The organism is Collinsella sp. CLA-JM-H32 (assembly GCF_040098165.1).
Taxonomy (GTDB): domain Bacteria; phylum Actinomycetota; class Coriobacteriia; order Coriobacteriales; family Coriobacteriaceae; genus Collinsella.
Window position 1 is genome coordinate 1 of record NZ_JBBNMZ010000005.1, and the last position, 115,343, is coordinate 115,343.

Below are 115,343 nucleotides of genomic sequence, written 5' to 3' on the forward strand. Positions count from 1 at the left end.
TCACGGCCTCGCCGGTGTCCGCGTCGAGGGCGCAGACGGTGGTCGACCTCAGGTGGACGTCCATCCCGAACGCGGTAGAATACTTTGGCATGGGAGCCTCCCAACCTCGTTGCGGCGCGGCTGCGCCTATGGCACTTCAACATCATTGTCGCAGCCCCGACCCGCGGTCACGAGCGGGGGCTCCTATCTTTTTAGTGCCCTCGGATTGGGTCATAGTGTCTGACTTTTGCTTTACCTGCGGTGTTGGCGGGGTAGCTAATTAAGGATGGGGCTCTTTTAGCTACCCGCAAAGTAATCGTTGGGGACGTTCTTGTTTGACTAATCGTTTAAGAACGTCCCCCAACGACTAGCCCTCGCGTATCGTATGCGAGCTGGGCTTCGGGGGCCAGGCGTGCCCTGTTAAACATGCCTTCGGGTCGCACGTTTCCCTTCGAATCGATCATACAAGCCCCCAATCTGTTTGGTTTCCCCAGATTGTGAGCCCGCACACCCAAGCCGCACCGCCCGCCGTTCAGCTGAAACCACCTGCCAAAAAGGGACAGGTTTATTTTGGCAGGTTTTATCTGGGCAAACGTCCAAACCGACGTAAGGGAGTTGCCTTCCCTCGTGGCGGTCTTCTAGCAGAAAAACCAAGTGAGTAGGCTTTTTGCAGGAGGCCAAGCACGCCCCAAAACGCCACAGCTCTGACCTGCAGTTTTATAGATCATTTGTCGCGATGTGCTCGGCAGGTTCAAAAAAGTCTACTCACTTGTATCTGAGACGCACCAGGTAGGCAAAAACCGCCGCGAAAGGGCCCCTGGTCCCTTCGCGGCGGTCATACGCCTCTGATTTTGTGACGATTTTGCCCGCTTGTTACTCGCTGTAGCGGGTGGCGATGGCAGCTTGTACCGTGCCGGTGCTTATGAGGTAGGTCACCAGGAAATAGCCGCCGTAGGCTGCCAGGAAGATCGCGCAGGTGAGGCCCACGGTGCCGCCGATGCTCATATTTCCGAATATGCTCACCATCTCGATGATCACCTTAAGTGCCACAAAGGAGTGCGCCAAGCCCACCGCCAACGGGAACAGGAAGAATACCGCTTGTTGCGCCATCACCGAATGGCGAATCTGGCGGTCGTCGCAGCCGATCTGTGCCAGCACACGATAGCTGCGGCTGCCGTCGGCCACGTTGGAGAGTTGCTGGATCGACAGAATCGCCGCGCATGCAACAACCAATACAAAGCCGATGTAGATGGCTAGGTAGCTAATAAGACCGTTCATTTGCGCTGCTTGCGTGTACATCTCGGAGCGTGTGATGAAGGTTCCCCACGACCCCGACTCCTTGCCGTCAACGAGCAGATTGTCGAGCACAGTGTATTTAATGCTCTCGTCTGCCTCGGTTGTATCCATCCCCTGTTTGTAGTTAACGAGCAGACTACTGGAATACGGCTGCAGATTAAGTTGGGACAACAGCTCGTCGGCAACGACGACGGTGCCCGGATTACTACCCATCGCCGAGTTGGCGATGGCCGCCGTATCTTCGTCCGACTTATCGGCTGCGGGCTTGAGCGTATGCCCGCCCAAGGTAAGGGCATGGCCGCCAGCCATATACTTGGTGTACAGGTCGACCAGCTCGCCGCCCATATCACACGTGAGCAGATACTGGTCGTGACCGATGTGCACCGGCTCCTCGCCCATCATCTGACGCAGTTTGTTGTACTGGCTCGCCGGCGTCACAAACAGACCCATCGTATCGGCATTGCTACCCCCGAACGCCTTGGGAAGCTTTTCGCCCATGGCCTTGCACATTTCACTTGGAGTCACCGAAGGATCCGAACCGCCAAGCGGGTAACTCAGATACGAATCGATCTGCACATGCTCACCGGCAACATCGGCGATATTGACCTTCTTGCCGGTCTCGTCGTTGTTGTCCGCCGACTTGCCCTTACGATCGCCGTGCCATGGATCGCCGTGCCATGCGGAGTACAAATCGACCGTACTATCGGCCAGCACCATGCGATCGGCTTCAGACGGATTGATGTACTCTTTGTAGTAGTCGAGCGTATCGGGCGTGTAATAGACATACGTCTGAGACACGTCTACAGGGTTATAGCGCTCCAGGTTTTCGTTCATCACGTTGGCAATCGACATACCGCACGTCACCGAGGTGATGGCCAAAAACAGGAGCATCGCGATGACGCCCATCGAAAAGCACACCGTGTTGACCTTGGCCGCAAGCTGGCGCACGGTAAACATGTTGAGGCCGCGCCAATACACGCCGCGCAGGCTCTGCAGCAGCTTGATGAGCATGCCCGAGAGTCCCCAGAACAGGGCAAAGGTGCCCACGGTAACCATAGCGGTCGTAATACCAAACTGGTTCATGGCCTCTTGCAGCTTGCTGTCCGTCGCGGTTAGCGGGAACCCATCACGTAGCAGACGGTAATAGGCCACGCCCACAAGCACCACGCCCACGACAAAGATGGCAATCGCGATCCAGGGGTTGCGTGTCTTGATGCTCTCGTTGCGACGTTCGGCACCCATAAGCTCGATGAGTTTGGTACGACGCACGGCGCGAAGGTTCAGCAGCAGCGTGAGCACAAACATTACGAGCATGCAGGCAAGGGTCAGGTTGAACGCATGCACCGAGAAAAAGAAGTGGAAATTGGCGATCTGTGTCTTAAAGAGCGAGGCCGTAAAGAACGTCATGAGCTGGGAGAGTCCCACACCCAGCACAATGCCGGCGACAAAGGCCACAACCGAAACGATCACCGTCTCGAGCGCCATGATCGTGGCGACGCGCCCGCGCCCCATGCCGAGCACCTGGTACAGGCCAAACTCCTTCTTGCGGCGTTTCATGATGAAGTTATTGGCATACACCATCAAAAAGGCCATGACACCGGCCAAAAAGTACGTCAGGTCGCCGAGCATGCTGCCCATAACCTGCGCCAAGCCCTTTTCATCGATGCCGGCGATGTCGACTTGCATCGAGATGGTGTTAAAGGCATAGAAGACCGTGACGCCCAGGGTGAGCGTCAAAAGGTAGACGAGGTAGTCGCGGCCGGCGCGGCGGACGTTGCCCCAAGCGAGTTTACAGAGCATCGGAGCCCTCACCGCCCATCATGGCAACGACCTCCATAATGCGGTCGAAGAACTCTCGGCGGTCGGTGTCGCCGCGGCGCAGCTCGGTGAAGATCTTGCCGTCGCGAATGAACAGCACGCGGCTCGTGTAGCTGGCGGCAAAGCTGTCGTGCGTGACCATGAGCACGGTGGCGCGTAGGCGGCGGTTAAGGGCCTCCAGGCTCTCGAGCAGCAGGCGAGCGCTCTTGGAATCGAGGGCGCCGGTGGGCTCGTCGGCCATGATCATGGTTGGGTCGGTGACGAGCGCGCGAGCCGCGGCAACGCGCTGCTGCTGACCGCCGGACATCTGGTAGGGATACTTGTCGAGCACCTGACTGATGGACAGGCGCGCTGTCACATCCTGCACGCGGGTCGAGATCTCTGCCGAGTTTGTGCGGGCGATGGTGAGCGGCAGGGCGATGTTCTCGCGTGCCGTGAGCGTATCGAGCAGGTTGGAGTCCTGGAAGATAAAGCCGAGCTCCTCGCGGCGGAACTGCGAAAGCTTAGCCTGCTTCATGCGCGTAACGTCCTGCCCGTTGATGCGAATGGTGCCGCTCGTGGCGCTATCGATGGTCGACACGCAGTTGAGCAGGGTCGACTTGCCCGAGCCCGAAGCGCCCATGATGCCCACGAACTCACCGCGGTTGACGGTAAAGCTGACGTCGTTGAGCGCGCGGGTCACGTTGCCCAGCGCCCCATATACCTTTTCGAGATGCGCGACCTCCAGTACCGGGGTCGCCATGTGCGTGGTTTGCATACCGAGTCCTTTCTTGCGATTAGTCTACGGCATCTATAGTCGCAAGAAGACGAGTCGGCTACCATCGATATGGCTTACGCTTGCCTTACCGTTGTGTAAGGTAGGGGTAGTCTTTTTGGGACGGGGCTTTTTTAGCTACCCCATCCGAAGCCTTCGAAGCATGAGGCCGCATTTGACATAGGGCAGCTAAAAAAGCCCCGTCCCAAAAAGACTACCCTGCCACTTGTTGATGTTGAGGGAGGACTCCTGTTGAAGACTGTTCATGTTGCCGCTGGGATCATTCGCAAGGAAGGATCCGACGAGCTACTGGCCGTGCAGCGCGGCTATGGCGACATGCAGGGACTTTGGGAGTTCCCCGGTGGCAAGCTCATGCGCGGCGAGACGCCCGAGGACGCCGTATGCCGCGAGCTCATGGAAGAGCTGCAGGTCAAAGTCACCAACCTGCGCGATTTCTATACCGTTGAGTATGACTACCCCGATTTTCATCTCTCCATGGAGTGCTACTACTGCTCGCTCGCCGATGAATCCGATGAGCCTCAGAAGCACGACCGCCAGCTCGATATCCGCTGGATTCCGCGCACCTCGCTTGCCACGGTGGAATGGATGCCCGCCGACAAGGGGCTCATTGATGCCCTGATCGAGCTGAAGGAAGACCGGCTCGAGGCAAGCTCCGCCGATGACGCCGCGCCCAACACAGCCGACAAACCCGCCACCAAACCCAAGCGCGCACCTAAGCGCCGTAGCAAAAAGCGCCCCAAGCCCGGTCTGCTCGACGGCGTCGATACCTCCGACCTCTCCGCTGACGAGCGCGAACTGGTCCGCCGTCGCGCCGCCATCAAAAAGTCCATGAAGGGCAACAAGCGCGCCAACACCAAGCCCGAGCCGCTCGTACGCCAGCGCCTGCGCGCAGCGGGCCTTACGGGCTATCGCTTGGAATGGAAGGTTCCCGGTAAGCCCGACATCGCCTTTCCCGGGCGCAAGATCGCCATTTTCGTCAACGGCTGCTTTTGGCATCGCTGCCCTAAGTGCAATCCGAGCCAGCCCAAGCGCAATGTTGAATTTTGGGAGGCAAAGTTCCGTCGCAACGTCGAGCGCGACCGAGCCGCCATCTCCGCGCTTACCCAAATGGGCTGGACACCCATAACCATCTGGGAATGCGAGCTCAAAAAAGACCGCATCGACGCCACGATGGAAAAAGTCATCGAGCAGGTGCGCGCCGCAGAGCCGCAGCGCTAAGAACGAGCCATCCACACGCCCCACACAGGCGAGCCACATCCGCGCCACAAACCTTAGAAAGCCCTTAAGCTCAAAACCTTTCAAGAGTGTTACTCGATACTTCTGACCTGCAGTTTCATCGTAAAACCAAACCAGGTTAAGCCTTTCTTTAGCGCTTCTTTGCAACAGCCGCGGCATAATACTGCCAACGCACGGGACCTAGCAGCACGCCCCGTGTGCAACCTTTTGGTGGACATCGAGGAGGCCGCATAAGCATGCATTCTTCCAATGACGCAGCACAGCAGCCATCCCTAAAACATGCAGACCTTTTCTCCTTCCCCCCGACACAGAGAGACGGCCTCCTCGACTCCCCCACCACAAAAGCCAAACGCTCTGCAGACCAACACCTCAACCTGCAGACATCCTTCGAAAAACTCCAAGCCTCACTAGACCAGGCATTCCCCAACCAAGCCCGGGCATACTAATCCCCCATCAGCAAAGAAGCCCTAACGCCCCATCCTTTCCGCCCCAACGCCACAAGGGCGATCGAGCAGGACGGCTTGGGCGGGTCCCCGTACTTAGTTTCCAAAATCATTCCGCAGCGCGAAGGCCCCCGTTGCCAACGCTTCGTAGAAGCGAGGCAACGGGGGCCTTCATGCGCGAGGACGTTTTGGAAACTAAGTACGGGGACCCGCCCAAGCCGTCCGGTGGGATCAGAGTACCCTTGCTGTTACTCTGCTTTGCCCACAGAGTTGAGGTTGGTCATGCGGATCTTAACCAGCTCGGTGATCTCACGCATGCCCTCCTTGGCCGGCTTCTTGGGATCGAAGCAGGCAGGGTTCTCGGCCATGTAGGCCATGAAGCCCTTGGTGTAGGCCTGACGCAGCTCGGTGGCGTAGTTAACCTTGCAGATGCCGTTCTTCACAGCCTCGGCAACCTGCTCATCGGGCACACCGGAAGTGCCGTGCAGAACCAGCGGCACGTCGACGGCGTCGCGGATGGCCTTGACCACGGACTGCTCGATGTGAGGATCGCTCGTGTACACGCCGTGGCTGGTGCCAACGCCAATGGCCAGCGAGGTGCAGCCGGTGCGCTCGACGAACTCCTTGGCCTCGGCCGGATCGGTGTAGGGGCTCTCGCCCTCAACCGCAGGACCGTCGTCCTCCTTGCCGCCAACCTTGCCAAGCTCGGCCTCGACGGGCACACCCATGGCGCGGCCAGCGTCGGCGACGGACTTGGTCAGGGCGATGTTGTCCTCGAAGGACTCGTGCGAACCGTCGATCATGACAGAGGTGTAGCCAGTGCGGAAAGCCTGCATGCAGCGGTCATAGCCATCGCCGTGATCGAGGTGCAGAGCGACGGGCACGGAAGCGCGCTCGGCGGCAGCCTTGACCATGCCGTAGAAGTAGTCCAGACCAGCGGTCTTGATGGTGCCCGGAGTGGTCTGCATGATGACGGGGGACTTGGTCTCCTCGGCAGCGGCCAGAACGGCCATAACAAACTCGAGGTTCTCGACGTTGAACGCGCCAACGGCGTAATGGCCGGCCTGAGCGTCCTTGAGCATCTTTTCGGTGGTAACAAGTGCCATGAGCGTTTGCTCCTCTCCCTCGCCCGCATCTGGACATCGGGCGTACGTGTCCGCAAGGCGTTTTACCTTGCGTTTTGCTGCGCTCATTGTATGAAATTCAGCGGCTTTGCATGTGCGAGATATTGAGCCCATGCAGGTCAATACAGTCGTTTTTGAAAAGTAAACGGAAGGAATTGGAGCCGAGTGGGCGTATTCGATATTGAATTTTGGGCGTTCAGCGTCTTTCTTTTATAGAAAAGATAAGTAATCGAAAGGTATTTTCTTACTCAAAAAGAAAATGAACGAAAATAGAGTCAACACAATTCCTGCAAATTTCAGACGATGATGGAGCAGATATGGCCCACGCAACAACCCGAGCTTTCGCCGACGAGCGTCGTTCCGCCATCATGGAGATGCTCGATCATAATGCCTCGGTGCAGGTAGCAGAAATCGCCCAGACCTTTGGCGTGTCCTCCGTCACCGCCCGCGCCGACCTGGACGCGCTCGCCGAAGCAGGCAAGCTGCGCCGCACGCATGGCGGTGCCGTATCGCTCCACAAACGCCTGACCGTCTCCACGCAGGATCGCCGCATCAACGTCAACGTCGCCGCCAAGCAGGCCATCGCGCAAAGCGCCATCGAGCTCGTCAATGACGGCGACACGTTGCTCGTCGACTCGGGCACCACGGCGCTCGAGTTCGTCCGGCTCCTCGATCAGCGCGACGGCATCACCGTCATCACAGCAGACATTACCATTGCCGATTACATCGACGAGAGCATGCCCTCAGTCGATGTCGTCATGCTGGGCGGGGCGTTGCGCAAAGGCCATCGTTATTTGTACGGACCGCTCACTATGCAAGCGCTCCAAATGGTCCATGCCGATCTTGCCGTCATGTGCCCTGGCGCTTTTGTCCCCAGCTGCGGCTTTACGACCGACTTTCCGCAGATGGCCGAGACCAAAGCGGCTATGGTCGGTGCCGCCCGTCAAAGCGTCGCCCTCATGGACGCCAGCAAGGTTAACGGACGCGGCATGTACCGCTTTGCCGAACTCGCCGACGTCGACTCCATCGTGATGGACCGTGACCCCGATAATGCCGTCGCCACCTCAATCACCGAGATCGTCGACAACGCCCGCCCAAATCTCCTCATCGCCGGCGCTTAAACAAAAACCACCACAAAGGTCTCCTTTGTGGTGGTTGAGCATCAGAAGTGAATGTGTCGCTACTTGGACAGCTCGTCAGCAAGGGCCTCGATCTGAGCGCGCGAGGCGTCGTTGAGCGAGCCCAGCACGGTCACCTTGTTCTGCGCCAGGGTGATGTCCTTCATGCCCTCGAGCTCCTTGGCCATAACCTTGGCAGCGGTGGGCGCCCAGGAGCCGGCCTCGACGAGTGCCACCGTACGGTTCTGATAGGCGTGCTCGGCAAGCGTATGGATGAAGGTGCTCATAAACGGGAAGATCTCGCCCTGATAGGTAATGGAGGCGAGCACCAGGCGGTCGTAGCGGAACGCGTCCTCAACGGCCTCAGCCATATCATCGCGAGCCAAGTCAAAGACGGAGACCTTCTGGCCGCGGGCCTCGAGCGCAGATGCGAGTTCCTCAACGGCAGCCTTCAGATGGCCATACACGCTCGCATAGGCAATCGTGATACCCTCGTCCTCGGGCTGGTAGCTCGACCAGGTGTTGTAGGTGTCGAGGTAATAGCCCAGGTTCTCGGTCAGCACGGGACCGTGAAGCGGGCAAATGATCTGGATGTCCAGATTGGCGGCCTTCTTGAGCACGGCCTGCACAAACTTGCCGAACTTGCCCACGATGCCAAAGTAGTAACGGCGCGCTTCGCAAGCCCAGCCCTCGGGATCCTCGATGTCGTTGGCGCCAAACTTGCCAAAGCCGTCGGCACTAAAGAGCACCTTGTCGGTAGCCTCATAGGAGAAGAGCACCTCGGGCCAGTGCACGTTGGGGGCACCGACAAAGGTTAGGCTGTGGCCGCCCAGGTCGAGCACGTCGCCATCTTTGACGACCATCTTGCGCTCGGGGAAGTCGGTGCCAAAGTAGTTGACCATCATGCGGAAGGCGCCCATGCTGGCCACAATCTGTGCCTGGGGATAGCGCTCCATAAAGGTGGCGATGCCAGCGGAGTGATCGGGCTCCATATGATGGACAACCAGGTAGTCGGGCGTACGACCATCGAGCACGGCCTCGAGGTTGCCGAGCCACTCGTCGACAAAGTCAGCGTCGACCGAATCGGCGACAGCGATTTTATCGCCCAAAATAACGTAGCTGTTGTATGCCATACCGTTCTCGGACACGTCGTACTGGCCCTCGAACAGGTCAATGTCGTGATCGTCGACGCCAACGTAGCGGATATCCTTGGTGATCTCCATCAGGCAAAGCCTCCTAGATAGACAAAAGAGCCCGTCTATCATAGCACTCGTCTTCATAGCCACGGCTATCTGCCAGCATCCTTATCGATTGTTATTGAGGCGGAATATATCGCCATTGACCTGCAAAAACTATGTGCGCGGAGCTGCCGTGGTATGTCGAACGATAAGCTGGCCGGGAATACGAATGGCAACGGTTTTGTCCGTTGCCCCCGCCTTGGGAACCGCGTGCTCGAACACCTCGCGTCCACGCTGATGCAAATCGAATCGAACGGTCGTGAGCTCGTTGTGTGCCACAAAATCATCGAGCGAATCGTCGACGCCCACCACGCTCACGTCCTCGGGCACGCGCAGACCGCTATCGCGCAGCGCTGCAATCGCGCCATTTGCCATCTGGTCGTTTGCCGCGTAAATCGCCGTCATGGTGCGATCGTGCTCGGCCAGGTACCTGCCGGCCTCGTAGCCGCTGTTGGCAGACCAGTCGCCCTCGAGCGGCTCTGCCGGCTCGATGTGTTTACGCTCGAGTGCATCCTGCCAACCGGCGCGACGAAATTGCTCGTCGACCGAGAATGACGGGCCGCCAATATAGCGAATCTGCTCGTGCCCTAGCTCAAACAGGTGATCCATAAGCAATAGCGAGCAGCCGTAATGGTCGGAATCGACCGTGGTCACCTGCGGGTGCGCGTACATGGTAACGATGACCGTGCCAATGCCCGGCAGTGGATCAAACGTCTCAAAATCGGGCGCCATGCGACTCATACCGATGATGATGCCGTCCACCGGCAATGCGGCCATACGACGCGTGGCCTCGGCAAGCGAAAACTCCTCGGTCTTGGACATCTCGACCAGCGTGATGGCGCAATTATGCTCGCGAGCAGCGCTGGCGATGCCGTCGATCATTGAGAGGTTGCCGAACTTGGTGACATCGTTGACGCACAGGCCGACCGAATGATAACGGCCGTCGCGCAGCGAGCGACCGGCATAGCTCGGACGGAAGCCGAGCTCTTGCATAGCGGCTTGCACGCGCTGGCGCGTCTGTTCGTTAACGTTGGGCAATCCGTTGGCAACGCGCGAAACCGTCTGTTGCGAAACACCGGCAGCGCGGGCAACGTCGGCCATGGATACCGGACGCGTACCCGTATCGTTGGAAGGGCGCCTTGCCACAAAATCACCTTCGCTCTCGCAAGATCTGAATAGTGCGAATGTCGGCCCAGGCAGAAACACACCCCGCGCCGAAGCCCGCTATCGTCGGACGCATGTTAACGTACTCTACTTTTTCTATCAGCGGTTCTTTTGCTCCATATGTCCATACGGCCACACCGTTCACGGCCGAAAATCTACCGATTGCCAGATTCTCAAAAAAGGAGATACATTGTGTTATGAGTACGTTAACATACCCTTTAACGTGCGGCGCCGCGAACGTCTGGTTTGTGGTGCTCAATATTGTTAACGTACTCATAATGACACGGACCAGTCTCTCCGGCGTCAAGGAAAGGACCCGTATGACCGCCCCCGACGAAAAGATACTCGCCACCCTCACCAAGCTGTTTGAGGAGGAGTTTGGCCCCATCGACGAGCGCCAGGTGCTCTACGTGCACGCGCCCGGCCGTTCCGAGATCAGCGGCAACCACACCGACCACGAGGGTGGCCACGTTATCGCCGGCTCGCTCGATGTCGCTGTCGACGGCATCGCCGTGGCAACCGACTCCAACAAGGTCCGCGTTGCCGATGAGGGCTACCCCACCTTTGAGATCACGCTCGAAACGCTGGATGTTCAGGAGTCCGAGAAGGGCACGTCCGCAAGCCTCGTGCGCGGTATGGCCCACGAGATTGCAGCCCTTGGCGTTGAGCCCAAGGGTTTCGACTTCGCCTTTACCTGCTCCGTCCCCTCGGGTGGCGGTCTTTCGAGCTCCGCTGCTGTCGAGGCGGCATACGGCCGCGCTATGGAGACGCTTTGGGGCGCGCCCGCGATTAAGCCCGTCGCACTCGCCCAGATGAGCCAGCGCACCGAGAACAACTATTACGGCAAGCCCTGCGGTCTGATGGACCAGGCCGCTGTGTGCCTGGGCGGCCTTGCCTACATGGACTTTGAGGATCAAGCCCAGCCTAAGACCCAGAAGCTCGAGCTCAACTTTGAGGATCACGGCTACGCGCTCGTGCTCGTTAAGGTCGGTGCCGACCACGTGGCCGCCACCGACGACTACGCCGCCGTTCCGCGCGAGATGCAAGACATCGCCGCCGAGTTTGGCAAGACACGCCTGTGCGAGGTCGACGTTGCCGACTTTGACGCCAAGCTCCCCGAGCTGCGCGCCAAGCTGGGCGACCGCGCCTGCCTGCGCGCCGTTCACTACTGGTACGAGAACGGCCTGGTCGATAAGCGCTGGGCAGCCCTGAACGCCGGCGACATCGATCAGTTCCTGGTCCTGACGCGCGAGTCCGGCGCCAGCTCTGCCATGTACCTGCAGAATGTTGTTGCTAAGCTGGGCTCCGAGCAGCCTTCCATGTATGCCCTGGCGCTGGCCGAGCATGTGCTCGACGGTCGCGGCGCCGTCCGCATCCACGGCGGCGGCTTTGGTGGCACCATCCAGGCCTTTGTGCCGCTCGATCTGGTCGACACCTTTATCACCAAGATGAACAGCTGGCTGGGCGAGGGCTCTGCCCGTCACTACGCCATCTCTGACAAGGGGGCTTACGCGGCATGGCTGTAATGACTGATGTGCGCGAGGCCGCGCAGGGCCTCATCGAATATGCCATTCATCGATCGATGATCGGACAGGACGATCGCATCTGGGCATACAACACCATTCTGGAGTGCATCGGCGCCACGGGACCGGCACTCGACATGGCCTGGGCGCTCCAGGTCGAGAAACTCTCGCTCTTGCACCCCGATACCCTGCCCAACTTTGACCTTGAAGGCACGCTTGCCGTGCTTTCCGAGGCCGCCGTGGCCAACGGTGCTGCCGAGGACACGGCGTCGGGCCGCGACCGCATCGCCATGCGCATCATGGGCGGGCTCATGCCGAGGCCTTCGGTTGTAAACGAGGAGTTCAACGGACGTATGGGCGTCCACGAGCCCCGCGCCGCGACCGACTGGTTCTACGGCCTGTGCTGTGACGCCGGTTACGTGCGCCGCGCCGCCATCGCGCGCAACATCAAATGGAGCACTTCCACCAACTGGGGTGACCTGGAGATCACTATCAACCTGTCCAAGCCTGAGAAGGACCCGCGCGATATCGCCGCAGCCGGTGCTGCCAAGAACACGGGCGAGAAGTATCCCGCCTGCCAGCTGTGCATCGAAAACGAAGGCTACCCTGGACGCTCCGCCGCAACCGACGGCGGCGCTCATCCCGCCCGTCAGAACCTGCGCATTATCCCCATTCAGCTCGACGGCGAGCGCTGGGGCTTCCAGTACAGCCCGTATGCGTACTTTAACGAGCACTGCATTGCCATGAGCTCCAAGCATCGCCCGATGCACGTCGACCGCAAGGGCCTGACCTGCCTGCTCGACTTTGTCGACCTTTTCCCGCACTACTTCATTGGCTCCAACGCCGACCTGCCCATCGTGGGCGGCTCGATTCTGTCGCACGACCACTTCCAGGGCGGCGCGCACGAGTTCCCCATGATGCATGCCACCGAGGTCTCGCAGTTTAGCGTGCCCGGCTTTGACCAAGTCAGCGGTACCGTGTTGCAGTGGCCGCTTTCGGTGCTGCGCCTGCGCTCGCACGACCGCGCCCAGCTGCTCGACGCTGCCGAGAAGATTATCCTCGCCTGGCGCGAGTGGACCGATGAGTCGGTGGGCATCATCGCGCACACAGCCGACGGCGTAGCGCACAACACCGTGACGCCCGTCATCCGCCGCGTCGACTCCCGCGGCAACGCCGGCGGCGAGATCTACGAGGCCTACCTGGCACTTCGCTGCAATATCACGACCGACGAGCATCCGCTGGGCGTATTCCACCCGCATGCCGAGTACCACCACATTAAGAAGGAGAACATCGGCCTGATCGAGGTCATGGGCCTGGCCATTTTGCCGCCGCGCTTGGTTCCCGAGCTCGGCGCTGTCCGCGAGCACTTGCTGGCGGCCAAAGCCGATACCAGCTACGACCTTGCCGGCGCGCTCGAGGGCGACGACCTTTGCCGCAGCCACGCCGCATGGGCCGAGGACGTCTTTGCCCGCCGCGCCGACGAGCTCACGGCGGACAACGCCATCGACATCCTGCACGAGGAGGTCGGCGTGGTATTTGGTCACGTGCTCGACAACGCCGGCGTCTTTAAGTGGGACGAAGCCGGCCGCGCCGCCCAACAGCGCTTTATCGACTCACTGTAATGATCCCTTGGGGACGGAGGAAAACGGATCATTTCGTCTTCAAGACAACAGCGCCCGCCGGCAACATCGCCAGCGGGCGCCGTTTTTGAGTGTAGTCATTGGGGACGTTCTTAAACGACTGGTCATTAAAGAACGTCCCCGATGACTACCCCAAGGAATATCCCAGACTGCCGGCAGAAAAGGAACGTCCCTAACTGCCGCATCCGGAGCAAGACAACGCCGCAGGTAGAGGACGGACAGCGAGCGGGTCGCATTTGAGACAAGGTGACGCGAAACGAAAGGGCGCTGACCTTCTGGTCGCGCCCTTGAAGTTGAATGTCAGATTGTCCAATTGCGGCCCGCGCAGCGTCGACCGGTCCGCCGTTCGGTAGAACGGCGGAACCAATAGGTTTGGTAAAACCGCGTAACCCTAAAGTTCAGTCACGACAACGCTGTTGTAGATCTCGTCCCAGCGGTCCATGACCAGGTGGCCGGTCTTGGGATCCATGGCGTTGAGCTTGCCGCAGGTATTGGCGGTCTTGAGCACCGTGACGTCGTCGGCACCAGCAGCAATGGCATGCGCAAAGCCGGCGATGGTCGAGTCGCCGGAACCCGTCGCGTTCACAGCCGCAATCGCGGGCGTCTTGGCGCGGAACGCGCGGCCCTCGTGGAAGCCCACCGAACCGGCAGCGCCCATCGAAACGACGACCCAGGGAATACCGGCAAAGCGGCCATCGGCGGCAAGCGCCTCGCGCAGGGCATCGACATCATCGGTCGTAAAGGACGTACCCAGCAGGCCGTTAATCTCGGTCAGGTTGGGCTTTACGAGCTCAGGCTTAGCGTCGGACTCCAGCGCGGCCTCCAGCGATGCGCCCGAGGTGTCGAACAGCACCTTGGCGCCCGCCTCTTCGGCGATCTTGACGAGCTCGGCATAGTAGCCGGCATCGACGCCACGCGGCAGCGAGCCCGAAAGCGTCACAACGTCAGCCTTCGCTGCAAGCTCGGCGAACTTGGCCGTAAAGGCCTCGAGCTCGGCTGGGACGATCTGTGGGCCGCTCTCCAGCAGCTCGGTCTGATTACCCTCGTGCAGAATATTCAGGCAAATGCGCGTCTCACCGGCGATGGGCACAAAGTCATTCTTGACGCCATCGGCATCCATGAGCTCGGCCATATAGGCACCCATGTGACCGCCAAGCAGGCCGGTCGCAAGCACATCGTCGCCCAACTGCAGCAGCACACGACTCACGTTGAGACCCTTGCCACCAGCGGTCTTTTCGGGCGTCACGCGGTTAACATCGTCGATGACCAGCTTGTCGAGCTGATAGCGCGTATCAATCGACGGGTTCATGGTAACGGTCAGAATCATATTGAACTCCTGTTTAGAAAACCGGCCCGCGCCCCATCACAGAAACGCGAGCCGTCAATTAAAAAGCTGCAGAATGCCAGGTACCGCCAAAACGAAGCACACAAGCTCAGCAAGCAAAAGTGTTATCGGAGCAGCTCGCCCGCCAGATGGCTTCGCAGCGTCGACTGGTCTGGCGTTCGGTAGAACGCCGGAACCCCACTAGTCGTGGTATTCGCCGCGGTCCCACTTCTCCAGGAACTCGTCAAAGAAGTGCGGGTCAGCCTGAGCCTCGGCGTCGGCCTTGTTGCAGGCATCAATCTTGGCAATCAGGGCATCGTGCTCGGGAGTCTTGTCGTAGGGCTCCTCCAGGAAGGCAAGCATGATATCGGCCATCAGGAACTCGCCGGTGATCTTGCCGCCAAAGCCCACGATGTTGGCGTTGAGCTCGCGACGGGCATACAGGGCAGAGGTCATGTCGCGAACCAGGGCGCAGCGGGCGCCGGGAACCTTGTTGACGGCGTTGGTGATGCCGATGCCGGTGCCGCACAGGGCCACGCCAAAGTCGGCCTTGCCGCTGGCAACAGCCTCGCCCACGGCCTTACCGTAAATGGGATAGTGCGTACGGGTGTGGCTGTAGGTGCCGCAGTCAAGCACCTTGTAGCCAGCCTGCTCCAGGCGGTCGGCCAGATAGATCTTCTCGTCCGTAACGATATGGTCGCAACCGATTGCGATGGTCTTCTTCATCAGAACGTCCTTTCGTCTGAATTCACAAGTTGAGATAGAAGTTCGAGTTCTCGGTGGCTCTCGTTAGGCCATCTTATTGAGCATGTCGACACGGATCTGGTGACGGCCGCCGGCGTACTGGGCGCGCAGGAACTCGCGGGCGATCTTCTTGGCGACCTCGGTGCCCACAACGCCCGGGCCCATGGTGACCATGCGTGAGCCGTTGTGTTCGCGGGTCATGTAAGCGGAACGCTCATCGGAAATGTTGGCGACGACCATGCCCTTGATCTTGACGGCGGCCATATAGGAGCCGACGCCGTACTTATCGAATGCGAAGCCCTGGGAATCCTTGTGCTCCAGCAGGTCCTTGGCAACGGCGGTGGCGGAATCGACAAAGTCCGCGGCAGGGGTCTCGGAATAGTCGACGACCTCGTGACCGTCGGCGATGAGCATCTCCTTGATGGACTCCTTCATCGACATACCGTCGGCATCGGAAGCGATTACAACTCTCATGACATCCTCCTTGAGAGATACGCAGGTGCGTAGTTTCTGTTTGGAAGTGTTGAATCGCGTTCAGGTCCGGGCATCTGAATGTGCGGTTCTTCACTGTTCATGTTTATTTGAACACATTCGAACATTTACTGCAACAATTATTTGTTTATCTTTGTTCTTTTTTGAACAATTACCGTTCGCGGATGATTGCTGACCGTTTGGACTCAGAAAAGGCCCGGCTTACCGCGCATTCAACAAACAAAAGGGCGGCCGAGAACGTGTCTCGGCCGCCCTTCGGCGGTATTCCCCGGTATATACAGCTGTTTTAGCTACTCGGACTGCCCGCCCTTTTTGGCGTGCTTGGACGGAGCGCTCAGAAAGCGACCCGTCAGATAGTTCGCCGGGCCGGAAATATCAATCCCCAGTAGCACGTACCCCAGCCACAAAAACGCCGCGAGCACCAGCAATGGAATCACGCACGAGGTCACGATCATCACGATGACGCCTTCGATGAGATCGGTCACTTGCCGCACAATTTCATCGGTCATCTGCTTGGCGCCGCTGGTCACCGACGTGACGAGACCCGAGGCACCGTCGGCAAGCTGCTCAAGCACGTTCTTGGACTCTGTGGACTCGGTCTTTTTCTTGCTTGTTTTGGAGCTATCGCTATCTGCCGCGCTCGCAGCGTCGGTCGCCTTTTGCTCGGCCGCCTCGATGCTAACGCGATACGTTTCGTCGACCTTTTGCGACACCCATACGCTTGCAGGCACCCACGCCATGCCAATTATGGCGGCCACCAGCACACGCGTTGCCACGCGGCGAATGACCGTGCTCGTACTCCAGCGCCCGTGAATGCCGAGCGACACCGCAAAGAGTACCAACGCAAACGGGATTAAGATGCCCAAGCCAACCGACCACAAAATCGTGAGCAAATATTTCTCTAGGTAGAGCACGGCAAGCACGATACCAAGGTTGCCTGAAAGCTGCGCGAGCTGCTCGGCAACTGGCGTTCCCGTATCGCCCGGCAGCGCAGTGATACCCGCAGATAGGGCGACGCACGAGGTCGTGAGCGCCAAAACATTGCCCTTCTTTTGATCGATGACCTCGATGGTGGAGTCCCAGGTCTTGGTATCGGCAAAATGCGGACGAGCTACAAAGCCCGACAACAGCGCCAGTACCACGAGCGCAACGATAAAGCCAATCTGCAGTTTTTTGTTTGCGCACACGACATCGGACAGGCTGGGCTGCAGCTCGGTTACCGTCGTGTGCTCGGTTATCTGGACAGGACGCCCATGAGTCATCTCGTGCGCGTCTCCCTTTTGAATCAATCCGTTGCCCGGCATTTGGATACCTCCTTATTCCGGCCTGTATTGCGGATGGAAGTATACCCACCCAGCGAAAAACCGAACGGGAGGGCGTGCAGAAGCTCCATAACGCTGCTAGTCGAATAGTGCCATTTCAAAACTATGCTGGTTTACTACGATAAAACCGATAGGACCGACCACATTTGCTATTAGCAGAAAATGACAAGCTTTCTACCTGCGGCTTTGATAACGCCGTTCTTTCCATAGTTGAAAGAATGCGATTCATCGTAGTAAACCGGCATAGTTTTGTAACCGACAGGCCGAGTCGGCACCGCAGCAAACCTAATGACCCGCTTTCATCCTCAAAGGATCAAATGCATGGCAGGAGTGTCCCTAACTGCGGCAGATAAGGAACGTCCCCAAGTGCCGGGTAAAAAGAAAAAGCCCTGTCGCGAGTTTGCGGCAGAGCTTTTGGAAGGGGACTTGGTTGTGAGGGCTCGTTAGGCGAGCTTGGCCTCGAGCTCGGCGATGCGCTTGTAGGCATCGATGGTAAAGCGGGCCTGCTTCTCCAGAATCATAGTGTTCATGAGAGTGTCCTGAGCGTGAGCCATGATGAAGGTCATCTCCATCTCGACGCCGCCGGCCTCCTGCGAAAGCAGCTTGGTCTGCGTGTCGTGGGCGCCGATAAGCGCATCGCTGGCATCCTTGTGCAGCTGTTCGGCCTTCTCAAAATCACCCTCGCGAGCAGCATCGAGCGCTGCAAGCAGATCGGTCTGGGCGTCACCTGCGTATGCGACAATCTCGAATCCAACCATCGAGATTTCTTCTTTGGTTGCCATATTGCGTTCCTTTCACATATGAACCAATGGAGAGCATCGCGTCCGGGCATACGCGCTGCGTTCTGTATGGCAGAAACATTAACATTCAAACAAAAAAGAACAATGCAAACCGTTATTTCGAGCCGTGAACGGTCTTTTTTCGCCCGTGAACGGTTTCCAAACCATTTCGAACAATATCAAACATTATTAACGGAAACCCAATCAGGACCGCACCCTAACGCAAATCGCGCACCGTATCGCCCTCTACGAGCACGCCGGGGATCAGCATGTGTTCCACGCCAGACACAACGCCCTCGGCACCGGCAATCTTGTCGACCGCCCACATGCCGACGCGCTTGTTGTCAAAGCGCACCGTGGTCAGGCGACGGTCGGGCACGATATCGCCCAGACTATCGTCAACACCCACCACGCTCACGTCCTGGGGCACGCACTTCCCGCGCGACTCGAGCCCACGGATACAGCCATATGCCATGGCATCGTTGGAGGCATAAATGGCCGTGCAGGTCGGATCATCCGCCAGAGCCTGACCTGCGGCATATCCACTCTGCGCCGTCCAGTCGCCGCGCACGAGCTGCGGGGGCTCAATGCCATGCGCACGCAATGTCTCACGCCAGCCTTCCTCGCGCCGCATGCCCGAAAGCGAGCGCTCGGGGCACGAGATAAAGTGCACGGTTTTGTGCCCATGCTCCAGCAAGTACTCGACCACCTGGCGCGAGCAATCGGACTGGTCGTTATCGACCGTTGAACAGAGCGGGTGCTCCAACATCGTAACGAGCACCGTCTGCATGCCGGGCAGCGGTTCGAAGGTTCCAAAGTCCGCCGGCATGCGGTTCATGATTACAACCATACCGTCCACCGGCAGTGCACTCATACGCGATGATGCGCTCTCGAGAGTATAGGGGTGTCCATCTACTTTAGTGAGGGTGATGGCATAGCCGTGTTTGTCGGCCGCGGCGGCAAAGCCCTCCATACGGTCGAGGTTGCCGGTACCGGTAATGTTGAACATGGCGACACCGACGGTCTTAAACTTACCACGGCGCAGCGATCGACCGGCAAAATTGGGGCGATACCCCAGCTCGCGCATGGCGGCACGCACGCGTTCCTTGGTCTCGGGGCGCACGCTGGGCGAATCGTGCACCGTACGCGAGACTGTCTGCTCCGAGACGCCCGCGAGACGCGCCACATCCTTAACGGAAACCGATTTTTTAACAGCGGCCATAGGTCGATCTTTCTATGTCGACGATGCCATTGGTGGCACCCTACGCAGTCATTTTTAACGCCTTCAAGTATATCCAACGCCTCCCCCACCATACGCTCACCACCCAAAACCTACCGTTCACCGACATTTTTGCTTCCCCAAACGGCTTTTGGCGCCCAAATGTTAACGTTGCCATTATGTAAACACAGAGCCACCGGGCGGCTCAAACGTTTACGCATAAGGAATCGACGGTTCGCAGGCACAGGAACCACCGGTTCGCGTCTTTTTTTGTGTCGCAAAATGGCAACGTCAACATTTTGGCAACCGAACGCCAAAAGCTACCATCGTTGCTAACCCACCGACTCTTAGGAGCATTGCATGGAGCAACTCATCGCCACCATCGAAAAAGGCCAGCCCTTTTTCAACGCGATCGCCCGCAACAAGTACCTCAAGGCGATCCGCGACGGCTTTATCTCCGTCATCCCCATCATCATCTTCTCGTCCATCTTCTGCCTGGTAGCCTCGGTCCCCAACATCTGGGGTTTCTACTGGCCCGATGACATCAACAACGCCCTGTGGAAGTGCTACAACTACTCCATGGGCATCCTGGCCATCGCCTGCGCCGCCACCACGGCCAAGCACTTCGCCGACGCTCAGAACCGCGACCTGCCCAAGAACAACCAGATCAACTTCATCTCGTGCATGTGCGCGGCCATCATCGGCTTCTTGCTCCTTTCGAGCGACACGATCGCCACGGACGCTGCCAGCGGCTTCAACACCACCTACCTTGGTTCCAAAGGCCTGCTGACCGCCTTTATCGCTGCGTTTGTGACCGGCATCATCTACAAGTTCTTCATTAAGCGCAACATCACCGTCAAGATGCCCGAGCAGGTCCCGCCCAACATCTCGCAGACCTTTAAGGACATCATCCCCTTCTCCGTCTGTATCACCGTCTTTTGGGTCTTTGACATCGCCTTCCGCGCTGCTTTTGGCTTCTGCTTTGCCCAGGGCGTCATCCAGGTGTTCCAGCCCCTGTTCACCGCTGCCGACGGCTACATCGGCCTCGCTGTGATCTACGGCGCCATGAGCCTGTTCTGGTTCGTGGGCGTCCACGGCCCCTCGATCGTCGAGCCCGCCATCGCCGCCGCTCTCGTTGCCAACATGACCGACAACCTGGCTGCGTTCCAGGCTGGCCAGCACGCTTCCGCTGTCCTGACCCAGGGTGCCCAGTACTTCGTCGTCTGCATGGGCGGCACCGGCGCCACGCTCGTCCTGGTCTTTATGTTCTGCTTCCTGGCAAAGTCTCAGGAGATGCGCGCCGTCGGTAAGGCCGCCATCGTCCCCGTGTGCTTTGCCGTCAACGAGCCGCTGCTGTTCGCCGCACCCATCGTGCTCAACCCCGTCTTCTTTGTCCCGTTTGTCTTTGCCCCGATCGCCAACATCTGGATCCTCAAGATCTTTATCGACTTCTTGGGCATGAACGGCTTTATGTACACCCTGCCTTGGACCGTCCCCGGCCCCATCGGCACCATCATGGGCCTGGGCTTCCAGCCGCTCGCCTTTGTGATGCTCGCCCTCATCCTGGTCGTCGACTTCGTTCTGTACTACCCGTTCTTCCGTGCCTATGACGCCCAGAAGTGCGCCGAGGAGGCCGAGATTTCCGAGGAGGAGCTCGCCGCCAAGAACGCCGAGAAGGCCGCCAAGCTCAACGATGCCTTCCAGGGCAAGGCTGACGCCAAGAGCGTTGCCGCCGGCGCTGCTGCCGAGGCCGTGAAGGCCGACGCCCCCGCCGCTGTCGCCACCGAGGCAACGACCGCCAGCGACCTCAACGGCAAGCGCGTGCTCGTGCTCTGCCAGGGCGGCGGTACCTCGGGCCTGCTCGCCAACGCGCTGGCCAAGGCTGCCAAAGAGCGCGGCATCAATCTTGAGACCGCTGCCGAGGCCTATGGCAACCACGTTGACATGCTCCCCGACTTTGACCTGGTCGTCCTGGCCCCGCAGGCTGCCAGCTACTTGGCCGACCTGCAGAAGGACTGCGAGCGCGTGGGCAACAAGTGCGTCGCCTGCCGTGGCAAGCAGTACATCGAGCTCTCCCAGAACGGCGACAAGTCTCTCGCCTTCGTGAGTGAACAGCTTTCGAAGTAAGTAACGCTTAGGGCCAGCCGACCATCCAAGACCGGCTGGCCCTTCGATTTAGACGATTGGATCATCATGTCCGTTAACCCCGCTAGCGTCACCAACCCGCCTGCGCAGTTTCCCGAGGGCTTTGTCTTTGGCGGCGCCACTGCTGCTTACCAGGTAGAGGGCGAGACCCGCACCCACGGTAAGGGCAAAGTCGCCTGGGACGACTTCTTGGAGGCCCAGGGGCGCTTTTCCCCCGATCCCGCTTCGGACTTCTACAACCAGTACCCCGTCGATCTGGAGCTGTGCGAGGAGTTCGGCATCAACGGCATTCGCCTCTCCATTGCCTGGAGCCGCATCTTCCCCAACGGCACCGGCGAGATCAACCCCGAGGGCGTGCAGTTCTACCACGATCTCTTCGCCGAGTGCCACAAGCACCACGTTGAGCCGTTTGTCACGCTGCATCACTTCGACACGCCGCTTGCCCTCTTTGAGAAGGGCGACTTCCTCAACCGCGAGACCATCGATGCCTTTGTGGACTTTGCCACCTTCTGCTTTAAGGAGTACGCCGACCAGGTAACCTACTGGTTCACCTTTAACGAGATCTGGGCCGACGCCTCCAACACCTACATCGAGGGCACCTTCCCCGGTGGCGTCAAGGCGCATCTGGCCGAAGCCTTCCAGTGCGAGCACAACATGATGCTCGCCCACGCCAAGGCAGTACTGGCCTTCCACAACGGCGGTTTTAAGGGCAAGATCGGCGTCATCCAGTCGCTGGAGTTTAAGTATCCGCTCAACGAGAACGACCCCGCCGACATCAAAGCCGCCAACAACGAGCACGTGCTGCAGAACCAGTTCTTGCTCGACGCCACCTTCCGCGGCGACTACGCGCCCGACACCCTCGAGTGCGCCAACCGCTTGGCTGCCGTCTCGGGCGGCACCATCGAGATCCTAGACGAGGATCTCGAGATTATGCGCGAGGCCGCGCTCTACAACGACTACCTGGGCGTCAACAACTACCAGTGCCGTTTTTTGAAGGCTTACGATGGCGAGAACGACCTGCACCACAACGGTACGGGCGAGAAGGGCACTGGCCGCTGGCGCGTTAAGGGCATTGGCGAGCATGTGAACAAGCCCGGCGTCCCCACCACCGACTGGGACTGGATCATCTATCCCGAGGGCCTGTTCGATCTGCTCGTCTACATTAAGCAGCGCTACCCCAACTACAAGCAGATCTTCATCACCGAGAACGGCATGGGCTACAAGGACCCCTACAAAGACGGCTTTGTGGACGACCAGCCGCGCATCGACTACATCGAGCAGCACCTGCGCTGGTTGCTCAAGGCCATGGAGGTGGGCGTCAACGTGGGCGGCTACTTCCTGTGGAGCCTGCAGGATCAGTTCTCCTGGACCAATGGCTACAACAAGCGCTATGGCTTCTTCTACGTTGACTTTGAAACCCAGAAGCGCACGCCCAAGGCAAGCGCATACTGGTATAAGCACGTGGCGCAGACCCGTCGTCTGGACTAGCGGCTGGCGGGGTCGCCTGCCCACATAACCTGTCCCCATTTCTCAGCCGGGGGCGGCACGTCACACGGCGCGCCGCCCCCGGCGTTTTTAGGCGGTTCGGGGGCCGCTTGTCTCAATCTGTAACATCTAGCCGAGTTTTTCGGTCCAAGCTGTTACAGATTTAGACGAACGGGCGGCCCGGGCCGAACAATCTCGATCTGTAACATGTAGACCACTTTTGACCGTCTACCTGTTACAAATCGAGACAAACGGAGTAGGACCTAACCCCGTATGTCCCTAACAGTCGAGCGTTCGACCAGCGTACTCGGCACATGAATCGCCTCGATAGACGAGCTCTCTCCAATCGCCGCCTCAAACGCAAGCTTACCGACACCGCGCAAATCAAATCGCAGCGTCGTCAGCCGATTGTGAGGAACAAGTCCCTCGAGTGCGTCGTCGATACCAACCACGCTCACGTCGTCGGGCACGGACAGGCCCGCGTTCTCGAGCGCGGCGATAACGCCCAGCGCCATCTGGTCATTTGCCGCAAGCACGGCAGTCGGCGCCTGCGACCCGCCGGCAAGCACCTCGGCCGCAATCCGCTCGCCCATGGCGTACCCACTGTCCGCACTCCAATCGCCACGCAGCATCGGAGCGGCATCGACATGAGCACGACCCAGCGTATCGCGCCAACCGGCCTCACGAAAACGCGAGGAAATCGAGTTTTCCGGACCCGCCACAAACCGCATATTCGAGTGACCATGTTCCAGCAGATAATTGGTCAACAGCTCGCACGAACCATACTGGTCGGAGTCGATCGTCGTGCAGCGCGGATGCGCATACATGGACAGGATGACCGTTCGCACTCCCGGCTGGGGAACAAACTCCTCAAAATCGGGAGCCATGCGGTTCATGTTGAGAATCATGCCGTCGACGGGTCGCTCGACCATGCGGCGCGAGGCATCGGCAAGTGCATAGGGCTTGTCGCCGCCCATCTCGATCATAGTGACGGCAAAATCGTGCTCGCGCGCCGCTTGCATGATACCCTCGAGCGTCGCCAGGTTACCGACACGTGTGATGTTGTACATGCACAGGCCAATAGAACGATACGACCCGCCGCGCAACGCCGCTCCAGCATAATTGGGACGAAAGCCCAGCTCTTCCATGGCGGCCAGCACACGCTTGCGCGTCTTTTCCGTCACGTTGGGCATACCGTTGACCACGCGAGACACAGTCTGGCGGCTCACGCCAGCGAGCGCCGCAACCTCTGCCGCGCTCGCCGAACGACCATTCCTTGTCTGCTGATCCATGCCTTCCACGCTAACCTGCTTCCCAACTATTCCCCGCGCCCATGGCGCATCGTACATACATTGATAACGTGCTCATGATACCCGAGCCATATACCACAACATGAAAACTTCTGTCAATCAAAACCGCTTACCGAACAAATACAACCGTTCGCGGATGTTTGAAGTTGTTTTGTTTCTATACATCCCAGCCGGATGTTAACGTGCTCATTGTCAAATGTTCACGTGCTCATTTTGGTTCTAATCATTTTAAGATAGTGTTTATCGGGCTTTTTCACCGCTGAACGCTAACCAGGGAGCCTCCTGAGCGCAAACGCACAATATCGAACAGCGAGACGAGAGGGTGTATGCATATGTCTTTGCTAAACCGCGTACAGCAGCTGCCGAAGGGCTTTGTTTGGGGCGCCGCAACCGCCGCGTACCAAACGGAAGGTTCCACGAAGGTGGCAGGCAAGGGTAAGACCATGTGGGACGATTACCTTGTCGCCCAGGGTCGCTTTTTGCCCGACCCGGCCAGTGATTTCTACAACCGCTACGAGGAGGATATCCGCCTTTCTGCCGAGCATGGACTCAACGCCATTCGTGTGTCCATCGCCTGGACCCGCATCTTCCCCAACGGCGACGATGCCGAACCCCTCGCCGAGGGCGTTAAGCACTACCACGAGCTGTTCGCCTGCTGCAAAAAGTATGGCGTCGAGCCCTATGTGTCCCTGCATCACTTTGACTCCCCCGCCGCCCTGTTCAACCAGGGCGACTGGCTCAACCGCAAGACCGTCGACGCCTATGTGCGCTATGCCGAGTTCTGCTTCCGCGAGTTCCGCGAGGTCAAGAATTGGTTCACCATCAACGAGCTCATCAGCCTCTCGCACTCCCAATACATCCAAGGCAACTTCCCGCCCAACCATCACTTTGATGTGACGAGCGGCATCCAGAGCCAGCACAACGAGCTCGTTGCCCACGCCCGCGCCGTCAACCTGTATAAGGATCTTGACGAGACCGAGCACCTGGGCGGACGCATTGGCATGGTCAACGTCCTGACGCCGGCATATCCTGCCACCGACTCGCCCGCCGACCAGCACGCCGCCGACCTGTACAACGCCTTCTACACCGACTTTATCATGGACGGCGCCTTCCTGGGTCACTACTCCGCGCGCACCCTCTCACTCATCAACGAGATTCTGCGTGCCAACAACGCCACACTTACGGTTGAGGACAGCGACATGGAGGAGCTCGCCAAGGCGGCGCCCCGCAACGATATGTTCGGCCTCAACTACTATCAGTCGGCGTTTATCGCCGCCTACGATGGCGAGTCAACCAACAGCTTTAACGGCACCGGAGACAAGGGCACCTCGTGCTTTAAGTTTAAGGGCGTCGGGCAGCAGGTCGATATGCCGGGTATCCCCACCACCGACTGGGATTGGCTCATCTACCCGCAAGGCCTCTACGACACGCTCAAGCACATCAGCGCCACCTATCCCAACCTCCCCGTCATCTATATCACCGAAAACGGCCTGGGCCACAAGGACCCCGAGCCCGACGCAAACGGCATCGTCGCCGATCCCGAGCGCATCGACTTTGTCGACCAGCACATGGAGAAGGTGCTCCAGGCGCGCGCCGAGGGCGTCGACGTCCAGGGCTACTTTATCTGGAGCCTGCAGGACCAGTTCTCGTGGGCCAATGGCTATAACAAGCGCTACGGCCTGTTCTACATCGACTTCGACACGCAAAAACGCTACATCAAGCAGTCGGCACTCTGGTACAAGGAGCTCGCCGACACTATGGCGGACGCGCAGTAGCGCATCGCCTCGCTTTCCCCCGAGAAGGGAGCGGCCCTATGCGATACAAACCCCGCCGCTCCCCTCTCTCCCCCTGGGACCGACCCCGCCTGCACCCGGGCTTTTAGCAAGCGGGAGACCATATAGGTTTTCAACGTCCATGCCATTAAGATTTCATGCAAAGAGGAGCGTGAACTATGGAATCGATCGTTAAGTTCTTGGAGAAAGGTCAGCCGTACTTCGACAAGGTCTCTAAGAACATCTACCTTCAGGCCATTAAAGACGGCTTTTTGGCAGCAATGCCCATCATCCTGTCTTCTTCTGTCTTCCTGCTTATTTCGACCCTGCCGGGCGTTGTCGCCACGGTCGGCGGCTTTACGCTGCCCGACTGGTGGAACGTCGACGTCGTGAACTTCTGCAACAAGGTTTACAACTTCACGATGGGCGTCGTGGGCATCATGGTCGCCGGCACCACCGCAAGCGCGCTGACCGGCTCCAAGAACCGCCGCATGCCTGCCGGCAAGGCCATCAACGCCACGAGCACCATGGTCGCCGCCATGTGCGCTATGCTCATCTTGGCCGTTACCCAGACGAGTGCCAAGATCGACGGCGCCGATGTCTCGGTGTTCTTTACCGACAACATGGGCACCAAGGGCCTGCTGAGCTCCTTTGTCGCCGCATTTGCCACGGTCAACATCTATGCCTTCTGCATTAAGCGAGACATCACCATCAAGCTGCCCAAAGAAGTCCCCGGCGCCATCGCCCAGAACTTCCGCGACATCTTCGCCTTCAGCTTCTCCATCCTGTTTGTCGCCGTCATCGACGTTATCTGCCGCACCTGCTTGGCCGTCCCGTTTGCCAACGTCATCTCCACGCTGGTGAGCCCGCTGTTCGCCGCTGCCGATTCCTACGCCGGCCTCGCCCTCATCTGGTTCATGATCCCGCTGTTCTGGTTCATGGGCATCCACGGCCCCTCGGTCGTTAAGCCTGCCCTCAACGCCGCGCTGTTTGGCAACATCACCACCAACCTCGCCACGCTGCAGGCCGGCGGTCACCCCGCCCTCGCCCTGACCGAAAACTTCGGTAACTACATCGGCGAACTCGGCGGCACCGGCGCCACGTTCATTGTCCCGATCATCTTCCTGCTCTTTATGCGCTCCAAGCAGCTCAAGGCCGTCGGCAAAGCCTCTGTCGTGCCCGTGATGTTCGCCGTCAACGAGCCGCTGCTGTTCGCCGCGCCCATCATCCTCAACCCGTACTTCCTGATCCCGTTCCTGTTTGCCCCCGTGGCCAACGTCCTCATTGGTAAGTTCTTCATCGACTTTTTGGGCATGAACGGCTTTATCTATGCCATGCCGTGGGCACTCCCCGGACCGATCGGCACCTTCATCGACACCAACTTCCAGCCGATCTCTCTGGTCCTGGTTGTCGTCCTGCTGGTCGTTGACTTCTTGATCTACTACCCGTTCTGCAAGGCCTACGACAACGTCCTGTGCAAGCAGGAGGCCGAGACCCTGGCCGAAGAAGAGGCCGAGGAGACCAAGGCCGTCAAGACCGCTGCCGCCCCCGCCGTTGAGGCTCCTGTTGTCGAGACCGCTTCTGCCACCGAGGCCTCCGCAGCTCCGTCCGCCCTTAAGGGCAAGGATCTGAGGGTTCTGGTTCTGTGCGCTGGCGCCGGCACCTCTGCACTGCTCGCCAACGCGCTTAAGGAAGGCGCCGACGAGCTGGGCATCGACATTACCGCCAACGCCGGTGCCTACGGCAGCCACTACGCCATCATGGACCAGTACAACGTCATCGTCCTGGCTCCGCAGGTTCGCACCTATTACAACGAGATGAAGGCCGACACCGACCGCCTGGGCATCACGCTGCTGTCGCCCAAGGGCAAACAGTACATCGACCTCACTAAGGATCCCAAGGGTGCCGTCGCCTGGATCGAGGAAAACCTCGAGGCATAAGACGCTGACACCACCTGCCGCTTGCAGACAATAAATGGCCCGTGCATCGATGTGTGATGCGCGGGCCATTTTGTTTAGACCGCACCCGTCCTCCTGTTCATCTCAATCTGTAACATCTAGCCGAGTTTTTCGGTCCTAGCTGTTACAGATCGAGATGAACAGAACGCCCGAGCAGAAATATCTCAATCTGTAATGTTTAGCCGAGTTTTTCGGTCCTAGCTGTTACAGATCGAGATGAACAGAACGCCCGAGCAGAAATATCTCAATCTGTAATGTTTAGCCGAGTTTTTGGGTCCTAGCTGTTACAGATTGAGACAAACGGAATAGGCCGAGCACGTCTACGCCCGCAAGTCCTTTACGCTGGAACGCTCGACCAACACGCCCGAGACGAGCGTACGGCTTCTGGAGCTCGGGGCTTCCAGACCTGCGACGACCTCATTAAGCGCACGGACGCCCAGCTCGCGGTGGCGGAACTTCACCGACGTCAGAATCGAGTTGGGAATCGTCTTGTAGAGCTCATCGTCGAAGCCGATCACGGACACGTCGTCGGGCACACTGAGCCCTTTGTCACGTAAAGCCATCATCACGCCGTTTGCCATGCAGTCGTTAGCCGCGAGGACCGCCGTGCAATCGGGTTTATCGGCAAGCACAAGGCCCGCAGCATAGCCACTATCCGCATTCCAATCGCCTTGCAGGGGCGCGGGCGGCTCAATGCCACGCGTCTCGAGTGCCGCACGCCAACCTTTCATACGGCACTGGCTCGACAGCGACTCTTTTTTACCAGAAACGAAGTACACGTTCTTGTGACCGTGGTCCAAAAAGTACTCGCACGCCATGCGCGCGCCGCCCTCTTGATCGTCACTGACGGTGGAGCAGGTAGGATGTTCCATCGGTGTGATAATCACCGTCTTGAGGTCTTTCGGCGCCTCAAAGGTTTCAAAGTCATCGACCATCTGGCGCAGGTTGAAAATCATGCCGTCGACGGGAAGCTGCGACATCCTACGCGCCGCTTCGGCAAGGGTCATCTTCTCCCCCGCCCGCTTTTTGATCATCGTAAGCGCAAAACCACGCTCTTCGGCGGCATCGGCGATACCGTCAATCATGTCCACGGCGCCGCCCGACAAGTGGAACATCACCACGCCGATGCACCCGTAACGGCCCAACTTGAGTGAACGCGCGGCAAAGTTCGCCCGGAACCCAAGCGCCTCCATGGCAGCATGGACCCTATCGCGCGTCGACTCGCGCACGCTATCGGGCTCATTGATCACGCGCGACACCGTCTTGAGAGAAACGCCCGCGGCAACTGCCACATCGTTCATTGAGACATTTTTCTTGTCCATCGTTGCCATTACTTCTCCAGTCGGTTTCGCATCGCTTGTTTTTTGCGTTCTAGCATACACTACCTGCCTGACTGATAAATCAACCATTCACCGGACAATATCGACCGCTCGCCCGTATATCCTTGTTGCTCTTCCAAGAATGTCTTACGTTGTCATTAACGAAATGACAACGTTGTCATTTCACAATGCCTTCCTTAATCAGGAAGGTTTCCGGGCAGTCCTGACCATCCATCGACGACCAGTTCCATCCACATGCATCGCGCATCAAGTAGCAAAGGAGCTCTATGGACGCCATCGTAAAGATGCTCGAAAAGCATCAGCCGTTCTTTGAGAAGATCTCGAGGAACATCTACCTCCAGGCCATCAAGGACGGATTCCTTGGGTGCATGCCCATTGTCCTCACCTCTTCGATCTTCCTGCTGATTGCCACCCTTCCTGGCGTAGTTGGCATCACGCTGCCCCAGCCGCTCATCGACTGGTGCAACAAGCTGTACAACTTCACCATGGGTGTCATGGGCATCATGGTTGCCGGCACCACTGCCAAGAACTTTACGGCTTCCATGAACCGTCGCATGCCCGCCGGCAAGGTGCTCAACGACGGTTCCACCATGGTGGCCGCCCAGTGCAGCATGCTGCTGCTCGCAGTCACGCAGTTCACCACCAAGTTCAACGGCTCCGAACTTTCGGTCTTCGACTGCACCAGCATGGGCACGCGCGGTCTGTTCTCGGCCTATATCGCCGCGTTCATTACCGTGTGGGTCTATAAGTTCTGCGTCTCGCGCGATCTGACCATTAAGCTGCCCAAGGAGGTCCCGGGCGCCATCGCTCAGAACTTCCGCGACATCATCCCCTTTGGCGGCGCCGTCATCATCTGCGGCATCATCGATGTCGTCGTGCGTAACCTCATGGGCGTTCCGTTCTCCGAGCTGCTTATCAAACTGCTCTCCCCGCTCTTTACCGCTGCAGAAACCTATCCTGGCCTCATCCTTATCCAGGCAGCCACCGCGTTCTTCTGGTTCATCGGTGTCCACGGCCCCTCGATCGTCCAGCCGGGCATCGACCCCATCCGTCTTGCCAACCAGGCCGAGAACCTGCAGGTTCTGTTGGCCGGTGGTCACCCCGCCCATTCCCTCACCTTTAACATGTCGCTTGTGGGTGAGTTCGGCGGCACCGGCGCCACGTTCATCGTGCCGCTTCTGCTGATTCTCTTTATGAAGTCCAAGCAGCTCAAAGCCGTCGGTAAGGCCTCGATTGTTCCTGTTGCCTTCGCCGTCAACGAGCCGCTGCTCTTTGGCGCGCCGATGATCCTTAACCCCTACATGCTCATTCCCTTTGTTGCCGCCGGCTGCGTCAACGTGAGTGTTGCCAAGTTCTTTATCGATAACGTGGGCATGAACGGCTTCTCCTTCGTGGTGCCTTGGGCCACCCCTGCCCCCATCGGCATCTTCATCACCACGAACTTCCAGCTTATCGCCCTGATATTTGTCGCGATCATCATCTTGCTGGACGCCATCATCTACCTGCCGTTCTTGAAGGCATACGATAAGCTGCTCTGCGACCAGGAGGCCGAGCGCGCCGCCGAGCTGGGTCTCGAGTCCAATGGTGCCGCTGCCATCGCCGCCAACGCCTCTACGCCCGCTGTCGAGCAGGCCACCGCTTCCGTCGAGACGACCGTTGCCGCCGCCGACAGCAAGCCTGTCGCCGATCAGCCCGAGCCCGCTGCCGATGCATCCGCCAAGAAGGATGTCGATGGCCTGAAGGTCCTCGTCCTGTGCGCCGGCGCCGGCACCTCTGCCATGCTTGCCAACGCCATCAAGGAAGGTGCCGCACAGACCGGAGAGAACATCGCTTCCTCCGCAGGCGCCTATGGCCAGCACACTGCCATCATGGATCAGTACGACGTCATCGTGCTCGCCCCGCAGGTTCGTAGCTACTACAACGACATGAAGGCCGACACCGATCGTCTGGGCATTAAGCTGCTCGCCCCGCGCGGCAAGGAATATATCGACCTTACCCGCGACCCCGCCGGCGCCATCAAGTGGCTCCGCGAGAACCTCGACTAGTTCCTCCCTCTGTTGGTGCCCGGATCCCCCAGTTCGGGCACCTCTCCCCTTTTCGTATCCCACAGAAAGGATGACTCATGACCAACCCCATGCAGTTCCCCGACGGCTTTGTATTTGGCGGCGCCACCGCCGCTTACCAGGTTGAGGGCGAGACCCGCACGCACGGCAAGGGCAAAGTGCCCTGGGACGATTTCCTGGCTGCCCAGGGTCGCTTCTCCCCCGACCCCGCAAGCGATTTCTACAACAAGTATCCGGTCGATATCGATCTGTGCCAGCGCTTCGGCATCAACGGCATCCGTGTCTCCATCGCTTGGAGCCGCATCTTCCCCAACGGCACCGGTGAGATTAACCCCGAGGGCGTCGCTTTCTATCACGAGCTTTTCGCCACCTGCAATAAAGCCGGCGTTATCCCCTATGTCACGCTCGATCACTTTGATACGCCCGAGGCCTTCTACCAGGACGGCGGCGAGGGCTTCCTGACGCGCACGACGATCGACGCCTTTGTCGAGTATGCCAAGTTCTGCTTTGCCGAGTTCACCGAGGTCAAGCACTGGTTTACCTTTAACGAGATTCCCGCGACCGCCGAGGGCAGCTTTATCGTCGGCAACTGGCCGCACGGCGAGAAGTATCGCCTGGACAAGGCCTTCCAGCTTATGCACAACATGATGGTGGCCCATGCCAAGGCCGTCGTCGCCTTCCACGAGGGCGGCTTTGAGGGCGAGATCGGCATTGTCCAGAACCTGGAGCCCAAGTATCCCCTCGACCCCAACAATGCCGCCGACTGCGAGGCAGCTCGCATGGCCGACGTCATCAACAACCGTTGGGTACTCGACGCCACCTTCCGCGGCCACTATGCAGCCGACACCATGGAGGCTGCGACCAAGCTGGCCCATATCGCCGGCGGCGAGCTCGACGTCCGCGACGAGGACATTGCCGCGCTGACCGCCGCGCTCCCCTACAACGATTGCCTGGGCGTCAACACCTACAAGTGCCAGTTCCTGCGTGCCGCCGAGGGCGAAAACGACATCAACCACAATGGCACCGGCGACAAGGGCTCCTCTCGCTGGTTCCTCAAGGGCGTGGGCGAGTCATGCGTGCGCGAAGGCGTACCCACCACCGATTGGGACTGGATCATCTATCCCGAGGGCCTCTACGACCTGCTGCTTCGCATTAAGAACGATTACCCCAACTACAAGAAGATCTACATCACCGAGAACGGCATGGGCTATAAGGACGACTTTGAGGACGGCTTTATCGACGACGCCCCTCGCATCGACTACATGCGTCAGCATCTCGCGTGGATCCTCAAGGCAATCGACGGCGGCGTGAACGTCGACGGCTACTTTGTGTGGTCGCTGCAGGACCAGTTCTCTTGGACCAACGGCTATAACAAGCGCTATGGCCTGTTCTACATCGACTTTGAGACCCAGAAGCGTTATCCCAAGGCGAGCGCGTACTGGTACAAGAACGTCGCGGAGACCGGCCTGCTTATGGCCTAACTTTTGCCGCATACCCCCTGTCGGCCGCATGCGAATCCCTCAACGGGTTCGCATGCGGCCTTTTTGTTTTTGGTGGGCCCGAGCGGATCATTCGTCTCGATCTGTAACATCTAACTGGGATTTTCGGTCTTAAATGTTACAGATCGAGACAAACAGGAGTCCGGTCAAAAAATCTCAATCTGTAACACGTAGCCCACTTTCGACCGTCTACCTGTTACAGATCAAGACAATAAGATAGTCAAATCCGAACTTTCCAAGCAGTTATGAAGCATGGTTTCTAGTTTTCGGTATCACGAACATACTTTCGGTATCATTTAATGGTATTATGATATCGAAAGTATGTTCGTGATACCGAAAGGAGCCGCATGCGCCAGTTCGATTACACCACAGTCCCAGCGGAACTCGAAGCAACTCCAATCACCAACCTCCTCCTCTCGATACGCGAGCATAAAGGCCGACAGCTTGCTCTGAGTCAAGTCAAACCCGAACTTCTATCGTCACTTATGGAGGAAGCTAAGATCCAAAGCACCCAATCCTCCAACGGACTTGAAGGAATTGTTACCACCCAAAAAAGACTCAAAGCAATCATGGCGTATTCCGCCAAGCCAAGCTCCCGCGCAGAGGAAGAAATCGCTGGATACCGAGATGCGCTGTCGCTTATTCACGAGCAGCACGATTTCATTCCCGTAACGCCATCGGTCATTTTGCAGTTGCATCGTGACCTCATGGTACACACAGCAATCTCGTATGGGGGCCATTGGAAAGATAGCGATAACGAAATCATCTCCATCGACGATCAAGGCAATCGATTTGTGCGCTTTAGGCCGCCTTCGGCCCTAGCAACCCCCGGACTTATCGAAGAAGCCTGTCGGTCCCTCAACGACGCCTTATCTCGTCAAGTTTGCGACCCCCTCCTTATATCATTCCGCTTCATCTTCGATTTTGTCAGCATTCATCCCTTCAACGATGGCAATGGCAGGATGAGCCGGCTCCTTACAACGCTGCTACTCGAAAAGACTGGATACGACGTTGCGCGTTACATCAGCATCGAACGACTTATTGAAGACAACAAGGCGCTCTACTACAACGCCCTCGCTGCAAGCTCCATTGGATGGAATGAAAATCAAAACACCGAAGCACCCTTTATCCGTTTCATGCTCGGAACAACCCTGGCCGCCTACCGACAGCTCGAGCAGCGTACCCTAATTGAATCAAGCACTCGTCCCATGTCGAAGCAAGCGCGCATCGCCGTTCTATTTCAACAGAGACCCGGCGTCATTAAGAAATCCGACATCCGATCCAACTGCCCCGATATCAGCGAGGTTACCGTTAAACGAACCCTCGGTCAGCTTGTTAGTTGCAGCGCAATCGAAAAAACAGGAGCGGGTCGTTCGACGGGCTACATACTCAAAGACGTCCATGCTCTAGAACTATTCTTGCAATCCACAATACCCGATAGCGAGGCCGCAATAACAAAAGAGGCTCCAAAGGATAAGCTCCTTGAACGTGTAAACCACGCCGAGGATGAAAGCAGAGAGGGGCTCTATGAAAACTACGATTCATTCTCAAGGGACATAAAGACGAAATACGGAGTCTAGTCATATCCCAGAATAGCCTCATCCTTGTTGCCCAAAGTTATTTACGCGTCATTGTGAAGCGATAACCCCTGCGCCGGCAGGGGCAGAAGTATCGTCTGTAGCATTAGCTAGCAGATGACCCGCGTATGTTCCTCGATGGCGACACGATCCTCGGCGGCGATGCCCGGCTCGCACACCACGGCGTCCAGGCTTTCCAGACGGCAGAAGGTGTAGAAGTCGCGCTTGCCGATCTTGCTGGAATCGGCGATCAGATAGCGTGAGTCTGCCTTACTAAAAGCGAGCTGCTGGATACGGCCCTCGTCCATGTTGGACGTAGATACGTCACCGTCCAAGATGCCGTTGGCGCCGATAAACGCAGCGTCGATACCCAGCGCACGCAGGGTATCCTCGGCCGTTGGTCCCACAAAAGCGGCGGTGCGGCGACGGTACATACCACCCACGAGGCACAGGTCGCAGTCTTCGCGCGCCTCGAGCAGGTTAAACACCGAAAGCGAATTGGTCACAATGCGCAGGCGAAACGCCGGCAGCATCGAGGCCATCTGCTCAACCGTGGTGCCCGTGCCCAAAAAGATGGTCGAGCCTTCCTCGATAAGCTCCACAGAACGGCGCGCAATCTGCAACTTTTCCTCGGCATGCTTCGTGCGCTTTTCGCTGTGCGAATACTCATGGCGCAGCATAGCGTGTGGACGGCTCTGCGCACTGCGGGCTCCGCCGTGCACGCGCTCGATCTCGCCCAGGCTCGCAAGCTCCTCAAGGTCACGGCGGATCGTCATATCCGAGACACCTAACGCATCCGAAATCTCCTTGACCGAGACCGTTCCCTGTTCCTCGAGCAGCTGCCGAACCTTATCCTGTCGCTCCGCTTTAATCACGATGAGTCCTCGCTGTTCCACGCTCACGTCAATTCAAACAATAACGAACAAATTGTATCAGACTCGCGCGCGTCAGAAATGAACGCCCGCACAGCTCCAATCATCACTTTTTTGAGAAAAATACCCCCTGCTTTAGTGGGGTGTAGTGATAATCTCGCCTGTTCGCGCTACAGTTTGTCCGAAATACCTCGATGTTAGGAACCAAATGATCACTTCCGAGCTTTTCGGCACCGCGCCGTGCGGTACCCCCGTTCATCGCTACACCCTCAACGGGCCCGAGATCTGCGTTCGCATTATGGACTATGGCGCCACGGTGCTTGGTATCGATGTGCCCGACATTCCCGGCAACGTGCGCGATGTGGTGCTGGGCTTCGATAAGCTCGAGGATTACTTTGACAACCCCGCCTGCTTTGGCGCGACCATCGGGCCTGTGGCCAACCGCACCGCGGGCGCCACGATCACCATCGCCGGCACGGACTGGCATATGCCGGCCAACGAAGGCGCCAACAACCTACACAGCGATCTTGAGCACGGCCTGCACAAGCGCGTGTGGGACGTTGAACTCGACGAGGCCCACAACGCCGTGCGCATGACCACCTCACTTGAGGATGGCGAGCTGGGTCTCCCTGGCAACCGCACCTTTACAGCCGTGTTTACCGTGACGCGCACCGGCGTCTTTCGTGTCGAGTATGGCTGCGAGAGCGACCGCGCCACCTACGTGTCCATGACCAACCACACGTACTTTAACCTTGCCGGCCATAACGCCGGCATGGACTGCGAGCACTTCTTTGTTGCCAACGCTGCCCACTACCTGCCCATCAACGAGCAGAATATCCCCACCGGTGAAATCGCTCCGGTCGAGGGCACGCCGTTTGACTTCCGTGAGCTGCGCCCCGTCGCGCCCGGCATGGAAGCCGACGACCCGCAGATTAAGCAGGCCCGTGGCTACGACCACTGCCTGTGCATCGATGGCTATCAGTACGGCCGTAATCTGCGCCGCGCGATGCATGTCGAGGAGATGTGGACCGGTCGTGAGTTAGACTACTACACCACCGCACCGGGCGTGCAGCTCTACACCGGCAACTGGCTGGGCGACGAGCACGCCAAGGACGATGCCAACTATGGCTGGGGCGCCGGCTTTGCCCTCGAGGCAGAGATGTTCCCCGACACGCCGCACCAGCCGCTGTTCCCGCAGGGCATCGTGGGCCCGGGTCACCCCTACAGCAATGTGATCGAGTACCACTTTATGAGGCACTAAGCCCACAGCGCAACATATCGCACAGCAGCGCCCGCCGGCACCACCGCCGACGGGCGTTTTGCTGCCTAGTCATTGGGGACGTTCTTAAATGACTAGTCGTTGGGGACAGTCTTTAACGTTTGGCAAGAAAGACTGTCCCAATCTGCCGACACTTGGGGACGTTCCTAAAAGGCCGGCACATAAGGAACGTCCCCATGTGCCAAGGGTGTCCCGTTTGACTAGTCATTTAAGAACGTCCCCAATGACTAGTTGGATAGGGTCGGGATTGGAGCTGGGGAGATAGCGGATTTCTAGCTCTATGCCGAGCGCCTGCAGCTCTTTGAGGGCTGCGACATCTGCGTCATCTACGGCGACTGCGGGCGTTATGGGGTGCTTGCCCTCCCCCGCCTGCATATGGCCAATGCTGATCTTGGTGATCGGCACACCACCCTTAACCAGCGCGAGTGCATCCGTGGGCGACGCCACCATGATGAGAATCCTTTGGCGCGGCGTTGCGGTATGAATGATGTCGACAGTCCTTTGCACCGAGAAAAACCGCGTCCAGACACCCTCGGGTGTCGCCACCCTCATAGGGGCCCACTTGCGCGAATCAGCCGCAATCTCATCGTTGACAATTAAAACAAGGTTGGAACCCACGACTTCGTTCCACAGCTCAACGTCTTGCCCGTAAATAAACCGGTCATCGATGCGTGTGAGAAGAATCTTGGGTTGAGCCATCGCCACCCCATTCTGTTTGAGACCCGTAAGAGCAAGACATCACGTCTCCAATATTAGTGCATTTAAAGTGAGAAAAGCCGTCAGAACACTTGCGCGGATTTGCGATGTCCCGTATCATAGACAGCCGTTGACGCCTCAGTTGCGTCATCACATGGCCGCCAGCGTAGCTCAGTTGGTAGAGCACCGCTCTCGTAAAGCGGGGGTCACCGGTTCGAGCCCGGTCGCTGGCTCCATTGCACAAGATAGCCGCCTTCGGGCGGCTTTTTTGTTGCCGATTTATCGCACAATGCCAATCCAAGCACAACGCCGCCGGCAACTCCCCTACTCAACAAAAAGCCCCGCCAGCCGCAATCCCCAAAGGAACCGCGATCAGCGGGGCCTAAGCGCGCTCCTCCAAAGGAAAACGCTCACAACACGAACAGCTCAGCCGAGCAGCGCGTTACTCCTCCCAGTAAGCATCTGCAAGCAGCTTAAAGCAGATCTTCTTGACCGGCTGCGCGCCATCGCCCGGGAACTCGAGCGTGGGCATGTGAGGCTCGCCGGCAACAAACAGCGCAAACTTGTCGTCAGCAAGATCGCCGGCGATCGAGGCGTCGGAATCGACCAAATCGTAGTCGTCCTTCTCGTCAAACTCCTGAACCAGCGTCAGGCTGCCCGTGGCAACCTTAAAGGCCTCGCGACCCTCGACGTCGATCTGCAGGTCGTGATAGCGCTGATGCGTCTCGTAGTGGGCCTCGGCTTCGGGACGCGTCGTGGGAGCCATGACGTTCGCAAAGACCTTGTCGCCCAGAATCGAATGGCTGCCGACCTCGAGCTTCGCCGGATCGTTCTCCTCGAGCCAGTCGATCAGCACGTCGAGGCCCTTGAGCATTCCACGGTACTCCTCGATATCGCCCAATGCACCGTAAATCATCTAAATCCCCTCTCGGATCGTTTCTTTGGCGGCTACTCGGCAAACGCATTACCGACGCTGTTGCCACCCACATGCGTCTCGACCAGGGTAAGGTCGGGATTGAACACGACAGTGTCGGCGTCGCGCCCCGGCATAATGCTACTGCACTTGTCGTCGACATGAGCTGGCAACCGATGCCGGGGCCGCAGCACAAGCTCCTACAGCTCGGTCACGACAACGCCGTTGTAAACCTCGTCCCAACGATCCATAACCAAGTGGCCAGTCATGGGATCCATGGCATTGAGCTTGCCGCAGGTGTTGGCGGTACGCAGCACCGTCTCGTCGTCGGCTCCGGCAGCAATCGCATGTGCGAAGCCGGCAATGGTCGAATCGCCAGAGCCCGTAGCGTTAACGGCGGGGATATCGGGGGTCTTGGCGCGGAACGCACGGCCGTTATGGAAACCAACGGAGCCGGCAGCGCCCATAGATACGACGACCCAGGGGATATCGGAGAAGCGGGCGTCAGAGGCGAGCGCGGAACGGAGCTCGTCCACATCGTCGGTGGTAAAGCTCGTGCCCAGAAGGCCGTTAATTTCGGTCAGGTTAGGCTTAACCAGCTCAGGCTTGACCTCGGACTTGAGCGCAGCCTCGAGCGAGGCGCCCGAGGTATCGAGCAGCACCTTGGCGCCGGCGTTCTCTGCAATGCCCGTGATCTTGGCGTAGTAGTCCGCCTCGACGCCGCGGGGCAGCGAACCCGAGATGGTAACGACATCGGCCTTGCTCGCAAGCTCGGCGAACTTCGCGGTAAAGGCATCGAGCTCCTCGGGGGCAATCGCCGGGCCGCTCTCGAGCAGCTCGGTCTGGTTGCCGGCGTGGAGGATGTTGAGACAAATGCGAGTCTCGCCCTTGATGGGCACAAAATCATTCTTAATGCCGTTGGCATCCATGAGCTCGGCCATATAGGCGCCCATATGACCACCAAGCAAGCCGGTTGCCACGACATCGTCGCCCAGCTGGCCCAGGACGCGGGCCACGTTGAGGCCCTTACCGCCGGCGGTCTTTTCGGGCGTCACGCGGTTGACGTCGTCGATAATGAGCTCATCGAGCTGATAGCGCGTATCGACGGACGGGTTCATCGTAACGGTGAGGATCATTTCTAGCTCCTTATCTCGCAGGCTCCTTATGCCTTGCAAAACGAATTGGCTACATGCGACTACAGAATCTCGATTGTGAACGAGCGCACGATGGTTTCTTTGGGCTTGGCGATAAGGCAGCCGCGCTTGTGCTCAAGCACGTCATCCTCATCGGAACAGGTCGAGAGGCCGCCCCAGGGCTCAACTGCCACAAAATCACCCTCGGGCTTGCTCCACACAATGAGGTACGGGAAGCCCTCAAAGCTCAGGCGAACACCCTTGTCCTCGCCCTTTTTGGAAAGCGTGACCTGACGGCTCTCGAGCACGTCAAAGATGGTCTCCGCAAAATCGAAGAGCTCATGTGACAGAGGCAGCGTCTTTCCCACCATGGGGTTCTTGGAGCGGTTGGTCACGTCAATCAAGCCAGTCGAGGGGACGGCAGTGCAAAGCTCAGCAGCTTCGTCCTTCTCAAAGCGCAGCTCGTAGTCCGTATAGGCCTCGCCCTCATCGAGCGGGCACCTAAAGCCGGGGTGTCCACCGATAAAGAAAGGCATGTCCTCGGTGCCCTCGTTGGTAACCTCATAGGAGACGCGCACGGCGGCGTCCTCGAGCGTATAGCGGGCGACAAGCTTAAACGGATACGGATAATCGCTCAGCAGCGCGGCGTTATCCTCCGAAGCCAGGCACATCGCCAGCTCGTTCTCGCTCTGGCTCAGCAGCTTCCACTCCTGCTTGCGCGCAAAGCCGTGGCGGGCGAGCTTCACATGATGTCCGGCAAACGTCATGGCGCTGTTATCGCGCAAACCTCCGCAAATCGGGAAGCAAATCGGTGCCTGGCCGGACCACACGGCGGGATCGCCCCGCCACAAGTACTCGCGACCTCCAGCCTCAATCGAGGTAAACGAACCACCGGTCGTGGAGACCTTGATAGAAATCGAATCGTTGGAGAGAGCGTATTCCATTGTCCATCCTTTCGAACAACTGCTTTTTGCTCGCAAGAACCCGTCTCGGCCCTGACCAAAGGACAAACCCGCACGTTCATCGATGCGTCCGGTTTCCCAGCCATGCAACGGGGTACCATACAGACATTGATGCAATTACAGCTGAAAGGCCTTCTTATGCGAACCATCATCCTTTATGCCTCACGCCACCACGGCAATACGAAAAAGCTCGTGGACGCCATCGTCGAGGCGCACCCCGAAATCGATACCCTCGACGTGAGGTCACTCGGTAAAAACGAGTACCCCAACCTGCACGAATATCATCTGATCGGCGTCGCCACGGGCATTTATTACTCCGAGATCGACAAAGATATGGCGCGCGTGCTCACGAACGTGCTGCAGCCGCAGGACAAGGTGTTTGGCCTTATGACCTACGGTGGCAAAAACAAGTGGTACGGCAAGGATATCGATGGCATCTGCCGCATGAGACAGGCCATCTTTATGGGCGTCTACGGCTGTCCCGGCTTTGATACGTGGGGGCCGTTCAAGCTCGCCGGCGGCGTCCAGAAGGGGCACCCAACTGCCGAAGAGATTAAGGGAGCCGTCGATTTCTTCGACAAAATCGAAAATGAGTACGGCGATATCATCGTCGAAGAGTATGCCAAGCGCGAGAAGCGTCTAGCATACGAAAAGGAGCATCCCGCGGGGGGTCTTGTGGCCGGCGTCAAGCGCACGGCAAAGAAGATCGTTAACAAGCTGTAACTGTTAAGGTGCTTTTGAGCGTTTAACCCATACGGCGGGTCCGAGCAGATTCGGGCCCGCCGTCTTTTTCTATCGTTAATCGGTAAAGGCGTTGCCGACGCTCTGGCCGCCAACATACGTCTCGACGAGGGTGAGCTCATGGTCGAACACGACAAAGTCGGCGTCGCGACCCGGCATGATGCTGCCGCACTTATCCTCGATGTGCGCAGAGCGAGCCGGCACCTCGGTTGCCATGCGAATGGCGATATCAGCGCTGGCGATGCCCCAATCGACAATGTTCTTGACGCCCTGGGCAAGCGTGAGCACCGAGCCGGCAATGCTCTTGCCGTCGGCGAGCCAGCACAGGTTGTCCTTCATGATGACGTCCATGCCACCACTGGTGTAGCTGCCCTCGGGCATGCCGCCGCAGCCCAGGCAGTCAGTGATGAGCACCGTGTGTTGCCAGCCCTTTGCCTGCAGCAGCGCCTTGATGGCGGCAGGGTTAACGTGCTTGCCGTCACAGATGATCTCGGCGTAGGTCTCGGGCGTGGACATGGCAGCGCCCACGACACCGGGCTCACGGTGATGCAGACCGCGCTGGCCGTTATAGGTATGCGTAAAGCAGCTGGCACCGGCATTGATAGCGGCGATGCACTCATCGTAGGTGGCGTCGGAGTGACCGATGCTGGTCACCACGCCCTTGGCGTTCAGAGCAGCCGCATAAGCAGCGGCACCGTCGCGCTCGGCGGCCATGGCGCTCTTAACGATGCGACCGCCCGCAGCCTCCTGCCACTGGTCGAAAACCTCCTCGGAGGGGTCAATCAGGTAAGCGGGGTTCTGCGCGCCCACGTGCTTCATGGTAAAGAAGGGGCCCTCCAGGTAGATGCCCTGAATGCGGGCACCGCAGAAGTCGGGGCCGCGGCCCTCGTCCGCCTTGGCGATAGCAGCGCAGGCGTCCTTGATCTGTTCGACGCCATCGGTGAACGTCGTGGGCAGCCAGCTGGTGGTACCGCGACGGGCGAGCTCGATTGAGCTGATATCGATGCCCTCGGGATCGTTATCGGTAGTTGAGTGGTTGTAGAAGCCATGGATGTGAGTATCGACCATACCCGGTGCGATCCACGATCCCGTGTAGTCCTTAATCTCGCAAGAGGGCTCGTCGGCCTGCCAGGCGCCAAAAACGCCATCCTCGACCATAAGATAGCCGCCCAGTTGCGGGCCTGCCGGCAAGAAGAACTTGTCAGCCTTAATTGCGTACGTGCTCATATGCACTCCTCGCTTCTAAAGCAGTTGACTGTGGTAATGCTTATACCCAGCTCACGTAAAACAAAAAGCGCCCGCCCGCCGTTATGAGCGGACGGGCGCCCTTACAGGGGGACGCGATTAAGCGGTGAAGGGGTGAATCGTCACGCCCTTAACCACGCGGTTGACCGTGCCGGTGGGGCTCGGCGTATCGGGCGTGTTGCCCACGCGCACGGAGTTGAGCAGGCTGATAGCCTGGGCAAACATCACGAACGGCAGGGCAAGGTAGCCCTCGGGAAGCGCCTCGTAGCCCTTAAAGGTGAAGGACTCGCCCTCGTAGACGGTAGCGCCATCCTGCTGAACGGCAACGGTGTGCTGAGCGATCTTGTCGCCACCGATCTCGTTGAGGATGTCGATGTCGTACTGACGGGTGTAGGCGTCGTTGTTGACGAACACGAAGACGAGCGTCTTATCGTCGACGAAGGACTTGGGTCCGTGACGATAGCCCATGGAGGTGTCGTAGGAAGTAGCGACCAGACCGTGAGCGAGCTCGAGGATCTTGAGCTGGCTCTCCTGGGCAAGACCACCGAAGGAGCCAGAACCCAAGTAGGTCACGCGGTTGAAATCGCCAGCCAGGTAATCGGCGATCTCAGGCTCACGGGAGATGACCTCCTCGCCCATCTTGGCAATCGTCTCGACCCACTCGGCCTTCTGCTCGTCAGAGGCAGTGTCGAAAATAAGGGTGGAGAGCAGGGTCATGCAGGAATAAGAACCGGTCATGGCGAAGCCCTTGTCGTTGGCGCGCGGGATGAGCAGCGTCAGCGCGTTGGGATCATCGGCAGACTCGACGGCGAGCTTGCCCTCGGGAGCGCAGGTGATGTTGAGGAACTTGACGTTGTGGACGAGCTCCTTGGCAACGGCAACGGCGGCAAGGCTCTCGGGGCTGTTGCCAGAGCGGGCAAAGGAAACCACGAGCGTGGGATCCTCGGCGCGCAGGAAATCGCGCGGGGCGCTCACGATGTCGGTCGTGGCGATGGGCTTAAAGTCGTAGAGATCAGTGTTGCCAGCGTGACGCAGGTACGGGGCGCAGGTATCGCCAACGTAGTCGGACGTACCGGCACCGGTGAAGACAACGGACAGACGACCCTCGCCCATAGCGCGAGCCTCGGCCAGGAAGGCCTCGATGGCCTCCTTGTTCTCGCGATAGATGTTGAGCGTATCACGCCAAAGCTCGGGCTGCTGAGCAATCTCGGCCGTGGTGATCTGGGCGCCGAGCTCGGTGAGCTCCTCGACACTCTTCTCGAACATTTCTAATACCTCTCTCTAGAAGTAATCCTCTGACGTGCAATTATACACTTCGGTTGGTTATCTGGTAGTAACCAGTTAAATGCAAAGAATCACCATATGGAAACGATGCGAGCACTAGTTACTGCGCTGGTGGTAAACCTTGTATTTAAACTGATCGGCACGAGCAACCGAGAGTGTGTACTCCACTACCTCGTTTGACTCGTTATACGTAGTCCTGACCAAATCGAGCACAGGCGAGCCCTCGACAATTCCCAAAAGGTGGGCATCGGTGGGACGGGCTATGCTCGCATAGAACTCCTCTTCGGCCACGCGAATCTTTTGCTGAAAGTCCTGCTCAATCACATCGTAAAGCGGCTTACGCTCCAGCAGCGGTCGCTTTAGGGACAGAAATTGACGAACCGGTAGATAGCTGCGTTCGACCATCATGGGCATGTTGTCGGCAGAGCGAAGGCGCTTGAGCTTAAAAATGCGATCACCGATGCGCAATCCCATATGCTCGGCCAGATTCTTATCGGCCTCCATCTCGCAAAACTCGAGAATCGTGGTCTCGGGTTCTCGACCCATCGCGCGCATCTGCTCGGTAAAGCTGTAGGACTGCATAAGATTGGTTGCTTTTGCCGAACGGTCGGTCACAAAGGTACCGCGACCGTGCTGCCGAACCACCAGTCCTAAACGCTCCAGTTCCTGCAGAGCCAGGCGTACCGTAGTGCGCGAGAGACCATAGCGCTCCGAAAGTTCGCGCTCGGAAGGAATCATGTCACCGGCGCGATATTCATGGTCAATCTTTTCGGTCAGAATATCGACCAGCTGATCGTACAGCGGTTGCTTACGCGCTCCGATCGCCATCCTATCCTCCCTTTTGCTCGAATTCGGCTAACTACCTAGGGTGTTAAGCATTATCGGTCTGCAACACCCGACTCATCAAGAAAACAAAAGCCGCGCGCTCTTTCGAGCACGCGGCTTTTAACATACACATGGCTTAAGGGGTCGGGGTGTGAGCCGCGTAGGGACACACCCCTCAAGCTAGAGCCTTACCAGATGCTCGGCCAGAGACCAAGCGGGCCAGCGCCCAGGATGCCAAGGACAAAGAGCAGCAGAATGCCCTTGGTCGGGGTCCAGCTGTGCTTAGCGAACATGTAGTAAAGCAGCAGCGTAAGCATAAGCGGGACGAGCTTCGGGACGATGGTGTTGAGGGTGTCGGCAACAGAGAAGTTGACCGGATCCTCGGTGACGGTGCCGTAGGTAACGGACTCCATGCCGTTGCCCAGATCGGTGACGCCGCACTCGACAGCGTTGCCGTCGGCATCGGAAGCGGTGAGGGCGTTGCCGTCCTCATCGGTCATGGCGATGGTACCGGCCTCAGCGGTCTCGGTATCGATACCCTCCATACCGGTGAAGTTCTCGGCCTCCTTCTCGGAGACGATCACGGTAGTAGCGGAGAGGCCACGGGTGGTGCCGTTGGGGATCTGGAGGTTGATCTGGGTGCCACCCATGGTGACGACCAGGCAACCGACGACGAAGACGCCCATGATGGAAGCGGCACGCGTGAAGGCCTGCATGTTGGCGGTCAGAGCGTCAATAGCGCTGGTGCCAAGCTTGTAGGACCAGTTCATGAGCCAGAAGCGCAGAGCGAACTGGACGACGTTGAAGATCACCAGGAAGATGATCGGTGCAGCGGCGTTGCCGTTGATGGCCATGTTAGAGGTGATGCCGGCCGTGATAGGCACAAGCGTCAGCCAGAACAGGGCGTCACCGATACCACCGAGCGGGCCCATTGCGGCGACGCGGACGGCGCGGATCGTGGGGATGTCAACCTTGTTCTGCTCGAGCGAAAGCACGATGCCCATAACAAAGGTGACAAGGAACGGGTGGGTGTTGAAGAACTCCAGGTTGTGGCTCATGGAAGCCGCGAGGTCGTTCTTGTTGGTGTGGATCTTCTCCAGACCGGGGATGATGGAGTAAAGCCAGCCAGCGGCCTGCATGCGCTCGTAGTTGAACGATGCCTGCAGGAAGCAGGAGCGCCAAGCCATCTTGTTGAGGGTCTTCTGGTCGAGCTGCGGAGCAGGAGTGAGATCCTCGTAGTGCTCCGGGATCACATACTCATTAGATGCCATCTTCGAAGTCACCTCCGTCAGAAACAGCTGCACCCTTCAGCTCGGTCTGCTGCTGGAAGTCCCAGAAAGCGATGCCGAAGCCGATGAGAGCGAGGATGAGCAGAGCAGGGGTTGCCAGCGAATCGTTGGCAACGGTGATGAGCGCGAGGCCAAAGCCCATGAGGAAGAAGCCCCACATATCGCGGTTCATCATAACCTTGAGCAGGACGGCGAAGCCGACGAAGCGCATCATGCCGCCTGCAGCGGAGAGACCGGTCTGAAGCCAAGTCGGGATGGCAGAAGCGATGGTCTGACCGATGGTAGCGCCAGCGATGAAGAACAGGGTGACGACGACAGCGAAGATCAGGCCGAGCAGAGCCATGGCGAAGTAGTTCAGGCGCTCGATGCCCTTGGTGTCCGCGTTGTGAGCCATGTTATCGGCCGTGGACATAAGCGGGGACATAAGCGTGAAGACCAGGGTAACGCCAAGCTGGCCAAGCAGAGCGAACGGAATGGCGAGGCCGACTGCCGCGTTGGGCTCGAGGCCCGTGGCGATAGCGAGAATGGCTGCCATGATGCCGCCGATGACGGCGTTAGGCGGCTGAGCGCCTCCGATCGGCATGTTGCCGATCGTCATGAGCTGATAGGTACCACCCACGAGAAGACCGGTGTTGAGGTCGCCAAGGATAAGACCGATGACGGCGCCGGTGACGATGGGCTGATAGAGAGACTCGAGGAAGTCAAACTGGTCGATTGCCGCGATGAACGTGACGACGAAGACCAGAGCGATCTGGATGATCGAGTATTCCATCTTGCTCCTCCTTTCAAAATGAATGTACGCACTTTGGATTTCACGTACAGAATGTCAGGGTTTCATTCCTGACAACGTGGATCATGAGGATTACGAGAAGAGCTTGCTCGTGTCCTCAACAGGCGTGCTCGGAACGCGCCTGATCTCCAACTCCACCCCCAATTCCTGCAGCTCTTTAAACGCAGCGACATCCTCGTCGTTAACTGCGACGGAGGTGGCGACTTGGCGCTTTCCTTCCGACATGTGCATGTTGCCGATGTTTACCTTCTTTATAGGCACACCGCCCTTGACGAGCGTAAGCACGTCTTCCGGTGTTTCAGCCACGATGAAGATCTTCTGGCGCGGGCTCGCCTTGCCAATGACGTCGATGGTCTTCTGCAGAGAGAAGAAACGCGTAGCGACGCCGGCGGGAGCGGCCATCTTCATGAGGTTCTGGCGCATGGTGTTGGACGCCACGTCGTCGTTGGCGACGAGGATGAGGTTGGAGCCCAGGGTGGAGTTCCACTGGGTGGCAACCTGACCATGAACCAGTCGGTTATCGATGCGGGTAAGAAGAATGTTGGGTTCTGCCATGTTGATCAGCTTCCTTTCGTTATTTGCTGACGACAGTTACTTGATCTCCTGAATCGCGTAACGCGAAACATCTACGACGGCTCCGGATCGGACTTTGATCTGGACCTTCTCGCCTTCGATGCCTTTGACGGTTCCGTAGATACCGCCGACGAAAAGAACCTCTTGACCCGGCTTGAGCTCGGTGTGCAGCTCCTTGAAGTACTTCTGCTTCTTCTTCATGTTGATTTGCGACCAGATGGTGTAAATCAAGCCCATGATGACAAGCAGGCCTAAAAGGGCGACCGAGGAGCTCAGGACGTTGGCTCCGAAATCGGCCATTAGATGCCGTCCTCGTCGCCGAAGATATCCTCTTCCTCGGAGCCGGCAACGGATGCGACCGTCTGGGCGGTGACGCCCGTCTGGCCAACGGTCACGGCCTGCTCGCCAAGCTCGGCGAGCGTGGCATTGCCGCGGAGGAACAGAAGCTCAATAACCATGGGAAGGTTGGTGCCAGTCAGAACCTCGACGTTGTCGACATCCTGGGCAATCATCATCGACTGGTTGAACGGGGTGCCGCCAAGCAGGTCGGTAAAGACGAGCACGCCATCGCACTCCTCGCGCATGGCGGTAATAGCGGCGCGGAGATCCTCACCGTAGGAAGCAGCCTGGTCGCCCTCAAAAGGAACGACGGTAAAAGCGGGCTGGTCGCCGGCAACCATAGCGATAGCGCTAGCTAGGCCGGGTGCGAACTGTCCATGACCGGTAAGAATAAAGCCAACCATTCAAATTTCCCTTCCGAAGGTGTGTACAATCTGAGTCCGATGATTTTCGGAAGCCAGCGGGCGCTCGCCCTTAAAGCTTCTTAGAAAGCGTTCTTTGAAGACCAGTGGTTTCTAAACTGGTAGTAACCACGTGACGTGTTGTTGTCACTATATCACCCCAGAAGAGGTCGCTTTCGTTGATTCATACGGTAAAACGTTTTTGCACCGCTCACGGTGATATTTCGACCGTTTACCGGTCGTTAACACTTCTACCTGCGGTTTTGAAACCGTTTCGAAATGCTTTGGCAAAAGATCGGAACTTTTCCTGTCCCTAAACAACGCAGGGCGGCTAAAATAGCGTGTAGAAAAATTGCAGGTCATTGTGAAGATATGTGAATTGGTCTTTTTGACTTAATACCAGTTAGAACCAGTTTTGAGATTATCGGTGAACGGTAGTTTTCGACCGTTCACCAGTTACTTGCAATCGTTTGCAGTTGTTTTCCCAGATGAATTAGGGAAACCCGATGAAACACTTGTGCGATCACGGGAAGTTTTGGCATTTGTCCTCATCCCCCGCGCGCCAAACTCCGGCATCCAAAATGAGCCAATAGCTCACGCTAATCATTTTCAATCATTACTTGCTCAGTATCCGTAATTATTTATCGTTTATCGTTAATTCTGATATGATACAAGTATCATCCAAAACGCCGATTGGAGGGGTTATGGTCCATCGAAACGCGTCTATATCGAATGAAACCATCAGCCGCGAACAGACGGTAGCCAAACTGAGGAAGCTCGCTCGCATCTGCAAATGGGCCACGATCTGCATTACCACCGCGCTCGCTCTGGGGCTCCTCGCAGTCATTGCGATTGACCTTCTTCTCATATTGCCTGGCCTCTCCCAAGGGTCGTGCCTCCAATCCGTAGAACTTCAAGCCGGCGAAGGGCCATGCCTTGCTATCGTCGGTACCGATGCGCAGGCCCCACTTATGCTCGTCGCACACGATGGCCACACTGCCATAGGGAGCCTCTTGATGACATGCCTCGCGCTTACCATCGCGATAAGCGTGCGCAGGCTTTTCTTCAACATTGAAAAGGAAGGCAGGCCCTTTGACCTTGAATGTAACCAGACACTTCGTCGAGTAGGACATTTATTCCTTATCGGCGGCGTTGCCGTGAGGCTTCTTGGTGCCGTAATCACGGGAATGATACTCTCAGGATTTGGCGGCAGCTTTACGGATGCGTTCGCCGGCCAGTTATTCGAGCCCTCCATGCTCTTTGCGGGCCTGATTATTTGCCTGATTGCCAGCATCTTCCGCTACGGGTATATCCTGCAAAAACAAGATGACGAGTTGCTCTAGGGGGAATCCATGATTATTCTGCGGCTTGACCGCATGCTCGCCGAACGCAAGATCTCATCCAAAGAGCTTGCGGAACGCGTGGGCATCTCCCAGGTCAATATGTCGCGCATCAAGACGGGCAAGGTTTCTGCCGTGCGCTTTTCAACTCTTGACGCGATATGCCGGGCACTCGACTGCCAACCGGGCGATGTGCTGGAATATATGCCTGACGATGAAGCCGATAATCTTTTTGGACTTAAAGATTCATAGGCATAATTTAACCACCAGCGCCTAAACGCAAATAGCCCGCTAGAACAACATCCGTTCTAGCGGGCTATTCAGATATTTCGGCTACGCGCTCGGTGGCTCAGACAAATCTTTACGCAAACAGGCCGTAGATGCTGATGTTGGCCTTGGCGTAGAGGCCGTTAGCGTACTCGGTCCACTTGGAGCTGGCGCTCGAGGCCTGCGAAGAATACTGCTGGTAGGCGGTGTAATAGGCGGTCATGGCCTGCTTATAGGTCGCGCTATCGGCCGTAAAGGCATCGTCGGCGAAGGCCTTGGCATAGGTGCTGTCGGCATCCTTCCAGGTGCCCTTCTCGCTATCCCACTCGTCGCCGGCAAGGTTGATGATGTAGTCGGCGTAGTCCTTGCTCGCGGTCTCCTCGTTGCCGTCAGCAGGCTCAGTCGGAGCAGTCGGCATGCTTGCGGAGCTATCGCCCACCTTCTTCTTGTAGAGCTTCTGCAGCGTCGCGGACTGGCGGACAATCTGCTTGGCCTGGTCCTTGGACACGCCATACTGCGTGGCCATGGTCTTGTAGTCCGAAGTGCCGATGGAATCCTCGGCGTACTTCTTCATCTCCTTAGAAGAGACGGTGATGCCCTCGTCCTCGGCAGCATCGAGCAGGATCTTGTTGCGCACGTAGGACAGGATGACATCGGCAGACGGAGCGGTATAGTTGCCGTCGTCGTCCTTGACGGTGTCGAGGCTGTACTGGCTCTCGATGGCCTCGCGCGCGGTGATGTCGCTCTTCTTGCCGTTGTAGCTATAGCTTGCCACGGTCGAATCGAGCTGGTCCTCGGTCAGGATCGCCGAGCCGACACCCTTGCCGCCAAAGCCGCCATTGCCAATAAAGAAGCCGACCACCGCAGCGATCACGACTGCAACCACAAAGGCGGCAATCATCGTCTTCTTGTGCTTGGATACGCGATCGTCTTCATCGGAACCCAGGATATCGTCGTCCTCATCCTGGGCCTCGGGCATCAGATTCTCGTCGGCGGCATCCGCGGCAATCTGAGCCTCCAGACGGGCGTCCTCCTCCTCGGCCGTCGTACCGGCAGCAATGTGCTCGGCAGACGTACCGGCGACCAGGTCGATCTTCTCGTCCTCGTCACCGTCGGGGCCTTCGCCGCGCTCGATGATCTGGATGCCGTCGATCTCGTCCTTCTCGTCCTTCTTTTGAATCAGACCCATATCGGTTACTCCTTGTTAGGAAACATAGTCCTCAATAGAATACGCCCGACAAAGCGCCGGGCGTATTGATTCTTAGGTTATACGCAAACACTTAAGTACTATTTAGGCGTTTGCAGCGTGCCTACCTTAGGCCAGGTGCGCGATAACGGCATCGGCAAAGGCCTGCGTGCCCACGGCGCCCTCGACGGAACCGGTCTGGGCACGGCGCACGTCACCGGTAACCTGCTCGCCCTCGTCGAGCGTGGCAGATACGGCGGCGCGAATGCGATTGGCAGCGTCGTTCTCGCCCAGGTGATCGAGCATCATCGCAGCGGACAGAATCTCGGCCGTGGGGTTGGCGATATCCTGGCCAGCGATATCGGGCGCGGAGCCGTGCGTTGCCTCGAAGATGGCGCAGTCGGCACCGATGTTGGAGCCGGGGGCCATCCCTAAGCCGCCCACCAGGCCGGCGCACAGGTCGCTCACGATGTCGCCGTACAGGTTGGGCAGCACCAGGACATCAAAGTCGTTGGGGTTTTGGACCAGGCCCATGCAGGTGGCGTCGACGATCTTGTCGTTGAACTCGATATCGGGATAGTTGGCGGCCACCTCGCGCGCCACGCGCAGGAACAGGCCGTCGGTCGCTTTCATGATGTTTGCCTTGTGTACGGCCGTCACCTTTTTGCGGCCGCAGCGGCGGGCGTACTCAAAGGCATACTCCACAATACGGCGGCTCTTGGCGATGGAGATCGGCTTGATCGAGATGGCGGAATCGGCGGCGAAGGTCTTCTGGCCCGAGCGTTCAACGAGCTGCGAGAGCTCCTCGACCTCGGCAGCGCCCTCATCGAACTCGATGCCGGCGTAGAGGTCCTCGGTATTCTCGCGCACGATGACCAGGTCGACGTCGCGAAAGCGCGATCCGTCGCCCGGCTGCGACAGGCAGGGGCGCACGCAGGCGTACAGGTCAAAGTACTTGCGCAGGGCCACGTTGACGCTGCGGAAACCCGTGCCGACCGGCGTGGTGATGGGGCCCTTGATGGCAACCTTGGTCTCGGCGACCGCATCGAGCACGTGCTGGGGCAGTGGCGTGCCAAACTCGTCCATGACGCCGGCACCGGCCTCCTGGACGTTCCAGTTGATCTGGACACCGGTGGCCTCGACCACGCGGCGCATGGCCTGCGTAATCTCGGGACCGATACCGTCACCGGGAATCAGGACTACATCGTGCGCCATAATCTGTTACTCCTCGTCTTCGGCGTCGTCAGATTTTTTAACGCTAGCACGCTTCTTCTTTTTGGAGAGATCAAGGCCAAAACGTTTAACAAGCATTTCGCAAATCTCGCTCGAACGGGCCTTGAGATAGCTGCCCTTGCCGTTCTCGGCGTCGAACTTAAGGCGCAGCGCAAGCTTCTCGGCGACCTCGGCGTCGATCTCGCCCTGGCCAAACTCGTACAGGCAACCGAGCATATCGCGATACTCAAGGTCGCCGTGGTAGCACTGGATGGCCTCGTCTAGGATGGGCCAAGCCTCGCGTGAACGCTCGACGCTCGTGGCGCCCCACACGCACAGCAGGCGGAAGGCGGCATAGCGCAGCGTGGAGGAGATCTCGTCGAACAGTGCAGTCTCGGCGCCCTCAAAGGCATCACCCAGCTGCTCGGGGCAGGTGGTGGCGAGCGCCGTCAGGGCATCGAGGGCCTCCCAGCGGGTCTGAGCCTCGGGGCGGTCGAGCGCCTCGATCAGCGCGGGCACGCAGGGCACGACGCGCTGCGGATCGCGCTCGGCAAGCAGGTGCAGCACGCGGGCGGCAAACTGGCGGATGCGGCGCGTGGGGCAGCCGAGTTCCTTGACCAGACGGTCGACGGCGTTCTCGTTCTCCTCTGCCAGCTGAAGCTGTGCCAGCTCCTCGTCGGTGAGCTGTTCGTCTTTGTTTTCTGCCATAGTTACCTCTTCTTACTATTTCTTAGCGTGCTTGCCAGCACCCTTGCTGTCATCGGTGACCGAGATGAGCTGTCGATCGGCCGCGCCATTGCGACGCGCACGGCGGCGTTCCTCGGCGTCGCCCGCGTCGGCGGCGGCACGGTGAGCCTTGTTGACGTTAAAGACCTCGTCGTGCTTGCGCCACGGACCGACGGACTCGCCAAAGCTCATCTTAAGGCCGGCGATAAAGCCGCCGAGCCAGCCGATCGGCGCAAACTGCACCAGCGGGAACAGCGAGAACACCCAGGTCAGCAGGACGACTGCCGCCGCTCCCGCAAAGTTGGCAATCCAGTAGTCGCGCTTGGTGATGACACGCTTTTCGCACGCCCACTGGCCGCACAAAAAGCCAATGTAGATCGCAAAGAGAAAGAGCACCAGCGCAAGCACCACGAACGTCCAGCTCATGGGCGCTACTCCCCGTGATGGTGGCCGCAGCAGCACTCGTGGCCGCCATCATGGCCGTGGCCGCCGCAGCACTCGTGGCCCTCGTCGTGGTGGTGGCCACAACCGCACTCGTGATCGTCGCCATGCTCGCCGCAACCGCAGCCTTCCTCGTGAGCGCCATGCTCCTCGGGACGATACTGCGACCAGTCCAGACCGGCGGCGATGGCGTCGGCCTCCTCCTTATAGAGGACCGTGACGGCCTGGGTACCCAGCTTGGCACCACCGATGGCGTCGAGCATGTCGTAGAGCGTAAAGGCCACGTCGGCACCGGGCAGCGCAAGCTCGCGGTCGTCGGCATAGGCGAGCGCCAAGCGCAGGTCCTTGATAAAGTGCTCGACCATAAAGCCGGGCTTGTAGTCGCCGTCGAGCGCCTTGGGAGCCAGGCTCTCCATGGCGCCGGACTTGCCGGTGCCGCCCAGGATCATCTGGCGGGTCTTCTCCAGGTCAAGGCCGCTCAACTCGGCAAATGCCATGGCGTCTGCCATGCCGACCATGCAGGCGCCCAGCGACACCTGGTTGGCGAGCTTGGCAGCCTGGCCCTTGCCGGCGCCGTCGAAGCAGCAGATGTTGGCCGCAAAGGTGGCAAGGATGTCGCGGACCGGCGCGATGTCGTTCTCGGTAGCGCCCACGATAGCCGTGAGCGTACCGGCGATGGCACCCGACTCGCCGCCGGTGACGGGGCAGTCAAACGCCATGCGGCCGGAAACCTGGGCGGCCTTGGCAATGTCACGGGCAAGCTCGGGCGAGCTCGTGGTGAGGTCGATCAGGACCGCGCCGGGCTTAGTGCACGCGAGCAGACCGTCGCCCGCCAGGTAGAGCTCCTCGACCTCGGAGGGATAGCCCACCATGGTAAAGACGACATCGGCGTTCGCCGCGGCATCGGCCGGCGTATCTGCCCAGACGGCGCCGCGCTCGATAAGCGCCGCCGCCTTGGACTTGGTGCGGTTGTTGGCCGTGACGGGATAGCCGGCGTCCAGAATGTGGCCGGCGATGGGGGCACCCATGATTCCGGTGCCGATGAATGCGACGGAGAGCTTGTTTGCCATGAAACCTTTCCTTTTGGGTTGGGTGTTGTTACCAGGTTGAATACTCGGTGCCAGCGTTTGGGCTGTGAGTCGAGGGCGATTACGGACGCAGCGCTTGCCTACTGACCGCGCACGCGGCGGGCGATACGGTCGGAAAGCGACGCCTTGTCGGCGCGGTTCTTACCCCAAAACGCGCAGCCCACCATGCCGGGGCCCACGTGCGAGCCGATGGTGGGACCCACGGAGCCGCGAATGATCGTGACGTCGGCGCAACCCTCCTCCTTGCGGATGGCGGCTTCGAGCCAGTCACCATCCTTTTCGGCATCGGCCGTCATGATGGCGATGGGCATGGTGCGGTCGGGCACGTAGTTCTCGCGGAACGACTTGAGGATGGACTTGAGCGCCTTCTTGCGGCCGCGGTTGACGCCGATCAGCGACAGCGAGCCGGCCAGGTCGTAGGAGAGCTCGGGCTTGACGTCGAGCTTTGCCGTGAGCTGCGCCGCCGCGGGAGGAATGCGGCCGCCGGCAGCCAGTGCGTCGAAGCTCTCGAGCGTAAAGTAGCCGTGCACGTAGGTTTTTGCCTCGTTTGCCCAATCGACCAGCTGCTTGGCGGTCAGTCCCGCCGAACGCTGGCGCACGGCCTCGAGCGCCAAGAGCGCGCCGGTCGCGCAGGGCAGGGCGTTGTCGACCACGTAGAGCTCAAAGTTGGGATACTCGGCGCGCACGGCATCTGCCGCCTGGCACGCGGAGTTGTAGCTCGACGACAGCGCCGAGGTAAAGCACAGGTAGACCGTGGGCGTGCCCTCTTTGGCGCACTCGGTAAAAAACTCGATATAGCGACCGAGCGACACAGCCGAGGTGGACACGCGAGCACCGGCGCGCATGCGGTCGTAGAACTCCTTGGGGCTCATGCTCGACCAGATATCGTCCGTGCGCTCCTCGCCATCGATGATAAAGGGGAAGCCCAAGATATCGACATCGAGGTTCGCGGCGACCTCGGGGCTAAAGTCGCAGCAGGTATCGACGACGATGCGGCAACGGTCCGAATGACCGGCGGATGCGGCCTTGTCCATCAAAGCGACTCCTTACGTAAAAAGGCGGCCACCCGCATGGGATGGCCGCCAACCGTTAACTCATGCAAGTTAACGTATTTTACTCGTCAAGTGTTTCGATGCGGGGCTTGATGATGCCATATCCACCATTCTTACGGTGATACACCACATTGATGAGGCCAGTCGTCGCGTTCTCGAACACGTAGAAGTCGTGGCCGAGCAGATCGGTCTGCACCAGCGCCTGCTCCTCAGTCATCGGGGTGACGTCGATGACCTTCTCGCGGACGAGCAGGTCGTCCTCCTCCTCGGGCAGCAGCAGGTCGGCCAGATCCTCGACGCGCTCGACCGGCGCGACATCCGCGGCGCTGGCACCGCCCTGGCGGTTGTCCACGACCTTGGTCTTGAACTTGCGCAGCTGGCGGGTGACCTTATCGGCGGAGAGGTCGATGGCGGCGTACATATCTGCACCGTGCTCGGCAACGCGAATCACCGAACCGCGGGCACGAACCGTGACCTCGACGATTGCCGGGTTGGGGTTCGAGGGGTTCTTCTCATAGCGAAGTACAACGTCGACCGTCATGGGCTCGATATCGAAAACCTTGAGCGCCTCGCCGATCTTCTCATCCACATGCGCACGCAGAGCATCGGTTACCGTCGTCTTGCGTCCAGAAACCTTGATATCCATACGTGGCTCCAATCTGCCTCGGGGACTTACTGTACTGGCTATGTACCCATTGCCGTGCATTTAATCACGCGGATTCCTAAAGACCCGAATAACGATTGCTTGATACCGCATACCGAAGTCTCGTACTTTTCCATGGCAAAGTGCGCTATAGGAGGGAGCCGACAGATTTGTATTTGGTCCCGAAAATTGGCTTTGACCTGCTGGTTTTATAGGGATGAAAAAGCCGGGCTCCCCTATTGGGGAAGCCCGGCAGTGCATGTTGAAACCGTGAAGAGGTGTCCTTTCCAACGTATAGGAGACACCACCCCTGGCAATAACTAGCTATTGAGTTTGTTAATGTCATCGTCAGTGATGGTGCCTTCCTGGCTGGACGATTTGTCCTCGGAGGATGCGGTCTCATTGTTGGAATCGAAAGACTCGCTGCCGGAGGACGTGGTCTCACTGGACTCAGAGTCGCCCGGTTGCACGTTAGCGCCCGAAACCGTCTTAGTGGTGAGGTCGTAGGGCATCGTGCCATACCATACGCAGTGGACTGCCTCGAGCGTACCGTCGACCGTGATGCTGTCGAGGGCATCACTCACGGCACGGCACAGTTCGTCATTGGACGAGAGGCCCGCAACACCAAGCGTCGAGGGCGCCTCGAGCGCACCGACATAGGAGACCTCGCTCATCAGGCGTGCAAGGTAGCCGCCGGCCGTGGAGTCGCAGATCACATAGTCGACCTCGCCGGACTCGAGCGCCTCAAAGCACTCGTTGATGTTGGAGTAGGTCTTTTGGTTGGCGGTAATGCTCTGCTTAGCAAGCGCCTCCTGCGAGGCCGAGGACATCTGGACACCCAGGGTAGACGTGTTAAGGGTATCGGTGGAAACGCTTAGCGACCCACCATCGCTGGTTTTACCGAACACAGAAGCGGCATCGTACAGGCAGGTGCCGAGCGAGCTAACGTCCCCGTCTGTGGAGTTGATCTCGCCGATAAAGATATCAGCCTTTTTGTCGCCGAGCGCGGAACCTGCCGAGGACGCATCGACAAAGGCGACCTTAAGGCCCATGCGGCTTGCGAGGGCGCGGGCGGCGTCAACCGCATATCCCGTGAGCTCGCCGTCGGCGCCTTGCATGGCCTGCGGCGCATCGGAAGTATCGAGGGCGACCGTCAGGGTTCCGGGAGTGACCAGGGCATCGTCCGACACCGCCGGCGTGACGGTCTCGTACTCGATCTGGTCGATCGTGGGAGTCGTGAACGTAGACAGCGGGTTGAACGCGCATCCGCTCAGGCCCAAAACGGCAATGACCGCTGCGGTCCCAGCACCTAACCGAGCCGCGTGCATCAAGCTGCCCCTCACCATGTCCACTACCCTGCCTTCTGTGTCGTATACAATCCGTGCGTTGCGCGGAATATCAGATTGTTCCCACCAGCTGACCTGGTATTTGACCCCACACTTGCGCACCGGGGTGTTTGCTCGGGAGGCCGCAGCCACCTTCACGACTGACCCGCTCGCCCGCGAGGCGGTATTGCCCCAAAGAAAGTAGAACGGACGGTGCGGCTTACATCTAGGACGCGCCATGATCGCGCCGCGCGCACGCGGTCGCTTACGTGGATCCCTTTGACCGCGTCTGTCTTGGACTAGGACGGGCATTTCGTCCGTCCGCAACCACAGCCTGGTAGGAACGAAGCGCATTATAGCTAAGTTCAAGATAAAGTTTAAGGTTAGGGGCGTCATTCGCATCGCGAGTACAGATTTCGCAGGTCGAAGCGGGCCGTTCGTGGCCCCGTGAAGCCCGGAGCTCCCCTGCGGGGAGCTCCGGGGCACCCGTCTCAGGGTGCCGTGTGCAAAAAACGGCAAATATGAGTACTGTCACCAATTTAGTAGCAGCGTATTACCGCCTCACGAGCCCTTTTTGAGTTCCGCACAGCCTGCTTGGCGCCAAGATATTCCACATTCGTTTATTATCTCTTCGCTGAATCCAGATTATCGGCCCAAGTTTCTTTGTTTTTGCTGTCACTAATCTAGTAACAGTACTCATATTTGCCGTTTTTTGTACAGAGTATATAAACAGACCCCCTATAAAGCCATAGTTTTACGCTGGTTTGAGCCCAAAGCACGCTCGGAGCGTATTCAGCAGAGCATCTTGCCTCTTTCGACGAGCCTCTACGCGATTCTGATATCGCTTACCCATACGCTGGTGGATGCGCCATGCGAGTGCTTCCATCGCTTCCATGTCACAGAGCATTTCGTTGTTGACCGTCGCGACCTCGATTCCCATAGTAATCAAGCCCGTGTTGCGCTTTTCATCATGGATACGTCCCCTCCGGGAGGAATGACCCAGCTCACCGTTGTATTCCAGGTCAAACCGGGCTGCTTCCTGATACGCATCGCAAACTGCATGCGGCATCCCCGAGATTGCTTGCGCGCGGTCATCGAACTCAATCTTGTAGTCGGTCTTAAAGGGACCGCAGGCAAATCCGCCATAGGAAAACGGAAGCGAAAACAGAGCGAGCATGATGCACTCCATGGGCGAGCGCAAGTTTTCTGACAAGTAGGGACACAGACGCTGCAGTTTTTTGGCCGCATTCCCCTTGCATACCGCGAGGTAATCTGCCAGGCGATCGGGCGTCAGCACCGGCTCGACTTCAAAGTAGCCCACGTCTGCCGGTTGATCCTTGTCCTTTGCAAGTCTATTCGCAACAGGCGAGGTGTAGGGAGGCAGATACTTCCCGCGATCGCTCAGTGAAATCTTGGAACACAGTTCCTGGGCCAGGGCAAACCCCTGGATACAGCCGACCTCGCGGGCGACGGCAACACAAAGGGCCTCGGGAGATAGGCTGTACACCCCCGGTTCTACCTCTAAAATCGAGCCGGCGGGCAACCCGGAACACACGGACCAGCCCACGTCAGGCATGCGGCGGCGCTGCGCCGCAGATCCCACCAGCAAGCACAGATCTTCTTGCACCTCGCCGCTTGCGGCCCCAATCCGCACCAAGTCGGGAAGATAGATGTCCTCGGTCGAGGGCGACGACGTGCGCAGCACATGGCGCTCTTCATCGGGATCAAGGTCCCTCCAGCTTATGTAGCCCATCTGCCGGCGCTCGGAGCGCATCATGCGTAGCGCCGAGGCGCCTGTTAGGATTACGGAAGCCGCTAGCTGTTCGCTTGTCGGCTCGTTGCGCCGCTCAATCTTCACTGCCACAAAACCACCCCTACCAAACGCGTGCGATAGCGAGACCATCGACTGCCGCGGCGCCGGCACGCTTGAGCTCCGCCGAGGCCGCTGCCATGGTCGCGCCCGTGGTAATGACATCGTCGACGAGCAGCAGGCGGCGGCCGCGCACATCCTCGACCGTCTCGTACATACCCCGAGCGTGTTCCCGGCGCTCATCGCGACCGAGCTCGCGCTGGTCACCATGGCCGTACTTAACGAGGGCGTCGAGCAGGGGAACACCCGACAGCTCGCAAAATGGACGCGCAATAGCCTCCATATGATCAAAACCACGCCGCCGAAACGCTGCCGCCGTCGCAGGCACAAACACCACCGCATCCGCACCGGACAGCACACCTCCATAGCGATCGGGCGCTACGACCTGGGCATGCAGGGCGGTGTCGTAGAGCAGCTCCGCCAGATACGGAGCCAGACGTCGCTCGCCCGCATCCTTGTACGCTTTAATGATGCGCGGCAGCGGATGCGCATAGACGGCGCACGCCAGGCAGCGGTCGAGCGCCTCCGTCATTGCCGAGGACGTGCCCTCGACCGAACACTCAGTGCACAGCAAATCCCCAAACGGGGCGCTGCATCGGGTGCAGCTATGACGTGGGTCGATGAGCGTGAACGCGGCAAGGCAGTCTTGGCAAATAAGCGCACCGGCGCGCTCGCAGCCGGCACATCGTGTTGGCGACAATGCCTCGAGCGCCTCGCGTGCCACCCACTCGGCAAACGGTAGCAATTCGTCCGCAAACGGTAGGGCACCGGCACCCTGCAAACAGCTCAATATGTTCAGATGGCTCTTCAAGACACAACCCTCCCTACGTTCGGCCGCAGGGAGGGTTGTTGATTCGGCGCTATGATACCCCGATGCGCTCGGGGCAAGGCGGGCTAAATCCGCTCGCGGGCGTTATTCGCCGGCGGGCGGTTGTGGTGCGGACGAAGACGGGGTCGAGCCCTCGCCACCATCCTGGCGCGGCTTGCGGGAACGACGACGGCGACGGCGCTTTTGACCCTGGTCGGCCGAGCCCTCGCCACCGCGATCCTCGCGCGGCTCGCGCTCGTCGCGAGCGGCGCCACGCGAAGCCTTGGCAGCCGCTCCCCCGCCATCCCCGGGACGACGGCGCGTGACCTTGACCTCGCCATCCGAGACCTGATCGGCCACGGAGGGCACTGAGGGCTTCTGTTGCGCGCCCGAGGAATGGCGACGGCGCGGACGCGGCGCGCGCTCCTCCTCGCCACGTGACTTGCCGCCCTTGTCGGCAGACGCATCGGAGACCGAGGGACCCTTGGAAGCGGCACCGGCCTCGCGAGCAGCTGCGGCGCGGAAGGCGTCCTCGCGCTCCTCGCTCGACAGATGACGGCGGCGGCGACGTGTGGGGTTCATGCCACCGCCGCGATTCTGCTGCTGGGGCTGCTGAGCCTCGCGCTCGCGGGAAGCGTTCTTGCCTGCGGGAGCGGCCTCGCCGGCATCGCCCGAACCCGAGCGCTTGCGACGACGACGGCCACCGGCGGCCTCCTCGGCCTCGGGTGCCTCGACCTTACCACGGCCCTTTCCGCGGCCACGGCCCTCGCCTTGGCTCTGACCGGCGCGAGCATCGGATTCAGCATCGCGACGACGGCGCTTGGGCATCGACGTGCCGGCCAGACGGTCGGCACTCGACAGGCCATCGCCCACATCGACGCCGTTTTCGCGATCGAGCTCCATGAGCGCCAGACGCATCTCGGGCGACTCGATGCGCTCGAGCACATCGCGCGTCACACAGTCGGGGCGGCAATTGCAGCCCTGCTCGGCAGCCTTCTTCTTGCAGCCCTCCGAGCAGGTCATATCGGCCAGGTTGACCTTAAAGACCTTGCCGTTCTCCAGGCGCAGCACCAGCTGCTCGCGCGGTGTGTCATATTCTTGGATACGCGCCTTGCCAAGCGGCGTATCGATGAGCGTCTTCTTTTTGGGCGCACGGCTCTTAAAGTCCTTGTAGGCCTCGAACTCGTAGCGCAGGCAGCACATCAGACGACCGCACACGCCGCTGATCTTGGAGGAATTGAGCGGCAGGTCTTGCTCTTTTGCCATGCGAATCGAGACGGGTTCAAACTGTCCGCCAAAGCGCGTGCAGCAGAGCTCCTGTCCGCACTGGGCGTAGCCACCCACCAGGCGGGTCTCGTCGCGCACGCCGATCTGGCGCATGTCGACGCGAATGTGCAGCGTCGAGGACAGGTCCTTGACGAGCTGGCGAAAATCGACGCGCTCCTCGGCCGCAAAGTAGAACACGGCCTTCTCGCCGCCAAACAGGTACTCGACGCCCACCGGCTTCATCTCGAGGTCGAGCTCTTTGACCAGACGGCGGAAATCGACCATCGCCTCGTCGCCTTGGATGGCCAAGTCGTCGGCAAGCTGCAGGTCGATGTCGCTCGCCACGCGCAGCACGGGCTTGAGCGGCTGACCGATCTCATCTTGCGGCACCTCGAAGGGATCGGCCGTGACCAGGCCGATCTCGGTTCCGCGCTCGGTGGAGCAGATAGCGTAGTCTGCCTCGAGGATATCCAGATCCTGCGGGTCGAACCACAGGTCGCGCGAGGCGTAGGTAAACTTAACGGGTACGACTAACGGCATTTCAGTGCCTTCCTGATATCGAACAGCATGACCTCGATGGCCAGCTGGGGAGTAACGTTTCTGGCGATGTTGCGCTCGGCGGTCGCGACTGCCTCGAGCGCCCGCGTGGCACCCGCAACATTGGTCGCGGCGGCAAGCCGACCGATCGTGTCGCGCACGTCTTCGTTCACCACGTCGGCTGCCTCGTCCTGAAGTGTCAGCAGCACGTCGCGCATGAGCGTCCGCGCGCTCGCCAGCGCTTCCATGATACCCGAACGCTCGCGCGCGTTGAGTTCGCGCTTGTTGCGGTCCTCAAGCTGCTTCAATGCTCCACGCGACAGGTAGTCGGCGTTTTGCTCGAGCACCTTTTCCTGTGTGGACTTGACCTCGGCGAGCGGTGCCTTAACGGCGACAATAAGCGACTTGGCGTGGCTGAGCACATCGGCCTCGTCGGCAGCGATGAGCGAATCGATGGCACGGACCATCTGGCGGCGAGCATCCTGGCGCTCGGCACTCTTAAGGAACTCGATACCGCGCGTGGGGCTTCCCGCCACGGCGACCGCCATGCGGCAACGCGCGAGATCCTGACCCGTCGCGCGACTCACGGCACGCGCGGCAACGGTGGGCGACACCAGCCGAAACGGCACACACTGGCAGCGGCTCACGATGGTGGGCAGCATCACATCTGCCGAGGTGCCCAGCAGGATGAACATGACGCCCTCGGGCGGCTCCTCGAGTGTTTTGAGCAGTGCGTTGGCGGTGTTAGCGCGCAGCTGCTCGGCACGGTCGATGATGTAGACCTTGGCCTTGGCGCGGATGGGCGTCAGCGGAACGTCGTCGAGCAGCTCGCGGGTCTGGGCAATGAGGTAGCCCGTGGCGCTCTCGGGCGTGTAATAGTGCACGTCGGGGTGCGTATGGCGAGCAACGCGCACACAACTGTCGCATGAGCCGCAGCCATCCTGCTCGCACAGGAAGGCTTGGGCGAGCGCCCACGCGGCGTCGAGCTTGCCCGCGCCGGGCGCGCCCAAAAACAGGTAGGCGTGCGATGCGCGACCGCTGGCGACGGCATTGGTCAAAAAGTCGCGCACGCGCTGTTGGGTGTCGAGCTTGGCCAGCAGACTTGCCTGAGCGGGGGCCATATTACTCGGCCTCCTGGGCAAGCGCGGCGGTGACGGCGTCCTGGGAAATGTCGAGGCCGTAGGCGCGAACCTGCTCGACCGTCTGCGCGAAGACTTCCTCGATGGACGCGGTCGCGTCGATGAGCTTTACGCGGTTTGGCTCCTCGGCGGCAATTGCGCAAAAGCCCTGGTAGACACGCTCTTGGAAGGCCATGCCCTTAGCCTCCATGCGATCTGCCGCACCGCGGTCGGCCATGCGCAGTGCCGCCTGCTCGGGCGTGATGTGATAGACGAGCGTGAGCGCCGGGTGCGTACCCGCGACGGCCAGGTTGTTGGCATCGCGCACCATCTGACGATCGAGGCCATCGGCAAACGCCTGGTAGCAGGTCGTGGAATCGTAGAAGCGGTCGCACAGGACCACCTTGCCGGCAGCAAGGGCGGGCGCGATGACCTCGTGCACCAACTGAGCGCGCGCCGCCTCGTAGAGCAGCAACTCGCAGGTGTCGCCCATCGCCGTGTTGGCGGGGTCGAGCAGCAGAGCGCGAATCTTTTCGCTGATGGCGGTGCCGCCCGGCTCGCGCAGGCTCACAACCTGGTAGCCAGCGAGTTCGAGCGCGCGGGCAAGCAGGCGCGCCTGCGTGGACTTGCCGGCGCCGTCGACGCCCTCGAGCGTGATAAAGCTATGTTGAGCAGGCTCAAAAGCCATGGGCGCAGCCCCTTCCTACAAGGCGCGTAAATGCGAGTTATAGCAACCAAGCCATGATACCCCAGTGCTCGGCGCGTCCCCAATGGCTAAAGGTGCCTTTCCAAAGTTGCGGTGAAATAGGGGCTGATTGAAGCTCTGAGACCGCCAAACAGTCCCTATTTCACCGCAACATATGATGGGGAATTTTGGACGCTGGGTATAATCGTCGTATTGCATTGAAATGTGGCGAAAGGAGTGGCAATGTCTCGGTATTGCGCCTCGTGCGGCAAGCTTCTTGCAGATAATGCCAAGTTCTGCACCTCGTGCGGTGCACCCGTTGAGCAAACAGTCGCGAGCGATAGCCAGCCCGCTTTTGAGCAGACCGGTTCCCTCGATACGCCGCAAGCCAAGGCGGACGACCCCCTCGCCTATCGACCCGACCCCGCCGCAAGCCCCGCGGCCGTCGAGACCACGCAGCGCATACCCGTCGCGAGCGGCTCGCCCCAACAGCAGCCGGCTCCCGCATACGCGCCCGCTTCGCCACAGACCCCCGCTCCCAAAAAGAGCGGCACCGGGCCGCTTATCGCCGTTATCGTTGTGCTGGTGGCGATCATCATCGCCCTGGTCATCTTCTTTGCAATCAGACCTTTCGACAACGCCGCCACGCAGACGGCTGCCGAGGTAGCTAAGCTGCACCATGACGTCGACGAAGATGACCTAAAGCCTCTCGGCGATCCCAACAGCCTGTACGACGATGACGACGAGGATGGCGGCGAAGCAACGCTCTCCGAGCAGAACCTCTACCGTCGTCTGAGCGAATACTACGACTTGCTCGAAGACCTCGACAACTACGTCCGTGGCTGCGCGCAGAACTTCAACGGCAGCTATCTGGAAGAGGATCGAACCACCCGTCAAAATCTCGCCGACGTCGCCGAGCGCACGGAGGACACCATCGAGCAGTATTACGACATCGTCGAGGACCTAGACGTTCCGACGAGCTCCAAGAACTACAGCTCCTGGAAGGACATCATCGCCCTGTACGACGACCTGGATCACCGCATTGACACAATCTGTGATGCCTGGGAGATCAGCCTGAAATACGCCAAGCCTGCGGACCACAAGAATGAGATCGTGGCGCCGCTGTCACGCGACAACGTGGCGGGCACCAATGACAATAAGTACCGCCTAGACTTTGAGGAGCGCTATCCCGGCGCCAAACCTGTCGAGGTGAACTAGCGCTTTGTCGTTCCCGAGCCGGCAGTTAGGGACATTCCTAAACTGCCGGCAGAAAAGGAACGTCCCTAACTGCCGGTCAAAAAACGAGCGAGGATCGTGGGGTCCTCGCTCGTTTTTTTGGGCAATGTTTCGACTGCGCCGTTACTTGTCGGCGGCTGCTTTCTTGGTAGTCGACTTCTTCGCGGTCGTCTTCTTGGCGGCAGTTGCTTTCTTGGCCGTCGTCTTCTTGGCCGCCGTCGTCTTCTTGGCCGTGCTCGCCTTGGTCGCAGTCTTGCGGCCGCGGGCAGGCTTCTTCTCCTTGGTCGGGCAGTCCATGTTGACGCAGATACGCCACGGACCGCGCGCCGTGTTGACCACCACGATGGGAGCGCCGCACTCGGGACAGGTCTCGCCCGTCGCCTCGAGTTTGCCACGCGCCGGCAGCGGATAGCTCACGCCGCAATCATCATAGTTGGTGCAGCGGATAAAGCGCTTGCCGCTCTTTTCGCTCTTGTGCGCGATCAGGTCGCCATGGCGTCCTGCCTCGGCGCACACCTTACACTCGCCCACCTTAAGGTCGGGCTCGTAGTTGGTGGGGCACGTGGGGTTCACGCAAATCTCGAAAGCCTTTTGGCGGAACGGCTGGCACTTAATGCGCGGCGCGCCGCACTCGGGGCACACGGCCGCCTCGCCCTCGAGCGGGCTTACCTTGACGCCGCTCGGGACCGGATAAGTCACGTCGCAGTCGGGCCAGCCCATGCAGCCGATAAAGCTGCCACGGGTCTTGGCGCTCGTCTTCATAACCAGGTCCTTGCCGCACTTGGGGCAGGCGCCCACGCGCGCATCGGCCGTGACGGCGTCGCTGATAGCGTCGCCCAGCTCCTGCGTATGCTTGAGCAGCTCGTCGAGCACGCCGGCCAGCAGCGCGCGCGAGTGCGTCACGACATGCTCTTCGGTGTCCTCACCGCGCTCCACGCGGGTCATGTCACCGTCGAGCTCGCTGGTCATGTCGGGGCTCGTGATGCGCGGGGCAAACTGCGACAGCGCATCGATAATGGCGATACCCAGCTGGCTCGGCTCCACGGGATCATTTTTGAGGTAGCGCACGGCATACAGGCGCTCGATGATGCTCGCGCGCGTGGACTTAGTACCCAGGCCGCGCTTCTCCATCTCCTGCACGAGCTTGCCCTGGCTGTAGCGCGCGGGCGGCTCGGTCTGCTTGGCCTCGAGCTTAATGTCGAACACGTCGACCGTGTCGCCCTGCTCCAGCGGCGGCATCTGCTCGTCGCGCTTAAGGCCGTACGGGTACGCCTCGCGGAAGCCCGGGGTCACGAGCACATCGCCCGAAGCCACGAACGGCTCGCCGTTCACATCGAGCTCGAGCTTGGTGTTCTCGATGGTCGCAGGACCCATAAGCGTCGCCAGGAAGCGGCGGGCGATGAGGTCGTAGAGCTTGCGCTGGCCGCCGTCGAGCGTGGACGGATCGCCCTCGCCCGTGGGGTAAATAGGCGGGTGGTCGGTGGTTTCGACTTTGCCGCGCGTGGGCTTCATGGGGCCGGCGAGCACCTTTTTGCACACAGGCGCCAGCGCCGGGTTGATCTTTGCAAGGTCGCTCACCACGGCACCCAAATCGAGCGTCGCAGGGTACACGGTGTTGTCGACACGCGGGTAGCTGATGAGGCCCGCCATGTAGAGGGACTCGGCGATGCGCATGGTACGCGCAGGCGAGATGCCCTCGGCCGCGGCGGCAGCCTGCAGCGAGGTTGTCGCAAACGGCGTGGGCGGCTGCTGCTTACGCGAGCGCTTGGTCACCGCGGCAACGGTCGCCGTCGTAGCGCCGTCAACGTGGCCGTACGCCGTCTCGGCAGCATCCTTGTCGGTAAAGCGTGCCGTCTTGTGCGCGATCTTAAAGCGGTCGTCCTCGGCAGCACCCTGAGCGGCACCCATGCCGCGAATCTGCCAATAATCCTCGGGCACAAACGCCATGCGCTCGCGCTCGCGCTCGACCACCAGGGCAAGCGTCGGCGTCTGCACGCGGCCGGCAGAACGCACGTTGCCAAAACCGCCAAACTTGGCGAGCGTTAGGTAGCGCGTGAGCACCGCGCCCCAGATGAGGTCGATGTGCTGACGGCTCTCGCCGGCGTCGGCCAGGTTCTGGTCGAGCGAGACGAGATTATCGAAGGCCTGCGTGATCTCGGCCTTGGTAAACGAAGAATACTGGGCGCGAGCGACCGGCAGGTCGGGCGCAACCTCGCGCACCTTGTTGAGGGCGTCCGAACCGATCAGCTCGCCCTCGCGATCGAAGTCCGTGGCGATGATGACGCTGTCGGACTTCTTGGCAAGGTTCTTGAGCGAGCGAATGAGCTCCTTCTCGGCCGGTAGCTTAATGACGGGCGCCCAGGTGAGATAGGGCAGGCTCTCGAGCTTCCAGCCCTTGATGGAGATGCCATCGGCAAGAAACGGCTTGCGCTTGGTATCGTAAGGCGGACGAGCCAGGCCATCGGGTATGTCGGCCGGCAGCATCTCGCCGTCCTCGGTGACCGAATACCAGCCCAACTTTTTATCGAACAGCACGCTGTCACAAAAATCGGGCGCGAGGATGTGACCGGCAAGGCCGATCGTCACGCACTCCTCGCCCTTCCACTCAAAACGGTAGATGGCGGTGTTGTACACCTTGTCCTTTTTGGGCTTACCCGTGGACAGACGCTCGGCGATCTGACGCGCGGCGTCGTTTTTCTCGGCGATGATGAGCTTCAAAAGAGGCTCCTATCTCGTGTCTCTGCGGCTACGCCCGCCCGTATGGCGGCCGATTTACGCCCTTGCTTGCTCGATCTGCCCGATGAGCCAATCGCACCAGGCATCCATGCCCTCACCCTTGCGCGCGCTCACGGCAAACCGCGGCGCCTGCGGATTGAGGTCATCGAGTGTCTTAGTATACCTATCCATGTCAAAATCGAAAGCCGGGGCCACATCGACCTTGTTGAGCAGCTGTGCGCCGGCGTGCTGGAAGATGCCCGGGTACTTGATGGGCTTGTCGTCGCCCTCGGGCACCGAGAGAATCATGATGGACAGGTTCTCGCCCAGGTCAAAGTCGACCGGGCAGACCAAGTTGCCCACGTTTTCGATAAAGATGACATCGATGTTTTGAAGGCCCACCGCCTGGTCGAACGCGTCAACGGCCTCCATGATCATGTTGCCCTCAAGGTGGCACAGGCCGCCCGTGTTGATTTGGATGGCGGGCATGCCGGCTTCCTTCATGGTGATGGCGTCGACGTCCGAGGCGATATCGCCCTCGATGACGGCGCAGCGCAAGCCGGCCTTGTCGCGCAGGCGCTCGTTGGTGCCCAGAATCGTAGTGGTCTTGCCCGAGCCAGGGCTCGACAGCACATTGATCACATAGGTGCCTGTCTCATTAAATCGCTGACGTAGCTGATCTGCCAGGCGCTCGTTGCGCGACAGAATCGGCGACGCGATATCAATCGTTTTCTCAGCCATATTCGGCACTCCTTAACTTCTAACCATTTATACCCCGTCCCCAGGTGGCTAGCGGGCTAATCGTCGGGGGTTTCGATTTCGATACTGGCGATGTCGAGTTCGCGGCCGTGCAGCAGACGCACGTTGGCGCCGCCACACTGAGGACAGCGACAATGGAAACGGTCGTGATCAAAGACCTCGCCGCAGTCCAGGCACTCGCTTTGTGGATGGACTTCCTCCACGGCAAGCTCGCAGCCGCGCGTGAGCGGATCCTCGTCGCGAAACGTCTCCCAGGCAAAGTCGAGCGCCTCGCGCACGACCTCGGTCATATCCCCGATACGCAGCGTCACCAAAACGGCGCGCGAGGCCCCCGCCCCACGCGCCGCGCGAATCACTGTATCGAGTATGCCGTTGACAATGCCAACCTCGTGCATACCGTTTTACTCCTCGTCGTCCTCGTCGTCCGAGAACAGGTCCAGACGGCTCACGAACAGGCCCTCTTTGCCCTCGCGCGCGGTAATGACCACGCGGGCGATAGCGAGCGAGATCTCGTAGAGCGAAAGCAGAGCACCGTACATAAGGCCCAGGGTGACGGGCGAGCCGTCGGGCGTGATCACGGCCGAACCCACGAGCAGGCCAACGTATACATAACGCCAGGCACCGCGGAAAGCAGCGTAGGACACGATGTGGAAGACGGACAGATAGAAGATGATGAGCGGAAGCTCAAACGCCACGCCAAAGCCGATCATAAAGAGCAGCTCCATGTTGACGTAGTTCTCCAGATCGGGCAGTGCCGTAGCGACGGCCGAGGTCTCGCCGATGAGCCACTCAAAGCCCGCAGGAATGATGATGAAGTAGCAAAAGATGGCGCCCAGGAAGAACAGCACCGTCGAGGCGAGCACCGTGGGCACGACCCACTTGCGCTCGTTGGGGCGAAGCGCCGGCAGGAAAAACGCCAGAATCTGCCAGATGATCATGGGCGTGCACATGACCACGGCCATCTTGATGGCCAGCGAAAAGCGCAGACCAAAGCCACCAAGGGTGGTGGTGATGTAGAACTTACCGTCCGGCACAAAGGAGCGGATGGGATCTTCCAGGATGTCGAGCACTACAGGCGTGGCGAAATACAGCACGATAGCGGCGGCAAACACCGACACGACCACGATGGTCAGGCGGCGACGGAGCTCTCCCAGGTGATCGAAGAGCGGCATGCGCGCGGGTCCGATAGGCATTACTCATCGCCTCCCTTCGGGGCGTCGGCGGCAGCAGCGTCGTCCTCGGCCTCGAGCTCGCGAGCGAGCTGGTCGACGACGGCCTTGCGCTTGCGGGGACGACGGGCGTAGAGATCGGCCGTCGTGGGCTCTGCCGGCTCGGGCTCGGGCTCCGGCTCTGCAGCAGGTTCGGGATCGACGGTGGCAGCGGCAGGCTCGGCCTCGGCGGGCTCGGCGCCCTCGGCCTCATCGGCAGCACCTTCGCCCTCAGCAGCACCCTCGCTCGCGGCCTTCTCGGCAGCAAGACGGGCGCGGCGCTCGGCAAAGGTCTCCTTCTTTGCGGGCGCAGCCGTCTCGACGGCATCCTCGTCCGCATCGGAATCATCATCGACGGCAGCCTTCTTGGGCTTGACCGGAGCCGACGCGGCCTCGCTCACCGGATCGATGATCTCGGACTGAACAACGGCCGTCATCTTTTCCTGCGTCTCGCGGAACTGACGGATGGCACGGCCGATCGTGCGGCCCATCTGTGGGAGCTTATCCGGGCCAAACAGCAAAAAGCCGAAGACCACGATGATCGCGAGCTCACCCTCTCCAATACCAAACACACATACCTCCAAGGCTCGATGTGAGTCGAGCCCGCACCGCGCCATTCGGCCGGAACTCGTCTATTCATTCGGTCAAGTATAGCGCCCGGACGCCAAAACGTCCGAGCGCATCACAAACATATGCCAAACGGCACGCCCTTTTGGGGGCAAAGATTATGCAGCGGTGATCGAAATCTCCTGGTCGACACCCAACAGCTGGACCACGCGCATCACCGGGGGCTGCACATTGGTGCAGCTAAAGCGCTTGCCGTGGTCGACCGCGTGGTGCGCGGCGCCCACGAGCACGCCAATGCCCGTCGAATCGATGTAGCTCACCTGGGCAAAATCGAGCTCAACGGCCTCAGTGGGCTGCTCGAGCGCCAGGTCGATGGCATTACGCAGGCTATCGGCTTTAGAGATATCGATCTCGCCGGTTACCTTAATGGTGTAGAGCTCTGGCGTGGGGTTGGTGGAAATACCCAAATCCATGTATACGCTCCTTTACGTATCGAAAGTGCGGATAGTACTGGAAGCCGCGCGTTAGGCGCGCTCGGCACGCGCAAGCTCGGCAGCGACGAGCTTGACGGCCAGCACCAGCACATCGAGCGCGGCCTCCAGGTCCTCGACCGTGGGATAGCTCGGCGCGATGCGGATGTTGGTATCGCGCGGATCCTTGCCATAGGGCCAGGTAGCACCGGCCGGCGTGAGCTTAACGCCCAGGTCGGCGCACAGCGCGGCGACCTTTTGGGCCGAGCCCTCGGGACCATCGAAGCTTACAAAGTAGCCGCCGCGGGGATGCGTCCAGGTGGCGCAGCCCGTGCCGCCCAGGCCCTCGGTGAGCTTGCGCTCAACGGCCTCAAAGCGCGGACGCAAAAACTCGGCATGCTTTTTCATGTGCTCCTTGACCGCCTCGATGGTGGGAAGGAAGCGCACGTGACGCAGCTGGTTGAGCTTGTCGGCGCTAATGAGGCCGGCCTTCAGGCGCTTGGAGAACTCGGCGATGACCGCGGGGCTCGCACCGATAAAGCCGATACCGGCGCCCGGGAAGGTGATCTTGGACGTCGAGGCAAATGCCACCACGCGGTCCTCGGTGCCCGCCGCGCGAGCGAGGTCAAAGATGTTTGCGAGCTCGTCGGTCTCGTCGTACAGGTCGTGCACGCAGTAGGCGTTGTCCCAGAAGATGCGGAAATCGGGTGCGGCCGTGGGCATCTCAACCAGGCGGCGCACAGTGTCCTCGCTAAAGGTGATGCCCGTGGGGTTGGAATACTTGGGCACGCACCAGATGCCCTTGATGGAATCGTCGGCGGCGACGAGGCGCTCGACCTCGTCCATGTCGGGGCCGTTGTCGGTCATCGCGACGGGGACGTTCTCGATACCCAGATCGGCGGTGATGCCAAAGTGGCGGTCGTAGCCGGGAACAGGGCACAGAAACTTGACCTTCTTGCCGTCGTGCGCTGCCTCGTAAGCCTCCCAGGGCTCGTTGCCGCACGAGCCGCAACGCCAGAACATACCGGCGATATCGTGCTCGATCAGCAGGCTCGACGAACCCAGCACGAGCGTCTGCTCGGCGGGGCAACCCAGGAACTCCCCCGCTAGCTTGCGTGCCGAGGGAATGCCCTCAAAGCAGCCGTAGTTGGAACAGTCGACGTTGCCGTCGTGCAGATCGGCATCGGCATTGAGGATATCGAGCATGGGTCGAGAGATGTCCACCTGGGAGGGCGACGGCTTGCCGCGGGCCATGTCGAGCACCAGGCCCTTGGCCTTGACCTCGGCGACCTCGGCCTTGAGCGCCTCGATGGCGGCATCGAGTTCGGTGGTTTCCATCTTCTGGTAGATCGTCTGCATGGGTGCGACCTTTCACGAAGCGGTACGTTGCAATTCTTCTAAGTATAGACCGCTACCGTCGCAACGTTATGAAGCCGTGATAGATTAAGTCCATCGCAATGAATTACGAATCGCCGCGCATGCCGGCATGAAGCGCCCAAGGAGGCACTATGGAGTACGGATCGTTCCAGGCCGAGGAATTCGGCGACCTTCAGCGCCTGGTCGACGGACTGTTTTACGACCGCCACGCCATCGACCGCCTGGATCTGATCGTACAGGCCGAAATCTTGGACCTGGCACCCGATCTCATGGAAATCGTGAACCTTTTGCCGCCCGGCTATTACGACCGCCAGTCACTTTGCGACCAGCTCAACTCCGCCTTGGCCGCCCACGGCTGGGGCGCCATCTACGGCACCGTGGAATAAACCTAGTCATTGGGGCCTGTGGTCAAAAAATAGCAAATATGAGTACTGTTACTTTTTTAGTAACAGCGATTTTGAATTAAAAAGGCCAGTCTTGGCCTTTTGTGCCCGGTTTTGGAAGGATGCATCGGCATTTTTCGTCCAGCCACGCAATCGTTAATGCACAGACAGAATAGATTTGTACATTATTTTTCGCGCCTAAAATGAAACGCCGTTTGTGACAGTACTCACAAACGGCGTTTTTTGGCCACTGGGGTGTCCGGCAGGTGGCAAGTACCACTCAAAACCGCGTTTTACACGCGCTCGAGCAGGCTCTGGCGTCTGTTTCTACGCGCCTACTCGTTCTTGGGCGCGGGGTGCTTGCAGATCACACTCATGTAGATCATGCCAAGTACGGCCGCGGTGACAGAGCCGGCGAGAATAGCGGCCTTGGCGGCCAGAACCTCAAACTGGGCCGTCGGGAAGGCGAGGCCGCTGATGAGAATCGACATGGTAAAGCCGATACCGCCCAGAATGCCCACGCCGGCAATCATATGCCAGTTGACATTGTGCGGCAGCTCGCAGGCCTTGAGCTTGACCAGGGCGAACGTCATGCCAAAGATGCCGATCGGCTTGCCCAGCAGCATGCCAAAGTACACGCCGAGCGTCACCGGGTCGGTGAGTAGCGTGCTCATGTCCACGCCCACCAGGCGAACCTGTGCGTTGACGAACGCGAAGATCGGCAGGATCACAAAGTTGACCGGCGTGGAGATCAGGCGCTCCATGCGGATGAGCGGCGGGGTCACGCGGTGCATGACGCGCTCGACTTTGGTGGTCGAGACGGTAAAGTCATGCTGGCCCAGGATGTGCGCCTCGTCGTCGTAGCGGTCATCGAGCAGCGGCAAGCACTCGCCCAGCCAATCGGTGAGACTATCAAGCTTAACACCGCACTTGGCCGGGATGGTGAAGGCCAGGATGACGCCAGCAAGCGTAGCGTGCACGCCGCTCTTGAACATGCAGAACCACAACAGCAGGCCCAGTACCGAATACGGGGCAAGGCGATAATGCTGCGTCTTGTTGAGCCACACGAGCGCACAGGTCACAAGCGCGGCGGCGCCCAACCAAAACGGATTGGGGCTCTGACCGTAGAAGATGGCGATGGCGGCGATGGAGATGAGGTCGTCGGCGATGGCGAGCGTCGAGAAGAACACGCGCACGCCGTTGGGCACGCGGTTGCCCAAAAGCGACAGCACGCCCAGCGCAAAGGCAATATCGGTTGCCATGGGAATGGCCCAGCCGTTGTGCGCGCCGGCATGGTTAAAGATCAGATAGATGCAGGCGGGAACGACGACGCCGCCCACGGCCGCCAGCATGGGAAGCATAGCCTGGCGCGGGTTCTTGAGCTCGCCGACCGTCATCTCGTACTTAAGCTCAATGCCCACCAACAAAAAGAAGATCGCCATGAGGAAGTCGTTGACGAAAAGCTCAACGGTAAGACCGGCCGTAAGGTTGCCCAGACCCACATACAGCGGGGTCTCCAAAAAGTGATGGATGGCCTCGTAGGCAACGGTGTTGGCGCAAATGACGGCGGCGATGGCGGCGAAGACCATGACGGCGGCGGAAATCGTGCCGTTCTCGGTGATGCGCTCCCAAATGTCGTGGCGCTCAAAACGCTTGCGCTCACGAACGTTAAACAGCTGCTCGGGTGCTGCCATGGGCGGCTCCTTTCACGGGAAAGCTCCCGTCTTAAAAAAGCACGGCCCGCCCAAGTGGCGGCGCCGCGCTCTAACGTATTACGCTTGCATCTAGCCTACCCTGCACGACAAGCGCGCAAGCGTGGCCGAAAAGCGGAACCACAGGTTGAACATTATTTGCTCAACGGCACGGGCACGCCTATCCAAGAGACGACGCGGCGCCGTGCACAAAAAACGACCGGAGCACGGGGCTTCCGCGATCCGGTCGTGGCGTTTGGTCGACTAAACCTAGCAGGCGGCCATGATGGGGGCAGCGACCTGCTTCTTACGGGAGAGGACGCCCGGCATCCAGACGCCGTCGTGCTCGTCGGCAATGCCCAGGCCCTTCTGAGCAGCCTCGGTCTCGCCCTCGAGCAGGACCTGCGAGCCCTCCTCCATGATGTCGGTGATGCACAGGACAATGCCGTCAGCACCCTTCTCGGCGGCGTAGGCGCGCATGGCCTCGCGAATCTCGTCGATCATGCCGAGTGCGCGGGTCTTGTCGACAGTCTCGTACTGGCCGATGAGCAGCTTCTTGCCAGCAGGCTCGAACATCTTGATGTCGTTGCCGACCATCTCGGCTGCGGTGAAGGAGCCGGACGGACGGGTGAGGAAAACCTCCATGCCAAACTTGACCGGGTCGACGCCCACCTGCTCGCCGAGCTTGGCGGCGACGGCGCGGTCGACATCGGTGGTGGTGGGGCTCTTGAGCATGAGCGTGTCGGTCATCATGGCCGAGAGCAGCAGCTTGGCCTGAACGTCGGAAAGCTCAACGCCGAGCACGCCGGCGAGCTTGGTGACGATGGTGCAGCTGGAGCCCCAGGGCAGGCAGATGTAGTGCAGCGGGCCGGCGGTCTCGAAGTCGCCGATGCGGTGATGGTCGACGACGCCAAAGACCGTGGCGTCCTTAAGGCCGGCGACGGACTGGGCAGACTCGTTGTGGTCGGTGAGGACGACGAGCTGACCAGCCTCGACGGACTCGATCACGCGGGGCTCGGCGATGCCGGCGTCGGCGAGCAGCTTGGCGGACTCGGCCGGAAGCTGACCAAGGGCGCAGGCCTCGTAGGTGTTGCCGGCATACTCAACCTGGTTGAGCAGCTGGGACAGGACGACGGCGCTCATGATGGCGTCGTTATCGGGGTTCTGGTGACCAAAGACAAGAACGTTTGCCATGGATATCCTCCACTTGATATGTGTACTTGGACGTAGCTATGGTAGCACGCCGATGCCGAGCCTTCGCAGACGGAAGGGCCACGGCATATTTTGGGGCGCAGGCACGGGGGCCAAGGCTGTCCCTTTTGCACCATGTTGGTGCAATGTAACCTGTCCCCCTTGCACCAGCTATTTACCGGCAGCGCGCAGGGCTACGTAGGCAGCACCGATGATGCCGGCGTCGTTTCCGAGCGAAGCGACCTTAATGGGCGTCTCGCGCGAGGCGGAAAGCGCGTACTGCTTAAAGTGCTCGCGAACCTTGTCGAGGTAGACATCGGCCGAGGCGGAGGCGCCGCCGCCGATGAGGAACATCTCGGGGTCGACCACGTTGGCAATAAGCGCCAGTGCGCGGCCGAGATAGTCGGCCATGGTATCGGCCGCGGCCAGCGCGAGCTTGTCGCCCTCGCGGCAGGCCTGGAACACGTCCTTGGAATCGGAGGGGCCGGTCAGCTCGATGGGCTCGACGCCCGCCTTCTTGCACTCGGCAAGGTAGTTGCTCACCACGCCGGTGGCGCTGGAATACTGCTCCAGGTGGCCATGGCCGCCGCAGCCGCAGGTGCGCTCCTCGGCCGGGTTCAGGCACATGTGGCCAATCTCGCCGCCAGCACCCACAACGCCCGATACCACGTCGCCGTTAACGATAACGCCGCCGCCCACGCCGGTACCAATGGTGACCATCACCACGTTCTGTACGCCCTTGGCAGAGCCGAGCCAGGCCTCGCCCATAGCAGCAGCGTTGGCGTCGTTCTCGTACTTAACGACCGCGTCGGGGCAGTGCTCCTGGATCGCGATCTTGAGCTCGGGCAGGTTGATGGCGATGTTCGCCTTGACCTTGGCATCGCCCGATGCCGGGATGGGGCACGGAACGGCCAGGCCAATGCCCGACACAAAGGCACGCGGAATCTGGGCCTTGGCGACCACCTGGTCGATAGCCTCGGTCACCGCGGCAAAGCCCGCAGCGTCAACGATGGGAGGCGTGGGCACGCTGGCCTTGGCAAGCAGGTTTCCGTCCTCATCGAACAGACCCTCCTTGACCGAGGTGCCGCCGACGTCGATGCCGATGTAATACTGCTTAGGTTCCATGGGAGCCCGCCTTTCTCGTTTAAACATTGCCTGTATGGTACCGCTCCCAAGGCAAAAACCTGCCAAAAAGGACAGGTTTGTTTTGGCAGGTTTTATCTGGGGAAGCGCAGAGTACGAGATTCGGTTCGCTGGGTGTTATATCGGTTCGGCCCCGTCCTCGGACCGATCATTTCTCAACACGACACTACTCAGACGTTTATCATTTAAAACGCTCTAATTTTTCAAGCGGGGCGACTTTTAATTTTATCTTTCTCGAACTTTTCAATAACTCAATAGAGATACTTAGGTGTTGACTATACTTTCTTTTATACTCAACCAAGTTTGAAAGGAGGTTCCATGATTCCCAAATACGAAGCGATAGCTGCAGATATTCGTCGCACTATCGAGGATGGCGCTCTTAAACCGGGCGACAAGCTTCCTACCGTCGTTGAGTTCTGCAAGCTCTATAACGTTTCCAAAATCACCGTCAAACGAGCTATTGAACAAATCACCGAAGAAGGTCTTATTACCAGCCGGCGTGGATCGGGTACCTACGTTAAGGACACGGCGGGGCTTCCCGGCCAGGCGTTTTTCCAGGGCAAAAACGACCGTACCCAGGGTTTTTCGTATGAGCATCGCGGGGAGAAGGTGACCTCGGTGGTCTACGATTTCTCGATCGTTAATCCACCAGCGGACATCGCAGCCCAGCTGGGAATTGCCGAGGATGACTTTGCCTATCACGTCGTGCGCGTGCGTCAGGCCGATGAGAAGCCCATCGTTATCGAGTACACCTACATGCCCCTCGAGCTGATTCCAGGCCTTAAAAAGAAGGACCTGTACGGATCGGTCTACCGCTTCATCCGCGAGCAATGTGGGCTGAAGATTTCGAGCTTCCACCGTACCATTCGCGCCGTGGCAGCAACCGAGGAAGAAGCCGAGCGTCTGGACACCAAACTTGGCTCTCCCCTGCTCGAGCTCACCCAGATTGGCTTTTTGGACAGCGGCGCCGCCTTTGAGTATTCGATCTCGCGCAACGTTGGCGATCGCTTTGAGTTGCACAACGTAACGTTGGCATAAGTTTTTGTAGTCACGCGGGCGCTCGTTTTGAGCTGTTTTGTGCAACGCCCGCGCAACATAATGGGGGTATGAATATGTCCGATTTGATTAAACTGACGCCGATCTTCCACGAGAAGATCTGGGGTGGCCGCCAGCTCGAAACCGTATTTGGTTACGACATTCCCGAAGGTCCCATCGGTGAGTGCTGGGCCATCTCGGCCCATCCCAACGGTGACTGCCAGATTGCGGAGGGACCGTACGCCGGCCACACGCTGTCGTGGCTGTGGGCCGAGCACCGCGAGCTCTTTGGCAACTGCGAGGGCAAGGAGTTCCCGCTGCTCATCAAGATTCTGGACGCCAAGGACGACCTTTCGATCCAGATTCATCCCAACGACGAGTACGCCGCCGAGCACGAGAACGGCAGCCTGGGTAAAACCGAGTGCTGGTACGTGCTGGATTGCGAGCCCGGCGCCACGATCATCGTCGGCCAGCGTGCTAAAGACCGCACTGAGGCCGCACAGATGATCAAGGACGGCCGCTGGGACGACATGCTCAACGTACTACCGATCCACAAGGGCGACTTTTTCCAGATTGATTCCGGTACCGTTCACGCCATCAAGGCCGGCACGCTCATTTTGGAAACGCAGCAGTCGAGCGACGTGACGTATCGTCTGTACGACTATGATCGCCCGGGCACCGACGGCAAACTGCGCCCGCTGCACATTAAGCAGAGCCTCGACTGCATCGACTTTGACGTCCAGGCCCCGGTCGATGGTACCGTGACCGCGCCCGAGGTGGACGGCGTGACCGAGCTCGAGTCCAACCCCTGCTACACCGTCGATCGCGTGCGCGTCGACGGCAGCAAGACCTTGGAGCAGCGCTGGCCCTTCATGTGTCTGTCGGTCATCGACGGCGAAGGCACCATCTGCGGCGACCCCGTCCGCAAGGGAAGCCACCTGCTGGCCCCCAGCACCGTCAGCTCCATCGACCTCGAAGGCAAGATGGAACTGATCATCAGCCACCTCTAGGTCACAACAACAACCAAAACGAAACAAGGGGCTCCCCCGTTCATCAACGGAGGAGCCCCTACTCGTATCTACATTTCAGCCCACCCGGTTCTCCAAATCAAAAAGCGGACGAGCGGAGCGGCGTTCGCAAGCAACGTTACCCAAGGACCTGGGCGGGCGTATGGGACAGCATCGATCGCGAGTTCCGCACGCAAAGGAGAGCACTTAATGTGCTCTCCGTCTTGCGCAGGACTGCCCGAGCAGGCGATGTTGCCCCATACGCCCGCCCAGGTCCGCCGGGATCACGACAGTTTGACGATCGGTGCAAAACCTTTCATTAGCTTTTTGGTCTGGCCGGTCTTTTCGAATTGAACCTCGATCATGTCTCCGACGACCGAGATCACGGTACCCGTGCCAAAGGTCTTGTGGCTCACGGTATCGCCTGCGGCAAAGTCCTGCGACGCGCTAGCGCGATCGACCTTGCGCTCCACTGTCGGCGACACCTTAGATGACGGCTTTTTGGCTCGCGGCGCACCCGAACCAAAGGTCGAGGCAACACGGCCGGCGTCGGGCGAGACCCCACGATGGCGCTCGGTCCCGTAGCTGCTGCCGCCAAAGAAATCGTCAAAACTCGATCCACCGCGCGAACCGGAACCGCCGGTCGAGCGCGTATGCGAACCAAACACCTTGCCGCCGTACATATCCGAGCCCATGCCCGAGCCAAAGGTGCCGTGACGGTCGCCGCGTTTCTCCCAGCCCGTGCCCTCAAAACCGGCAGAACCGATGCCGCTAAACTCGATATCCTCAAACGGAATCTCGTTGAGGAAGCGCGAGCGCGGGTTGGCAGAGGTCGAGCCGTAGGTGCGACGCGTGGCCGCATAGGTCAAGAACAGGCGCTTACGGGCGCGCGTGATGGCGACGTAGGCCAGGCGACGCTCCTCCTCGAGCTTGCCCGGGTCATCGCCGCCGCCAAAGTCGTGCACGTGCGGGAAGATACCCTCCTCCATGCCGGCCACGAACACCGCCGGGAACTCCAGGCCCTTGGCGGAGTGGATGGTCATCATGGTGATGGCATGCGTCTCGCCGGCCAGGGAATCCAAGTCGGAGCGCAAGGCCAGCCACTCCATGAGCGCCGGCAGCGCCTTACAGGTGAGCGGACCGTAGGTGCGCTCGATCTCGTCGGCATGCACGGCACCCGCCGGCAACTCTGTTGGCACGGCATACGCGTTGCCCGCGATGGCGGCGGCCAGGGCATCCTGCGGAGACAGCGCCGGAGCGGCCAAGCTATCGAGCGGATTGGAGCCCGCGGCGTCACGCGCACCAACGAGCGCCTCAAACGAGGATACCGGGGCAGACGGCCCCGGTTCGGGCGCAGGCGCGCTCACCACGACGGGCTCGGGCTCGGCGCTGACAGGCACATCGGCAACACCGGCAGCGCGCAGCTCTTCCAAGCTCTCGAGCGTACCTTCGATATCCTCATGCGTCTCCTCAAATTCGGCAGCGACACCCAGGAATTCCTGGATGTTCTCGGCGCGGCTCTCGGACTCCATGGTGCCCTCGGCGCGGAAAGCCTGCAGCAGGCCCGTCTTATCGACGATCATCTCGACAAAGTCCTTGAGCTCGCCGTCCATGCGGCGACCCTCGCGCACCAGCGACACAAAGCTCGACAGGCCATTGCGCACCTTGGCGCTAAACATGCCGGTTTCGGCGCACGCGATCTCGCAAGCCTGGAAGAACGAGCAACGGTTGTCGCGCGCCAGCTGCTCAATCTTTTGGATCGAGGTGGAGCCGATGCCGCGGCGCGGCGTGTTGATGACGCGCTTGACGCTCATCTCGTCTGCCGGGTTCACGATCATCTTGAGGTAGGCCATGACGTCGCGGATCTCGGCACGATCGAAGAATCGCGTGCCGCCCACAATCTTGTAGGGCACGCCTGCGCGCAGGAACATATCTTCGAGGATACGCGACTGGGCGTTGGTGCGGTAGAACACAGCAATATCGTCGTAGCTCGTGCCCTTGGAGTGCAGCTTTTCGATCTCGCCGGCAATCCAGCGGCCCTCGTCGCGCTCATCGCTTGCCTGGAAGGCCTGGATCTTCTCGCCGTCGCCCTCGGCCGTAAACAGGCGCTTCTCCTTGCGCTGCGAGTTGTGACGCACCACGGCGTTGGCGGCGCTCAGGATATGACCCGTGGAGCGGTAGTTCTGCTCTAGCTTGACGGTCTTGCAGTTTTTAAAGTCCTTCTCAAAGTCCAGGATATTGGTGATGTCGGCGCCACGCCAGCTATAAATGGACTGGTCGTCGTCGCCCACGACCATGAGGTTTTGGTACTTGGCGGCCAGCAGGTTGGCGATCTCGTACTGGACGTGGTTGGTGTCCTGATACTCGTCGACGCTAATGTAGCGGAAGCGCTCCTGGTACTTGTCGAGCACCTCGGGGCGGGTGCGCAGCAGCTCGAGCGTGCGCACGAGCAGGTCGTCGAAGTCCATCGCGTTGGCGGCGCGCAGGCGGCGTTCCAGCTCCAGGTAGACCTGCGCGGCCTTTTTGTCATTGGGGCTGTCGGCGGATTTGAGCATGTCCTCGGGGCCGATCATGGCGTTTTTGGCCGAGCTGATCTTGCTGCGGATCATGTTGATGGGGAACTGCTTTTGCTCGATACCGAGCGCCTGCATAATGTCGCGCACCATGCGCTTTGAGTCATCGTCATCGTAGATGGTGAACTGACCGGTGTATCCCAGCAGGTCGGCGTCCTCGCGCAGCATACGCACGCACATGGCATGGAAGGTGCATACCCACATGCCACGGGTGCCGCTGGGAATGAGTGCCGCCAGACGCTCACGCATCTCGGCCGCGGCCTTGTTGGTAAACGTGATGGCAAGGATCTGCCAGGGCTTAACGCCCAGGTCGCCGAGCATATGTGCGATACGGAAGGTCAAGACGCGGGTCTTGCCCGAGCCGGCGCCGGCAAGGACCAGCAGCGGGCCCTCGGTGGTCAGGACCGCCTCGCGCTGAGCGGGATTAAGGCTGTCGATGTCGACGAGCGGCTTGGCGGGCTTGGGCGCCGGCGCGGGAGCGTCGTAGATGTCGAGCGGAACGAGCTCGGGCTCCGGCGCAGCAGGGGCGGTGTATGCATCGAGCGGCACGGGTTCCGGCGCGGGCGGCACAGGTACCGCGACATTCTTTTCCCAGGGCAAGGGCTGGGTCATGGGCGACTCCTCATCTGACGGACGGCGCGCCTGCGGGCAGCGCCATAGTTTGAGCCGTACCAGTATACCGAGCCGCGCGGACACCGACGCAAATCACACCACGACTCCGTGCGCCACCGTCAGGCCCGCCCAGCGGATTTGGCGCAATGGGGTCAGGTTAGTCTGCACCACATTGGTGCAAAGAAACCTGGCCCCATTGCGCCAATCACGGAGCCACCGATGTCATGGCAACGGTAGCGAGCGGCGTCAACCAAGTTACAGGCCGAGCATAGGCTCCAGAACGAAGAAGTATGCGAGCACTACGACGCCCAGGATGATGCGGTAAACACCGAAGCACTTGAAGTCGTGACGGCGGACGAAGCCCATGAGCCACTTGATGGCGATGAGCGAAACCACAAAGGCCACAACGCAGCCCACGCCCAAGATAGCGACCTCGTTGGCGCCGAACGTGCCGCCCTTGATGAAGTATTTGACCAGCTTGAGTGCACTCGCGCCAAACATGACAGGGATGGCCAGGAAGAACGTAAACTTGGACGCCACCGAACGCGTACAGCCCAAAAGCAGGCCGCCGATGATGGTAGAACCGGAGCGAGACGTACCAGGCACCAGCGAAAGCACCTGGAAGCAGCCGATACCCAGCGCAGTCTTCCAGCTCAGGTCCTCGAGCGTGGCGATGGAGCCAAAGTCCAGATTCTCGTCATCGTCCTCATCCTCAGCGGTAGCCGCGGCGGGCGCCGCAAAGTGCGCACCGGCGGGACGTCCACCCGACACCACAGCACGCGAGCCAAACGAACCGGCAACGGCCATTTCCTCGCGCTTGCTCGCGCGCCAGTTCTCGATCACGATAAACAGCACGCCGTACACAATGAGCGCCAGCGCCACGACGGGAGCATTGTAGAAATGCTCCTCCATCCAGTCGTTAAGCGGCAGACCGATCGCCGCGGCGGGAATGCAGCCGAGCACAATCTTGCCCCACAGCACCCAGGTGTCGCGACGGCCCTCCTTGCCCTTGCTGGGCGAGAACGGATTGAGCTCATGGAAGAACAGCACACAGACGGCCAGAATGGCGCCGAGCTGAATCACGACCAGGAACATATTCCAGAACGTCTCGCTCACGTTCATCTTGACGAACTCGTCCACCAAGATCATGTGACCGGTCGACGAAACAGGCAGCCATTCGGTGATGCCCTCGACCAGGCCCATGAAGGCAGATTTTAGAAGCTCGATAATATCCAAAGGGACCCCCTCGTTAGACACCCGCCGATATTGTTCTGCGGACGGTGCGGGCGATGTCCCATTATCAACCGTTCGGGCGCGTCTACGCCTACCCTTACCAAAAAACTCGCCCGTTCACAGAATTGCGAGCGGTCAAACCCAAATCCTTGGGTATAACTGCAACAAGATAAAGTGTCCGGCGGCCAACGCGCCCGCGCCCGCCCGATGCACGAGCCCCGCGCCCGTGCGATAGACCAAGGAGGAAACCATGAACGAGGGCTACACCAAGGTATTTGTTTCACTCGACGGTACTGAGCAGCAGGATTTTGTGCTCGCACGCGCCATCAAGGTCGCCGCGAACAACGGCGCCAAGCTAATCATCGGCCACGTTATCGATTCCACGGCGCTCGAGAGCGCCGGTTCCTATCCGGTCGATCTGGTCAACGGCCTAGAGGAGGCATTTAAGAACTCCATCGCCAAGCAGCTCGAAGAGGCCAAGGCCAATCCCGATATTCCCGAGGTCGAGGTCATGATTCGCGCCGGCCGTATTCGCGAGACGCTCAAGGACGAGATGCTCGACGTGGTTAAGCCCGACCTGGTGCTCTGCGGCGCCCGCGGCCTGTCCTCGATCAAGTATGCGCTGCTGGGTTCGATTTCGACGTTCCTGCTGCGCAATACGGACTGCGACATCTTGGTCGTGAAGTAGCGTTGCTCCCACCGGCCGCGGGGCCTGCGGGGTTTCCACGGGCACGTCCTCGCCGCGTTGCGGCTGCGGGATGTGCCCTTAGGAAACCCCTCCCGGCCCCGCGGCCTTCGCAGCCTTACTTCAACGAGTTGTCTGATAGAAAAATGGCGTGCCGCCCCGTTTGGGGCGGCACGTTTTTCATGGGCGGCACGTTTTTGTTTGGGCGGACGTCCGCCGCGTGCGTTACTCGAAATACTGGAACTTGTTGGTTGAGAAGGCAAACGTGACGACAAAGCCTTTGCCGGAGTCGGATGCTGCGGTGACGTCGATGCCCATCTTGGAGCACAGGCGCGCCACCAGGTAGAGGCCGATGCCCGTTGCGCGCTTGGTGGTGCGGCCGTTGTCGCCGGTAAAACCCTTCTCGAACACGCGCGGCAGGTCTGCCGCACACACGCCGCAGCCGTTGTCCGCGACGGTAAGCTCGATGCGCTCGCTTGCCAGACCCTCGTCCAGCAACGCACCCGAAAACACGATCTTTGCGCCGTCCTCACGCGCATATTTAATGCTGTTCTGAATGAGCTGGCCCAGAATAAACTCGAGCCACTTCTCGTCGGTAAAGACCTCAAAGTCGAGGTTCTCGCACACCGGCGCCACGTGTGCCGCGATGAGCTCGCGCGCATTGGCCTTGATTGCGCCCGTCACCAGAGCCTTGAGGTTCCAACGTCGAATCAGATAATCGCGCTCCACAACCTCCGAGCGCGCATAGTAGAGCGCCTGGTCGATATAGCGCTCCACGCGGGCAAGCTCGCGTGCCAGGTCATCTACGCGCGACAGATCATCTTCGCTGCCGTCCAGGTTTTCCAAAATCAGATGGGCTGCCGCCAGGGGCAGCTTGGCCTCGTGGACCCAGCTCTCGATATAGTCGCGATAGTCATCGGTCTGGCGCCGGCCTTCGGCAACCTCGTCACAAGCGGCTTTGCCCACCCGGCGCAAGACCTCGTACTCGAGCTCGCCCTCGGCATGGGTCGGACATTGCACCATCTCCTGCACCCATGCGGGACTCTCGAGCTCCTCTGCCGCACGCTCCAGCTGGCGCAGAAAACGACGACGGCGCGCGTACTCGATCACGATGCCCAGCATGCCAAAGATAAAGGACACGCCGACCGCCACGACCACGATGGAAACGGGTGCGCAGGCGACCGTCAGCACAAAGCAGCTCAGCAGCACGCCGCACGTCCACACGGCGACGGGAAGTAGCGCATCTTTGAAGAATTTGGCGAACGACATAGCCGGCCCCTAGACCGAATAGCCCTGGCCGCGGTGCGTCGTCAAATACCCCTTGATGCCGATTTTTTCGAGCGTGGTGCGCAGGCGGTTGATGTTAACGGTAAGCGTGTTGTCGTCTACGAAGGCGTCGGAGTCCCACAGGTCCTGCATGATGGCCGAGCGCGAAACGATCTTGCCCGCGCGGCTCAGAAGCAGCGAGAGGATACGCAGTTCATTTTTGGTGAGCTCGGTGCTAGTGCCGGTTTGCGTATTGGTAACCATGGAGCGGGCGAGGTCAAGCTCCAGTCCCTTGTGGACGAGCGTACTGCGCTCGCCTGACGCCGCGGTGCGACGCAGCAAGGCATTGATGCGCGCCACGAGCACACGGGCGCTGTAGGGCTTGGGAACAAAGTCGTCCGCACCGAGCGTCATGGCCATGACCTCGTCGATCTCGGTCGTGCGCGACGTGAGGACGATGATGGGAACCTCGGATTCGCGGCGAACCTCGTGGCAGATATGCTGGCCGTCCTTGACGGGAAGCGTGAGGTCGAGCAGCACCAGGTCGGGCGCGGCGGCGAGAATATCGCGCGAGACATGCTCGAACGATTCGCAGGTCTCGATTTCAAACCCGGCGCGGGCAAGGATGTCAACAAGCTCGCGACGAATGGGTTCATCGTCCTCAACGATATAGATTAGCGCCATGGATTCCGCTCCCCTCTTGGTTGTCTTGCCCCATTATGACCGCGGAGCCGCAGGTACGCGCCTCGCGTGTCACCAAGGTGACAGAACTGTTCGCGAACGAAAACGCTTGGCTCGTCCCTCGCTCGCAACGGGCGCGGGAATCAAATGATTATTAAATCCCCGTCCCAGAAAAATCATTTAGCGGCGGGCGCGGAGCTTTTCGTAGCCGTCGGCGAAGAAGGCGACCGTCGCGGCGTCGGCCTCGGCAGCGTCCGTCTCGGTTGCGGGAACCACGCCGTGCTCGTCGCTCACCAGGAACAGCGCGCCCTTGAGTTGCGCGGGAATGTCTACGCGCGTGACCGGGATGCCCTTGGTCTGGGCGAGCTGCTCGATGAGCGTCGCCGTGCCGCACAGGCACTCGTCCGCCGGCGCCACAAAGGCAAGCTCGCCGTTGTTGACGGCGGCGAGCAACTCGGGCGCCACGCCGGTCTCGTCGGCCTCGGAGCGGGCCTCGGCGGAACGGGCACGCAGCGCCTTGGCCGACGTATCGGCGAGCGGCTCGTACTCCCCCACCGTCATGGCGGCGTTGCCGTTGATGTCGATCACCAGCATGAGTACGCCGTCGTGCGCAGTGTAATCGCCCTCGGCAAGCGACCACTCAACGTGCTGTTTGGCCCAGCTGAGCATGTTATGGGTAAGCGGCTCGCCCTGCACCAGGCGCTCGGACAGTGCGCGAATGTGGCGGTTGAGCATGGGCACCTTTTTATTGGACATGCGCCAACGGCAGATAAGCGCGGGCTTGTCGAGCGTAAACTTCTCGACCGCCTCCTGATTGGCGCAAAAGTCCTCGTACGCACGCTGATCCTCGGCATTGCCAAACAGCTCGGCATCATCAATCTGGGGCATGGTCATACCTTTCGTGTTAGTCATTCCGTCCTCTTATACCAAAAAGACGGCCCTCCAAACGGAGCAGCCGTCTTTTGCGGAGATTATTTTGTCCCAAGGCGGAACTTAGTGGCGGAAGTGGCGGGCGCCGGTAAAGACCATAGCAATATTGTGCTCGTTGCAGGCCTGGATGCTTTCGTCGTCGCGCTTGGAGCCGCCGGGCTGGATGATGCAGGTCACGCCGTGTGCAGCAAGCACGTCGACGTTGTCGCGGAACGGGAAGAACGCGTCGCTTGCACAGGCAAAGCCGCCCTTCTCCACGCCCTCGCGCTCGCAGAAGTCCTCGGCGCGCTCGCAGGCAAGTAGCGCAGAGTCAACGCGGTTAGGCTGACCCGGGCCCATGCCAATGCCGGCCTTACCCTTGGAGACCAGGATGGCGTTGGACTTAACGCCCTTGCAGACCTTCCAGGCAAACTCGAGCTCGGCCATCTCGGCGTCGGTGGGCTTGCGGTCGGTGGGGAACGTAAAGGTCGCGGGATCCTCGGTCACGTGGTCGACCTCCTGCACCAGCATGCCGCCGTCGACGGAGCGCAGCTCCACCTGAGCGCCGTGGTCCACGCCGCCGGTCGCCAACACGCGCAGGTTGGGGCGCTTGGCCATGCGCTCGAGCGCCTCGGCGGTGTAGCTCGGGGCGATGATGACCTCGACGAACTGCTTGTTCTGATCGGCAAAGTGCTCAACCAGATCAAAGGGAACCTCGCGGTTGCAGGCGATGATGCCGCCGAAGGCGCTCTTGGGATCGCAGGCAAAAGCGCGGTCGTAGGCAGCCGTGATGTCCTCGGCAACGGCGGAACCGCAGGGGTTCTGGTGCTTGAGGATTACGCAGGCCGGCTCGTCGAACTCGCGGACCAGGTTCCAGGCGGCGTCGGCATCCAGATAGTTGTTGTAGCTGAGCGGCTTGCCCTGGATCTGCTTGGAGCCCACGAGCGGGAACTGCGAGCTCGCGGTGTTCTCGCAGCCCTCGGCAAAGCGATAGACTGTGGCTTTCTGCTGCGGGTTCTCGCCATAGCGCAGGTCGTCGACCTTCTCCAGCGAAATCTCGAGCTTGGCAGAGGTGTCCGCCACGTCGCTTGCCTGGGCGGCGAGCCAGCGGGAGATGGCCGTGTCGTAGGCGGCGGTGGTCTGGTAGACCTTCACCTGCAGGCGACGACGGGTGGAAAGCGTGGTGCAGCCACCGGTCTCGTGCATCTCGGCCAGGACGGCATCATAGTCGGCCGGATCGGAAATGACGGTAACGCTCGTGGCGTTCTTGGCGGCAGAGCGCAGCATGGAGGGGCCACCGATGTCGATGTGCTCGATGGCGTCCGCGAAGGTGACCTCGGGGTTGGCGACGGTCTTCTCGAACTCGTACAGGTTGACGACGACCAGGTCGATCAGCTTAATGCCGTGCTGAGCCGCCTCCTGCATGTGCTGCTCGGAATCGCGGCGGGCCAGCAGCGCGCCATGAACCTTGGGGTGCAGGGTCTTAACGCGGCCGTCCATCATCTCGGGATAGCCCGTGAACTCCTCGATGGGGGTTACGGGAACGCCCGCGTCCTCGATGGCACGAGCCGTGCCGCCCGTAGAGATGATCTCGACGCCAAAGTCGTCAACCAGCGTCCGTGCGAAATCGACGACGCCCGTCTTATCGGTAACCGAGATCAACGCGCGTGCGATCTTCACATCAGATCCCATGCAGTCCTCCTGTCTGGTACGCCGCCGTGCTCTGTGAGTCGGTGATACGTCGATCTGCAGCGCTCGCGCAGCGGCATTGAAAATACTGATTTAATGTAGCGCATCGAGCGCATCGATGCACCCCGCAACGGGCGCATGTGCAGAAAAAGTTTGCGAGCGGAGGGGATGGGCATGGCACCGGGCACGGTGAGTTCATGGAACACAGGGGCACCATAATTAGATGCCAATGGCGTGGTAGAACTGTGCTCGATATGCATCCGCAAAAGAAAGAGGCACCATGGTCTCGCGGGTTCTCTACCGACCGTTTGATACCGAAGACTTCGACGCCATCGCGCTGATTCTGCAGCAGCTTTGGCATAACAATTCGGATAACGATGAGTACAACCGCCTTGAGGCCGCGTGCGACCTCGCCTATTGCCTTTCGTCGTCGACGTTTTCACAGGTTGCCGTAATCGACGGTCAGGCGCGTGGCATTTCGCTCGCGCGTGCGGGACAGAGCTCCGGCACCACTATCAACGAGCATTGGATGGATACCGAACGCGCGCTGCTATCGCAGATGCGTGAGCTAGAGCCCGATGCGTGCGCCGAGTATCTCTCGTTTGTGCGCGCAACCATCCGAACCAACAACCGCCTGCTCGAGAGCAGCCCGTTGCCGCACGACAACGAGGTCACGCTGCTTGCCGTGGATCGCGATGTCCATGGCCTGGGCGTTGGCACGGTTCTGCTCGATGCCGCCGTCTCGCACCTGTCCTCGCTTGGAGCGACGAGGGCGCACCTGTACACCGACTCCAACTGCTCGTGGAAGTTCTACGAGCTGCACGGCTTTAAGCGCACGGCCACGCACCGCGCCAACCGCGAAGAGCGCCGTCACGACATGCCGCGCGAAAGCTTCCTCTACGAACTCGATCTAACAGCCTAAACCCGGCAGTTAGGGACGTTCCTTTTGTGCCGGCACCCCGGGACACTCCTTGGCAGCAACCGCACCTAGTCGTTGGGGACATTCTTGGGTAGCACAGTCGACGAAACCCTCGTTGGCGTCGCCCTATAGAGGGGTCTGCAAATAGCTGTGGGCAAAAAACATCAAATATGAGTACTGTTACCTTTTTAGTAGCAGCGATTTGGGGCATTTTAGAGGCTTTTAGACATAGCAGCCAGTCAGGCGAGCTGACGTATTTCCACAAATGTTCAATAAAATGGGCCCCTAACGAGAGATAATCTCATTAGGAGCCCATTATTTAGTGCAAATATATGTCACTATAATGGCAACAGTACTCATATTTGGCATTTTTTGCCCACTGCCCCCTGTGTGGGGATCCGTAACGGAAAGATAGACCCATTTCAAAGCATAAAAATGGGATAGATTTTCCGCCAACAGTCGCCGGAGAAGATCCATCCCAAAAATCAGAGCGCGCTAGAACGTTCCGCCGCCGCCTCCGCCGACGCCGCCGCCTCCGCCGCCAGAGAAGCCGCCGCCTCCGCCGCCGCCCGAGCTGTCGGAGCTCGACGCCAGCTCACGGATGCTCTCGTGATACACGTCATCGAACGAATCGAGCGGAGACTCGATACCGTAATGATGGTAGTACCACCAGTAGCAGGGATAATTGTCATAGAAGCCGTCGGCCTCGCGCACCTCGGGCGGCACGGCCTCGGCAAGCTGACGCAGCACTTCCTTGGAAACACCCAGCGCCACGCCCATCACCAGCAGCTTGTTCCACAGCACCAGATCGCCCGGGACGGCTTCCTTTAGACGCGTGAAGTCCTCGAGCCAATGCTTAAGTGCCTTGCAGCGAGCCGCCACCTCGGCGCCCTCCGGCGTAAAGCGGCGGAACGTAAGGCCCACGCCAATACCCACCAGCACAATCGGCACCGAGATAACCGCGGCGATAATGTTCGCCTGCGCGCCGTCGGTAAAGAAGATGGATCCCACGGGAACAAAGGCAATCAGGATACCAAGAACCAGGCAAAACACCATTGCAACAATGCCGTCCGAGGCAACGTACTCGCTATCGGCCAGCTTGCCCTTAACGGTGTTCTGATAGTCCTCGAGCTTATCACCCACGGGTGTAGCGTGCTGCTTGACGTAGTGCTGCAGCTCGTCGAACGTGCGCGAGCGATCGCCGTTCTCGTCAGGCTTAGCACCGGCAAAGAAGACCTTGAGCACCATGTGGTCAATGCCCTTGGCCGACTTCCAGCCCGCATCGCTCACCGTCACGCGATACGTCTGCTCTTCTTTTTCACGCCCCAACAGACCCTTCTTGGCCTTGGTCACGGTCGCCTGCTCCAGCTTGATCACACGGTCGTCAGTGAGCTTCATGAGCGTGGCGATATATGCCTGATCGGGCACCTCGTTCCAGCTCATGAGGGCCGAAAGCACGGCGGGATGGTCGGCTGAAGGCACATCGCGGAAATATTCGCCCTGGAAAAGCGGCTTGGGCTTACGGCGGCGCAGCTTGAGCATAACGATTGTGCCGGTAAAGGCCACCGCCGCAACAACACTTAGCACGGCAAGTGCATTGGCAATCATGCGAGCGTGAGCGCGGCGGGCGTTAGCTTCGTCGGCCCATTCCTTCTCTTCGCTCAGGATCGTTGACATGCGCTCTTCGCCCGAGGCGGCAAGCTGCGGCACCCAGTCGCTAGGGAAGGCGATGCGTGCCTCGGCGAATTCGCCCTGATGCACGCAGGGAATGGTATAGGTGACCATGGGTTCGTCCGCATCGAGCGATACATCGCCCGTCAGCGGGCCGTGGCCCCATGCGCGGAAGTTATCGCCTTTGACGGCCGCCGTCCCGGCAGCGGCATTTGCGAAGCGCACTTCCATCTCGACATCGTCGGAGTCCGCGGACCAGCCGTCGCCCACAAACTTCCAGTAGAGCTCGGCGGTATCGGCCCAGTTCATGACCGCACCGGTCATGGTGTAGCTCACGTAATAGATCGCGCTGTCGCCGCTCTCGTGAGGGCTGAACACCTTAATCCTTACGCCGTCACCGGTCTGTTCGACCGTATAGACGCCAGAGTCGCCCTTGTTCGCGCTATCGACTTTGTTAAACGCGGTGTCCTCTTCCTCGACACTCAGCACATCGACGCCCGCCGTGCCGCCCTGCTGGTTGGTACCCGTATTGATCTCCCAAAACACGCCGTTGATGTCGTCATCGAAATCAAACTGGCGACCCTCGACAACGCTCAGCGAGCCATCGGCCTCGACCGTGGCACCGATATAGGTTTGGGTCATGGAATAACCGTCGGCGTGTGCGGCGGCGGGCAGTAGCAGCAATGCAAGCGCGACGAGTGCGCAGACGGAAGCAAATCGCGCAAACAGGCGGCGCTGCCGACAGGTTTTGGCAACGGGGTCGTTCATAGGCACATCCTTTGTCTGTGATACCAGTAGCGTCATTGTCCCACGTTTGCGGGTACGCATGACAAACATCTAGGCGACCGGAGCGCCAAACGGGATGAAAGTCACACCCGCACCCCGGCAGCTAGTCATTGGGGACGTTCTTAAATGACTAGTCATTAGGGACACCCTTGGCATAGCCCGCCCCGGCAATAGATACCACTTCACAGCTCCGTCACAGGTGTAGCGGCTTTGTGTGGGCGCGGCACGCGCTGATTGAGCCGCCAGCTGAGGGGCATAAAGCAGTTGAGCGAAAACGGTTTGCCCCTTTGCCGTTCGCTCGAGGATCATGTCCCCCTTTTCCGCGGAAACCCCGGCAGTTGCGAAGAGCTGCCGGGGTTTCTGTCGTTTGAGGGGTTGGGCTGGCGGGCGGCGATCGAGCTGTCGAGCCGGTGGTCCGGCACGCGCAACGCGCGGCCTCGGCAACTTGCAGGCCACGGCAGCGTCTCCCCCACCGCGCCCCGCGCTATACTCGTCCGCATGGATATCAACGCACGCAACATAGCAACACACGCCGCGGACGCACCAGCAACGGCAGTGCCCACCCCCGTCGTGGGCCGTTTCGCCCCGTCGCCCTCGGGCCGCATGCACCTGGGCAACGTGTTCAGCTGCCTGTGCTCGTGGCTTTCGGCCCGCAGCAAGGGCGGCAGCATCGTGCTGCGCATCGAGGACCTGGACGATCGCTGCAAGCGCCCGGAACTTGCCGCTCAACTGATTGACGATCTGACCTGGCTGGGGCTCGAGTGGGACGAAGGCCCCTACTACCAGCACGATCGCCTGGATCTGTACGAGGACGCCCTGCGCCAGCTGCAAGACGCCGGCCTCACCTATCCCTGTTTTTGCACGCGTGCCGAACTCCACGCCGCGAGCGCACCGCACGCCAGCGACGGCACGCCCATCTACCGCGGCGCCTGCAGAGGTCTTTCTGCTGATGAAATCACCCGCCGCAGTGCCCTGCGTGCTCCGGCCACGCGCCTGCGCGTGCCCACCGTCGACGACCTCGCCAGCGACGTGATCGAATTCGTGGACCGCACGTACGGAGCCCAATGCGAAGCACTCGCCACCGAGTGCGGTGACTTTTTGGTGCGCCGCAGCGACGGCGTGTTTGCCTATCAGCTGGCCGTGGCGGTCGACGACGCTGCCATGGGCGTCACCGAGATCGTACGCGGATGCGACCTGCTTGGTTCCACGCCGCGCCAGATCTATCTGCAACATCTGCTGGGACTGCCCACGCCGCACTACGCGCACATTCCGCTGCTCATGTCACCGGACGGCCGCCGCCTTTCCAAGCGCGATCGCGATCTGGACCTGGGCGAGCTCCGCACCCGCTTTGGCACACCCGAGGCACTGTTGGGATGGCTCGCCGGGCAAACAGGCATCGCGCCGGACACCACGCCGCGTACCGCCGAGCAGCTGGTCGAGCACTTTAGCTGGGACGTCATCCGCGCGCATCGGGAGAACATCACTGTAACGGTCGAGTAGCCAGCCACCCCGCCTCTACGCAACATCCCAGGGCTGGAGTTCGTCGCCCAAGCGAACGATGCAGTCGTAGAGCACGGTGTGACGCTCGGCCGGGTTGGCGTCACGATGAAAATGCCCGTAGTACCAGCGCTTGTAGTCCAGGTGGTCCTCCAGCTCGTCGAAAAACGTGGTGAGTCGATCGACATCGGGATAATTCCAGCCAGGTGCCGGGTAAAGCGTGGGCGAAAGCATGCGCGTGGAGCAGGTATGGGTGATCACATAGTCGACCTTCCAACCCACGCTGTCGAGCTTTGCCCGCGCCTCCTCAAAGTTGCGCTCGTCCGGCAGCTCCTGCGGCCACCAGCTGGAATACGGAATGCGGTATTCCTTATCCACGCTCGTGGCGCCGCCCATGGTAGAGATCGTTGGGCCGTCGAGCTCAAAAACCTCACCGCGCGTCAGGCGTCGGATGGGCGAGGTGTCCGACAGGCGCTGCGTCAGGCCGCCGTGCCACAGCTCCATGGGGCGCTCCGACCAGTGATCGAAACGCTCGTGGTTGCCGTCGACAAACAGCACGGTATAGGGGCGCGACTCCAGCCAGGCGATGTCGGCACATTCCTCGGCAGAGAAATCCCACGGAAAGCCAAAGTCGCCCGCGATGATGAGATAGTCGTCACTTGTCAAACCATCCCCAAGATCCCAGTCGCGAAGCTTTTGCATGTCGACGCCGCCGTGAATATCGCCCGTCACATAGACCGTCATCGGATCACCACTTCCCTGTAAGTCGCTAGCCCACATTCTGCACGATCACTAAGTCAACCGTTCCAGCCCTTCCATCCTTTGGGACCTACCCTCGCTCTTCCATCCAAACGGGTCAAACACCCAAAAGATCAAATCGAGCACGCCGCCGGTCATCATGGCGCCGGCAAGAGCCATGCAAGCATGCAGAAAGCTGGCACTTCGGAGCACGTCGAACGGCCCCAGAACAGCCAGCAGCGCGACCGCTGCGCCGGCTACGCACAGCGCGAGGCACGGCCCCGCGTCCTTAACGCACTTCTTTGCGAGATGCTTTGCGTTGTCACTCATCGGTATCGAACTCCTTAGAGGGTCGTTGTTCAGACGCATGCCGCCGCGGCAGAGCGGGGCGGCAGGGTAAGTGTCACATACTGTGCGGACATCAATGGAGAAACCGCCTGCTCGACCAACCTTTGACGCCGTTTTGCACCGACACCACATCCCCCGCTATCGAGGTCTAATACTTTTCCCACCGCTACCCAAAAACTCATCCAACATTAATCTTGGCTCAAGAATCGCTTAATCTATAACCTGCACTATAGAGTTCGACCAAGGGCGAGGCGGCGCCGCGCAACGCAGGCCGCCGAACGCAACGCTCGCGCCCATCGAACGAAAGGACAGGTCATGGACGACCTCGAAAAAGTTGAAACCATCCGCACCAAGTGCAACGTGAGCTACACCGATGCCAAGGCCGCGCTCGACGCCGCCGACGGCAACGTTTTGGACGCCATCATTTGGCTCGAGTCGCAGGGCAAGACGCAGACCACATCGGCGCACGCCGCCACCGAGTCCGCGCCGGTCGACGAGCCCTCGGCCGAGATGGTCGCCGCGCAGGCCGCCTACGAAAAGTCGAGCGAAAAGACCGACTTCTCCAAGAAGATGGACAGCGTGTGGGAGTACCTCAAAAAGCTCTTCCGCCTGAGTTTGGACACCAAGTTTATCGCCACGCGCCGCGATGCGATCATCCTCAACATTCCCATCCTGATCCCCATCGTCGCGCTGTTTGCCTGGGGCGCCACGATATGGCTGATGCTGATTGGCCTGTTCTTTGGCATGCGCTACCGCATCGACAGCGACGGCGACGTGCCCGGCAGCATCAACAACCTTATGAATCACGCCGCCGACGCCGCGGACGACATCAAGCAAAATCTCAACGACGACAAGTAATCGCAGACGGGGGCACGTATGGCACGAATCCTGATCGTAGAGGACGAGGAGAAAATCGCCCGCTTTGTGACGCTCGAGCTGGAGCACGAGGGCTACCAGGTGGAGCACGCCGCCGACGGCCGCACCGCCGTGGACCTGGCGCTGGAGCGCGACTACGATCTGATTCTGCTCGATGTGCTGTTGCCTCAGCTCAGCGGCATGGAGGTGCTGCGACGCGTCCGCAAGCACAAGGATGTGCCGGTGATTATGGTCACCGCGCGCGATGCCGTGATGGACAAGGTGGCCGGGCTCGATGCCGGCGCCGACGATTACCTGACCAAGCCGTTTGCGATTGAGGAGCTGTTCGCACGGATCCGCGTGGCGTTGAAGCGCTCGGAGGCCGTGCGGGCTGCTTCGGGCGTTGGCGGCATCGGGACGGGCGCGGCAGGCGGCACGGGTGTCGGCGCCACTGCGATGCCCCCGGTCAGTGACTCGACCCAGGTTTCCGCCTCGCTCTCCCCCGCCACGCTCGCCGTGGGCTCGGTTGCGCTCGACCCCGACCGCCGCGAAGTCACGGTCGGCGGCTCGCCCATTGCGCTCACGGCCCGCGAGTTCGATGTCCTCGCCCTGCTTATGGCGCATGCCGAGACCGTGCTCACGTGCGAACGCATCGCGCACGAAGCGCTGGGCTACGAATACATGGGCGACACCAACAACGTCGACGTGCACATCGCGCATCTACGCGCCAAGATCGAGGACGCCGGCGGCGCCCGCATCATCCAAACCGTGCGCGGGGTGGGCTATGTCTGCCGCGCGTAACGCCGAGGCCAAGCGCGTCACCTCCATCGCCCGCGCCATCAACTGGAGCTATATGTGGCGCCGTCTGAAGAGCTATGTCTGGCTCGATCTGCTGCTGATGGTGATTGCGGCGGCGATCCTCGTCTATGGATACAACCAAACGCTACCTGACGGCGCGCTTACCGCAGGATGGATCCCCGGCGCCGCCGTTCACGGCATGTCGCTGGCGCCTGCGCGCGGCTGGGACCTGACAACGCTCACCTATACCGTCGAGCTTGCGCGTACCACCAAGACCTTCCCCCTCGCGCAGGACCTCGTCGCGCTATGGCCTCTCTACCTTGTCGTTGTGGGTTGGCAGGTCATCAGCGTGCTCGACATGCTCGGCGGCGCCCGCCGCGTGCGCCGCACCATGGCGCCGCTCAACGATCTGGCCCTGCGCGTGGACGAACTCGGTCGCATGCAGCTCTCCGGCGACAAAATGGAAACACTGGAGCAGGCCATCGCGCGCGCAAGCGTCGACTCGCCGAGCGTCACCACCGGCGACGCCGACCTGGCGAGCATCGAGGTCGCACTCAACCGCCTGCTGCGCCAGATGCAAGAGGCCAAGCTGCAGCAGATGCGCTTTGTCAACGACGCGAGCCACGAGCTGCGCACGCCCATCGCGGTGATTCAGGGCTACGTGAACATGCTCGACCGCTGGGGCAAGGACGACCCGGACGTGCTGGCGGAGTCTATCGCGTCCCTCAAGGCCGAAAGCGAGCACATGCAGGAGCTCGTGGAGCAGCTGCTGTTTTTGGCGCGCGGCGATGCCGGCCGCACGGTCCTGCGGCGTGCGAATACCAACCTGGCCGCACTGGTCGACGAGGTATGCGAAGAATCGCAGATGATCGATACCGAGCACACGTATCGGCTGGCTTTTGACGCTGCGCTTGTCAGCGACCCGCGCTGCGATGCGCCCGTTGACGTGGCGCTCGTGAAGCAGGCTCTGCGCGTGATCGTGCAAAACGCCGCCAAGTACTCGGATGCGGGAACGACCGTCACATTTGGCATAACGCCCAATGCGGGCATGGGCACGATCGACATAAGTGTTGAGGACGAAGGCATCGGCATGAACCAGGAATCCGCAGCTCACGCGTTCGAGCGGTTCTACCGTGCCGACAACGCGCGCGATGCCGGCGCGCAGGGTTCGGGCCTGGGGCTTGCCATTGCCAAGTGGATCGTCGATAGCCATGGCGGTGTCATTGGCGTGACCTCAGTCGAGGGCGTCGGCAGCCGCTTTACGATTCGCCTGCCGCGCTAGGAAGCCCCTCGGCATAAAATAAAGGGATAGGGCCACGCGGCCCTATCCCTTTTTGCTAGCTATGGCAGCTTGTGCGCTATTCGCGGCACAGGTGCACGGCGAAACCGGCGAACTCGCGCTTAAAGTACACGAGCTTGGTACCACCGTCGGGCAGCAGCGCGCGCGACTCTTCGTTGACCTCGAGCCCGCGCTCGGCAAACCACTTCTCAGCTGCATCGATGTCGTTAACGGCAAAGCCGATGTGGCCCTTGGTGCCACGACCATTCTGCTTCATGATCTCGACCAGCGAATCGTTGAAGTACGAAACCGGGGTCTCGATGACGGGCAGGCCCATCATCGTCGAGAACAGCTCCGCGATCTCCAGGGCGTCTGCCGGGTCGGTGGCGTTAATGCCCACATGGGCAACGCGCATACCAAAGAGCTCTACCGGGTTGGCGTTCTGCTCACTCATGCAGTCAGCGCCTACTGAGCCATGACGTCGAGAACGGCCTTCTCGGCGGCAACGCGGTTCATGCCGGTCATGAAGGGCACGCCACTCACGTACGGGCAGGTGAGGCCCTCGGGGGCAACGGTGGTGGCGATCAGCAGGTCAGCGCCCTCGTCGCAGTAATCCTTGGCCTCGGAGATGGCGCACTGCACGATCTCGTACTTGTCGGCATAACCGTTGGCGTCGAGCAGGGTAGCGACCTTCTGGGCAACGAGCGTGGAAGTAGCAGCGCCAGCACCGCAAGCCAAAACGATCTTCTTCATAGGTAATGTCTCCCTTCATGGTTTACTTTAGGTAAGTGTACCGCAGCGAGCGATGGCACTCGGCCTCGATGAGCTTTTATGCCAGTTTGCTTGCGCGCTGCGTATAATACATCTAGTACGTGTTGTCATACCGCTCGCTTTATGAGCGACTAAGGACCCTAATATGCCCGATTCCCGCACCCTCTGGACCGCCGTCGTTATCGTCTGCATCGCCGTGTCGGTGTTCTTTAGCGTCAAAAAACGCACCACGTTTAAACGCCTGCAGCAATTGATGGCCGCCAAGCAGTGGGACGAGTTCGATCGTTTGCTCGACGGCAAACTCACCAGCATGCTGTACCCACGCTACAACCGCGACTACCTGCGCCTGAACTCCTATCTGCTGCGCGAGGACCACGAGCGTGCCAGCGAGATGTTCGATCTGCTGCTGGGGCTCAACCTCCCCAAGATGCAGCGCGTCGACCTGGTGATCAAAGCCTTTAACTACTATGTTGGCCAGGAGGACCGCAAAAAGTCCAAAGAGCTGTTGCACGAGATCAAGGGCTTTGAGGGCGGTCAGGCCGAGGCAGTCGCGCACGAATGCCAACTGATGTACGACACGATGATCCTCAAGCGCCACAACGACATTCCCGAGCTGGAGCGCATGCTCGAGGATGTCGGCGACGACCCGGTCAAGCGCTGCCGACTGGAGTACCTGCTGGCCCTGCAGTATCAAAACAAGGGCGACGAGGCAAAGTTCCAAGAGTTCCTGGAGAAGTCGGGCCAACACTCGATGGCCGTCAACGCGTAACGGACGGCTTGTGCTAGACTTCTAGTCTCACGGGGGCGTGGCGGAATTGGCATACGCAGGAGACTTAAAATCTCTCGCCGCAAGGATTGTGGGTTCGAGTCCCACCGCCCCTACCATGTGATTGCTTGCGAGCCCGTGTTCCCCAGGGATGCGGGCTCGCTTCTTTTAGATGCCGGCGGGACTCGAACCCGCGAGGGGGCGAGCGTTAAGCGGACGCGCAGCGTCCGTAGCGAGCCGGCGAGGGCGCCGACAGGCGGCCGAAGCCGGTGCGTATTTGCGCAGCAAATACGCAGACGTCCCACCGCCCCTACCATGTATTGTTTACGAGCTCGTGTCCCCCAGGGATGCGGGCTCGTTTCTTTTACACGCCGGCGGAGCTCTAAGTTGCGGTGGAATAGATCCTGTTTATACCGTTTACCAGCTTATTTAGGAACTATTCCACCGCGACTTAGGTTGGTGTTCCCACATTTTCCGATGGAAAAACGTGGTTGTCTCCCACATTTTCCGATGGAAAAACGTGGTTGTCTCCCACATTTTCCGATGGAAACTCCCAAATGGCCTTATACTAGCCGAGAGGGTTGGGAGGCAATATGCAGCGACAGCTTATGAGTGAACTTATCGCTTGGAAATCAAGGGCGAATCGCAAACCTCTCTTGCTTAAGGGAGCCCGCCAGACAGGAAAGACTTGGCTTCTTAACGAATTCGCAAGCCAGCAGTATCGAAACGTCATTCGTTTTGACTTTATGCTCGAGCCGAGCACACGCTCGTTGTTCGATGGGGACCTCGACCCCAAGCGCATCATCTCCCAGATAGAACTCCTACGTGGCCAAACCGTAACGCCGGAAGACACCCTCATCATCTTCGACGAGATCCAAGAGGCGCCACGCGGGATCACCTCGCTCAAGTACTTCAACGAGCTTGCACCCGAATACCACATCGTGGCAGCCGGTTCCTATATGGGCCTCGCGCTCCGACGCGAAAACGAGTCATTTCCCGTCGGCAAAATCGACCAGCTCACCATGCGTCCCATGGGGTTTGCTGAGTTCGTTCGTGCCGTCGACGGCAACCCGCTCGCCGACGCCATCCTTGCCGCAGACATGAACCTTCTAGCAAACGTTACCGAAAAGCTCGAGCACTTGCTCAAGGAATACCTTGTTGTCGGCGGTATGCCCGAAGTTGTCTCCACTTTCGCCGAGACACGCGACTTCATCGAAGCCCGAAGGCTTCAACAGCAAATCATCGAGGCTTACGAATCCGATTTTGGCAAACATGCACCCGCCCGCATCGTCGAGCGCATGAGGTTGGTTTGGAAATCCCTTCCCGGCCAGCTTGCAAAGGAGAACAAGAAGTTTGTCTATGGCGCCCTTCGTCCCGGAGCGCGCGCACGCGATTTCGAGGAAAGCCTCCAGTGGCTCACGGACTACGGAATCGTTCATAAGGTGCCACGTGTTTCCGCTCTAAAGGCGCCGCTCTCGAGCTACGAAGACCTCTCGGGCTTCAAACTGTTCTGCATCGACACCGGCATCCTCGGAGCGCTCTCCGGTCTCTCTCCGGCCATCGTTCTTAACGGATCCGCTGTTTTTACCGAGTTCAAAGGTTCGCTGACCGAACAATACGTCGCGCAGGAGCTTTTGCTCCAGGACAAAACTCCCGCGTATTGGTCCTCTACCTCCGGCAATGCCGAAACCGACTTTGCCATCGACCATGCGGGAACCGTGCTTCCGCTTGAGGTCAAGGCGGCAGAGAACCTTAAAGCGAAGAGTCTGAAAATAGCCTGCGAAAAATTCAAACTCGAGCGTTGCGTGAGGAGCTCCCTGGCGGCATATAGAGACGAGGGCATGCTCATCAATATTCCGCTTTGGGAGATTGGGCAGATCGACAAGCTGGCATAGGCGCTGTGGGGACGCCCCGCAAGGACTGTCCCCAGGTGCCGGCAGAAAAGGAACGTCCCCAGGTGCCGGCTGTTGAGTTGCGGTGGAATAGGGACTGTTTGGTGCCCGAAAGGGCGATTTTAGTCCGTATTTCACCGCAACTTATTATTTAGAGGGCGCTGAGGCTGGGGGTCCAGCCGATGGTGGGGGTCGCGCCGTCGAGAGTCTCGTTGATGGTGGCGGCCATGCCGGCGAGTAGGCTGTTCTCGCTTACGGTGAGCGTCTTGTAGCCGCCGGCACGCATGAGTTCGCGGATCACCACGGCGCCAGCCAAGATCACGCCCGCGCGTTTGGGCTGTACACCCGGTAGCGCGGCGATGCCTTCCGCGTCCAACACAGACATGCGCTCGATAGCGGCCGAGACCTGCTCCAGCGACAGCTCGCGTAGGTGAACAAAGCTCGAATCGTACGGTTCCAGCTCGTGGACCAGAGCCACCAGCGTAGTCACCGTGCCACCCACCGCGACCAGACGCTCGGCGCGCTCAAAGTCGCTGGGCAGGCCTTCAAAATAGGCGGCGAACTGCTCGCCTGCCCACGAGGCAGCGGCAGCAAGCTCGCCGCGTGCGGGCGGCAGCGCCGAGAAAAACCGCTCCGTCACGCGACGGCAACCGATGTCCAGTGAGCGCGTTCCCTCCAGCGCAAAGACCCCGCGCTCAGGCGCATAGACGCCCGTCGCGAGCTCCGTGGAGCCGCCACCCGAATCGGCGACGATGGTGCGCTCGCCTGCAAAGTCGTGCGCTACGCCAAAAAACGTCAGGCGCGCCTCAACCTCGCCCGGAATCACCTGCGGTTCGAGCCCCAGATCGCGCAGGCCGTCCAGCAGCAGGGCAGCATTGGACGCATCGCGTGCGGCGCTCGTGCACGTGGTGCAGATGCACGCGACCCCAAAGGCACGGGCTTCGTCCACAAACATGCGGCACGCAGCGAGCACGCGCTCAACGGCCGCCTCGCAAAAGCGCCCCGTCGCGTCCACGCCCTCGCCCAAGTCGGTGATCTCGGTATGCTTGGACGATTCCACGATCGCCCCGGCCTCGACCTGCGCCAGCACCAGTCGCGACGACACCGTTCCCAGGTCGATCGCGGCTACCTTATAGCGTTTGCAATTTGTCATTGCGGGCTCCCCTCCGGGCGCTATTTGCCGTTGGACACGACCGTCTGGCCCTCGACGCCGTTAAACCCAAACAGCATGTCGAGCGCTTGGATGTACCACGGCGCGTCCTTACCGACTTCTTCGATTTCCTTGGCAACTTCGCTGGCCTTCTTGGCGTTCGACGACTTCTGGCTCGACGAGGCATCCGAATCGCCGTCCAGGCCCTGCACTTCAATCCTCTTCTCGCCGGGCATCACCAAGCCCAGGTCCTCGGATGCCGCATCCTTGATACCCTCCTCCGAGAGCAGCTTGTCGACGCTTTTTTGCAGCCCATCATTGTATTGCTGGCGAATCTCGACCTGCTTGGTCAAGATATCGCTCGAACGCTTTGCCACGTACAGGTCGCGCACGGGGAAATACAGGCTCACGAGCACCAGGGCAACGACGATGCCGATGAATAGCCCTCGCTGAGGACCGTGGGTAAAGTCGTAGATCGCCTTGACCACCGCGTTGTCGTTGGCGTAGTGCATAAAGTCCGAGCCCGAAAAACGGTTCGAGGGCCTGCTCGACCTATCGTGCGTTTGAGCCGACGAGCGCTGAGCATGCGACGAACGTGCCGGGCGCACTGGTCCATCTGTCGAAGTATTCACTTGAGCATTGGGGCGCGAGGTACTTGTCGGGCGCTGCATGGAGCGGTCGGCGCCGGCGTAGGCGGACCCACCGAGCTGCACCGTGCGCGCACGGCGAGGCGACGGCTCACGCGAACCGGCGGAATAGTACCTGTTGTCGTAAATCTGATCCATGTGCGCCTTGTGCGGTTGAGGTTTGTTTGCGCTAAGTATTCTAGTTATAGCACGAGCGCCCGCACCGCCTTCGCCAGCCTTTGCTCGACATAAAAAAGGCGCTGAGCCGTATGGCCCAGCGCCCATAGCGCTTTGCGGTATCCTGCCAAGGCGAGGCGGAACCGAGTCAGCCTCCCCCTCGCCAAATTCGCCCGTTTAGCGAATGTTGTAGAACGCGGCCTTGCCGGCGTAGCGCGCGCTGCCCTCGAGCTCGTCCTCGATGCGGATGAGCTGGTTGTACTTGGCGATGCGGTCGCTGCGGCACGGGGCGCCCGACTTGATCTGGCCGGCGTTGACGCCCACGACCAGGTCGGCGATCGTGGAGTCCTCGGTCTCGCCGGAACGGTGGCTCACGATGCAAGCGTAGCCGGCCTCCTTGGCGGTCTCGATGGCCTCGAGTGACTCGGTGAGCGTGCCGATCTGGTTGACCTTGACCAGGATCGCGTTGGCGGCACCCAGCTCGATGCCCTTCTTGAGGCGCTCGGTGTTGGTGACGAACAGGTCGTCGCCCACCAGCTGCACCTTGTTGCCAATGCGGCGGGTAAGCTCGACCCAGCCGTCCCAGTCTTCCTCGGCCATGCCGTCCTCGATAGAAATGATGGGATAGGTGTCGACGAGCTTCTCCCAGTAATCAACCATCTGGGCACTCGTGTACTCCACGCCCTCGCCCTTGAGCTCGTACATGCCGGTCTCGGCGTTGTAGAACTCGGTCGAGGCCGGGTCCATGGCGTACATGAAGTCGACGCCGGGCTTAAAGCCGGCTTTCTCCACGGCCTTGGTGATGTACTCGAACGGCTCGGCATTGGTCTTAAGGTTGGGGGCAAAGCCGCCCTCGTCGCCCACACCGCCGCCCAGGCCGGCCTCGTGCAGCACGCCCTTGAGGGTATGGTAGACCTCGGCGCACCAACGCAGGCCCTCGGCAAAGCTCGGGGCGCCCACCGGCATGATCATGAACTCCTGGAAGTCAACGTTATTGTCAGCATGCACGCCGCCGTTGAGGATGTTCATCATGGGCGTGGGCAACAGGTGGGCGTTGACGCCGCCCAGGTACTGGTACAGCGACAGACCCGCCGACTCGGCAGCGGCGCGGGCGACGGCCAGCGACACGCCCAGGATGGCGTTGGCACCGAGCTTGGTCTTGTTGGGGGTACCGTCCGCGGCAATCAGCGCGGCATCGACGGCGCGCTGGTCGAAGGCGTCGAGGCCCACGACGGCGTTAGCGCACTCGTTGTTGACGTGCTCGACGGCCTGCAAAACACCCTTGCCCAGGTAGCGGCCCTTGTCGCCATCGCGTAGCTCGCAGGCCTCAAAGGCGCCGGTCGAAGCACCCGAAGGCACCATTGCGCGGCCAAAGCTGCCGTCCTCGAGCACGACCTCGACCTCGACGGTGGGATTGCCGCGGCTGTCGAGTACCTCGCGACCGTAGACGTCCATAATATCGCTCATGTTGTCTCCCTCTCACTTGGAAACGTAGTGGATGCAAGCGACCGGCTGACCGTGCACCATCGGTGCGCCTCCGTAAGTTAGCCATGTCGCACTTTTTGCATTATGCCCTAAGTTAGCCGAGGGATACACTTGATTTTCGAAAAATTTAGCGGGAACGATGAGGCGCGTCAGCCCGTCGTTCCCGCAGTCTTACTCCTCCGCCTTTGCGGCATCCCACAGGTCGTTGAGGCCGTGGGTCGAGAGCTCGGTCAGATCCACGTGGGCATCGGCCGCCATCTGCTCCATCGCGGCCCAGCGGCGGCGGAACTTTGCTGTGCTGGCACGCAGGGCGCTCTCGGCGTCGATACCCTCCTTGCGCGCGACGTTGACCAGGGCAAAGAGCAGATCGCCAAACTCCATTTCGCGCTCGGGCGAGCCAGGAGCCTCGGCCTCAAACTCGGCACGCTCCTCGGCGACCTCGTCCCACACATCCTGGACCGTCTCCCACTCAAAGCCCACGGCAGCCGCCTTGCGCGACACCTTCTGAGCCTGCATCAGCGCCGGTAGATGCGTGGGCACGCCGTCGAGCAGGCCCTCGGGCGCAGCCTCGCCTGCCGCCACGGCCTTGTCCTTGGCAGCCCTCTCGGCAAGCTTGACCTCGTCCCAAATCTTGAGTACCTCGTCGGAGCTGTCGGCATCCACATCGCCAAACACGTGCGGATGACGGCGAATGAGCTTGGCGTCGATATCGCGCGCCACGTCGGCCAGCGTAAACTCGCCGGCGTCGGCAGCAATCTGCGCATGCAGCACGACCTGCATGAGCACGTCGCCCAGCTCCTCGCGTAGGTGAACCGCGTCGTCCGCCTCGATGCAGTCGAGCGCTTCGTAGGCCTCCTCGATCATGTTCTTGCCAATGCTGCGGTGCGTCTGCTCACGGTCCCACGGGCAGCCATCGGGCTGACGCAGACGCCAGACGGTCTGCACCAGATGCTGCAGCTCGGCCGACGCGTCGACCAGCGTGGACAGATCGCGCGAGCCCTCGGCATTTTGCTGAGCCATGTGCTGCGCCATGGCTACTCCTCCTCCATGACCACGTGGCGGAACGCGCCGCCCTCGTAGATGCCGTAGCTGTGCGAGCCGTCCTTGGGGATGCTCACGCTACCGGGGTTGAAGAGCCACAGGCCCGGGTGCGCCTCGCTTTCCTCGTTGACCTTGATGTGCGTATGGCCGTAGACGAGCGCGGAGCCCCCGGGCAACGCGGGCGCGTGGTCGACGCTGTTGTGCATGCCGGCGCCAAAGACATGGCCGTGCGTCAGGAACAGCTCGCGGCCGGTCTCGTCGAACAGCGTGGCGTAGTCGGCCATGACGGGGAAGTCGAGCACCATCTGGTCGACCTCGGCGTCGCAGTTGCCGCGCACCGCGATGATGCGGTCGGCCAGGGCGTTGAGCAGCGGAATCACGCGCTTGGGAGCGTAGTCGCGCGGCAGGTCGTTACGCGGGCCGTGGTAGAGCAGGTCGCCCAGCAGCACAATGCGATCGGGCTGCTCGGACTCGATGGCGGCGCAGAGGCGCTCGGCCCAGTATGCCGAGCCGTGGATGTCGGAGGCGATGAGGTATTTCATGGGGAGATCCTTTCGAATGGGGTTGATATGGCTAGGCGCAGGATGTCGCCACCAGCCGCGTTATTCAAATCGCAGTGCCGCGCTCTGGGCCGCCCGCATCACGCGCTGGAGCGGCACATTATGCTCGCGAGCGAGACGGGCGCAGTCCTCGTACTCGGGCGCTGCACGCTCGCTGCCGTCGGGCAGGGTGGCCACTTTAACGGACACCTCGCCCCATGGCGTCGTTACGCGCTCAAAGCGGCGTGGCAGGCAAACGCGCTCCATGACCTGGCGACGAATGCCGTTGGTCGTGGTTTCCAAAAAGATAATCGTCTGCAGGCGCTCGATATCCTCGTAGGTGCAGATTACCTGCAGCTGCCAGCCGGGGCGGCCTTTCTTGCAATAGAGGGGCAGCCAGTGCACCTCGCGGGCGCCTGCCCCGCGCAGACGGTCGGCGGCGTAGGCGAGCACCTCGGGCGACGCATCGTCGATGTCGCATTCCAGCTTGACGATGGTTTCGGGTGCATCGGTCTCGCGGGACAGCGGGGATGTACTATCGCATGGCATACGGTCCGGCTCCTTTCCGCACGGGCTCGTTTTGTTCATCCAAACGCTAGCACATCGCAGGCTGCGCGAGTGTGACGGCGCGTGATGAGCGCGATTTTCCTTGTCGACAAGAAACCGACACTCCACCGCCCCGGCCAAACATGTACATCAGCCTCCAAACATGTCATTATTTGTCGGTTTTGGAGGCTGACGTACACGTTTTGAGAGCAAGCGAGGCCGCACCACGCGCCGCGCAACCTTTCCAATCGATTTCGATCCCCGGCGTGCCCGGCGTGTTGAGAGTTGCGCCATTACAATGAAGCGGATTCGCTTGACGCAAAGGAGCCGCTATGCCCATGTGCCCGCTGGTCGATTGCCATACCCACACCTCGTTTTCGGACGGGCATGCCTCGTTTGAGGACAACGTCCGTGCCGCTGCTGCGGCCGGCTGCCGCGTCATGGTCTCGACCGACCATCTCACCCTGCCCGCCAGCATGGATGCTAACTGCGAGGTGCAGGTTACTGAGGGTGACCTCCCGGCGCATCGTCTGGCTTTTGAGGACGCTCGCAATCTTGCCGCTCAGATTGCGCCAGAACTCACCTTTATCTACGGTTTCGAATGCGATTGGTACGAGGGCTGCGAGCCTTTGGTTGAGCGCTGGTCCCAGGGCGCCGTCGTGCGCCTGGGCAGTGTGCACTGGATTGGCAACCCAGGCGATATCATGGCCGGTGCCGCGGGTACGGCGGGAACGGAGGACGTCGCTCGTCCCGATACGCCCGATTCGCGCTGCGGCTGGATCGACGATGACACCAACCTGCACGTTTGGGAAAACCTGGGGGTACGCGGCGTGTGGGAGCGCTATGTCGATGACTGGTGCCGCGCCTGCGAGAGCCCGCTCAACTTTGATGTGATGGCTCACCCCGACCTGGTCATGCGCTTTTCGAAGGAAGGCTTTACGCCCGACTTTGACCCCGCACCGTTTTGACAGCAGATGGCCGAATGCGCCCACGATACGGGCCGCCGCATTGAGGTCTCGACCGCCGCACCGCGCAAGGGCCTCGACGACTACTATCCCACGACCGGATTGCTGCATTGCTTTGCCCACGCCGAGGTGCCGATAACTTTTGGCTCGGACGCACACCGCGCCTGCGACATCTGCTGGAACATCCGTGAGGCCCAGGCACACGCCTACGACTGCGGCTACCGAACCTTCGGCATCCCCCACCTCACCGGAGAATGGGAGTCCACGCCCCTCGCCTAACCATCCCTTCATAAGTTGCGGTGGAATAGGGATTGTTTTGCCTGATGAAGCGCTTAAACAGTCCCTATTTCACCGCAACTTCCATGACCCCGTTACACCAACAAAGACTGTCCCAAACGACTAGTGGCGGCGGGCGTTGAGTTCGCCGGCCAGCTCGTCGAGGGTAATGCCGTAGCGCTCAAGCGTCACGAGCAAGTGGTAGACCAGGTCGCCAGCCTCGTAGCGGATGTGATCGTGATCGTTATCCTTGCAGGCCATGATCACCTCGCTCGCCTCCTCGGCAAGCTTCTTGAGCAGCTCGTCCTCGACGTCGGTCAGCAGGCGAGCGGTATAGCTCTCCTGCGGCGATGCGTCACGACGGCCGTGAATCACCTCGGCGAGCCCCGTCAGCGTCTCACCGATATTTCCATCCTGAACGTTTGCGGTGCGCACACCCATAGTTCAATCCTTTCTGGTTGGCCGAGCGTCTAATCGAGCGCCCGCCCTACGCGAGTTTCTTAAAGAAGCAGGTACGGTTGCCGGTATGGCAGGCCGGACCCGGCGAGTCAACCTTGACCAGCAGCGTATCGCTATCGCAGTCGGCCCAAAGCTCCTTGACCTCCTGCATATTGCCGCTCGTCGCGCCCTTGTTCCAGAGCTCCTGGCGACTGCGGCTCCAAAACCACGTGGTACCGGTCTTGAGCGTCAGCCCCACCGACTCCTCGTTCATCCAAGCAACCATAAGCACCTCGCCGGTGTCATACTGCTGAACCACACAAGGAATCAGCCTCTTGGCGTCGTATGTAAGCTTTGAAGGATCGGTTATCTCTTCCATTTCTCTTCCCAAATTCAAACTTCGCAGGTCGGTGAGGGTTGTCCAGGTGCCCGAGATTCCGAGCGACAAGCCCGACGACGCGTACTTAAGTACGCGAGGAGGGTTGGAGCCGGAAGGTCGGGTGCCTGGGCAAGCCGCAGCATTAGAAGTCCAGCCTCACAGGAATACCTTGAGAGGCCATATACTCTTTGACTTCGCGAATGCTGAACGTCCCAAAGTGAAAGACGCTCGCCGCCAGCACGGCATCGGCCTCGCCCTCAATCACGCCCTCGGCAAAATGCTCGAGCGCGCCCACACCGCCGCTCGCAATCACCGGAATCGGCACCGCGCGCGCCACGGCGCGGGTGAGCGCCAGGTCAAATCCGGCCTTGGTGCCGTCGCGGTCCATACTGGTGAGCAGGATCTCGCCGGCGCCGCGACGAGCCGCCTCCTCGGCCCACGCCACCGCGTCGATGCCCGTGGCGTTGCGGCCGCCCGCCGTGAAGACCCCCCACTTGTCGGCACCAGATGCGCCGGGCAAACCGACGCGCTTGGCATCGATCGCCACGACCACGGCCTGGCTACCAAACGCCGCGGCAGCCTGGCTAATCAGCGACGGGTCGCGCACGGCGGCAGAGTTGAGCGACACCTTGTCGGCACCGGCTGCAACCATGGTGCGCATGCCCGCCAGGTCGCGAAAACCGCCGCCCACGGTATAGGGAATGGCTAGCTCCTCGGCCGCATGCGCCGCCATCTCGATGGTCGTCGCACGGTTGTCGCTCGTGGCGGTAATGTCCAAGAAGACGACCTCGTCCGCACCCTCGCGGTCGTAGGCGCGCGCCAGCTCCACCGGATCGCCCGCATCGCGCAAGCTCACAAAGTTGACGCCCTTGACCACACGGCCGTCCTTGACGTCCAGGCAGGGAATCACACGTTTGGTAAGCATGGGCTACTCCTCCCCTCGGGCGGCGGTCAGCGCCTGTACCAGCGTAAAGTTGCCCTCGTAGAGCGCGCGACCGGTAATGGCACCTTCAATCGCGCCCTCACCCACTGCGGCCAGCGCGCGGATGTCGTCGAGCGTCGAGATGCCACCCGATGCCACGACGGGAAAGCCCGCGACCTCGGCCACATGGCGATACGCCGCCACATCGATGCCCGTCTGCATGCCATCGCGCGCAATGTCGGTATACACCAGATGCTTAAAACCCAGCTCGGAAAGCTGCGCCACGGCGTCGTCGAGCGCCACGCCCGCGCCGTCACGCCAGCCATTCACCTTGACCTGGCCGTCGCGTGCGGCAATATCTGCCACCAACAGCTCGCCAAAGCCTTGGGCCGCCACCTCGGCAAAACCCGGCTCGGTCACGAGCACCGTGCCTAGTGCGATGCGGCGCGCACCGTAGCCGGCCAACTCGTCGATGCGCGCGAGCGAGCGGACGCCGCCGCCCACGTCCACGGACAGACCGTTGACGCCGCAGATGGCCTTAATCGCCGCCGAGTTGGCAGCGCATGTGTCCTCGTCCTCGCCAAAGGCAGCGGACAGGTCGACGACGTGCACCCAGCTTGCGCCCTGCTCGGCAAACGAGCGAGCAACGGCCACGGGGTCGTCGGAATATACCTTGCAGCGACTCCGGTCGCCGCGCTCCAGGCGCACGACCTTGCCGCCGATCAGATCGATTGCGGGAAACAGGATCATCGGCCGGCCTCCTCGACGATGTTGACGAAGTTCTTAAGGATGCGCTGACCCAGCGCGGAGGATTTCTCGGGATGGAACTGGCAACCCCACACGTTGCCATGGCGCACGATGCACGGGAAGCTCCGCGTATAGTGCGTGCGCGCCAGCACATCGGCGGCATCGGAATCGTCGGCCACCGCGTAGCTGTGGGTGAAGTACATGTTGGCACCCTCGGCAAAACCAGTAAGCAGCGGATCGGCCGCACCGGCGGGCGTCATGTGCACCTGGTCCCAGCCCACGTGCGGCACCTTCAGGCGGCTCGACTCCAGGCGCGTGCACGAACCGCGCATAATACCCAGGCCATCGACCCAGAGGGCACCGGCCCGCTCGGAGGCGTTGCCGTCGGCGACCGCGCTCTCGCTCGCAGGAACGCCCTCGTTGCCGCGCTCAAAAAACAACTGAAGGCCCAGGCAGATGCCGAGCAACGGAGTTCCGGCGGCAACGGCGTCGAGCACCGCGTCCGCCTCGCCGCCCTCGCGCATAAAGGCGACCGCGTCGTAAAACGCGCCCACGCCCGGGATGACCAGGCCGTCGGCGTTGCGGATCTGCTCCGGATCGTCCGACGTGCAGGCGGCGGCACCGGCGCGCGCAAGCCCGCGCGCAACGCTCGACAAGTTGCCCTTGTGGTAGTCGACCACCACGATCTTCGGTTCGCCCACGCGACCCCTCCCTTATCTCATCGTCCAAAACCACCACAAAGGGGACAGGCACCTTCGTAGTGGTTTTTGCCTTTGTTGCGGTTACAGCGAGCCCTTGGTGCTGGGGATGCCCTGCACGCGGGGATCGAGCTCGCAGGCGTGGCGCATCGTGCGGCCCACGGCCTTAAAGGCGGCCTCGATAATGTGATGCGAGTTGCCACCCGCCAGCTCGCGCACGTGCAGTGTGAGTTTGGCATCGCGTGCAAAGGCATAAAAGAACTCGACGGCCAGCTCGGTATCGAACGTGCCCACGCGCTCGGTCGGCACGGGCAGCTCGCAATAAGCCTGGCCACGGCCCGAGATGTCCACGGCAGCCATCACGAGCGTCTCGTCCATGGCGATCGCCGCATCGGAAAAGCGCGTGATGCCCGCCTTGTCGCCCAGCGCCTGGCAAAACGCCTCGCCCAGCACAATGCCCGTATCCTCGACAGTGTGGTGAGCATCGACCTCAACGTCGCCCACCGCATGTACCGTCAGATCGAACAGGCCGTGGCGGCCAAAGGCGTTGAGCATGTGATCGAAAAACGGCACGCCGGTCGAGATATCACACACGCCGCTTCCGTCCAGGTCGAGCTTTACGACAATATCGGTCTCGCCCGTCTTGCGGGTCACCTCGGCATAACGGTCCATCTACATCTCCTCCTTCACCAGCGCGGCAAACGCAGCCAGCACCTCGTCGTTTTCTTGCGGCGTGCCCACGGTGATGCGCAGACAGTCCGCGAGACCCGGCGCGTAGCTAAAGTCGCGCACCAGAATGGAATACTCGTCGCGCAGACGCTCGCGCACACGCGTGGCATGCGGCGTACGCACGAGCACAAAGTTCGCCGAGCTCGGCCATGCCTCCACGGGCATGCCCTCGGCGGCCATCGCACGCAGCGCTGCAAGTTCGCGATCGCGCTCAGCCGCGACCTGAGCCACCACGGGCGCGTATGCATCGCGGGCACGCACGCAGGCGAGCGCCGCCGCCTGGCTCAGCACGTTAACCGAGTAGATCTGGCGAATCGCCGCGAACACGTCAATAACCTCGGGCGCTGCGATCACATAGCCCAGGCGCGCGCCGGCAGCGCCAAACGCCTTGGACAGCGTGTGCAGAATCACCAGGTTGGGATGCTCGGCGATGAGCGCCTGCGCCGTCGTGGCAGCGCCAAACGAATCATCGGCAAACTCAACATAGGCCTCGTCGACCATCACCATGCCAGGGCACGCGTCGCACAGCGCCGCGACAAAATCGAGCGGAGCCACGTCGCACGTGGGATTGTTGGGCGAGGTGACGATCGCCAGATTGCACTCGGGAGCCGCCGCAAGCACCGCCGCCTGGTCGAGCTCAAAGGTCGCCGGGTCGCGCCACACGTCGCGCACCTCGGTCTGGCACAGCGACGCAAAGAACGCATACTCGCTAAAGCACGGCGGGCAGTTGAGCAGGGTCCGCCCCGCGCCGCCAAACGCCAGCAAGTAGTTATAGAGCAGCTCGTCACCGCCGTTGCCCACGCAGATATTCTCGCGCGTCACGCCATGCCAAGCAGCAAGCTCATCGCGCAGGTCGTTGGACATGGGGTCGGGATAACGGTTGAGCGGCGTGGCAGCCAGGGCTGCATCAATCGCCTCGCGCACGCCGGCCGGCACGGGATAGGTGTTCTCGTTGGCCGAAAGGTTGATGCGCGTGGGCGTGAAGTTGGGATCATAGGGCTCAATGCCGGCCAGGTAGGGCTGGACGAGCTCCTTCATGCGCGGCGTGAGTTCGGCCATGTTAGACCTCCTCGCCGGTCGCGCCAGCGGCACCGCCCGCAGCCGCCGCCAGGTCCACGCCCTCAGCAACCGTCGCCACGGCGTCGCCCGGCCAGGCGACCTTCGTCAGGTCGGCCGCGGCCAGCGACTCGGCACTCACGGCACCCTCGCCCTGCTCCAGCACGCGGCGGCGCAGTGCGGCCGAAAGCGCGTGCGCCCACAGGCCCTCGGCCTCGGCCAGGCGCTGCGTAGCGGGAGCGTCGGAGAGCAGACCCTCAGGCGTATAGCAAATGACGCTCGAGCGCTTAACGAACTCTTCGACCGAAAGCGGGTTGGAGAACATGGCCGTGCCGCCGGTCGGCAGTGTGTGGTTGGGGCCGGCAACATAATCGCCAAGCGGCTCGGAGCTCCAGGCGCCTACAAAGATGGCGCCAGCGTTGCGAATGCCACCAAGCAGGCCCATCGCATCCTTGCAGTGCAGCTCCAGGTGCTCGGGCGCCACGGTGTTCACCGCCTCGACGGCGGCAGCCATATCGGCGGCCACCACGATGGTGCCCTCATTGTCGAGCGAGGCACGCGTGATCTCGGCACGCGGCGACTGCGCGACCAGGATGTCGATGCCCGCCTCGACCTCGCGCGCAAACTGCTCATCGCAGGTCACCAGATAGCAGGCTGCCAGCGGATCGTGCTCGGCCTGAGCCATCAGGTCGGCCGCGACCACCATAGGCTTGGCCGTGGCATCGGCCAGCACGCAGACCTCGGAGGGACCGGCGACCATGTCGATACCCACGTCGCCCGAGACAATCTGCTTGGCAGCGGCGACAAAGGCGTTGCCCGGGCCGGTGATTTTGTCGACGCGCGGAATGGTCTCGGTACCGTACGCCAGTGCGGCCACGGCCTGGGCGCCGCCCACCATATAGATCTCGTCCACGCCGCCGAGTTTAGCGGCCGCGAGCGTATACGGGCTAATCAGTCCATCCTTTTGCGGCGGGGTCACCATAACCACGCGTTTGACGCCGGCCACCTTGGCGGGAATGGCGTTCATAAGCACGGTGGAAGGGTACTGCGCGCGACCGCCCGGCACATAGATGCCGGCCGCCGCGAGCGGGGTCACCTTAACGCCGAGCATGGTGCCGTCCGCACGCGTGGCAAACCAGCTCTGCTCGACCTCGCGCTGGTGGAACTCGCGAATCTGGCGTGCAGCCTTTTCGAGCGCCGCGACAAAGGCGGGATCAAGGCCTTCGAGCGCGGCATCGATCTGCTCTTGCGGCAAACGGAAGCTCTGCAGTTCAACGCCGTCAAAACGCTGACAGTAGTCGCGCACCGCGGCATCGCCATTGGCGCGCACGTTGGCCACGATATCGCGGGCGGCGTCGACGATGTTTTGCGGCAGCACGCCCTTGCGGTTGAGCTGGTTGGTAACGAGGCGCTCACCGGGAGCAAGCTTGATGGTCTTCATTTCGGTATCCCCTATCGGTCGAGGTTGTGTTCGAAAAACGAGAGGCCGGACGGCGGCGCCAGTCGGCCCGCAGCCCGGACGTTGGGGCGCCCGTGAGTGCTCGCGCTATTGTGCCGAGCCCGCAACGGGCTCAAAATGCTTGCCCTTCACGGCTGCCGCCAAGCGATCTGCCAGATTGCGTACGCGCGGATCCAGACGTGCGGCGCCCGGATTGACAAAGAAGCGGGCCGTGCAGTCCATGATGCGGCCGGTGATGACCAGGTCGTTATCGCGCAGCGTGGCGCCCGTGGCGGTAATATCCACGATGCGATCGGTCATGCCGACGATGGGGCCCAGCTCGATGTTGCCGTGCAGTGAGACGATATCGGCGTTCACGCCGCGCTCGGCATACCAGGCACTCGCGATGCGCGGATACTTGGTGGCCACGCGAAGCGACCCGCGGCGGGCATAGTTGCGCTCGGCCTGGCCGGCGCGCCACGCGGGCTCTGCCTCGATAAACGTGCACAGGCCGTAGCCCAGATCGACCAGCTGCAGCAAGTTGAGGTCTGCCTCGATGAGCGAGTCCCAGCCACAGATGCCGCAATCGGCACCACCACAGCCCACAAAAGCGGGCGCGTCGCTGGGACGCACGATGACAAACTCGATATCGCCGACCGTGCCCTCGCCGGCACGCGTGTCGCGACCGCGCACAATCAGGTGACGGCCGGGGTCGCGCAGCTCAGAGACGTCCAGGCCCGCGGCCTCGAGCACGTCGAGCGTGTCGGCCTTAAGCGAGCCCTTGGGCACGGCGATGCGTAGCGGGCCTTCGGCGCCGCGGCCCACGGCGTGGTCACCATCGGAGGCGGCGTCCTCGGCAGAGGTGCACGCGGCCTCCAGACGCTCGAGCGAAAAGGCGAAGCCCGCCGCCGGCACCTCGATGCCGTCGCCGAACGCGCCGGTAAAGATAGAGTCGTAGCGACCGCCCGAGCCCACCGGATCGGGCAGGCCACCGGCATAGGCCTTAAAGACCAGGCCCGTGTAGTAATCGAAAGAATTCATAATGGAAAAGTCGAAGGACAGCACCTGAGCGTCCTCGGGCGCCAGGCCCTCGACCAGCGCGCGCAGCTCACGCGTGAGCGGCGCGACAATACCGGCAGCCGCCAGCAGCGCATCCACGCGATCGAGCACTTCGGCCCCACCATGCAGGCGCGGCAGTTCGCTGACGGCGGCCTTAACGGCATCGGTCTCGGCGCTTGCCGCCACGCGGGCATCGAGGCCCACAAAGTCGTTGGCGTGCACGCAGCGCAGAGCCTCGGCAGCCAGCTCGCGATCCTCGCACGCCGCGAGCAGCTCCTTAAACGGGCGCACGCTACCTGCGATAATGCGCGCATCGGGCAGCGCCAACTTGCGAACGGCCTCGGCCACCAGCGAGACGATCTCGACATCGCCCGCGGTATCGCCCGCGCCGATGAGCTCAAAACCCAGCTGGGTAAATTGACGCGAACCGCCGGCATTGCGCTGGCATTCGCGAACCACCGGCGCCTCATAGCGCAGGCGCAGCGGCAAGTCGGCCGCGCGCATGCGGGTCGAGACCAAACGCACGATCGGCAACGTATTGTCGGGACGAACCACCAACAAGCGGCCGTCATCGTCAAAAAGCTTAAACGGCGTGTCCGCGATACGGCCGCCCTCCTCGAGCGAGCCCTTGTCCTCGAGCAGCGGCGTCTCAACCGGCAGATAATGATGCTCCCTAAAGCAGCCCTTCACCGTCAGCGCAATCTCCTCGCGCGCCTGAGCCTCCTCGGGCAATATGTCCCGGAATCCCCACGGTGTGGCCGTCATCTGGTGAGCCTCCTCATGCTGTGTTGCATACAGAACAAACGACCGGCATAGCTCCGCCGGTCTTTTGGGTACTTTAGCATACTAGAGTGCTTGCGGGGAAAATCCTTGTCCGAAGCTCACACCGTATTCATTTGGAAACATAGGGGCAGACGCTCAGCTAAATCCGACGATTATCTAGGCCAACCAGAAACCATATCCCGTTTTTCGTCTAAAAACTGGGATGCAGTTTCCGCTGAGGACCTTTTCCGAACTGCTTCTGCAGCGGCTG

General features: G+C 60.4%; 104 protein-coding genes and 2 tRNA genes. 31 read left to right on the forward strand and 75 right to left on the reverse strand.

The features are described 5' to 3' along the window. Positions 1–852: 852 nt before the first annotated feature. Together AAA021_RS04030 and AAA021_RS04035 are read right to left on the reverse strand one after the other, a co-directional pair. Complete coding sequence (locus AAA021_RS04030) at positions 853–3,075, reverse strand: ABC transporter permease (protein ID WP_349088103.1); 2,223 nt, start codon at positions 3,073–3,075, stop codon at positions 853–855. Beyond that, on the reverse strand, positions 3,065–3,850 hold the full coding sequence (locus AAA021_RS04035; RefSeq protein WP_349088105.1) for an ABC transporter ATP-binding protein: 786 nt from the start codon (positions 3,848–3,850) through the stop codon (positions 3,065–3,067). The genes AAA021_RS04030 and AAA021_RS04035 overlap by 11 nt, the downstream gene beginning before the upstream one ends. Before the next feature lie 249 nt (positions 3,851–4,099). On the opposite strand from AAA021_RS04035, the gene vsr reads away from it, so the two are divergent. Next, a complete protein-coding gene (gene vsr / locus AAA021_RS04040; RefSeq protein WP_349088107.1) occupies positions 4,100–5,086 on the forward strand; it encodes a DNA mismatch endonuclease Vsr in 987 nt (328 codons plus the stop codon). 709 nt (positions 5,087–5,795) lie between these two features. On the opposite strand, the gene AAA021_RS04045 is transcribed toward vsr, so the two are convergent. Further along, positions 5,796–6,653 (reverse strand): class II fructose-bisphosphate aldolase, encoded by an 858-nt coding sequence (locus AAA021_RS04045; RefSeq protein ID WP_022095149.1) that lies wholly within the window; start codon positions 6,651–6,653, stop codon positions 5,796–5,798. Positions 6,654–6,988: 335 nt separating this feature from the next. On the opposite strand from AAA021_RS04045, the gene AAA021_RS04050 reads away from it, so the two are divergent. Then, on the forward strand, positions 6,989–7,792 hold the full coding sequence (locus AAA021_RS04050) for a DeoR/GlpR family DNA-binding transcription regulator (protein ID WP_349088109.1): 804 nt from the start codon (positions 6,989–6,991) through the stop codon (positions 7,790–7,792). Between the two features lie 59 nt (positions 7,793–7,851). Here AAA021_RS04050 and AAA021_RS04055 read toward each other — a convergent pair whose 3' ends face one another. Then, positions 7,852–9,012 (reverse strand): FprA family A-type flavoprotein, encoded by a 1,161-nt coding sequence (locus AAA021_RS04055; RefSeq protein WP_349088110.1) that lies wholly within the window; start codon positions 9,010–9,012, stop codon positions 7,852–7,854. Between the two features lie 129 nt (positions 9,013–9,141). Next, positions 9,142–10,128, reverse strand: coding sequence for a LacI family DNA-binding transcriptional regulator (locus tag AAA021_RS04060; protein ID WP_138374625.1), 987 nt, complete (start codon positions 10,126–10,128; stop codon positions 9,142–9,144). Between the two features lie 383 nt (positions 10,129–10,511). Between AAA021_RS04060 and AAA021_RS04065 the strand changes: the two genes are divergently transcribed. After that, positions 10,512–11,717: a galactokinase family protein gene (locus AAA021_RS04065; protein ID WP_349088111.1), complete on the forward strand. Its 1,206-nt coding sequence runs from the start codon at positions 10,512–10,514 to the stop codon at positions 11,715–11,717. After that, a complete protein-coding gene (locus tag AAA021_RS04070; RefSeq protein WP_349088113.1) occupies positions 11,708–13,336 on the forward strand; it encodes a UDP-glucose--hexose-1-phosphate uridylyltransferase in 1,629 nt (542 codons plus the stop codon). Before AAA021_RS04065 ends, AAA021_RS04070 begins: the two co-directional genes overlap by 10 nt. 409 nt (positions 13,337–13,745) lie before the next feature. Here AAA021_RS04070 and AAA021_RS04075 read toward each other — a convergent pair whose 3' ends face one another. The 6 genes from AAA021_RS04075 to AAA021_RS04100 form a co-directional block, all read right to left on the reverse strand. Then, on the reverse strand, positions 13,746–14,681 hold the full coding sequence (locus AAA021_RS04075) for a hexose kinase (RefSeq protein WP_349088115.1): 936 nt from the start codon (positions 14,679–14,681) through the stop codon (positions 13,746–13,748). A 198-nt stretch (positions 14,682–14,879) separates the two neighbouring features. Further along, a complete protein-coding gene (gene lacB / locus AAA021_RS04080; protein ID WP_117583544.1) occupies positions 14,880–15,404 on the reverse strand; it encodes a galactose-6-phosphate isomerase subunit LacB in 525 nt (174 codons plus the stop codon). A gap of 63 nt (positions 15,405–15,467) precedes the next feature. Beyond that, positions 15,468–15,896: a galactose-6-phosphate isomerase subunit LacA gene (gene lacA / locus AAA021_RS04085; RefSeq protein WP_006234830.1), complete on the reverse strand. Its 429-nt coding sequence runs from the start codon at positions 15,894–15,896 to the stop codon at positions 15,468–15,470. Positions 15,897–16,204: 308 nt separating this feature from the next. Then, positions 16,205–17,218, reverse strand: a complete 1,014-nt coding sequence (locus AAA021_RS04090; RefSeq protein ID WP_349088117.1) for a hypothetical protein — start codon at positions 17,216–17,218, stop codon at positions 16,205–16,207. A 461-nt stretch (positions 17,219–17,679) separates the two neighbouring features. Then, positions 17,680–18,018, reverse strand: coding sequence for a PTS lactose/cellobiose transporter subunit IIA (locus AAA021_RS04095; protein WP_349088119.1), 339 nt, complete (start codon positions 18,016–18,018; stop codon positions 17,680–17,682). A gap of 214 nt (positions 18,019–18,232) precedes the next feature. Continuing rightward, on the reverse strand, positions 18,233–19,237 hold the full coding sequence (locus AAA021_RS04100; RefSeq protein WP_349088120.1) for a LacI family DNA-binding transcriptional regulator: 1,005 nt from the start codon (positions 19,235–19,237) through the stop codon (positions 18,233–18,235). A gap of 357 nt (positions 19,238–19,594) precedes the next feature. Here AAA021_RS04100 and AAA021_RS04105 point away from each other — a divergent pair, with 357 nt between their 5' ends. Both AAA021_RS04105 and lacG (AAA021_RS04110) read left to right on the forward strand, forming a co-directional pair. Then, positions 19,595–21,361: a lactose/cellobiose PTS transporter subunit IIB gene (locus tag AAA021_RS04105; RefSeq protein WP_349088121.1), complete on the forward strand. Its 1,767-nt coding sequence runs from the start codon at positions 19,595–19,597 to the stop codon at positions 21,359–21,361. A 66-nt stretch (positions 21,362–21,427) separates the two neighbouring features. Beyond that, positions 21,428–22,867, forward strand: coding sequence for a 6-phospho-beta-galactosidase (gene lacG, locus AAA021_RS04110; protein WP_349088123.1), 1,440 nt, complete (start codon positions 21,428–21,430; stop codon positions 22,865–22,867). Positions 22,868–23,127: 260 nt separating this feature from the next. On the opposite strand, the gene AAA021_RS04115 is transcribed toward lacG (AAA021_RS04110), so the two are convergent. Beyond that, complete coding sequence (locus AAA021_RS04115) at positions 23,128–24,156, reverse strand: substrate-binding domain-containing protein (protein WP_349088226.1); 1,029 nt, start codon at positions 24,154–24,156, stop codon at positions 23,128–23,130. A gap of 350 nt (positions 24,157–24,506) precedes the next feature. Here AAA021_RS04115 and lacG (AAA021_RS04120) point away from each other — a divergent pair, with 350 nt between their 5' ends. Beyond that, positions 24,507–25,949 (forward strand): 6-phospho-beta-galactosidase, encoded by a 1,443-nt coding sequence (gene lacG / locus AAA021_RS04120; RefSeq protein WP_022094683.1) that lies wholly within the window; start codon positions 24,507–24,509, stop codon positions 25,947–25,949. Positions 25,950–26,125: 176 nt separating this feature from the next. Then, the gene (locus tag AAA021_RS04125; protein ID WP_022094682.1) at positions 26,126–27,886 is read left to right on the forward strand and encodes a PTS lactose transporter subunit IIBC; all 1,761 of its coding nucleotides are present in this window, start codon (positions 26,126–26,128) and stop codon (positions 27,884–27,886) included. A 338-nt stretch (positions 27,887–28,224) separates the two neighbouring features. Here the strand turns inward: AAA021_RS04125 and AAA021_RS04130 are convergent, their stop codons facing one another. Further along, positions 28,225–29,235: a LacI family DNA-binding transcriptional regulator gene (locus tag AAA021_RS04130; protein ID WP_349088125.1), complete on the reverse strand. Its 1,011-nt coding sequence runs from the start codon at positions 29,233–29,235 to the stop codon at positions 28,225–28,227. A gap of 275 nt (positions 29,236–29,510) precedes the next feature. On the opposite strand from AAA021_RS04130, the gene AAA021_RS04135 reads away from it, so the two are divergent. From AAA021_RS04135 to AAA021_RS04145, 3 genes are all read left to right on the forward strand, one after another. Then, positions 29,511–31,289 (forward strand): PTS lactose transporter subunit IIBC, encoded by a 1,779-nt coding sequence (locus AAA021_RS04135; protein ID WP_349088126.1) that lies wholly within the window; start codon positions 29,511–29,513, stop codon positions 31,287–31,289. Between the two features lie 77 nt (positions 31,290–31,366). Beyond that, positions 31,367–32,788 carry a 6-phospho-beta-galactosidase gene (gene lacG / locus AAA021_RS04140; RefSeq protein WP_349088128.1) on the forward strand — a complete coding sequence of 474 codons (1,422 nt, stop codon included), beginning with the start codon at positions 31,367–31,369 and terminating at the stop codon, positions 32,786–32,788. A 365-nt stretch (positions 32,789–33,153) separates the two neighbouring features. Continuing rightward, positions 33,154–34,386: a Fic family protein gene (locus AAA021_RS04145; RefSeq protein WP_349088129.1), complete on the forward strand. Its 1,233-nt coding sequence runs from the start codon at positions 33,154–33,156 to the stop codon at positions 34,384–34,386. 107 nt (positions 34,387–34,493) lie between these two features. Here the strand turns inward: AAA021_RS04145 and AAA021_RS04150 are convergent, their stop codons facing one another. Then, entirely contained in the window at positions 34,494–35,258 is a 765-nt protein-coding gene (locus AAA021_RS04150; protein ID WP_349088130.1) for a DeoR/GlpR family DNA-binding transcription regulator, read from the reverse strand. A gap of 205 nt (positions 35,259–35,463) precedes the next feature. On the opposite strand from AAA021_RS04150, the gene AAA021_RS04155 reads away from it, so the two are divergent. Continuing rightward, entirely contained in the window at positions 35,464–36,516 is a 1,053-nt protein-coding gene (locus tag AAA021_RS04155; protein WP_349088132.1) for an aldose epimerase family protein, read from the forward strand. Positions 36,517–36,738: 222 nt separating this feature from the next. Here AAA021_RS04155 and AAA021_RS04160 read toward each other — a convergent pair whose 3' ends face one another. Further along, on the reverse strand, positions 36,739–37,233 hold the full coding sequence (locus AAA021_RS04160; RefSeq protein WP_349088134.1) for a PTS sugar transporter subunit IIB: 495 nt from the start codon (positions 37,231–37,233) through the stop codon (positions 36,739–36,741). Between the two features lie 157 nt (positions 37,234–37,390). On the opposite strand from AAA021_RS04160, the gene AAA021_RS04165 reads away from it, so the two are divergent. After that, positions 37,391–37,466 (forward strand) — tRNA-Thr (locus AAA021_RS04165). Positions 37,467–37,672: 206 nt separating this feature from the next. Here AAA021_RS04165 and AAA021_RS04170 read toward each other — a convergent pair. From AAA021_RS04170 to AAA021_RS04180, 3 genes are all read right to left on the reverse strand, one after another. Beyond that, the gene (locus AAA021_RS04170; RefSeq protein ID WP_347479668.1) at positions 37,673–38,146 is read right to left on the reverse strand and encodes a YhcH/YjgK/YiaL family protein; all 474 of its coding nucleotides are present in this window, start codon (positions 38,144–38,146) and stop codon (positions 37,673–37,675) included. Between the two features lie 197 nt (positions 38,147–38,343). Further along, on the reverse strand, positions 38,344–39,279 hold the full coding sequence (locus tag AAA021_RS04175; RefSeq protein ID WP_349088135.1) for a hexose kinase: 936 nt from the start codon (positions 39,277–39,279) through the stop codon (positions 38,344–38,346). A 59-nt stretch (positions 39,280–39,338) separates the two neighbouring features. Next, on the reverse strand, positions 39,339–40,220 hold the full coding sequence (locus tag AAA021_RS04180) for an aldose 1-epimerase family protein (RefSeq protein WP_349088136.1): 882 nt from the start codon (positions 40,218–40,220) through the stop codon (positions 39,339–39,341). 156 nt (positions 40,221–40,376) lie between these two features. On the opposite strand from AAA021_RS04180, the gene AAA021_RS04185 reads away from it, so the two are divergent. Further along, positions 40,377–40,961 carry a flavodoxin domain-containing protein gene (locus AAA021_RS04185; RefSeq protein WP_349088137.1) on the forward strand — a complete coding sequence of 195 codons (585 nt, stop codon included), beginning with the start codon at positions 40,377–40,379 and terminating at the stop codon, positions 40,959–40,961. A 75-nt stretch (positions 40,962–41,036) separates the two neighbouring features. Here the strand turns inward: AAA021_RS04185 and nagA are convergent, their stop codons facing one another. From nagA to AAA021_RS04225, 8 genes are all read right to left on the reverse strand, one after another. Beyond that, a complete protein-coding gene (gene nagA, locus AAA021_RS04190; RefSeq protein ID WP_349088138.1) occupies positions 41,037–42,206 on the reverse strand; it encodes an N-acetylglucosamine-6-phosphate deacetylase in 1,170 nt (389 codons plus the stop codon). A gap of 117 nt (positions 42,207–42,323) precedes the next feature. Beyond that, on the reverse strand, positions 42,324–43,490 hold the full coding sequence (locus AAA021_RS04195; protein ID WP_250787258.1) for an SIS domain-containing protein: 1,167 nt from the start codon (positions 43,488–43,490) through the stop codon (positions 42,324–42,326). A 114-nt stretch (positions 43,491–43,604) separates the two neighbouring features. Next, the gene (locus tag AAA021_RS04200) at positions 43,605–44,336 is read right to left on the reverse strand and encodes a GntR family transcriptional regulator (protein WP_022094608.1); all 732 of its coding nucleotides are present in this window, start codon (positions 44,334–44,336) and stop codon (positions 43,605–43,607) included. 185 nt (positions 44,337–44,521) lie between these two features. Beyond that, entirely contained in the window at positions 44,522–45,604 is a 1,083-nt protein-coding gene (locus AAA021_RS04205) for a PTS system mannose/fructose/sorbose family transporter subunit IID (protein WP_022094609.1), read from the reverse strand. Beyond that, the gene (locus tag AAA021_RS04210) at positions 45,594–46,394 is read right to left on the reverse strand and encodes a PTS sugar transporter subunit IIC (protein ID WP_022094610.1); all 801 of its coding nucleotides are present in this window, start codon (positions 46,392–46,394) and stop codon (positions 45,594–45,596) included. Before AAA021_RS04210 ends, AAA021_RS04205 begins: the two co-directional genes overlap by 11 nt. 90 nt (positions 46,395–46,484) lie before the next feature. Next, positions 46,485–46,967, reverse strand: a complete 483-nt coding sequence (gene agaV, locus AAA021_RS04215) for a PTS N-acetylgalactosamine transporter subunit IIB (RefSeq protein WP_022094611.1) — start codon at positions 46,965–46,967, stop codon at positions 46,485–46,487. Positions 46,968–47,003: 36 nt separating this feature from the next. After that, a complete protein-coding gene (yajC, locus tag AAA021_RS04220; RefSeq protein ID WP_349088139.1) occupies positions 47,004–47,285 on the reverse strand; it encodes a preprotein translocase subunit YajC in 282 nt (93 codons plus the stop codon). After that, complete coding sequence (locus tag AAA021_RS04225) at positions 47,285–47,728, reverse strand: PTS sugar transporter subunit IIA (protein WP_035137680.1); 444 nt, start codon at positions 47,726–47,728, stop codon at positions 47,285–47,287. Before AAA021_RS04225 ends, yajC begins: the two co-directional genes overlap by 1 nt. 701 nt (positions 47,729–48,429) lie before the next feature. On the opposite strand from AAA021_RS04225, the gene AAA021_RS04230 reads away from it, so the two are divergent. Beyond that, entirely contained in the window at positions 48,430–49,068 is a 639-nt protein-coding gene (locus AAA021_RS04230; protein ID WP_349088140.1) for a hypothetical protein, read from the forward strand. Positions 49,069–49,101: 33 nt separating this feature from the next. Next, positions 49,102–49,317 carry a helix-turn-helix transcriptional regulator gene (locus AAA021_RS04235; protein ID WP_255413417.1) on the forward strand — a complete coding sequence of 72 codons (216 nt, stop codon included), beginning with the start codon at positions 49,102–49,104 and terminating at the stop codon, positions 49,315–49,317. A 109-nt stretch (positions 49,318–49,426) separates the two neighbouring features. Here the strand turns inward: AAA021_RS04235 and AAA021_RS04240 are convergent, their stop codons facing one another. From AAA021_RS04240 to tmk, 13 genes are all read right to left on the reverse strand, one after another. Continuing rightward, positions 49,427–50,521, reverse strand: coding sequence for a hypothetical protein (locus tag AAA021_RS04240; RefSeq protein ID WP_349088141.1), 1,095 nt, complete (start codon positions 50,519–50,521; stop codon positions 49,427–49,429). Positions 50,522–50,647: 126 nt separating this feature from the next. After that, on the reverse strand, positions 50,648–51,733 hold the full coding sequence (locus AAA021_RS04245) for an isocitrate/isopropylmalate family dehydrogenase (protein WP_349088142.1): 1,086 nt from the start codon (positions 51,731–51,733) through the stop codon (positions 50,648–50,650). Between the two features lie 6 nt (positions 51,734–51,739). Continuing rightward, positions 51,740–52,438 carry a hypothetical protein gene (locus AAA021_RS04250; RefSeq protein WP_118081577.1) on the reverse strand — a complete coding sequence of 233 codons (699 nt, stop codon included), beginning with the start codon at positions 52,436–52,438 and terminating at the stop codon, positions 51,740–51,742. Between the two features lie 15 nt (positions 52,439–52,453). Beyond that, positions 52,454–52,882: a hypothetical protein gene (locus AAA021_RS04255; protein WP_055310425.1), complete on the reverse strand. Its 429-nt coding sequence runs from the start codon at positions 52,880–52,882 to the stop codon at positions 52,454–52,456. Positions 52,883–52,887: 5 nt separating this feature from the next. Continuing rightward, positions 52,888–53,967: an NAD(P)-dependent oxidoreductase gene (locus AAA021_RS04260; protein ID WP_349088143.1), complete on the reverse strand. Its 1,080-nt coding sequence runs from the start codon at positions 53,965–53,967 to the stop codon at positions 52,888–52,890. Positions 53,968–54,065: 98 nt separating this feature from the next. Further along, positions 54,066–55,019, reverse strand: a complete 954-nt coding sequence (locus tag AAA021_RS04265; RefSeq protein ID WP_349088144.1) for a DegV family protein — start codon at positions 55,017–55,019, stop codon at positions 54,066–54,068. A gap of 79 nt (positions 55,020–55,098) precedes the next feature. Next, positions 55,099–55,683, reverse strand: a complete 585-nt coding sequence (raiA, locus tag AAA021_RS04270) for a ribosome-associated translation inhibitor RaiA (protein ID WP_035137685.1) — start codon at positions 55,681–55,683, stop codon at positions 55,099–55,101. A 317-nt stretch (positions 55,684–56,000) separates the two neighbouring features. Then, positions 56,001–57,026, reverse strand: a complete 1,026-nt coding sequence (locus AAA021_RS04275) for a transporter substrate-binding domain-containing protein (protein WP_349088227.1) — start codon at positions 57,024–57,026, stop codon at positions 56,001–56,003. 733 nt (positions 57,027–57,759) lie between these two features. Beyond that, the gene (locus AAA021_RS04280; RefSeq protein WP_349088145.1) at positions 57,760–58,869 is read right to left on the reverse strand and encodes a hypothetical protein; all 1,110 of its coding nucleotides are present in this window, start codon (positions 58,867–58,869) and stop codon (positions 57,760–57,762) included. Between the two features lie 10 nt (positions 58,870–58,879). Continuing rightward, positions 58,880–59,686 (reverse strand): phosphoribosyltransferase family protein, encoded by an 807-nt coding sequence (locus AAA021_RS04285; RefSeq protein WP_229055562.1) that lies wholly within the window; start codon positions 59,684–59,686, stop codon positions 58,880–58,882. A gap of 102 nt (positions 59,687–59,788) precedes the next feature. Next, positions 59,789–61,489 (reverse strand): regulatory iron-sulfur-containing complex subunit RicT, encoded by a 1,701-nt coding sequence (gene ricT, locus AAA021_RS04290; protein WP_349088146.1) that lies wholly within the window; start codon positions 61,487–61,489, stop codon positions 59,789–59,791. Continuing rightward, positions 61,480–62,607, reverse strand: a complete 1,128-nt coding sequence (locus AAA021_RS04295; RefSeq protein WP_349088147.1) for a DNA polymerase III subunit — start codon at positions 62,605–62,607, stop codon at positions 61,480–61,482. Before AAA021_RS04295 ends, ricT begins: the two co-directional genes overlap by 10 nt. Before the next feature lies 1 nt (position 62,608). Beyond that, positions 62,609–63,292, reverse strand: coding sequence for a dTMP kinase (tmk, locus tag AAA021_RS04300; protein ID WP_349088148.1), 684 nt, complete (start codon positions 63,290–63,292; stop codon positions 62,609–62,611). A gap of 240 nt (positions 63,293–63,532) precedes the next feature. Between tmk and AAA021_RS04305 the strand changes: the two genes are divergently transcribed. After that, the gene (locus tag AAA021_RS04305) at positions 63,533–64,507 is read left to right on the forward strand and encodes a zinc ribbon domain-containing protein (protein ID WP_349088149.1); all 975 of its coding nucleotides are present in this window, start codon (positions 63,533–63,535) and stop codon (positions 64,505–64,507) included. A gap of 141 nt (positions 64,508–64,648) precedes the next feature. Here AAA021_RS04305 and AAA021_RS04310 read toward each other — a convergent pair whose 3' ends face one another. The 7 genes from AAA021_RS04310 to AAA021_RS04340 all read right to left on the reverse strand — a co-directional run bounded on the left by AAA021_RS04310 (position 64,649) and on the right by AAA021_RS04340 (position 71,603). Next, a complete protein-coding gene (locus tag AAA021_RS04310; protein ID WP_349088151.1) occupies positions 64,649–67,243 on the reverse strand; it encodes a DNA topoisomerase I in 2,595 nt (864 codons plus the stop codon). A 54-nt stretch (positions 67,244–67,297) separates the two neighbouring features. Then, entirely contained in the window at positions 67,298–67,981 is a 684-nt protein-coding gene (gene hypB / locus AAA021_RS04315; RefSeq protein ID WP_238023040.1) for a hydrogenase nickel incorporation protein HypB, read from the reverse strand. Positions 67,982–68,037: 56 nt separating this feature from the next. Beyond that, positions 68,038–68,394 (reverse strand): hydrogenase maturation nickel metallochaperone HypA, encoded by a 357-nt coding sequence (gene hypA / locus AAA021_RS04320; RefSeq protein WP_022093859.1) that lies wholly within the window; start codon positions 68,392–68,394, stop codon positions 68,038–68,040. Between the two features lie 6 nt (positions 68,395–68,400). Then, positions 68,401–69,192 (reverse strand): twin-arginine translocase subunit TatC, encoded by a 792-nt coding sequence (tatC, locus tag AAA021_RS04325; protein WP_022093860.1) that lies wholly within the window; start codon positions 69,190–69,192, stop codon positions 68,401–68,403. Continuing rightward, positions 69,192–69,779 (reverse strand): twin-arginine translocase TatA/TatE family subunit, encoded by a 588-nt coding sequence (locus AAA021_RS04330; protein ID WP_349088152.1) that lies wholly within the window; start codon positions 69,777–69,779, stop codon positions 69,192–69,194. Before AAA021_RS04330 ends, tatC begins: the two co-directional genes overlap by 1 nt. 153 nt (positions 69,780–69,932) lie before the next feature. After that, positions 69,933–70,247: an STAS domain-containing protein gene (locus AAA021_RS04335; RefSeq protein ID WP_349088154.1), complete on the reverse strand. Its 315-nt coding sequence runs from the start codon at positions 70,245–70,247 to the stop codon at positions 69,933–69,935. A gap of 51 nt (positions 70,248–70,298) precedes the next feature. Continuing rightward, a complete protein-coding gene (locus tag AAA021_RS04340; protein WP_349088155.1) occupies positions 70,299–71,603 on the reverse strand; it encodes an aminotransferase class I/II-fold pyridoxal phosphate-dependent enzyme in 1,305 nt (434 codons plus the stop codon). A 149-nt stretch (positions 71,604–71,752) separates the two neighbouring features. Here AAA021_RS04340 and AAA021_RS04345 point away from each other — a divergent pair, with 149 nt between their 5' ends. Further along, positions 71,753–72,007 carry a hypothetical protein gene (locus AAA021_RS04345; RefSeq protein WP_055285533.1) on the forward strand — a complete coding sequence of 85 codons (255 nt, stop codon included), beginning with the start codon at positions 71,753–71,755 and terminating at the stop codon, positions 72,005–72,007. A gap of 332 nt (positions 72,008–72,339) precedes the next feature. Here the strand turns inward: AAA021_RS04345 and nhaA are convergent, their stop codons facing one another. The 3 genes from nhaA to AAA021_RS04360 all read right to left on the reverse strand — a co-directional run bounded on the left by nhaA (position 72,340) and on the right by AAA021_RS04360 (position 76,011). Next, the gene (gene nhaA, locus AAA021_RS04350) at positions 72,340–73,698 is read right to left on the reverse strand and encodes a Na+/H+ antiporter NhaA (protein ID WP_349088156.1); all 1,359 of its coding nucleotides are present in this window, start codon (positions 73,696–73,698) and stop codon (positions 72,340–72,342) included. A gap of 267 nt (positions 73,699–73,965) precedes the next feature. Beyond that, on the reverse strand, positions 73,966–74,889 hold the full coding sequence (locus AAA021_RS04355) for a manganese-dependent inorganic pyrophosphatase (protein ID WP_118226883.1): 924 nt from the start codon (positions 74,887–74,889) through the stop codon (positions 73,966–73,968). Positions 74,890–75,057: 168 nt separating this feature from the next. After that, the gene (locus AAA021_RS04360; protein WP_035137699.1) at positions 75,058–76,011 is read right to left on the reverse strand and encodes an ROK family protein; all 954 of its coding nucleotides are present in this window, start codon (positions 76,009–76,011) and stop codon (positions 75,058–75,060) included. Between the two features lie 336 nt (positions 76,012–76,347). Here AAA021_RS04360 and AAA021_RS04365 point away from each other — a divergent pair, with 336 nt between their 5' ends. Both AAA021_RS04365 and AAA021_RS04370 read left to right on the forward strand, forming a co-directional pair. Further along, complete coding sequence (locus tag AAA021_RS04365; protein ID WP_260700014.1) at positions 76,348–77,067, forward strand: GntR family transcriptional regulator; 720 nt, start codon at positions 76,348–76,350, stop codon at positions 77,065–77,067. 68 nt (positions 77,068–77,135) lie between these two features. After that, positions 77,136–78,074: a type I phosphomannose isomerase catalytic subunit gene (locus AAA021_RS04370; protein WP_271761261.1), complete on the forward strand. Its 939-nt coding sequence runs from the start codon at positions 77,136–77,138 to the stop codon at positions 78,072–78,074. A gap of 281 nt (positions 78,075–78,355) precedes the next feature. Here the strand turns inward: AAA021_RS04370 and AAA021_RS04375 are convergent, their stop codons facing one another. Together AAA021_RS04375 and AAA021_RS04380 are read right to left on the reverse strand one after the other, a co-directional pair. After that, a complete protein-coding gene (locus AAA021_RS04375; RefSeq protein ID WP_349088158.1) occupies positions 78,356–81,256 on the reverse strand; it encodes a UvrD-helicase domain-containing protein in 2,901 nt (966 codons plus the stop codon). A 255-nt stretch (positions 81,257–81,511) separates the two neighbouring features. Continuing rightward, on the reverse strand, positions 81,512–82,492 hold the full coding sequence (locus tag AAA021_RS04380) for an undecaprenyl-diphosphate phosphatase (RefSeq protein ID WP_117746102.1): 981 nt from the start codon (positions 82,490–82,492) through the stop codon (positions 81,512–81,514). A 247-nt stretch (positions 82,493–82,739) separates the two neighbouring features. Here AAA021_RS04380 and AAA021_RS04385 point away from each other — a divergent pair, with 247 nt between their 5' ends. Further along, the gene (locus AAA021_RS04385; protein ID WP_006235921.1) at positions 82,740–83,177 is read left to right on the forward strand and encodes a universal stress protein; all 438 of its coding nucleotides are present in this window, start codon (positions 82,740–82,742) and stop codon (positions 83,175–83,177) included. Positions 83,178–83,399: 222 nt separating this feature from the next. Here AAA021_RS04385 and AAA021_RS04390 read toward each other — a convergent pair whose 3' ends face one another. The 4 genes from AAA021_RS04390 to purH form a co-directional block, all read right to left on the reverse strand. After that, positions 83,400–84,443 (reverse strand): sensor histidine kinase, encoded by a 1,044-nt coding sequence (locus AAA021_RS04390; RefSeq protein ID WP_349088159.1) that lies wholly within the window; start codon positions 84,441–84,443, stop codon positions 83,400–83,402. A 9-nt stretch (positions 84,444–84,452) separates the two neighbouring features. After that, the gene (locus AAA021_RS04395) at positions 84,453–85,124 is read right to left on the reverse strand and encodes a response regulator transcription factor (RefSeq protein ID WP_349088160.1); all 672 of its coding nucleotides are present in this window, start codon (positions 85,122–85,124) and stop codon (positions 84,453–84,455) included. Positions 85,125–85,301: 177 nt separating this feature from the next. Further along, the gene (locus tag AAA021_RS04400; RefSeq protein ID WP_349088161.1) at positions 85,302–86,033 is read right to left on the reverse strand and encodes a hypothetical protein; all 732 of its coding nucleotides are present in this window, start codon (positions 86,031–86,033) and stop codon (positions 85,302–85,304) included. Between the two features lie 81 nt (positions 86,034–86,114). Further along, the gene (gene purH, locus AAA021_RS04405; RefSeq protein ID WP_349088162.1) at positions 86,115–87,722 is read right to left on the reverse strand and encodes a bifunctional phosphoribosylaminoimidazolecarboxamide formyltransferase/IMP cyclohydrolase; all 1,608 of its coding nucleotides are present in this window, start codon (positions 87,720–87,722) and stop codon (positions 86,115–86,117) included. 277 nt (positions 87,723–87,999) lie between these two features. Between purH and AAA021_RS04410 the strand changes: the two genes are divergently transcribed. Next, positions 88,000–88,641 carry a GNAT family N-acetyltransferase gene (locus AAA021_RS04410; protein ID WP_161115892.1) on the forward strand — a complete coding sequence of 214 codons (642 nt, stop codon included), beginning with the start codon at positions 88,000–88,002 and terminating at the stop codon, positions 88,639–88,641. Between the two features lie 492 nt (positions 88,642–89,133). Here the strand turns inward: AAA021_RS04410 and AAA021_RS04415 are convergent, their stop codons facing one another. Further along, entirely contained in the window at positions 89,134–91,077 is a 1,944-nt protein-coding gene (locus AAA021_RS04415) for a DUF2207 domain-containing protein (RefSeq protein WP_349088164.1), read from the reverse strand. A 573-nt stretch (positions 91,078–91,650) separates the two neighbouring features. Here AAA021_RS04415 and gluQRS point away from each other — a divergent pair. Further along, positions 91,651–92,595 carry a tRNA glutamyl-Q(34) synthetase GluQRS gene (gene gluQRS / locus AAA021_RS04420; RefSeq protein WP_349088165.1) on the forward strand — a complete coding sequence of 315 codons (945 nt, stop codon included), beginning with the start codon at positions 91,651–91,653 and terminating at the stop codon, positions 92,593–92,595. 15 nt (positions 92,596–92,610) lie between these two features. Here the strand turns inward: gluQRS and AAA021_RS04425 are convergent, their stop codons facing one another. Then, positions 92,611–93,336 (reverse strand): metallophosphoesterase, encoded by a 726-nt coding sequence (locus AAA021_RS04425; RefSeq protein ID WP_349088167.1) that lies wholly within the window; start codon positions 93,334–93,336, stop codon positions 92,611–92,613. A gap of 48 nt (positions 93,337–93,384) precedes the next feature. Beyond that, positions 93,385–93,660: a hypothetical protein gene (locus AAA021_RS04430; RefSeq protein WP_055285561.1), complete on the reverse strand. Its 276-nt coding sequence runs from the start codon at positions 93,658–93,660 to the stop codon at positions 93,385–93,387. Between the two features lie 333 nt (positions 93,661–93,993). Between AAA021_RS04430 and AAA021_RS04435 the strand changes: the two genes are divergently transcribed. Genes AAA021_RS04435 through AAA021_RS04445 form a run of 3 tightly spaced genes read left to right on the forward strand, consistent with a single transcriptional unit; the run spans position 93,994 to position 96,613 of the window. Next, positions 93,994–94,536, forward strand: a complete 543-nt coding sequence (locus AAA021_RS04435) for a uBA/TS-N domain protein (RefSeq protein WP_022093856.1) — start codon at positions 93,994–93,996, stop codon at positions 94,534–94,536. Between the two features lie 18 nt (positions 94,537–94,554). Further along, the gene (locus tag AAA021_RS04440; RefSeq protein WP_349088170.1) at positions 94,555–95,334 is read left to right on the forward strand and encodes a response regulator transcription factor; all 780 of its coding nucleotides are present in this window, start codon (positions 94,555–94,557) and stop codon (positions 95,332–95,334) included. Beyond that, positions 95,318–96,613 (forward strand): HAMP domain-containing sensor histidine kinase, encoded by a 1,296-nt coding sequence (locus AAA021_RS04445; RefSeq protein ID WP_349088172.1) that lies wholly within the window; start codon positions 95,318–95,320, stop codon positions 96,611–96,613. Before AAA021_RS04440 ends, AAA021_RS04445 begins: the two co-directional genes overlap by 17 nt. Before the next feature lie 76 nt (positions 96,614–96,689). Here AAA021_RS04445 and AAA021_RS04450 read toward each other — a convergent pair whose 3' ends face one another. Together AAA021_RS04450 and AAA021_RS04455 are read right to left on the reverse strand one after the other, a co-directional pair. Next, positions 96,690–97,064 carry a VOC family protein gene (locus tag AAA021_RS04450; RefSeq protein WP_055310391.1) on the reverse strand — a complete coding sequence of 125 codons (375 nt, stop codon included), beginning with the start codon at positions 97,062–97,064 and terminating at the stop codon, positions 96,690–96,692. 11 nt (positions 97,065–97,075) lie between these two features. Further along, entirely contained in the window at positions 97,076–97,363 is a 288-nt protein-coding gene (locus tag AAA021_RS04455; RefSeq protein ID WP_006235903.1) for a PTS sugar transporter subunit IIB, read from the reverse strand. Positions 97,364–97,526: 163 nt separating this feature from the next. On the opposite strand from AAA021_RS04455, the gene AAA021_RS04460 reads away from it, so the two are divergent. From AAA021_RS04460 to AAA021_RS04470, 3 genes are all read left to right on the forward strand, one after another. Then, positions 97,527–98,150, forward strand: a complete 624-nt coding sequence (locus tag AAA021_RS04460) for a hypothetical protein (RefSeq protein ID WP_349088174.1) — start codon at positions 97,527–97,529, stop codon at positions 98,148–98,150. Between the two features lie 31 nt (positions 98,151–98,181). Further along, positions 98,182–98,266 (forward strand) — tRNA-Leu (locus AAA021_RS04465). Between the two features lie 474 nt (positions 98,267–98,740). Beyond that, positions 98,741–100,042 (forward strand): AAA family ATPase, encoded by a 1,302-nt coding sequence (locus tag AAA021_RS04470; RefSeq protein WP_349088176.1) that lies wholly within the window; start codon positions 98,741–98,743, stop codon positions 100,040–100,042. Positions 100,043–100,190: 148 nt separating this feature from the next. On the opposite strand, the gene AAA021_RS04475 is transcribed toward AAA021_RS04470, so the two are convergent. The 6 genes from AAA021_RS04475 to larC form a co-directional block, all read right to left on the reverse strand. Next, a complete protein-coding gene (locus AAA021_RS04475; protein ID WP_349088178.1) occupies positions 100,191–101,192 on the reverse strand; it encodes a hypothetical protein in 1,002 nt (333 codons plus the stop codon). 20 nt (positions 101,193–101,212) lie between these two features. Beyond that, the gene (locus AAA021_RS04480) at positions 101,213–101,974 is read right to left on the reverse strand and encodes a hypothetical protein (protein WP_240128661.1); all 762 of its coding nucleotides are present in this window, start codon (positions 101,972–101,974) and stop codon (positions 101,213–101,215) included. A gap of 195 nt (positions 101,975–102,169) precedes the next feature. Continuing rightward, a complete protein-coding gene (gene eno / locus AAA021_RS04485) occupies positions 102,170–103,459 on the reverse strand; it encodes a phosphopyruvate hydratase (RefSeq protein ID WP_346963691.1) in 1,290 nt (429 codons plus the stop codon). A 189-nt stretch (positions 103,460–103,648) separates the two neighbouring features. Beyond that, the gene (mazG, locus tag AAA021_RS04490) at positions 103,649–104,509 is read right to left on the reverse strand and encodes a nucleoside triphosphate pyrophosphohydrolase (RefSeq protein ID WP_195361821.1); all 861 of its coding nucleotides are present in this window, start codon (positions 104,507–104,509) and stop codon (positions 103,649–103,651) included. 2 nt (positions 104,510–104,511) lie between these two features. Further along, positions 104,512–105,060: a phosphodiesterase gene (yfcE, locus tag AAA021_RS04495; protein WP_349088181.1), complete on the reverse strand. Its 549-nt coding sequence runs from the start codon at positions 105,058–105,060 to the stop codon at positions 104,512–104,514. 60 nt (positions 105,061–105,120) lie between these two features. Next, positions 105,121–105,606 carry a nickel insertion protein gene (gene larC, locus AAA021_RS04500; protein WP_230308443.1) on the reverse strand — a complete coding sequence of 162 codons (486 nt, stop codon included), beginning with the start codon at positions 105,604–105,606 and terminating at the stop codon, positions 105,121–105,123. Between the two features lie 329 nt (positions 105,607–105,935). Between larC and AAA021_RS04505 the strand changes: the two genes are divergently transcribed. Both AAA021_RS04505 and AAA021_RS04510 read left to right on the forward strand, forming a co-directional pair. Then, positions 105,936–106,571, forward strand: coding sequence for a PHP domain-containing protein (locus AAA021_RS04505; RefSeq protein WP_349088184.1), 636 nt, complete (start codon positions 105,936–105,938; stop codon positions 106,569–106,571). A 6-nt stretch (positions 106,572–106,577) separates the two neighbouring features. Further along, a complete protein-coding gene (locus AAA021_RS04510; protein WP_349088186.1) occupies positions 106,578–106,847 on the forward strand; it encodes a hypothetical protein in 270 nt (89 codons plus the stop codon). A gap of 120 nt (positions 106,848–106,967) precedes the next feature. Here AAA021_RS04510 and hisE read toward each other — a convergent pair whose 3' ends face one another. From hisE to hisG, 9 genes are all read right to left on the reverse strand, one after another. Then, positions 106,968–107,285 (reverse strand): phosphoribosyl-ATP diphosphatase, encoded by a 318-nt coding sequence (gene hisE, locus AAA021_RS04515; protein ID WP_006235893.1) that lies wholly within the window; start codon positions 107,283–107,285, stop codon positions 106,968–106,970. 46 nt (positions 107,286–107,331) lie between these two features. Beyond that, a complete protein-coding gene (gene hisI / locus AAA021_RS04520; RefSeq protein ID WP_349088188.1) occupies positions 107,332–107,661 on the reverse strand; it encodes a phosphoribosyl-AMP cyclohydrolase in 330 nt (109 codons plus the stop codon). Between the two features lie 142 nt (positions 107,662–107,803). Further along, positions 107,804–108,586, reverse strand: coding sequence for an imidazole glycerol phosphate synthase subunit HisF (hisF, locus tag AAA021_RS04525; RefSeq protein WP_349088189.1), 783 nt, complete (start codon positions 108,584–108,586; stop codon positions 107,804–107,806). A 3-nt stretch (positions 108,587–108,589) separates the two neighbouring features. After that, positions 108,590–109,333, reverse strand: a complete 744-nt coding sequence (locus tag AAA021_RS04530) for a HisA/HisF-related TIM barrel protein (protein ID WP_349088191.1) — start codon at positions 109,331–109,333, stop codon at positions 108,590–108,592. Further along, positions 109,330–110,031 carry an imidazole glycerol phosphate synthase subunit HisH gene (locus tag AAA021_RS04535; RefSeq protein ID WP_195361817.1) on the reverse strand — a complete coding sequence of 234 codons (702 nt, stop codon included), beginning with the start codon at positions 110,029–110,031 and terminating at the stop codon, positions 109,330–109,332. The genes AAA021_RS04530 and AAA021_RS04535 overlap by 4 nt, the downstream gene beginning before the upstream one ends. A gap of 81 nt (positions 110,032–110,112) precedes the next feature. Next, positions 110,113–110,700 (reverse strand): imidazoleglycerol-phosphate dehydratase HisB, encoded by a 588-nt coding sequence (hisB, locus tag AAA021_RS04540; RefSeq protein ID WP_195568490.1) that lies wholly within the window; start codon positions 110,698–110,700, stop codon positions 110,113–110,115. Beyond that, complete coding sequence (gene hisC, locus AAA021_RS04545) at positions 110,701–111,816, reverse strand: histidinol-phosphate transaminase (RefSeq protein WP_349088194.1); 1,116 nt, start codon at positions 111,814–111,816, stop codon at positions 110,701–110,703. Between the two features lies 1 nt (position 111,817). Further along, positions 111,818–113,254 (reverse strand): histidinol dehydrogenase, encoded by a 1,437-nt coding sequence (gene hisD, locus AAA021_RS04550; RefSeq protein ID WP_349088196.1) that lies wholly within the window; start codon positions 113,252–113,254, stop codon positions 111,818–111,820. 105 nt (positions 113,255–113,359) lie between these two features. Further along, a complete protein-coding gene (hisG, locus tag AAA021_RS04555; RefSeq protein WP_349088198.1) occupies positions 113,360–115,075 on the reverse strand; it encodes an ATP phosphoribosyltransferase in 1,716 nt (571 codons plus the stop codon). Positions 115,076–115,343: the final 268 nt, after the last annotated feature.

Coding starts and splice junctions, on each gene's coding strand:
- AAA021_RS04030 (WP_349088103.1), bottom strand. CDS start 3,075: ATGCTCTGTAAACTCGCTTGGGGCAACGTCCGCCGCGCCGGCCGCGAC.
- AAA021_RS04035 (WP_349088105.1), bottom strand. CDS start 3,850: ATGCAAACCACGCACATGGCGACCCCGGTACTGGAGGTCGCGCATCTC.
- AAA021_RS04045 (WP_022095149.1), bottom strand. CDS start 6,653: ATGGCACTTGTTACCACCGAAAAGATGCTCAAGGACGCTCAGGCCGGC.
- AAA021_RS04050 (WP_349088109.1), top strand. CDS start 6,989: ATGGCCCACGCAACAACCCGAGCTTTCGCCGACGAGCGTCGTTCCGCC.
- AAA021_RS04055 (WP_349088110.1), bottom strand. CDS start 9,012: ATGGAGATCACCAAGGATATCCGCTACGTTGGCGTCGACGATCACGAC.
- AAA021_RS04060 (WP_138374625.1), bottom strand. CDS start 10,128: ATGGCCGACGTTGCCCGCGCTGCCGGTGTTTCGCAACAGACGGTTTCG.
- AAA021_RS04065 (WP_349088111.1), top strand. CDS start 10,512: ATGACCGCCCCCGACGAAAAGATACTCGCCACCCTCACCAAGCTGTTT.
- AAA021_RS04070 (WP_349088113.1), top strand. CDS start 11,708: ATGGCTGTAATGACTGATGTGCGCGAGGCCGCGCAGGGCCTCATCGAA.
- AAA021_RS04075 (WP_349088115.1), bottom strand. CDS start 14,681: ATGATTCTGACCGTTACCATGAACCCGTCGATTGATACGCGCTATCAG.
- lacB (WP_117583544.1), bottom strand. CDS start 15,404: ATGAAGAAGACCATCGCAATCGGTTGCGACCATATCGTTACGGACGAG.
- lacA (WP_006234830.1), bottom strand. CDS start 15,896: ATGAGAGTTGTAATCGCTTCCGATGCCGACGGTATGTCGATGAAGGAG.
- AAA021_RS04090 (WP_349088117.1), bottom strand. CDS start 17,218: ATGCCGGGCAACGGATTGATTCAAAAGGGAGACGCGCACGAGATGACT.
- AAA021_RS04095 (WP_349088119.1), bottom strand. CDS start 18,018: ATGGCAACCAAAGAAGAAATCTCGATGGTTGGATTCGAGATTGTCGCA.
- AAA021_RS04100 (WP_349088120.1), bottom strand. CDS start 19,237: ATGGCCGCTGTTAAAAAATCGGTTTCCGTTAAGGATGTGGCGCGTCTC.
- AAA021_RS04105 (WP_349088121.1), top strand. CDS start 19,595: ATGGAGCAACTCATCGCCACCATCGAAAAAGGCCAGCCCTTTTTCAAC.
- lacG (WP_349088123.1), top strand. CDS start 21,428: ATGTCCGTTAACCCCGCTAGCGTCACCAACCCGCCTGCGCAGTTTCCC.
- AAA021_RS04115 (WP_349088226.1), bottom strand. CDS start 24,156: ATGGATCAGCAGACAAGGAATGGTCGTTCGGCGAGCGCGGCAGAGGTT.
- lacG (WP_022094683.1), top strand. CDS start 24,507: ATGTCTTTGCTAAACCGCGTACAGCAGCTGCCGAAGGGCTTTGTTTGG.
- AAA021_RS04125 (WP_022094682.1), top strand. CDS start 26,126: ATGGAATCGATCGTTAAGTTCTTGGAGAAAGGTCAGCCGTACTTCGAC.
- AAA021_RS04130 (WP_349088125.1), bottom strand. CDS start 29,235: ATGGCAACGATGGACAAGAAAAATGTCTCAATGAACGATGTGGCAGTT.
- AAA021_RS04135 (WP_349088126.1), top strand. CDS start 29,511: ATGGACGCCATCGTAAAGATGCTCGAAAAGCATCAGCCGTTCTTTGAG.
- lacG (WP_349088128.1), top strand. CDS start 31,367: ATGACCAACCCCATGCAGTTCCCCGACGGCTTTGTATTTGGCGGCGCC.
- AAA021_RS04145 (WP_349088129.1), top strand. CDS start 33,154: ATGCGCCAGTTCGATTACACCACAGTCCCAGCGGAACTCGAAGCAACT.
- AAA021_RS04155 (WP_349088132.1), top strand. CDS start 35,464: ATGATCACTTCCGAGCTTTTCGGCACCGCGCCGTGCGGTACCCCCGTT.
- AAA021_RS04160 (WP_349088134.1), bottom strand. CDS start 37,233: ATGGCTCAACCCAAGATTCTTCTCACACGCATCGATGACCGGTTTATT.
- AAA021_RS04170 (WP_347479668.1), bottom strand. CDS start 38,146: ATGATTTACGGTGCATTGGGCGATATCGAGGAGTACCGTGGAATGCTC.
- AAA021_RS04175 (WP_349088135.1), bottom strand. CDS start 39,279: ATGATCCTCACCGTTACGATGAACCCGTCCGTCGATACGCGCTATCAG.
- AAA021_RS04180 (WP_349088136.1), bottom strand. CDS start 40,220: ATGGAATACGCTCTCTCCAACGATTCGATTTCTATCAAGGTCTCCACG.
- AAA021_RS04185 (WP_349088137.1), top strand. CDS start 40,377: ATGCGAACCATCATCCTTTATGCCTCACGCCACCACGGCAATACGAAA.
- nagA (WP_349088138.1), bottom strand. CDS start 42,206: ATGAGCACGTACGCAATTAAGGCTGACAAGTTCTTCTTGCCGGCAGGC.
- AAA021_RS04195 (WP_250787258.1), bottom strand. CDS start 43,490: ATGTTCGAGAAGAGTGTCGAGGAGCTCACCGAGCTCGGCGCCCAGATC.
- AAA021_RS04200 (WP_022094608.1), bottom strand. CDS start 44,336: ATGGCGATCGGAGCGCGTAAGCAACCGCTGTACGATCAGCTGGTCGAT.
- AAA021_RS04205 (WP_022094609.1), bottom strand. CDS start 45,604: ATGGCATCTAATGAGTATGTGATCCCGGAGCACTACGAGGATCTCACT.
- AAA021_RS04210 (WP_022094610.1), bottom strand. CDS start 46,394: ATGGAATACTCGATCATCCAGATCGCTCTGGTCTTCGTCGTCACGTTC.
- agaV (WP_022094611.1), bottom strand. CDS start 46,967: ATGGCAGAACCCAACATTCTTCTTACCCGCATCGATAACCGACTGGTT.
- yajC (WP_349088139.1), bottom strand. CDS start 47,285: ATGGCCGATTTCGGAGCCAACGTCCTGAGCTCCTCGGTCGCCCTTTTA.
- AAA021_RS04225 (WP_035137680.1), bottom strand. CDS start 47,728: ATGGTTGGCTTTATTCTTACCGGTCATGGACAGTTCGCACCCGGCCTA.
- AAA021_RS04230 (WP_349088140.1), top strand. CDS start 48,430: ATGGTCCATCGAAACGCGTCTATATCGAATGAAACCATCAGCCGCGAA.
- AAA021_RS04235 (WP_255413417.1), top strand. CDS start 49,102: ATGCTCGCCGAACGCAAGATCTCATCCAAAGAGCTTGCGGAACGCGTG.
- AAA021_RS04240 (WP_349088141.1), bottom strand. CDS start 50,521: ATGGGTCTGATTCAAAAGAAGGACGAGAAGGACGAGATCGACGGCATC.
- AAA021_RS04245 (WP_349088142.1), bottom strand. CDS start 51,733: ATGGCGCACGATGTAGTCCTGATTCCCGGTGACGGTATCGGTCCCGAG.
- AAA021_RS04250 (WP_118081577.1), bottom strand. CDS start 52,438: ATGGCAGAAAACAAAGACGAACAGCTCACCGACGAGGAGCTGGCACAG.
- AAA021_RS04255 (WP_055310425.1), bottom strand. CDS start 52,882: ATGAGCTGGACGTTCGTGGTGCTTGCGCTGGTGCTCTTTCTCTTTGCG.
- AAA021_RS04260 (WP_349088143.1), bottom strand. CDS start 53,967: ATGGCAAACAAGCTCTCCGTCGCATTCATCGGCACCGGAATCATGGGT.
- AAA021_RS04265 (WP_349088144.1), bottom strand. CDS start 55,019: ATGGACAAGGCCGCATCCGCCGGTCATTCGGACCGTTGCCGCATCGTC.
- raiA (WP_035137685.1), bottom strand. CDS start 55,683: ATGGATATCAAGGTTTCTGGACGCAAGACGACGGTAACCGATGCTCTG.
- AAA021_RS04275 (WP_349088227.1), bottom strand. CDS start 57,026: ATGGTGAGGGGCAGCTTGATGCACGCGGCTCGGTTAGGTGCTGGGACC.
- ricT (WP_349088146.1), bottom strand. CDS start 61,489: ATGCCGTTAGTCGTACCCGTTAAGTTTACCTACGCCTCGCGCGACCTG.
- AAA021_RS04295 (WP_349088147.1), bottom strand. CDS start 62,607: ATGGCCCCCGCTCAGGCAAGTCTGCTGGCCAAGCTCGACACCCAACAG.
- tmk (WP_349088148.1), bottom strand. CDS start 63,292: ATGGCTTTTGAGCCTGCTCAACATAGCTTTATCACGCTCGAGGGCGTC.
- AAA021_RS04305 (WP_349088149.1), top strand. CDS start 63,533: ATGTCTCGGTATTGCGCCTCGTGCGGCAAGCTTCTTGCAGATAATGCC.
- hypB (WP_238023040.1), bottom strand. CDS start 67,981: ATGGCTGAGAAAACGATTGATATCGCGTCGCCGATTCTGTCGCGCAAC.
- hypA (WP_022093859.1), bottom strand. CDS start 68,394: ATGCACGAGGTTGGCATTGTCAACGGCATACTCGATACAGTGATTCGC.
- tatC (WP_022093860.1), bottom strand. CDS start 69,192: ATGCCTATCGGACCCGCGCGCATGCCGCTCTTCGATCACCTGGGAGAG.
- AAA021_RS04335 (WP_349088154.1), bottom strand. CDS start 70,247: ATGGATTTGGGTATTTCCACCAACCCCACGCCAGAGCTCTACACCATT.
- AAA021_RS04340 (WP_349088155.1), bottom strand. CDS start 71,603: ATGCAGACGATCTACCAGAAGATGGAAACCACCGAACTCGATGCCGCC.
- AAA021_RS04345 (WP_055285533.1), top strand. CDS start 71,753: ATGGAGTACGGATCGTTCCAGGCCGAGGAATTCGGCGACCTTCAGCGC.
- nhaA (WP_349088156.1), bottom strand. CDS start 73,698: ATGGCAGCACCCGAGCAGCTGTTTAACGTTCGTGAGCGCAAGCGTTTT.
- AAA021_RS04355 (WP_118226883.1), bottom strand. CDS start 74,889: ATGGCAAACGTTCTTGTCTTTGGTCACCAGAACCCCGATAACGACGCC.
- AAA021_RS04360 (WP_035137699.1), bottom strand. CDS start 76,011: ATGGAACCTAAGCAGTATTACATCGGCATCGACGTCGGCGGCACCTCG.
- AAA021_RS04365 (WP_260700014.1), top strand. CDS start 76,348: ATGATTCCCAAATACGAAGCGATAGCTGCAGATATTCGTCGCACTATC.
- AAA021_RS04370 (WP_271761261.1), top strand. CDS start 77,136: ATGAATATGTCCGATTTGATTAAACTGACGCCGATCTTCCACGAGAAG.
- AAA021_RS04375 (WP_349088158.1), bottom strand. CDS start 81,256: ATGACCCAGCCCTTGCCCTGGGAAAAGAATGTCGCGGTACCTGTGCCG.
- AAA021_RS04385 (WP_006235921.1), top strand. CDS start 82,740: ATGAACGAGGGCTACACCAAGGTATTTGTTTCACTCGACGGTACTGAG.
- AAA021_RS04390 (WP_349088159.1), bottom strand. CDS start 84,443: ATGTCGTTCGCCAAATTCTTCAAAGATGCGCTACTTCCCGTCGCCGTG.
- AAA021_RS04395 (WP_349088160.1), bottom strand. CDS start 85,124: ATGGCGCTAATCTATATCGTTGAGGACGATGAACCCATTCGTCGCGAG.
- AAA021_RS04400 (WP_349088161.1), bottom strand. CDS start 86,033: ATGACTAACACGAAAGGTATGACCATGCCCCAGATTGATGATGCCGAG.
- purH (WP_349088162.1), bottom strand. CDS start 87,722: ATGGGATCTGATGTGAAGATCGCACGCGCGTTGATCTCGGTTACCGAT.
- AAA021_RS04410 (WP_161115892.1), top strand. CDS start 88,000: ATGGTCTCGCGGGTTCTCTACCGACCGTTTGATACCGAAGACTTCGAC.
- AAA021_RS04415 (WP_349088164.1), bottom strand. CDS start 91,077: ATGAACGACCCCGTTGCCAAAACCTGTCGGCAGCGCCGCCTGTTTGCG.
- AAA021_RS04425 (WP_349088167.1), bottom strand. CDS start 93,336: ATGACGGTCTATGTGACGGGCGATATTCACGGCGGCGTCGACATGCAA.
- AAA021_RS04430 (WP_055285561.1), bottom strand. CDS start 93,660: ATGAGTGACAACGCAAAGCATCTCGCAAAGAAGTGCGTTAAGGACGCG.
- AAA021_RS04435 (WP_022093856.1), top strand. CDS start 93,994: ATGGACGACCTCGAAAAAGTTGAAACCATCCGCACCAAGTGCAACGTG.
- AAA021_RS04440 (WP_349088170.1), top strand. CDS start 94,555: ATGGCACGAATCCTGATCGTAGAGGACGAGGAGAAAATCGCCCGCTTT.
- AAA021_RS04445 (WP_349088172.1), top strand. CDS start 95,318: ATGTCTGCCGCGCGTAACGCCGAGGCCAAGCGCGTCACCTCCATCGCC.
- AAA021_RS04450 (WP_055310391.1), bottom strand. CDS start 97,064: ATGAGTGAGCAGAACGCCAACCCGGTAGAGCTCTTTGGTATGCGCGTT.
- AAA021_RS04455 (WP_006235903.1), bottom strand. CDS start 97,363: ATGAAGAAGATCGTTTTGGCTTGCGGTGCTGGCGCTGCTACTTCCACG.
- AAA021_RS04460 (WP_349088174.1), top strand. CDS start 97,527: ATGCCCGATTCCCGCACCCTCTGGACCGCCGTCGTTATCGTCTGCATC.
- AAA021_RS04470 (WP_349088176.1), top strand. CDS start 98,741: ATGCAGCGACAGCTTATGAGTGAACTTATCGCTTGGAAATCAAGGGCG.
- AAA021_RS04475 (WP_349088178.1), bottom strand. CDS start 101,192: ATGACAAATTGCAAACGCTATAAGGTAGCCGCGATCGACCTGGGAACG.
- AAA021_RS04480 (WP_240128661.1), bottom strand. CDS start 101,974: ATGGATCAGATTTACGACAACAGGTACTATTCCGCCGGTTCGCGTGAG.
- eno (WP_346963691.1), bottom strand. CDS start 103,459: ATGAGCGATATTATGGACGTCTACGGTCGCGAGGTACTCGACAGCCGC.
- mazG (WP_195361821.1), bottom strand. CDS start 104,509: ATGGCGCAGCACATGGCTCAGCAAAATGCCGAGGGCTCGCGCGATCTG.
- yfcE (WP_349088181.1), bottom strand. CDS start 105,060: ATGAAATACCTCATCGCCTCCGACATCCACGGCTCGGCATACTGGGCC.
- larC (WP_230308443.1), bottom strand. CDS start 105,606: ATGCCATGCGATAGTACATCCCCGCTGTCCCGCGAGACCGATGCACCC.
- AAA021_RS04505 (WP_349088184.1), top strand. CDS start 105,936: ATGCCCATGTGCCCGCTGGTCGATTGCCATACCCACACCTCGTTTTCG.
- AAA021_RS04510 (WP_349088186.1), top strand. CDS start 106,578: ATGGCCGAATGCGCCCACGATACGGGCCGCCGCATTGAGGTCTCGACC.
- hisE (WP_006235893.1), bottom strand. CDS start 107,285: ATGGGTGTGCGCACCGCAAACGTTCAGGATGGAAATATCGGTGAGACG.
- hisI (WP_349088188.1), bottom strand. CDS start 107,661: ATGGAAGAGATAACCGATCCTTCAAAGCTTACATACGACGCCAAGAGG.
- hisF (WP_349088189.1), bottom strand. CDS start 108,586: ATGCTTACCAAACGTGTGATTCCCTGCCTGGACGTCAAGGACGGCCGT.
- AAA021_RS04530 (WP_349088191.1), bottom strand. CDS start 109,333: ATGATCCTGTTTCCCGCAATCGATCTGATCGGCGGCAAGGTCGTGCGC.
- hisB (WP_195568490.1), bottom strand. CDS start 110,700: ATGGACCGTTATGCCGAGGTGACCCGCAAGACGGGCGAGACCGATATT.
- hisC (WP_349088194.1), bottom strand. CDS start 111,816: ATGGCCGAACTCACGCCGCGCATGAAGGAGCTCGTCCAGCCCTACCTG.
- hisD (WP_349088196.1), bottom strand. CDS start 113,254: ATGAAGACCATCAAGCTTGCTCCCGGTGAGCGCCTCGTTACCAACCAG.
- hisG (WP_349088198.1), bottom strand. CDS start 115,075: ATGACGGCCACACCGTGGGGATTCCGGGACATATTGCCCGAGGAGGCT.